Origin of the sequence: Dietzia natronolimnaea (genome assembly GCF_002289575.1) — a bacterium.
GTDB classification, from domain to species: domain Bacteria; phylum Actinomycetota; class Actinomycetes; order Mycobacteriales; family Mycobacteriaceae; genus Dietzia; species Dietzia natronolimnaea_A.
Map to the genome: position 1 here is coordinate 1 of NZ_NTGA01000002.1, position 115,343 is coordinate 115,343.

General features: G+C 70.4%; 105 protein-coding genes (1 of these 105 running past the window's edge). 76 read left to right on the forward strand and 29 right to left on the reverse strand.

Features of this window, described 5'->3' with window-relative positions; translation table 11 throughout:
* Positions 1-592 (forward strand): ACT domain-containing protein (locus CEY15_RS00835; protein ID WP_141244197.1); only part of this gene is annotated, 592 nt, incomplete at its 5' end.
* A gap of 50 nt (positions 593-642) precedes the next feature.
* Here CEY15_RS00835 and CEY15_RS00840 read toward each other — a convergent pair.
* Positions 643-1,590, reverse strand: coding sequence for a peptidylprolyl isomerase (locus CEY15_RS00840; RefSeq protein ID WP_017836869.1), 948 nt, complete (start codon positions 1,588-1,590; stop codon positions 643-645).
* A 204-nt stretch (positions 1,591-1,794) separates the two neighbouring features.
* Between CEY15_RS00840 and CEY15_RS00845 the strand changes: the two genes are divergently transcribed.
* Positions 1,795-2,460, forward strand: coding sequence for an MBL fold metallo-hydrolase (locus CEY15_RS00845; protein ID WP_095716881.1), 666 nt, complete (start codon positions 1,795-1,797; stop codon positions 2,458-2,460).
* A gap of 50 nt (positions 2,461-2,510) precedes the next feature.
* Positions 2,511-3,791: a histidine--tRNA ligase gene (gene hisS / locus CEY15_RS00850; RefSeq protein WP_095716882.1), complete on the forward strand. Its 1,281-nt coding sequence runs from the start codon at positions 2,511-2,513 to the stop codon at positions 3,789-3,791.
* A 16-nt stretch (positions 3,792-3,807) separates the two neighbouring features.
* Here the strand turns inward: hisS and ypfJ are convergent, their stop codons facing one another.
* Positions 3,808-4,554, reverse strand: coding sequence for a KPN_02809 family neutral zinc metallopeptidase (ypfJ, locus tag CEY15_RS00855; RefSeq protein WP_245847058.1), 747 nt, complete (start codon positions 4,552-4,554; stop codon positions 3,808-3,810).
* 242 nt (positions 4,555-4,796) lie between these two features.
* On the opposite strand from ypfJ, the gene aspS reads away from it, so the two are divergent.
* Positions 4,797-6,599, forward strand: coding sequence for an aspartate--tRNA ligase (aspS, locus tag CEY15_RS00860; protein WP_095716883.1), 1,803 nt, complete (start codon positions 4,797-4,799; stop codon positions 6,597-6,599).
* A gap of 22 nt (positions 6,600-6,621) precedes the next feature.
* On the opposite strand, the gene CEY15_RS00865 is transcribed toward aspS, so the two are convergent.
* Positions 6,622-7,926, reverse strand: coding sequence for an alkaline phosphatase family protein (locus CEY15_RS00865; RefSeq protein ID WP_095716884.1), 1,305 nt, complete (start codon positions 7,924-7,926; stop codon positions 6,622-6,624).
* A gap of 156 nt (positions 7,927-8,082) precedes the next feature.
* Here CEY15_RS00865 and CEY15_RS00870 point away from each other — a divergent pair, with 156 nt between their 5' ends.
* From CEY15_RS00870 to CEY15_RS00890, 6 genes are all read left to right on the forward strand, one after another.
* On the forward strand, positions 8,083-9,462 hold the full coding sequence (locus tag CEY15_RS00870) for a replication-associated recombination protein A (protein ID WP_428844175.1): 1,380 nt from the start codon (positions 8,083-8,085) through the stop codon (positions 9,460-9,462).
* An 85-nt stretch (positions 9,463-9,547) separates the two neighbouring features.
* Positions 9,548-9,703 carry a hypothetical protein gene (locus CEY15_RS18350; RefSeq protein WP_017836862.1) on the forward strand — a complete coding sequence of 52 codons (156 nt, stop codon included), beginning with the start codon at positions 9,548-9,550 and terminating at the stop codon, positions 9,701-9,703.
* 187 nt (positions 9,704-9,890) lie between these two features.
* Positions 9,891-12,551: an alanine--tRNA ligase gene (alaS, locus tag CEY15_RS00875; protein ID WP_095716886.1), complete on the forward strand. Its 2,661-nt coding sequence runs from the start codon at positions 9,891-9,893 to the stop codon at positions 12,549-12,551.
* A complete protein-coding gene (gene ruvX, locus CEY15_RS00880; RefSeq protein ID WP_095716887.1) occupies positions 12,548-13,021 on the forward strand; it encodes a Holliday junction resolvase RuvX in 474 nt (157 codons plus the stop codon). Before alaS ends, ruvX begins: the two co-directional genes overlap by 4 nt.
* 91 nt (positions 13,022-13,112) lie before the next feature.
* Positions 13,113-14,285: an endolytic transglycosylase MltG gene (locus CEY15_RS00885; protein ID WP_017836859.1), complete on the forward strand. Its 1,173-nt coding sequence runs from the start codon at positions 13,113-13,115 to the stop codon at positions 14,283-14,285.
* Positions 14,275-15,117, forward strand: a complete 843-nt coding sequence (locus CEY15_RS00890) for a shikimate dehydrogenase (protein WP_095716888.1) — start codon at positions 14,275-14,277, stop codon at positions 15,115-15,117. The genes CEY15_RS00885 and CEY15_RS00890 overlap by 11 nt, the downstream gene beginning before the upstream one ends.
* A 52-nt stretch (positions 15,118-15,169) precedes the next feature.
* On the opposite strand, the gene CEY15_RS00895 is transcribed toward CEY15_RS00890, so the two are convergent.
* On the reverse strand, positions 15,170-16,690 hold the full coding sequence (locus CEY15_RS00895; protein ID WP_095716889.1) for a flavin-containing monooxygenase: 1,521 nt from the start codon (positions 16,688-16,690) through the stop codon (positions 15,170-15,172).
* Positions 16,691-16,760: 70 nt separating this feature from the next.
* Here CEY15_RS00895 and CEY15_RS00900 point away from each other — a divergent pair, with 70 nt between their 5' ends.
* From CEY15_RS00900 to secG, 37 genes are all read left to right on the forward strand, one after another.
* The gene (locus CEY15_RS00900; RefSeq protein ID WP_095716890.1) at positions 16,761-17,834 is read left to right on the forward strand and encodes an AraC family transcriptional regulator; all 1,074 of its coding nucleotides are present in this window, start codon (positions 16,761-16,763) and stop codon (positions 17,832-17,834) included.
* Positions 17,835-17,872: 38 nt separating this feature from the next.
* Complete coding sequence (aroC, locus tag CEY15_RS00905; protein ID WP_095716979.1) at positions 17,873-19,075, forward strand: chorismate synthase; 1,203 nt, start codon at positions 17,873-17,875, stop codon at positions 19,073-19,075.
* Entirely contained in the window at positions 19,072-19,623 is a 552-nt protein-coding gene (locus tag CEY15_RS00910; RefSeq protein ID WP_017836854.1) for a shikimate kinase, read from the forward strand. Before aroC ends, CEY15_RS00910 begins: the two co-directional genes overlap by 4 nt.
* A gap of 46 nt (positions 19,624-19,669) precedes the next feature.
* Positions 19,670-20,797 (forward strand): 3-dehydroquinate synthase, encoded by a 1,128-nt coding sequence (gene aroB / locus CEY15_RS00915; RefSeq protein ID WP_095716891.1) that lies wholly within the window; start codon positions 19,670-19,672, stop codon positions 20,795-20,797.
* Positions 20,794-21,894, forward strand: coding sequence for a M24 family metallopeptidase (locus tag CEY15_RS00920; RefSeq protein ID WP_095716892.1), 1,101 nt, complete (start codon positions 20,794-20,796; stop codon positions 21,892-21,894). The genes aroB and CEY15_RS00920 overlap by 4 nt, the downstream gene beginning before the upstream one ends.
* A gap of 75 nt (positions 21,895-21,969) precedes the next feature.
* Positions 21,970-22,533: an elongation factor P gene (efp, locus tag CEY15_RS00925; protein ID WP_017836851.1), complete on the forward strand. Its 564-nt coding sequence runs from the start codon at positions 21,970-21,972 to the stop codon at positions 22,531-22,533.
* 2 nt (positions 22,534-22,535) lie between these two features.
* Positions 22,536-23,081 carry a transcription antitermination factor NusB gene (gene nusB / locus CEY15_RS00930; protein WP_095716893.1) on the forward strand — a complete coding sequence of 182 codons (546 nt, stop codon included), beginning with the start codon at positions 22,536-22,538 and terminating at the stop codon, positions 23,079-23,081.
* A 68-nt stretch (positions 23,082-23,149) separates the two neighbouring features.
* Complete coding sequence (gene pyrR, locus CEY15_RS00935) at positions 23,150-23,734, forward strand: bifunctional pyr operon transcriptional regulator/uracil phosphoribosyltransferase PyrR (protein WP_095716894.1); 585 nt, start codon at positions 23,150-23,152, stop codon at positions 23,732-23,734.
* Complete coding sequence (locus CEY15_RS00940) at positions 23,731-24,672, forward strand: aspartate carbamoyltransferase catalytic subunit (RefSeq protein ID WP_095716895.1); 942 nt, start codon at positions 23,731-23,733, stop codon at positions 24,670-24,672. Before pyrR ends, CEY15_RS00940 begins: the two co-directional genes overlap by 4 nt.
* The gene (locus CEY15_RS00945; RefSeq protein WP_095716896.1) at positions 24,669-25,985 is read left to right on the forward strand and encodes a dihydroorotase; all 1,317 of its coding nucleotides are present in this window, start codon (positions 24,669-24,671) and stop codon (positions 25,983-25,985) included. The genes CEY15_RS00940 and CEY15_RS00945 overlap by 4 nt, the downstream gene beginning before the upstream one ends.
* On the forward strand, positions 25,982-26,530 hold the full coding sequence (locus CEY15_RS00950; protein ID WP_095716897.1) for a hypothetical protein: 549 nt from the start codon (positions 25,982-25,984) through the stop codon (positions 26,528-26,530). Before CEY15_RS00945 ends, CEY15_RS00950 begins: the two co-directional genes overlap by 4 nt.
* Positions 26,527-27,747, forward strand: a complete 1,221-nt coding sequence (carA, locus tag CEY15_RS00955) for a glutamine-hydrolyzing carbamoyl-phosphate synthase small subunit (RefSeq protein ID WP_095716898.1) — start codon at positions 26,527-26,529, stop codon at positions 27,745-27,747. The genes CEY15_RS00950 and carA overlap by 4 nt, the downstream gene beginning before the upstream one ends.
* Positions 27,747-31,109 (forward strand): carbamoyl-phosphate synthase large subunit, encoded by a 3,363-nt coding sequence (gene carB / locus CEY15_RS00960; RefSeq protein WP_095716899.1) that lies wholly within the window; start codon positions 27,747-27,749, stop codon positions 31,107-31,109. Before carA ends, carB begins: the two co-directional genes overlap by 1 nt.
* On the forward strand, positions 31,106-31,957 hold the full coding sequence (gene pyrF, locus CEY15_RS00965) for an orotidine-5'-phosphate decarboxylase (protein ID WP_017836843.1): 852 nt from the start codon (positions 31,106-31,108) through the stop codon (positions 31,955-31,957). Before carB ends, pyrF begins: the two co-directional genes overlap by 4 nt.
* A 419-nt stretch (positions 31,958-32,376) precedes the next feature.
* Entirely contained in the window at positions 32,377-32,700 is a 324-nt protein-coding gene (mihF, locus tag CEY15_RS00970; protein WP_007631925.1) for an integration host factor, actinobacterial type, read from the forward strand.
* Between the two features lie 7 nt (positions 32,701-32,707).
* A complete protein-coding gene (gene gmk, locus CEY15_RS00975; protein ID WP_095716900.1) occupies positions 32,708-33,313 on the forward strand; it encodes a guanylate kinase in 606 nt (201 codons plus the stop codon).
* Positions 33,314-33,385: 72 nt separating this feature from the next.
* The gene (gene rpoZ / locus CEY15_RS00980) at positions 33,386-33,670 is read left to right on the forward strand and encodes a DNA-directed RNA polymerase subunit omega (RefSeq protein WP_017836841.1); all 285 of its coding nucleotides are present in this window, start codon (positions 33,386-33,388) and stop codon (positions 33,668-33,670) included.
* Positions 33,667-34,947, forward strand: a complete 1,281-nt coding sequence (coaBC, locus tag CEY15_RS00985; RefSeq protein ID WP_095716901.1) for a bifunctional phosphopantothenoylcysteine decarboxylase/phosphopantothenate--cysteine ligase CoaBC — start codon at positions 33,667-33,669, stop codon at positions 34,945-34,947. The genes rpoZ and coaBC overlap by 4 nt, the downstream gene beginning before the upstream one ends.
* Before the next feature lie 58 nt (positions 34,948-35,005).
* Positions 35,006-36,217: a methionine adenosyltransferase gene (gene metK, locus CEY15_RS00990; protein WP_017836839.1), complete on the forward strand. Its 1,212-nt coding sequence runs from the start codon at positions 35,006-35,008 to the stop codon at positions 36,215-36,217.
* Positions 36,218-36,260: 43 nt separating this feature from the next.
* Complete coding sequence (locus tag CEY15_RS00995; RefSeq protein WP_095716980.1) at positions 36,261-38,306, forward strand: primosomal protein N'; 2,046 nt, start codon at positions 36,261-36,263, stop codon at positions 38,304-38,306.
* 81 nt (positions 38,307-38,387) lie between these two features.
* Positions 38,388-38,942 carry a peptide deformylase gene (gene def / locus CEY15_RS01000; protein WP_095716902.1) on the forward strand — a complete coding sequence of 185 codons (555 nt, stop codon included), beginning with the start codon at positions 38,388-38,390 and terminating at the stop codon, positions 38,940-38,942.
* Between the two features lie 3 nt (positions 38,943-38,945).
* Positions 38,946-39,878: a methionyl-tRNA formyltransferase gene (gene fmt / locus CEY15_RS01005; RefSeq protein WP_017836836.1), complete on the forward strand. Its 933-nt coding sequence runs from the start codon at positions 38,946-38,948 to the stop codon at positions 39,876-39,878.
* Positions 39,875-41,401 carry an RsmB/NOP family class I SAM-dependent RNA methyltransferase gene (locus tag CEY15_RS01010; protein WP_095716903.1) on the forward strand — a complete coding sequence of 509 codons (1,527 nt, stop codon included), beginning with the start codon at positions 39,875-39,877 and terminating at the stop codon, positions 41,399-41,401. Before fmt ends, CEY15_RS01010 begins: the two co-directional genes overlap by 4 nt.
* Positions 41,402-41,482: 81 nt before the next feature.
* Positions 41,483-42,151 carry a ribulose-phosphate 3-epimerase gene (gene rpe / locus CEY15_RS01015; RefSeq protein ID WP_095716904.1) on the forward strand — a complete coding sequence of 223 codons (669 nt, stop codon included), beginning with the start codon at positions 41,483-41,485 and terminating at the stop codon, positions 42,149-42,151.
* A gap of 2 nt (positions 42,152-42,153) precedes the next feature.
* The gene (gene ribD / locus CEY15_RS01020) at positions 42,154-43,197 is read left to right on the forward strand and encodes a bifunctional diaminohydroxyphosphoribosylaminopyrimidine deaminase/5-amino-6-(5-phosphoribosylamino)uracil reductase RibD (protein WP_245847062.1); all 1,044 of its coding nucleotides are present in this window, start codon (positions 42,154-42,156) and stop codon (positions 43,195-43,197) included.
* Between the two features lie 42 nt (positions 43,198-43,239).
* Positions 43,240-43,863 carry a riboflavin synthase gene (locus CEY15_RS01025; RefSeq protein ID WP_095716906.1) on the forward strand — a complete coding sequence of 208 codons (624 nt, stop codon included), beginning with the start codon at positions 43,240-43,242 and terminating at the stop codon, positions 43,861-43,863.
* 75 nt (positions 43,864-43,938) lie between these two features.
* Positions 43,939-45,225 carry a bifunctional 3,4-dihydroxy-2-butanone-4-phosphate synthase/GTP cyclohydrolase II gene (locus CEY15_RS01030; protein WP_095716907.1) on the forward strand — a complete coding sequence of 429 codons (1,287 nt, stop codon included), beginning with the start codon at positions 43,939-43,941 and terminating at the stop codon, positions 45,223-45,225.
* Positions 45,222-45,698 carry a 6,7-dimethyl-8-ribityllumazine synthase gene (gene ribH, locus CEY15_RS01035; RefSeq protein WP_095716908.1) on the forward strand — a complete coding sequence of 159 codons (477 nt, stop codon included), beginning with the start codon at positions 45,222-45,224 and terminating at the stop codon, positions 45,696-45,698. Before CEY15_RS01030 ends, ribH begins: the two co-directional genes overlap by 4 nt.
* Positions 45,695-46,183 (forward strand): PH domain-containing protein, encoded by a 489-nt coding sequence (locus CEY15_RS01040; RefSeq protein ID WP_095716909.1) that lies wholly within the window; start codon positions 45,695-45,697, stop codon positions 46,181-46,183. The genes ribH and CEY15_RS01040 overlap by 4 nt, the downstream gene beginning before the upstream one ends.
* A 6-nt stretch (positions 46,184-46,189) precedes the next feature.
* Entirely contained in the window at positions 46,190-48,307 is a 2,118-nt protein-coding gene (gene uvrC / locus CEY15_RS01045) for an excinuclease ABC subunit UvrC (protein ID WP_095716910.1), read from the forward strand.
* A gap of 3 nt (positions 48,308-48,310) precedes the next feature.
* Positions 48,311-49,183, forward strand: coding sequence for an RNase adapter RapZ (rapZ, locus tag CEY15_RS01050; protein WP_017836826.1), 873 nt, complete (start codon positions 48,311-48,313; stop codon positions 49,181-49,183).
* A gap of 4 nt (positions 49,184-49,187) precedes the next feature.
* Positions 49,188-50,189, forward strand: a complete 1,002-nt coding sequence (locus CEY15_RS01055) for a gluconeogenesis factor YvcK family protein (protein ID WP_095716981.1) — start codon at positions 49,188-49,190, stop codon at positions 50,187-50,189.
* A 22-nt stretch (positions 50,190-50,211) separates the two neighbouring features.
* Positions 50,212-51,195 carry a DNA-binding protein WhiA gene (whiA, locus tag CEY15_RS01060; protein ID WP_017836824.1) on the forward strand — a complete coding sequence of 328 codons (984 nt, stop codon included), beginning with the start codon at positions 50,212-50,214 and terminating at the stop codon, positions 51,193-51,195.
* Between the two features lie 116 nt (positions 51,196-51,311).
* On the forward strand, positions 51,312-52,328 hold the full coding sequence (gene gap, locus CEY15_RS01065; RefSeq protein ID WP_095716911.1) for a type I glyceraldehyde-3-phosphate dehydrogenase: 1,017 nt from the start codon (positions 51,312-51,314) through the stop codon (positions 52,326-52,328).
* Between the two features lie 144 nt (positions 52,329-52,472).
* Positions 52,473-53,690 (forward strand): phosphoglycerate kinase, encoded by a 1,218-nt coding sequence (locus tag CEY15_RS01070; RefSeq protein WP_095716912.1) that lies wholly within the window; start codon positions 52,473-52,475, stop codon positions 53,688-53,690.
* 29 nt (positions 53,691-53,719) lie between these two features.
* Entirely contained in the window at positions 53,720-54,505 is a 786-nt protein-coding gene (tpiA, locus tag CEY15_RS01075) for a triose-phosphate isomerase (protein WP_095716913.1), read from the forward strand.
* A gap of 98 nt (positions 54,506-54,603) precedes the next feature.
* Positions 54,604-54,837 (forward strand): preprotein translocase subunit SecG, encoded by a 234-nt coding sequence (secG, locus tag CEY15_RS01080; RefSeq protein ID WP_017836820.1) that lies wholly within the window; start codon positions 54,604-54,606, stop codon positions 54,835-54,837.
* An 89-nt stretch (positions 54,838-54,926) separates the two neighbouring features.
* Here secG and pgl read toward each other — a convergent pair whose 3' ends face one another.
* From pgl to tkt, 5 genes are read right to left on the reverse strand one after another with little or no spacing between them, the layout of a single operon-like run.
* A complete protein-coding gene (gene pgl / locus CEY15_RS01085; protein WP_095716914.1) occupies positions 54,927-55,649 on the reverse strand; it encodes a 6-phosphogluconolactonase in 723 nt (240 codons plus the stop codon).
* 50 nt (positions 55,650-55,699) lie between these two features.
* Positions 55,700-56,620, reverse strand: a complete 921-nt coding sequence (locus CEY15_RS01090; RefSeq protein WP_342744879.1) for a glucose-6-phosphate dehydrogenase assembly protein OpcA — start codon at positions 56,618-56,620, stop codon at positions 55,700-55,702.
* A complete protein-coding gene (zwf, locus tag CEY15_RS01095; protein WP_095716916.1) occupies positions 56,617-58,197 on the reverse strand; it encodes a glucose-6-phosphate dehydrogenase in 1,581 nt (526 codons plus the stop codon). The genes CEY15_RS01090 and zwf overlap by 4 nt, the downstream gene beginning before the upstream one ends.
* Positions 58,194-59,300: a transaldolase gene (gene tal, locus CEY15_RS01100; RefSeq protein WP_095716917.1), complete on the reverse strand. Its 1,107-nt coding sequence runs from the start codon at positions 59,298-59,300 to the stop codon at positions 58,194-58,196. Before tal ends, zwf begins: the two co-directional genes overlap by 4 nt.
* Positions 59,297-61,408, reverse strand: coding sequence for a transketolase (tkt, locus tag CEY15_RS01105; protein ID WP_095716982.1), 2,112 nt, complete (start codon positions 61,406-61,408; stop codon positions 59,297-59,299). The genes tal and tkt overlap by 4 nt, the downstream gene beginning before the upstream one ends.
* Before the next feature lie 160 nt (positions 61,409-61,568).
* Here tkt and CEY15_RS01110 point away from each other — a divergent pair, with 160 nt between their 5' ends.
* The gene (locus tag CEY15_RS01110) at positions 61,569-62,600 is read left to right on the forward strand and encodes a heme o synthase (protein ID WP_428844176.1); all 1,032 of its coding nucleotides are present in this window, start codon (positions 61,569-61,571) and stop codon (positions 62,598-62,600) included.
* Between the two features lie 27 nt (positions 62,601-62,627).
* Here the strand turns inward: CEY15_RS01110 and CEY15_RS01115 are convergent, their stop codons facing one another.
* Positions 62,628-63,596, reverse strand: a complete 969-nt coding sequence (locus CEY15_RS01115) for a quinone oxidoreductase family protein (protein WP_095716919.1) — start codon at positions 63,594-63,596, stop codon at positions 62,628-62,630.
* A 114-nt stretch (positions 63,597-63,710) separates the two neighbouring features.
* Here CEY15_RS01115 and CEY15_RS18650 point away from each other — a divergent pair, with 114 nt between their 5' ends.
* Positions 63,711-65,279: a hypothetical protein gene (locus CEY15_RS18650; RefSeq protein WP_245847069.1), complete on the forward strand. Its 1,569-nt coding sequence runs from the start codon at positions 63,711-63,713 to the stop codon at positions 65,277-65,279.
* A gap of 108 nt (positions 65,280-65,387) precedes the next feature.
* Here CEY15_RS18650 and CEY15_RS01125 read toward each other — a convergent pair whose 3' ends face one another.
* From CEY15_RS01125 to mptB, 4 genes are read right to left on the reverse strand one after another with little or no spacing between them, the layout of a single operon-like run.
* Positions 65,388-66,386, reverse strand: a complete 999-nt coding sequence (locus CEY15_RS01125) for a COX15/CtaA family protein (protein ID WP_095716920.1) — start codon at positions 66,384-66,386, stop codon at positions 65,388-65,390.
* Between the two features lie 38 nt (positions 66,387-66,424).
* A complete protein-coding gene (locus CEY15_RS01130; RefSeq protein ID WP_095716921.1) occupies positions 66,425-67,216 on the reverse strand; it encodes an ABC transporter permease in 792 nt (263 codons plus the stop codon).
* Complete coding sequence (locus tag CEY15_RS01135; RefSeq protein ID WP_095716922.1) at positions 67,213-68,148, reverse strand: ABC transporter ATP-binding protein; 936 nt, start codon at positions 68,146-68,148, stop codon at positions 67,213-67,215. The genes CEY15_RS01130 and CEY15_RS01135 overlap by 4 nt, the downstream gene beginning before the upstream one ends.
* Positions 68,145-69,758 carry a polyprenol phosphomannose-dependent alpha 1,6 mannosyltransferase MptB gene (gene mptB, locus CEY15_RS01140; RefSeq protein ID WP_095716923.1) on the reverse strand — a complete coding sequence of 538 codons (1,614 nt, stop codon included), beginning with the start codon at positions 69,756-69,758 and terminating at the stop codon, positions 68,145-68,147. Before mptB ends, CEY15_RS01135 begins: the two co-directional genes overlap by 4 nt.
* Positions 69,759-69,937: 179 nt before the next feature.
* On the opposite strand from mptB, the gene CEY15_RS01145 reads away from it, so the two are divergent.
* The 8 genes from CEY15_RS01145 to CEY15_RS01180 are packed head-to-tail and all read left to right on the forward strand — an operon-like array spanning position 69,938 to position 77,150.
* Positions 69,938-70,669, forward strand: coding sequence for a helix-turn-helix transcriptional regulator (locus tag CEY15_RS01145; RefSeq protein WP_245847090.1), 732 nt, complete (start codon positions 69,938-69,940; stop codon positions 70,667-70,669).
* Positions 70,666-72,123: a Fe-S cluster assembly protein SufB gene (gene sufB, locus CEY15_RS01150; RefSeq protein WP_095716925.1), complete on the forward strand. Its 1,458-nt coding sequence runs from the start codon at positions 70,666-70,668 to the stop codon at positions 72,121-72,123. The genes CEY15_RS01145 and sufB overlap by 4 nt, the downstream gene beginning before the upstream one ends.
* Positions 72,124-72,128: 5 nt before the next feature.
* Positions 72,129-73,337, forward strand: coding sequence for a Fe-S cluster assembly protein SufD (sufD, locus tag CEY15_RS01155; RefSeq protein WP_017836804.1), 1,209 nt, complete (start codon positions 72,129-72,131; stop codon positions 73,335-73,337).
* 54 nt (positions 73,338-73,391) lie between these two features.
* On the forward strand, positions 73,392-74,162 hold the full coding sequence (gene sufC / locus CEY15_RS01160; RefSeq protein ID WP_095716926.1) for a Fe-S cluster assembly ATPase SufC: 771 nt from the start codon (positions 73,392-73,394) through the stop codon (positions 74,160-74,162).
* A gap of 18 nt (positions 74,163-74,180) precedes the next feature.
* Positions 74,181-75,440, forward strand: coding sequence for a cysteine desulfurase (locus tag CEY15_RS01165; protein ID WP_095716927.1), 1,260 nt, complete (start codon positions 74,181-74,183; stop codon positions 75,438-75,440).
* Entirely contained in the window at positions 75,437-75,889 is a 453-nt protein-coding gene (sufU, locus tag CEY15_RS01170; RefSeq protein ID WP_095716928.1) for a Fe-S cluster assembly sulfur transfer protein SufU, read from the forward strand. The genes CEY15_RS01165 and sufU overlap by 4 nt, the downstream gene beginning before the upstream one ends.
* A 6-nt stretch (positions 75,890-75,895) precedes the next feature.
* Positions 75,896-76,366, forward strand: coding sequence for a metal-sulfur cluster assembly factor (locus CEY15_RS01175; protein ID WP_095716929.1), 471 nt, complete (start codon positions 75,896-75,898; stop codon positions 76,364-76,366).
* A gap of 34 nt (positions 76,367-76,400) precedes the next feature.
* Positions 76,401-77,150, forward strand: coding sequence for a hypothetical protein (locus tag CEY15_RS01180; RefSeq protein WP_245847073.1), 750 nt, complete (start codon positions 76,401-76,403; stop codon positions 77,148-77,150).
* Here CEY15_RS01180 and CEY15_RS01185 read toward each other — a convergent pair.
* Positions 77,147-78,313 carry a lycopene cyclase family protein gene (locus tag CEY15_RS01185; protein ID WP_095716930.1) on the reverse strand — a complete coding sequence of 389 codons (1,167 nt, stop codon included), beginning with the start codon at positions 78,311-78,313 and terminating at the stop codon, positions 77,147-77,149. The genes CEY15_RS01180 and CEY15_RS01185 overlap by 4 nt on opposite strands.
* A gap of 30 nt (positions 78,314-78,343) precedes the next feature.
* On the opposite strand from CEY15_RS01185, the gene CEY15_RS01190 reads away from it, so the two are divergent.
* The 3 genes from CEY15_RS01190 to CEY15_RS01200 all read left to right on the forward strand — a co-directional run bounded on the left by CEY15_RS01190 (position 78,344) and on the right by CEY15_RS01200 (position 81,542).
* Complete coding sequence (locus CEY15_RS01190) at positions 78,344-79,135, forward strand: thioesterase family protein (protein ID WP_245847075.1); 792 nt, start codon at positions 78,344-78,346, stop codon at positions 79,133-79,135.
* A gap of 144 nt (positions 79,136-79,279) precedes the next feature.
* Positions 79,280-80,911: an ABC-F family ATP-binding cassette domain-containing protein gene (locus CEY15_RS01195; RefSeq protein ID WP_095716931.1), complete on the forward strand. Its 1,632-nt coding sequence runs from the start codon at positions 79,280-79,282 to the stop codon at positions 80,909-80,911.
* 193 nt (positions 80,912-81,104) lie between these two features.
* Positions 81,105-81,542 carry a universal stress protein gene (locus tag CEY15_RS01200; protein ID WP_095716932.1) on the forward strand — a complete coding sequence of 146 codons (438 nt, stop codon included), beginning with the start codon at positions 81,105-81,107 and terminating at the stop codon, positions 81,540-81,542.
* A 16-nt stretch (positions 81,543-81,558) separates the two neighbouring features.
* Here CEY15_RS01200 and CEY15_RS01205 read toward each other — a convergent pair whose 3' ends face one another.
* Together CEY15_RS01205 and CEY15_RS01210 are read right to left on the reverse strand one after the other, a co-directional pair.
* Positions 81,559-82,770 carry an alpha/beta fold hydrolase gene (locus CEY15_RS01205; protein WP_245847077.1) on the reverse strand — a complete coding sequence of 404 codons (1,212 nt, stop codon included), beginning with the start codon at positions 82,768-82,770 and terminating at the stop codon, positions 81,559-81,561.
* Positions 82,771-82,875: 105 nt separating this feature from the next.
* Positions 82,876-84,114 (reverse strand): carbamoyl-phosphate synthase large subunit, encoded by a 1,239-nt coding sequence (locus tag CEY15_RS01210; RefSeq protein WP_245847079.1) that lies wholly within the window; start codon positions 84,112-84,114, stop codon positions 82,876-82,878.
* A 105-nt stretch (positions 84,115-84,219) separates the two neighbouring features.
* On the opposite strand from CEY15_RS01210, the gene CEY15_RS01215 reads away from it, so the two are divergent.
* From CEY15_RS01215 to CEY15_RS01225, 3 genes are all read left to right on the forward strand, one after another.
* Complete coding sequence (locus tag CEY15_RS01215) at positions 84,220-84,891, forward strand: GAP family protein (RefSeq protein ID WP_176474977.1); 672 nt, start codon at positions 84,220-84,222, stop codon at positions 84,889-84,891.
* 95 nt (positions 84,892-84,986) lie between these two features.
* Positions 84,987-85,334, forward strand: coding sequence for a hypothetical protein (locus CEY15_RS01220; protein WP_095716934.1), 348 nt, complete (start codon positions 84,987-84,989; stop codon positions 85,332-85,334).
* Between the two features lie 183 nt (positions 85,335-85,517).
* Positions 85,518-86,117, forward strand: a complete 600-nt coding sequence (locus CEY15_RS01225) for an HNH endonuclease (protein WP_176474978.1) — start codon at positions 85,518-85,520, stop codon at positions 86,115-86,117.
* On the opposite strand, the gene CEY15_RS01230 is transcribed toward CEY15_RS01225, so the two are convergent.
* The 3 genes from CEY15_RS01230 to CEY15_RS01240 all read right to left on the reverse strand — a co-directional run bounded on the left by CEY15_RS01230 (position 86,118) and on the right by CEY15_RS01240 (position 90,046).
* Positions 86,118-87,662, reverse strand: coding sequence for a pyridoxal phosphate-dependent decarboxylase family protein (locus CEY15_RS01230; RefSeq protein ID WP_095716935.1), 1,545 nt, complete (start codon positions 87,660-87,662; stop codon positions 86,118-86,120).
* 44 nt (positions 87,663-87,706) lie between these two features.
* Positions 87,707-89,086, reverse strand: a complete 1,380-nt coding sequence (locus tag CEY15_RS01235) for an MFS transporter (RefSeq protein WP_095716936.1) — start codon at positions 89,084-89,086, stop codon at positions 87,707-87,709.
* Positions 89,087-89,203: 117 nt separating this feature from the next.
* Positions 89,204-90,046 (reverse strand): aldo/keto reductase, encoded by an 843-nt coding sequence (locus CEY15_RS01240; RefSeq protein WP_095716937.1) that lies wholly within the window; start codon positions 90,044-90,046, stop codon positions 89,204-89,206.
* 134 nt (positions 90,047-90,180) lie between these two features.
* On the opposite strand from CEY15_RS01240, the gene CEY15_RS01245 reads away from it, so the two are divergent.
* Positions 90,181-90,888 (forward strand): hypothetical protein, encoded by a 708-nt coding sequence (locus CEY15_RS01245; RefSeq protein WP_095716938.1) that lies wholly within the window; start codon positions 90,181-90,183, stop codon positions 90,886-90,888.
* Between the two features lie 42 nt (positions 90,889-90,930).
* Here CEY15_RS01245 and CEY15_RS01250 read toward each other — a convergent pair whose 3' ends face one another.
* Together CEY15_RS01250 and acnA are read right to left on the reverse strand one after the other, a co-directional pair.
* The gene (locus tag CEY15_RS01250) at positions 90,931-91,500 is read right to left on the reverse strand and encodes a TetR/AcrR family transcriptional regulator (RefSeq protein ID WP_095716939.1); all 570 of its coding nucleotides are present in this window, start codon (positions 91,498-91,500) and stop codon (positions 90,931-90,933) included.
* Between the two features lie 91 nt (positions 91,501-91,591).
* The gene (gene acnA / locus CEY15_RS01255; protein WP_095716940.1) at positions 91,592-94,405 is read right to left on the reverse strand and encodes an aconitate hydratase AcnA; all 2,814 of its coding nucleotides are present in this window, start codon (positions 94,403-94,405) and stop codon (positions 91,592-91,594) included.
* A 251-nt stretch (positions 94,406-94,656) separates the two neighbouring features.
* Here acnA and CEY15_RS01260 point away from each other — a divergent pair, with 251 nt between their 5' ends.
* The 8 genes from CEY15_RS01260 to CEY15_RS01295 all read left to right on the forward strand — a co-directional run bounded on the left by CEY15_RS01260 (position 94,657) and on the right by CEY15_RS01295 (position 102,819).
* Entirely contained in the window at positions 94,657-95,187 is a 531-nt protein-coding gene (locus CEY15_RS01260) for a DUF6676 family protein (protein WP_017836783.1), read from the forward strand.
* Between the two features lie 398 nt (positions 95,188-95,585).
* Positions 95,586-97,001: an NlpC/P60 family protein gene (locus tag CEY15_RS01265; protein WP_245847082.1), complete on the forward strand. Its 1,416-nt coding sequence runs from the start codon at positions 95,586-95,588 to the stop codon at positions 96,999-97,001.
* A gap of 131 nt (positions 97,002-97,132) precedes the next feature.
* Entirely contained in the window at positions 97,133-98,206 is a 1,074-nt protein-coding gene (locus CEY15_RS01270; protein WP_217987065.1) for an AAA family ATPase, read from the forward strand.
* Positions 98,203-99,183 (forward strand): DUF58 domain-containing protein, encoded by a 981-nt coding sequence (locus CEY15_RS01275; protein WP_017836780.1) that lies wholly within the window; start codon positions 98,203-98,205, stop codon positions 99,181-99,183. The genes CEY15_RS01270 and CEY15_RS01275 overlap by 4 nt, the downstream gene beginning before the upstream one ends.
* Entirely contained in the window at positions 99,180-100,160 is a 981-nt protein-coding gene (locus tag CEY15_RS01280; protein WP_095716942.1) for a VWA domain-containing protein, read from the forward strand. Before CEY15_RS01275 ends, CEY15_RS01280 begins: the two co-directional genes overlap by 4 nt.
* A gap of 54 nt (positions 100,161-100,214) precedes the next feature.
* Positions 100,215-100,946 carry a 3-oxoacyl-ACP reductase FabG1 gene (fabG1, locus tag CEY15_RS01285; RefSeq protein WP_031264859.1) on the forward strand — a complete coding sequence of 244 codons (732 nt, stop codon included), beginning with the start codon at positions 100,215-100,217 and terminating at the stop codon, positions 100,944-100,946.
* A 2-nt stretch (positions 100,947-100,948) separates the two neighbouring features.
* Positions 100,949-101,776: an NADH-dependent enoyl-ACP reductase InhA gene (inhA, locus tag CEY15_RS01290; protein WP_017836777.1), complete on the forward strand. Its 828-nt coding sequence runs from the start codon at positions 100,949-100,951 to the stop codon at positions 101,774-101,776.
* Positions 101,773-102,819: a ferrochelatase gene (locus CEY15_RS01295; RefSeq protein ID WP_095716943.1), complete on the forward strand. Its 1,047-nt coding sequence runs from the start codon at positions 101,773-101,775 to the stop codon at positions 102,817-102,819. Before inhA ends, CEY15_RS01295 begins: the two co-directional genes overlap by 4 nt.
* Positions 102,820-102,842: 23 nt before the next feature.
* On the opposite strand, the gene CEY15_RS01300 is transcribed toward CEY15_RS01295, so the two are convergent.
* Entirely contained in the window at positions 102,843-103,685 is an 843-nt protein-coding gene (locus CEY15_RS01300; RefSeq protein ID WP_095716944.1) for a hypothetical protein, read from the reverse strand.
* Positions 103,686-103,762: 77 nt separating this feature from the next.
* On the opposite strand from CEY15_RS01300, the gene CEY15_RS01305 reads away from it, so the two are divergent.
* Positions 103,763-104,575, forward strand: a complete 813-nt coding sequence (locus tag CEY15_RS01305) for a DUF3097 domain-containing protein (protein ID WP_095716945.1) — start codon at positions 103,763-103,765, stop codon at positions 104,573-104,575.
* Positions 104,576-104,590: 15 nt separating this feature from the next.
* Here the strand turns inward: CEY15_RS01305 and CEY15_RS01310 are convergent, their stop codons facing one another.
* Complete coding sequence (locus tag CEY15_RS01310) at positions 104,591-105,277, reverse strand: TVP38/TMEM64 family protein (protein WP_245847085.1); 687 nt, start codon at positions 105,275-105,277, stop codon at positions 104,591-104,593.
* A 134-nt stretch (positions 105,278-105,411) separates the two neighbouring features.
* Between CEY15_RS01310 and CEY15_RS01315 the strand changes: the two genes are divergently transcribed.
* From CEY15_RS01315 to meaB, 3 genes are all read left to right on the forward strand, one after another.
* Positions 105,412-107,259, forward strand: coding sequence for a methylmalonyl-CoA mutase family protein (locus CEY15_RS01315; RefSeq protein ID WP_217987066.1), 1,848 nt, complete (start codon positions 105,412-105,414; stop codon positions 107,257-107,259).
* Position 107,260: 1 nt separating this feature from the next.
* Positions 107,261-109,555, forward strand: a complete 2,295-nt coding sequence (gene scpA / locus CEY15_RS01320; RefSeq protein WP_095716947.1) for a methylmalonyl-CoA mutase — start codon at positions 107,261-107,263, stop codon at positions 109,553-109,555.
* A 134-nt stretch (positions 109,556-109,689) separates the two neighbouring features.
* Positions 109,690-110,691 carry a methylmalonyl Co-A mutase-associated GTPase MeaB gene (gene meaB, locus CEY15_RS01325; protein WP_176474979.1) on the forward strand — a complete coding sequence of 334 codons (1,002 nt, stop codon included), beginning with the start codon at positions 109,690-109,692 and terminating at the stop codon, positions 110,689-110,691.
* A 36-nt stretch (positions 110,692-110,727) separates the two neighbouring features.
* Here meaB and CEY15_RS01330 read toward each other — a convergent pair whose 3' ends face one another.
* The 5 genes from CEY15_RS01330 to CEY15_RS01350 all read right to left on the reverse strand — a co-directional run.
* Positions 110,728-111,981 (reverse strand): RNA polymerase sigma factor, encoded by a 1,254-nt coding sequence (locus CEY15_RS01330; protein WP_095716948.1) that lies wholly within the window; start codon positions 111,979-111,981, stop codon positions 110,728-110,730.
* Positions 111,982-112,025: 44 nt separating this feature from the next.
* Complete coding sequence (locus CEY15_RS01335; protein WP_031264856.1) at positions 112,026-112,391, reverse strand: YciI family protein; 366 nt, start codon at positions 112,389-112,391, stop codon at positions 112,026-112,028.
* Between the two features lie 157 nt (positions 112,392-112,548).
* Entirely contained in the window at positions 112,549-112,746 is a 198-nt protein-coding gene (locus CEY15_RS01340) for a hypothetical protein (protein ID WP_017836767.1), read from the reverse strand.
* 74 nt (positions 112,747-112,820) lie between these two features.
* Positions 112,821-114,167 carry an acyltransferase family protein gene (locus CEY15_RS01345; protein ID WP_095716949.1) on the reverse strand — a complete coding sequence of 449 codons (1,347 nt, stop codon included), beginning with the start codon at positions 114,165-114,167 and terminating at the stop codon, positions 112,821-112,823.
* 172 nt (positions 114,168-114,339) lie between these two features.
* Positions 114,340-115,343, reverse strand: the 3' portion of a protein-coding gene (locus CEY15_RS01350; RefSeq protein WP_095716950.1) for a nucleoside hydrolase. Its footprint extends 28 nt past the window's final position; 1,004 of the gene's 1,032 nt are visible here — the last part of the coding sequence; its start codon lies off the right edge, out of view — the gene reads right to left on this strand; the stop codon is at positions 114,340-114,342.

Sequence of the window (115,343 nt, forward strand, 5' to 3'; positions counted from 1 at the left end):
GATCGGGGAGAACCACGTCTCCGCCAAGCACATCGTCGGTCGGCTCGTCGCCGCCCACGGGGGAGTCGACGAGGTCACAGAGGAACTGGCGGACCGCTCGCGGGACAAGAACATCACCTCGAACCGGCCGGCGCCGCCGGGTCCGGGGATCCTGGTGGGCGGGGTGAAGGACGTACACGCCAAGCTCGCCCGCTGCTGCATGCCGGTGCCCGGTGACGAAGTGCTGGGGTTCATCACGCGCGGTGGGACCGTGAGCGTCCACCGCACCGACTGCACCAACGCGTCAGACCTACACAGGGAGCCCGAGCGACTCGTCAAGGTCGAGTGGGCACCCCAGCCCGGGGCGGTGTTCCTGGTGGCGATCCAGGTGGAGGCGCTCGACAGGCACCGGCTGTTGTCGGACGTGACCAAGGTGCTGGCGGACGAGAAGGTCAACATCCTGTCCGCGTCCGTCCAGACGGCCGGGGACGACCGGGTGGCGATCTCGCGGTTCACCTTCGAGATGGCCGATCCCAAACACCTCGGACACGTCCTGCAGACGGTCCGAGGTGTCGAAGGGGTCTTCGACGTCAACCGGATGACGTCGAACTGAGCGGTGACGTCACCTGAGCCGGGCGGGCTGCCCCGCCCGGCCCGCCGGCCTCACCTGTCGGGGAGCCCTGACTGTTCGTCGACGACCACGGTCTCGATGGTGACGGGACGACGCGGCACCTGGTTGTCGCGGTCGGTGGGGTCATCGCTCTTCACACCGGTCTCGGCGATGTCGTCGAGTACCTCCAGTCCCGGTTCGCCGACGGTCCCCATGACGGTGTACTCGGGCGGGAGGGCGGAGTCCTCGTAGACCAGGAAGAACTGGCTCCCGGCACTGTCGGGGGCCTGCGACTTGGCCATGGCGACGGTTCCGCGGGGGTAGATGGCGGCGCCCGATCCGTCGGCCGCGAGTTCGAGGGTGTCGGGCGCGGGCGGCTCGTCTACCACGGAGTACCCGGGCCCGGACAGTCCGGTTCCCGTCGGGTCGCCGCACTGCAGGACCGACAGGCCGGGAACCTCCTCCGGGCCCGTGGTCTCCTCCGCGACGGTCAGACGGTGGCACTCGGTGTCGTCGAAGTACCGCTGCTCGGCCAGGTGGACGAAGCTCGCGACGTTGCAGGGCGCGTCGGAACGGTCGAGCGTGAGGGGGATCTCGCCGCGGTCGGTGGTGATGGTGAGTTCCGCGATGCCCCGGCGGGCCTGGTCACCCGACGGCGGTTCGGCGTCACGCCTGTTCTCGTTGACGGTCTCGACCTGCGCGTTGAACTCCTCCACCTCGGCCACCACCTCGTCGCCCTGATCCTCGAACTCCGCGGGGTCGAGCGGTTCGGGCGTCTCGGTGTCGGCGGGGTACTCGCAGGTGAGCCAGTTGGCCGCGTACTCCTCCGCGCGCTTGCGGTCGTAATTTATCCAGGCGACCACCCCGACGATCCCCAGCAGGACCGCGACGACGACCGAGGCCGCCACGATCTTGAGTTGCTTCTCGCGACGAGCCTGCGCCTCCATCTGCTCGCGCAGGCGCTGGCGCGCCTCGGCTCGGCGTTCCTGGTTGGTGGACACTGACCCTCCTGGGTACCTGGACTAGGCTGGAACAGTCGGCTGGAGCCGCGGTGGGGACTGGAGTGAGCAGACCACAGCGCTCCAGCCCAGGGGTCTTGTCTACCAGGTCGGGGCGAGACGGTTGCACACCACTCCGGTGTGCGGCCCAGTCGGCCCGGGGCCCTGCGACGGAGTCCTCGGGCCATCGAGGAAGGGAGCGCGGACGTGCAGATCATCGGATTCCCGGCAGGGATGTTCCAGACCAACTGCTACATCGTCTCCGACGCCGCAGGGGACTGCGTCATCGTGGACCCGGGCCAGGACGCCGAGGGACAGGTGCGCCGCCAGGTGTCCGAGGCGGGACTGCGGCCATGGGCGGTACTGCTCACCCACGGTCACCTGGATCACATCTGGAACGCCCGGCAGGTCGCCGATCACTACGGTGTGCCGGCGTACATCCACCCGGAGGACCGCGTGATGCTCTCCGATCCGGGCAAGGGGCTCTCGCTCGATCTGTCGGCCATGCTCAAGGACCTCACCTTCACGGAGCCGGCGGAGGTCGTCGAGGTGTTCGACGGCGACACCCTGAGATTCGGGTCGATGACCTTCGACGTGGACCACGTGCCCGGTCACAGCCCCGGATCGGTGTCCTTCCGGATCATGGCCGACACAGAGGAGGGGCGCCGGACCATCGTGCTCGGTGGCGACGTCCTGTTCCAGGACGGGGTGGGTCGCACCGATCTGCCCGCGGGCGACACCGACGTGCTCATGCAGTCGATCGCCAAGAAGTTCCTCACCCTGGACGACGACGCGGTCGTGCTCCCCGGGCACGGTCCCTCGACCACCGTCGGCCGGGAACGGCGTTCCAACCCGTTCCTGCGTGACCTCTAGACCCCCACCCCCAGATCCACCCACCGACTACACGCAAGGACCCACCACACGTGACCGGCACCCAGAAGAAGACCGCGCTCAAGGCACCGAAGGGGGTGCCGGACTACGTCCCCCCGACCTCTGCCGGGTTCGTCGCGGTCCGGGAGGCGATCACCTCGGCCGCCCGGCGCGCGGGCTACGGGCACATCGAGCTGCCGATCTTCGAGGACACCGCGCTGTTCGCCCGCGGCGTGGGTGAGTCCACCGATGTGGTCTCCAAGGAGATGTACACGTTCTCCGATCGCGGCGGCCGGAGCGTCACCCTCCGGCCCGAGGGGACGGCCGGGGTCATGCGTGCGGTCATCGAGAACGGCCTGGATCGCGGGCAGCTTCCGGTCAAGCTCTGCTACGCCGGCCCGTTCTTCCGCTACGAGCGTCCCCAGGCCGGGCGGTACCGCCAGTTGCAGCAGGTCGGCATCGAGGCGATCGGGATCGACGACCCCGCCCTCGACGCCGAGGTGATCGCGGTGGCGGACGAGGCGTTCCGCTCCCTCGGGTTGACCGGGTTCCGTCTGGAGCTCACCTCGCTCGGGGACCAGACATGCCGCCCCGGGTACCGGGACCGGCTGCAGGCCTTCCTCGCCGGGTTGGATCTCGACGAGGCCACCCGGGAGCGCGCCCGGATCAACCCGCTGCGCGTGCTCGACGACAAGCGCCCGGAGGTCCGTGCCCAGCTCGCGGACGCCCCGCTGATGGTCGATCACCTCTCCGACCAGAGCGCGGCCCACTTCGCGGAGGTCCGGTCACACCTCGACGCGCTCGGCGTGGCCTACGAGGTCAATCCCCGGATGGTCCGCGGCCTGGACTACTACACCAAGACCACGTTCGAGTTCGTGCACGACGGACTCGGCGCCCAGTCCGGGATCGGGGGTGGCGGACGCTACGACGGTCTGATGCAACAGCTCGGGGGACAGGATCTCTCGGGCATCGGATTCGGTATCGGCGTGGACCGCACCATGCTGGCGCTGCAGGCGGAGGGCATCGACCCCGCCGCGGGAGGTCGGGTGGACGTGTACGGCGTGGCGCTCGGCGCTCCGGCCCGGGCCGCGATGGTGCCTGTGTTGGCGGGGTTCCGTCGGGCGGGCCTGCGCGCCGACATGGCCTACGGTGACCGCGGCATAAAGGGGGCGTTCAAGGCCGCCGACAGGTCGGGAGCCGCGGTCACCCTCGTGCTGGGTGAGAACGAGCTGGCCTCCGGCACCGTTGTGGTCAAGACGATGGCGACGGGTGAGCAGAACGCGGTCCCGCTGGACTCGGTGGTCGCCCACGTCACGGGGCTCGTCGCCCGCTGAGCGTCGCGGGGGATCGCTACACCCGCGCACCGAAGGTGTCGCACGCCCGGATCGATCCCTGGTCGTAGCCGGTGAGGAACCACTGGCGCCGCATCTGCGACGAGCCGTGGGTCCACGAACCCGGATCGACCCGGGCGCCGCCGGAGGACTGGATGTGGTCGTCACCGATCGCCTCGGCGGTCCGGACGATCTCGTCCACGTCCTCGTCGGTCAGGCTCTCCAGCAGGGGATCCCCGCCGCCGGGGCCGGGGGTCGAGGTGGCGTAGTGGGCCCACAGCCCCGCGTAGCAGTCGGCCTGGAGCTCGACGCGGACCGCAGCCGAGGAGGGGCCCCGCGGATCCTGCTGTGAACGGCGGATGTCGCCGAGCATGGTCTGCAGGTGATGCCCGAACTCGTGCGCGACCACGTACATCTGCGCCGCCCCGGAAGGAGGGGCCCCGAGGCGACCGACCAGCACCTCGTCGAAGAAGGCCGGATCGATGTAGACATCCTGGTCGGCCGGGCAGTAGAACGGTCCGACGGCGGAGGAGGCCGCGCCGCAGGCGGTGTCGACATCGCCGGTGAACACGGTGGTGTGGGGCTGGACCCATCGCATCCCCGCCTGAGCGGGCAGTTCGGAGCTCCAGACGTCCTCCAGGCTCTCCGTGGTGGCGACGATCCGGCAGACCGTGTCCGTGTTGGCCTGCCGGAGATCGCACTGGTGTCCAGGCTCCCGCTCTGTCGGAACGTCATGTCCGTCGCCCTCCCGTCCGCGGGGTGGCACCCCGCCCCTGCGGCCCGGGCCGCTCCGATCCGGCAGGACGCCGGAGTGCTCCACACTGTATTGCGCGACCGTGGTGCACGCGGGACGGTCGGCGCCGGGCGTCGGCCGCAGCCGACGCCGGGAACACCGGGGGGTGGACGTAGACTGTGCGTCGTCCGAACCCGGGTCCGACCGCACGAACCGCGGCGGGTCCCGTCGCCGTTCGCCCACCATCCAGCATTCCCGACGAGAGGACCACCCCCGTGCTGCGCACCCATTCCGCCGGCCAGCTCCGAGCCGCCGACGCCGGTGACACCGTCACCCTGGCCGGCTGGGTGGCGCGCCGCCGGGATCACGGCGGGGTCATCTTCGTTGATCTCCGTGACTCCACCGGCGTGTGCCAGGTGGTGTTCCGCTCCGAGGAGATCGCCGACCGCGCGCACCGTCTCCGGAACGAGTTCTGCGTCGCCGTCACCGGCGTCGTGGACCGCCGCCCGGAGGGGTCGGAGAACCCTGCTCTCGCGTCCGGTGAGATCGAGGTCGACGTGGTCTCGTTCGAGGTGCTCGGCGAGGCCGCGGCTCTGCCGTTCCAGCTCGACGACGAGGTGGGGGAGGAGGCGCGCCTGCGTCACCGCTATCTCGATCTCCGCCGTGAGGGTCCGGGTGCCGCACTGCGACTGCGGTCGAAGGTCAACTCCGCCGCGCGGAGCGTCATGGCACGCCACGACTTCGTCGAGATCGAGACCCCCACCCTCACCCGCTCCACCCCGGAGGGCGCGCGCGACTTCCTCGTCCCCGCACGCCTACAGCCCGGTACCTTCTACGCCCTCCCGCAGTCGCCGCAGCTGTTCAAGCAGCTCCTCATGGTGGCCGGGATGGAGAAGTACTACCAGATCGCCCGCTGCTACCGGGACGAGGATTTCCGGGCCGACCGGCAGCCGGAGTTCACCCAGCTGGACGTGGAGATGAGCTTCGTCGACCAGGACGACGTGATCGCGGTCGCGGAGGAGATCCTCACCGAGGTGTGGGCGACGGCGGGCTACGAGATCCAGGCCCCCATCCCGCGGATGACCTATGACGAGGCGATGCGTCGGTACGGCTCCGACAAGCCCGACCTGCGCTTTGACATCGAACTGGTCGAGTGCACCCAGTTCTTCGCCGACACGCCGTTCCGCGTGTTCAAGGCCCCCTACGTCGGCGCGGTGGTCATGAAGGGCGGCGCGTCACAGCCGCGACGTCAGCTCGACGCCTGGCAGGAGTGGGCCAAGCAGCGCGGAGCCAAGGGGCTGGCCTACATCCTGGTCGGTGAGGACGGCGAGCTGGGCGGTCCTGTCGCCAAGAACCTGTCGGACGCCGAGCGCGCCGGCATCGCCGCCCACGTCGGTGCGGAGCCCGGGGATTGCATCTTCTTCGGTGCCGGGGCCGTCAAATCCACCCGCGCGCTCCTCGGTGCGGCTCGTGGCGAGATCGCGGACAAGCTCGGACTGATCGACCCCGAGGCCTGGGCGTTCACCTGGGTGGTCGACGCCCCTATGTTCGAGCCGGCCGACGACGCGACGGCCGCCGGCGACGTGGCGGTGGGCTCGGGCGCGTGGACGGCCGTGCACCACGCGTTCACCTCTCCCAAGCCGGAGCACCTGGACACCTTCGACACCGACCCGGGCTCGGCCCTGGCCTACGCCTACGACATCGTGTGCAACGGCAACGAGATCGGGGGCGGCTCCATCCGCATCCACCGCAAGGACGTCCAGGAGCGGGTGTTCGGCGTGATGGGGATCTCCGCCGAGGAGGCGCAGGAGAAGTTCGGCTTCCTGCTCGACGCCTTCTCCTACGGCGCGCCGCCGCACGGCGGCATCGCGTTCGGTTGGGACCGCATCTGTGCGTTGCTGGCCCGGACCGAATCCATCCGCGACGTCATCGCCTTCCCCAAGTCCGGCGGCGGAGTCGACCCGCTCACCGACGCCCCCGCCCCCATCACTCCGCAGCAGCGCAAGGAGTCGGGAATCGACGCCGCGCCCGTGACCCGCGGTCAGGGGACCCAGGCGGAGCCCACGTCAGCCGGGTAGTCGGTCTTCGGCGGACCGGCGGTCAGAGGTGGAACGCCTCGAGCGCCGGGCGGCCGTCCATCCCGGAGTGGTCGAGCCCGAACAACCGGGCGACCGTCGGTGCCACGTCGAGGGTGCGGACCGGTCGGTCGACGGTGCCCCCCCGACGCACGATGCGGTGTCCGCCGCCGATGAAGAACGGGATCCCCAGGGTGACCTCGTGCCCGTGGTTCCCGGGAATCGGGTTGGAGAACGGCGTGGGGTCGGAGAACCGCCAACCGGGGTGGCACGTGGCGACCAGGTCCCCGCCCCGTTCCCCCAGGGAGAGTTCGGCGGGATCGTAGAGCCGGCTGACCCCGGGGAGCGCGCCGACGACCTCGCGCAGCCGCCGGACCGAGGCGTCGCGCTCGCTCGCCGGGCCGAGATAGGCGAACGTGTCGGCCCCGCCGTTCTGGGCGATGCCGAACCGCCCGCGGATCGCCGCGTCGGCCTCGATCGCCCCGGCGGCGCTGATCAGGCTGAGCGGCTCCGACCAGTCCATCCCGTGATCCGCCAGGACGATGACCACTGAGCGTTCCCACCGGCCCGTCGAGCGCAGGAACTGTTCGAACTCCCAGAGTTTGTGGTCGGAGTTGTACACCGCCTGGTTGCGGGCCAGTCGCAGCGAGGTGCCCGAGAGGTCCATGTGGCCGAATCGGTCCATGTCGCCCAGGTTGACGAAGGTCATTCTGGGGGCGTGGTCGGTGACGGTCTGCTTGAGGGCCTCGACGGTGAACCAGTCGAGTGAGTGGTCGGTGACCGGGACGAGGGGGAACGGTGCCCACTGCACGCTCGCGCGTCCGCCGAACAGGCCGTGGAGATAGTCCTTGCTCAGCACGCTCGCGGTGGTCAGGCCCGCCTCGGTCCGGATCCGGTCGAGCACCGTCGGTGCGCGGAGGTCGTCGGGCCGGTCGAGTGTCCTGTCGGTGCCGCTCGCGTGGTCCCAGACCGAGTTGGCGGGGACCCCGTTCCGCTCGGGCAGGACCCCGGTCACCATCGCCGCGTGGTTGGGGAGCGTCTCGGCGATCATGACCGACGTCGCGTCGGTGAACCTGGTCCCCTCCGAGGCCCACCGGTGCAGGGTGGGGGCCTGGGCGGGGTTGAGTTCGTCGGGTCGCATCCCGTCGGTGACCAGGACGTAGACGTCGAGGTCGTCGGCGACCGGCCGCGTCGGCGTGGCCCAGACCGGGGCCGGTTCGGCGAGGATGGTGACCCCGACCGTGCCGGCGGCGACGACCACTCCAACTCCGGCCAGTGCCTCCCGGCGGGTGAGGGTGGGTCCGTGGCAGGCGTCGTGATGGCGACTCATCGGGCGGGGCTCCTCGGGGGGCGGGCTGGACGGGAGGGGACTGGACACAGGTCTACCCCGTGGGGACGGGGCACACGCCGGTTCCACTCAACTCCATCGCGACGGACCGGACCACCCGGATGGTCCGTTCGCCACCTGATGTTCACCCCGCGGGCGGTGTCGGGGCCCGTCGGTAGCCTGGGTCGCGTGAGCGAAGACGCAGGGTTGTTCGCGGCCGGGGATGCGCGACCGGGCCCGAAGGAGGGGTCTGTCCCGCAGGTCGACCCGGGGTCCCCGCTGGCGGTCCGGATGAGGCCACGGACGCTGGAGGAGGTTATCGGGCAGGACCACCTCCTGCGCGCCAATTCGCCGCTGCGGCGGCTGGTCGAGGGTCGGGGAGGGTCCTCGGTGATCCTCTACGGGCCACCGGGGACGGGCAAGACGACGTTGGCCAATCTGGTGGCCAGCACATCCGGCCGGCACTTCGTCGCGTTGTCCGCCCTGAGCGCCGGGGTCAAGGACGTCCGCGCGGTGATCGAGGACGCCCGGACGCGTCAACTCCACGGCCGCCGCACGGTGCTGTTCATCGATGAGGTGCACCGTTTCTCGAAGAGCCAACAGGACGCGCTGCTGGCCGCGGTGGAGAACGGCATCGTCCTCCTGGTGGCCGCCACCACGGAGAACCCGCACTTCTCGGTCATAGCCCCGCTGTTGAGTCGCTCGCTCATCGCCGAGTTGCAGGGACTGGACGCAGCGGGGGTGGCGACGGTGGTCCGGCGGGCCGTCGCGGACGACCGGGGCTACGGGGGCGCGCTCGAGGTGACCGACGAGGCGGTGGAGGACATCGTCCGGCTCTCCGGTGGCGACGCTCGGCGCAGCCTGACCATCCTCGAGGCCGCCGCGGGCGCCGCCGAGGACGCGGTGGTGACCCCGGAGACGGTCGAACTCAGCCTGGACGCGGCGCCGGTGCGCTACGACCGTGACGGTGACCAGCACTACGACGTCACGAGTGCGTTCATCAAGTCGATCCGCGGATCGGACGCCGACGCGGCCCTGCACTATCTCGCGCGGATGCTGGTCGCGGGGGAGGATCCGCGGTTCATCGCGCGGCGACTGGTGGTGCACGCGAGCGAGGACATCGGAATGGCCGACCCCACCGCACTGCTCGCCGCCTCCGCCGCGGCGGAGGTCGTCCAGAAGGTGGGGCTGCCGGAATGCCGCCTCGCCCTGGCCCAGGCCACCATCCACCTGGCGACGGCGCCGAAGTCCAACGCCGTCATCTCCGCGATCGACGCCGCGATGGCCGACGTGCGCGCCGGTGGCGTCGGGGAGGTCCCCCGTCACCTCCGGGACGGTCACTACGCCGGGGCGAAGGGGCTGGGCAACGGCGTCGGATACCGCTACGCGCACCAGTCGCCGGCGGGGGTGGTGGCACAGCAGTACCCTCCCGACGAGCTCGTGGGCCGGGACTACTACTCGCCCACCGGACACGGCTACGAACGTGACCTGCTCGCGAGACTGACCCGGCTGCGGGGCATCGTCCGGGGCGGCACCTAGCAGCGCCGGGCGATATATGTGAAACTCATGAGGCCTGTCTTAACGGGCACAACATTCATGTCGTCGAACACTTTTCGGAGGAATCATGAGCGGAATCGCGAGCATCTTCTCGACCCTGGTCGGCGTGGCCACCTCGGTGGGCGTGTGGGGGACCGGAGCGCACAGCCTCGGCCTGCTTCCGCAGGAGGCGTTCATCACCGCCGCCAACTTCGGCATCATCCTGCCCCCGATGCCGCGCTGACCCGGCGACCTGCGTTTCGTCAGATCGCCGGCCGGATCACCGGTAGGAACCTCGGCACGGGCCCCGCACGCGGGGTCCGTGCCGATCTCGTCCGCAGGCTCCTCCGGTCCGTTCCTCGACGTCTGAGTGCCGCCGGTAGGCTGAGCAGTCGTCCGACCACCTCCTCAAGACCCCAGTGAGGCCCCCTGTGCAGACCCATGAGATCCGGCGCCGATTCCTCGACCACTTCGTCAGGGCCGGGCACGCCGAGGTCCCCAGCGCGTCACTGGTCCTGGACGACCCGAACCTGTTGTTCGTCAACGCCGGCATGGTCCCCTTCAAGCCCTACTTCCTCGGCCAGGAGACCCCGGAGCACGCCACCGCGACCTCCATCCAGAAGTGCGTGCGCACCCTCGACATCGAGGAGGTGGGCATCACCACCCGCCACAACACCTTCTTCCAGATGGCGGGCAACTTCTCCTTCGGTGACTACTTCAAGGAGGGGGCGATCCGCCACGCGTGGTCGCTGCTCACCTCGTCCGTTGATGACGGCGGGTTCGGTATCGACCCCGGGCTGCTGTGGGTCACCGTGTATCTCGACGACGACGAGGCCTACGGCATCTGGCGGGACGTGGTCGGCGTCCCCGAGGGTCGCATCCAACGTCGCGGCATGGCGGACAACTACTGGTCCATGGGCGTTCCCGGGCCCTGCGGTCCGTGCTCGGAGATCTTCTACGACCGCGGCCCGGCGTACGGGGTCGAGGGCGGTCCGGAGGCGGATGAGGACCGCTACATCGAGATCTGGAACCTCGTGTTCATGCAGAACGAGCGCGGCGAGGGCACCGGCAAGGACGCCTTCGAGATCCTGGGCCCGCTACCCAAGCAGAGCATCGACACCGGGATGGGGATCGAGCGCGTCGCATTTCTGCTCCAGGGCGTCGAGAACGTCTACGAGACCGATCTGCTTCGCCCGGTGATCGACACCGCCGAGCGGCTCTCCGGCACCAGGTACGGGGTGGACAGCGCCTCCGACGTGCGCTTCCGGGTGATCGCCGACCACGCGCGGACGGCGTACATGCTCATCTCCGACGGCGTGACCCCCGGCAACGAGGGGCGCGGGTACATCCTGCGGCGTCTGCTGCGGCGCATCGTCCGGTCCGTCCGGCTCCTGGGTGCGACCGGGGACACGATGGCCGAGTTCATGGCCACCGTGAAGGAGGCGATCGGCCCGTCCTTCCCCGAGACGATCGCCGGGTACGAGCGCATCGAGCGCATCGCCGTGGCCGAGGAGATCGCCTTCCTCAAGACCCTCGAGTCGGGGACCCAGCTCTTCGAGCGTGCCGCCGAGGAGGCGAGGGAATCGGGCGCGGCCACCCTGTCGGGCCGCCAGGCCTTCGCGCTCCACGACACCCACGGGTTCCCCATCGACCTCACACTGGAGATGGCGGCCGAGGCCGGACTCCAGGTCGACGAGGCGGGCTTCCGGTCCCTGATGTCCGAGCAGCGGGCCAGGGCCAAGGCGGACTCGCGGTCCAAGAAGCACGCCCACGCCGACCTGTCGGTGTACCGCGACTTCCTCGACGCGGGCGAGACCGTCTTCACCGGGTTCACCGAACTCACCGACGAATCCACACTTCTGGGCATCGTCTCCGGCGGCGAGTCCGTGTCCGTGGCCAGAGAGGGCGACACGGTCGAGTTCGTCCTCGATCGCACCCCGTTCTACGCCGAGTCCGGTGGCCAGCTCGGAGACCGCGGCCTGATCTCCACGGCCGGTTTCCAGATGCAGGTCGACGACGTCCAGAAGATCGGCAAGAAGCTCTGGATTCACAAGGGCGTCCTCACGGGTGGCGAGGTCGAGGCCGGCCAGCTCGTCACCGCGGCCGTCGACCCGGAGTGGCGCAAGGGGGCCACCCAGGGCCACTCGGCCACCCACCTCGTGCACGCCGCGCTTCGTCAGATCCTCGGACCGGAGGCCGTCCAGGCCGGCTCGCTCAACAAGCCGGGGTACATGCGGTTCGACTTCAACTGGTCCGGCTCCATCCCGGCCGACGTCCTGGCACAGGTGGAGGAGATCACCAACGCCGCCGTCGACGCCGACTACGGCGTGAACACGATCGAGACCAGCCTCGACGAGGCCCGGCGGATGGGCGCGATGGCCCTGTTCGGCGAGAACTACGGGTCGCTGGTCCGGGTGGTGGAGATCGGCGGTCCGTTCTCGATGGAGCTGTGCGGCGGCACCCACGTCGCCAGCTCCGCTCAGATCGGCCCGGTGAGTCTGCTGGGCGAGGCCTCCGTCGGCTCCGGCATCCGGCGGGTGGAGGCGTACGTCGGCATGGACGCCTACCGACACCAGGCCCGGGAGCGCGCGCTCGTGTCGGGTCTCGCCACCTCGCTCAAGGCGCCAGCCGAGGAACTGCCCGACCGCGTGGCCGCGCTGACCGCGAAGCTGCGGGAGGCGGAGAAGGCCCTGGAGTCGATGCGTGCCGCCCAGCTCGCCTCGCGGGCCGGGGACCTCCTGTCGGCGGCCGAGGACCTCGACGGGATCCGGCTCCTCGCACACGACGACCCGGGAGGATCGGCGGGCGACCTGCGGACACTCGCCTCGGACCTCAAGGGTCGTCTCGGCGCAGACGCCGGCGTCATCTTCCTCACGGCCGCGGGGTCCGACAAGGTCCCGTTCGTCATCGCGGTGAGCCCGGCCGCCCAGGAGCGCGGTCTGCGCGCGGGGGATCTGGTCAAGGCCATCGCACCGACGCTCGGGGCTCGGGGTGGTGGGAAGCCCGATATGGCACAGGGCGCCGGCACCGACCCGTCCGGCATCGATGCGGCCGTGTCCGCGCTGCGCTCCGCCGTCAGGGACGCCGGGTGACGGCACCCGAGACCGGATCCCCCGGATGGACCCGTGGGCGTCGGATCGGACTGGACGTGGGGACGGCACGGATCGGTGTCGCCTCCTGCGATCCCGACGGGATCCTGGCTACTCCTGTCGAGACGGTTCGGGTCACCAGTGGGGACCCCGACTGGACGGCGGAGGTGAGGCGACTGGGGGAGCTGGTCGAGGAGTACGACGCCGTCGGCGTGATCGTCGGACTGCCGACCTCGCTGAAGGGACGGGACACCGCCTCGACGGCGATGGCGCGATCGTTCGTCACGGCGCTGTCCGCCGCCTCGCCGGGCCTCGACGTCGAGACGGTGGACGAACGACTCACCACCGTGACGGCCGGGGCCGCCCTGCACGGCGCGGGCAGGAACACCCGGCAGCAGCGTGGCGTGATCGACCAGGCCGCCGCGGTGGTGCTGCTCCAGGCATGGCTCGACTCACGGCGCGCCCGCCGATGACGGGCGTCTCGGCCCACGCGGCTGGATAAACTGACACGATGCACGATGCTGTCCGGCGGGCAGCTCCCTGAACCACCGGCTAAGGAGCACGATGTCTGCGGCACGAGCACGCTCACGAACGAGTGGCACCATCCGGTTCATACTCCTCGCGGCCGTGGTCGGGGTGGTCCTGGCCTTCGCGGCGATGGTGTACCGGGCGACGAGCAGCGAGGTCTCGGCCGCGCCGGATTTCGAGGGTGGGGGTGTCGGTACCGCCCTGTTGCACGTCGAACCGGGTGACACCCTGGGTGTGGTCGGAGATCGCCTGTACGACATCGGCACCGTCGCCAGCACCCGGGCCTTCATCGGCGCAGCCTCCGGGACGTCGGTCGAGGGCATCCAACCGGGCTATTACCAGGTCCGTCAGGAGATGAGCGCCGCGTCGGCGGTCGAGGCCCTGTCCGACCCCCGCAGCAGGGTCGGCTACATGGACGTCAACCCCGGTGGGCGGCTGCTCGACACGGTCGTGGTCGGCGGCGGCACCGAGAAGGGCATCTTCACCCTCATCGCCGACGCAACCTGCCTGCGGGACCTCGACCAGCCGGACGCCCCACCGATGTGCCGGCTTCCACAGGAGATCGTCGACGCCGCCGTCCAGGCCGACCCCGCCGAACTCGGGGTGCCCGACTGGGCCATCAACGAGGTCCGCGGCGCCCCGGACCCGGTGCGACGGCTCGAGGGGCTGATCGCACCCGGCGTCCACAACATCAACCCGCAGGCGGAGCCCGTGGAGATCCTGCGCCAGCTGATCGACTCGTCGACCGAGGCCTACGACGCCACCGGCCTCGTCCCCTCCGCCGAGAGGATCGGGTTGACCCCCTACCAGGTGGTCACGGCGGCGTCCCTGGTGGAGAAGGAGGGAACCCTCGAGGACTTCGACAAGATCGCCCGGGTGATCCTCAACCGGCTCGACGAACCGATGCGACTGCAGTTCGACTCGACGGTCAACTACGCCCTCGCCGACCAGGAGATCGCGACGACCGACGCCGATCGGGCCGCGGTCACGCCGTGGAACACCTACGCCATGGACGGGTTGCCCTACGGTCCGATCGGGTCTCCCGGCCTCGACGCGCTCCGGGCGATGGAGAACCCCGCGGAAGGCCAGTGGAAATACTTCGTCACGGTCGACATGCAGGGGACCACCCGATTCGCCGACGAGTACCCGGAGCACGAGCGCTACCAGAGCGAGGCGATCGCGAACGGGGTCCTGTCCAGTGGGCGATAGCGCCGCGGACCGCTCGCCCCGGTCGGCCGCCGTGCTGGGCCACCCGGTCGACCACTCACTCTCCCCGGTCCTGCACGGGGCCGCGTACCGGGCGCTCGGCCTCGACGGGTGGACCTACGAGCGGATCGACTGCACCGAGGGACAGCTGCCCGCCGTGGTCGACTCGTCCCCCGACCACCGTGTGGGCTACTCGGTGACGATGCCGAACAAGTTCGCCGCCCTCGGGTACGCGACCGAGGTCAGCGACCGTGCCCGGATCGTCGGCAGCGCCAACACCCTCGTCCGGCGGGAGACCGGCTGGTTCGCCGACTGCACCGACGTCGACGGGGTGACCGGAGCCCTCGCCGGGTTCAACGGACTACCCGCCGAACCGACGGCGGTCGTCCTGGGCGTCGGCGGGACCGCCCGCCCGGTGTTGGCCGGGCTCGCGGCGGCCGGAGCGACCCGCGTGGTGTTGGCCTCCCGCCGCGACAACGCCGGGCCCGCCGCCGACTGCGGCAGAGCGCTCGGTCTGGAGATCCATACCGTGCTGCTGTCCGATGCGACCCTGCCGGACGAGGTGTCGCGGTCGGACGTCCTCGTCAACACCGTTCCCGAACCGGGGGTCGGTGCGCTCACCCACCTGGTGACGGGCGCCAACCGCCTCTTCGACGTCCTGTACGACCCCTGGCCCACCGCGGCCGCCTCCGCCGCGCTGTCCGCCGGGATCCCCGTGGTCGGCGGCGACGTCATGCTCCTGAACCAGGCCTTCGGCCAGGTGGAACTGTTCACCGGGCGACCCGCACCCCGCCAGGCCATGGCCGCGGCGCTCGCGGACGCGCTCGGTCGCTGAGCGCGGCGGCGCCCCCGCCGCGCGGTGCCCGATCCGACGGTAGCCCGGTGCCCTATCCGACCGTCGCCGCCTCATCCGAGCGACGGGGCGCGACGACCTCGTAGTCGGAGGTGTCCACGGCACGGGTCCGGCGCTGGTACTCGTGGACCAGTCCGGGCCAGTTGGTGGTGACCCTGCCCGAGCCCGCCCGGTACCAGGAGTCGCATCCGCTCCAGACGGAGTCGTCGAGGCGCCGCAGGATCTCGGCGTCGTAGGCGTCGTCGACCTCCCCGCGGACCTCGAGGGCCGCCGGCCGGTCCGCACCGGCCAGTCGCTCGACGATCTGGCGGATGTAGCGGGCCTGCTGCTCCATCATCAGGATGATCGAGCTGCTCCCGAGGTTGGTGTTGGGGCCGTAGACGAGGAACATGTTGGGAAAACCCTGCACGGCCATCCCGAGGTAGGCGCGCGCGCCCTCACGCCACTGCTCGTGCAGGTCCCGTCCCCCCCGCCCACGCACGGTCATGGGTGCCAGGAACTCGGTGGCCTTGAAACCGGTGCCGTAGATGATGACGTCGGCGGGGTGCAGCTGTCCGTCCACGGTGACGATCCCGTCGGGGACGACCTCGGCGACGCCGTCGGTCACCACGTCGACGTCCGGCCGGGCGAGCGCGGGGTACCACCCGTTGCTGAACAGCATCCGCTTACACCCGATCGGCTCGGTCGGGGTGAGTGCGGCTCGCAGCTCGGGATCACGAACCGTCAGCCTGAGATTGGCTCTGGCCAGACCGCTCAGGATCCGGGCCAGTGGCCGCGCGGAGGTCAGGGCCAGGCCGATCGCCTCGGTGGTCTCCCAGATGGCCCCGCGCATCGCGGGGATGAGGCCGGGGACCCGCGCGAAGGCGGCGCGGTGCGCGTCGGTGTAGGCCCGGTCCGGCTTGGGCACCACCCATGGCGCGGAGCGCTGGTAGACCGTCACATGGGAGGCGACCTCGCGGACGCGGGGGACGAACTGGATCGCCGAGGCCCCGGTCCCCAGGACCGCGATCCGCTTGCCGGTGAGGTCGACGTCGTGACGCCACCGGGCGGAGTGGAACGACGGGCCCGCGAACGTCTCCAGCCCCGGGATGTCCGGATAGGCCGGTCGGGACAGCTGGCCGACGGCCGGAACCAGGACGTCGGCCTCGAAGCTCTCGCCGGCGTCGGTGAGCACCGTCCACGTGGCGGTGTCCTCGTCGAAGGTCGCCGAGGTCACCTCGGTCCCCGTGCGCACCTTGTCGCGGAGGCCGAACCGGTCCGCGGTCTCGCGGATGTAGGACAGGATGTCGGGTTGCTCGGCGTAGCGGCGGCCCCAGTCCGTCTTGCGGTGGAACGAGTACGAGTAGAGGTTCGACGGCACGTCACACGCCGCTCCCGGGTAGATGTTGTCTCTCCACACCCCGCCCACGTCGTCGGCCTTCTCGAGGATCGTCACGTCGGCGAGGTCGCCACGGGTCAGTTCGTAGGCGACGCCCAGGCCGCCGAATCCCGCGCCGATGATGAGGACGCGGGGGCGCCGTCGCGTGGTGTCCGCAGGGGAGGGGGAAGGAGTCATGGTGAGACGGTATGACGCCGGCCCGGCGTGGCCACAGACTTTCCCGGCCGGATAATCCATAATTCCGGCCATGAACTCCTGGGAGGCTCCCGCCGTCCCGCACTGGGACTTTCCTCGATCGGCCACCGGTATCGGTGTACTGGTCGAGGCCGGCGACGCACTCGGCATCGAGGCGGGGACGATCCTGCGCGGGGTCGGACTGGGTCCCGCCGACCTGTCGAATCCGGACCTGTTGGTGGCACCGGAGAGCGAGCTGGCCGCGATCCGCAACCTCCGGACGGCCGCGGGGCACCGTCCCGCGCTCGCCGCCGAGGTCGGGTCCGCCTATCGCTTGACGACCTTCGGGATCCTCGGATACGGCCTGCTGTCCAGTCCCACGCTCCGCGACGTGATCTCCATGACCCTGCGATTCATCGACCTGAGCTACATCTTCAGCACGATCGCGGTGGAGTCGACCGGGGACCGGATCGAGGTCCGCCTGGGGGGCGGGACACTTCCCGGGGACGTCCGCGAGTTCCTGGTGGACCGGGATCTCTTCGCGATCCACTCCGTTCTCGGAGACCTGGTCCCCGGCGGCCTGCCCTTCACGGAGGTCGTCTTCGGCGGCGGCCGATCCGCGCCCACCCTCGCGGCCTACGGTGAGCGACTGGGACCGGTGGCGTCGTCGTCCGAAGGCGAGGTCGGGGCCACGGCGGTCTTCGACGCCGCCCACCTCGACCGTCCGCTCCCACAGGGCAGTACCGCCACGGTGGCGGTGGCAGAGACGCTCTGCAGGGACCTCGCCGCCACCCGACGGACCCGCGGGCCGGTGAGCAGCCGGGCCCGCGTCGCCATCACCGGACGTCTCTCCCAGGGGGCACCCATGCCGTCGGTGGCCGCCGAGCTGGGGGTGAGTCCACGCACGCTGCGAAGGCGTCTGGCGGAGGAGGGCACCTCCTACCAGCGCCTGCTGGACGACGTCCGGGTCGAGCTGGCGGACCGCATGCTGGCTACCGGTCTGCTGTCCGTCGAGGACGTCGCCATCCGGCTGGGATACGCCGAGGCGTCGAGCTTCATCCATGCGTTCCGGCGACTCACCGGTACCACCCCGCACCGGGCCTCGGTAGCCTCGCGCACCCGGACGCCGGCGGCACGGCGGGCCTGATGTGCCGGGTGGGACCCGGACGTGGGATGATCGGCGACGTGCTGAAGTGGACCACCGCCGGAGAATCGCATGGCCAGGCCCTGGTGACGATCGTCGAGGGCGTCATCGCGGGCGTCGAGGTGACGAGCGACCAGATCGCGTCGCAACTCGCCCGTCGCCGCCTGGGCTACGGCCGCGGTGCCCGGATGAAGTTCGAGGCCGACGCGGTCAGGGTGCTCGCCGGCGTCCGCCACGGTCGCACCATGGGCTCGCCCATCGCGATCGAGGTCGGGAACACCGAGTGGCCCAAGTGGGACACGATCATGTCAGCGGATCCCATCGACCCCGATGCGATCGAGGACAAGGCCCGCGCGGCCACCCTCACCAGACCTCGCCCGGGCCACGCCGACTTCGCCGGGATGCTGAAGTACGACTTCGACGACGCCCGCATGGTTCTCGAACGCGCCAGCGCACGCGAGACCGCGGCCAGGGTCGCGGCGGGGACGGTCGCGCGGGCGGTGCTGCGCGAGGTCCTGGGCGTCGAGGTGCTCTCCCACGTGATCTCCATAGGCGCCTCCGAGCCCTACGTCGGGCCGGAGCCCGCGTTCGCCGACCTGCCCGCCATCGACGCCAGCCCCGTGCGTGCCTTCGACACCGCGAGCGGGGAGTCCATGATCGCCGAGATCGAGGCCGCCAAGAGGGCCGGGGACACGCTCGGGGGCGTCGTCGAGGTGGTCGTCCACGGGCTGCCCATCGGACTCGGCTCGCACGTGTCCGGCGAGGAGCGCCTCGACGCCCAACTGGCGGGAGCCCTCATGGGGATCCAGGCGATCAAGGGGGTCGAGGTCGGCGACGGTTTCGAGACCGCGCGTCGCCGGGGCAGCGTCGCGCACGACGAGATGGTGCGGGGCGACGACGGCGTGGGACGCCGGACCAACCGCGCGGGTGGACTCGAGGGCGGGATGACCAACGGGCAGGCCCTCCGGGTCCGCGCCGCCATGAAACCCATCTCCACGGTGCCGCGCGCGCTGAGCACCGTCGACATGGCGGACGGGTCCGGCGCCACCGCCATCCACCAGCGCTCCGATGTCTGCGCGGTCCCCGCTGCCGGGGTGGTCGCCGAATCCATGGTCGCGCTGGTCCTCGCGCGCTCCGTCCTTCAGAAGTTCGGCGGGGACTCGGTGTCGGAGACCCGGCGCAACGCGCAGGGGTACCTCGACGCCGTGGCGGCGAGACTGGACTGGGACTCGGATCCGGCATGAACCACCCGGCACGGCCGGTCGCCGTCCTGGTGGGTCCGCCGGGTGCCGGCAAGACGACCATCGGGCGCAAGCTGGCCCGCAGGCTCGACGTGCCGTTCCGTGACGCCGACCAGATGATCGAGGAAGCCGAGGGGCGGTCGATACCCGAGATCTTCGCGGACGCAGGTGAGCCCGCGTTCCGCGCGATCGAGGAGAGGGTCGTGGCCGAGGCGCTGGAGACCTTCAGCGGGGTCCTCTCGCTGGGGGGCGGCGCCGTGCTGTCGGCGACCACCCGCGCCCGGCTCCGCGGCCACCGCGTGATCCATCTGACGATCGGGGTGGCCGAGGGGGTGCGCAGGTCCCGGGGTGCCGGTCGTCCACTCCTCGCCGGGGGCGACGTCACAGCCCGCTACCAGGCGTTGTTGACCGAGCGGGCGCCGCTCTACCGGGAGGTCGCGTGGTCGACCGTCAGCACCGAGCGCAGGAGTTCGGGCAAGGTGGTGACGGAGATCGTCGACAGACTCGAGTCCGGTGACCCGCACGCGCGCAGCACGGCGGACCGATCGTGAGTCCGGCGAGAAGTGAGATCAGTCGAACGATGAGCGGGAGCCCTTCATGAACCGAGACGGAGACACCACCGAGCCCGTGGTGGTGGATGTGCGGTCCGCCGCCCCCTATCCGGTGGTGATCGGCCGCGGACTGTTACCGGAGATCCTCGAGGCGTGCTCGGAGTCGCGCAACCTGGCGATATTCCACCAGCCGCCGTTGACGCAGACCGCCGAGCTGCTGCGGGAGCAACTCGCCGCCGCCGGGGTCAACGCGCACCGCGTCGAGATCCCCGACGCGGAGGCCGGCAAGGACCTCGCCGTCGCGGGCTACTGCTGGGACGTGCTCGGCAAGATCGGGCTGGGCCGCAAGGACACCGTGGTGAGCCTGGGCGGCGGGGCGGCGACGGACCTCGCCGGATTCGTGGCCGCCACCTGGATGCGCGGGGTGCGCGTGGTCCACATCCCCACCACACTGCTCGCCATGGTGGACGCCGCCGTGGGGGGCAAGACCGGGATCAACACCGACGCCGGCAAGAACCTGGTGGGGTGCTTCCACGAACCGGCCGCCGTCTTCGTCGACACCGCGACCCTCGAATCGGTTCCGCGCAACGAACTGATCTCGGGCATGGCCGAGGTGGTCAAGTGCGGTTTCATCGCCGACCCGGGGATCCTCGATCTCATCGAGGCGGACCCGCAGGCCGCGATCGATCCGACCGGGGAGACGATCGTCGAACTCATCCGGCGCAGTGTCCAGGTCAAGGCCGACGTGGTGGGCCGGGACCTCAAGGAGTCCGGCCCCCGGGAGAACCTCAACTACGGTCACACGCTCGGGCACGCCGTCGAGCGCCGTGAGCAGTACCGCTGGCGGCACGGGGCCGCCGTGAGCGTGGGGATGTGCTTCGTGGCGGAGCTGGCCCGGCTGGCGGGGCGTCTGGACGACGCGACGGCGGACCGACACGCGTCGATCCTGTCCTCACTCGGGCTGCCCACCGGGTACCACGATGACGCGTTCCCCCGGCTGCTCGAGCTGATGGCGGGGGACAAGAAGAACCACTCCGGATTCCTCCGGTTGGTGGTCCTCGACGGACTGGCCCGTCCGGCACGGATGGAGGCCCCCGACCCGTCCCTGATGACCGCGGCCTACGCCGCGATCTCGGAGGGCAACAAGCCCAGCGGCGGCGGGGTGCTGCTGTGAGTGACCGGTTGGCGGCCCGTCGGCGCGCGGTCGCCTCCGCGACCGCCGAGGCGGGAGCCACCGCGCTCCTGGTGACCGACCCCAGGAACATCGCGTATCTGACCGGGTTCCGCGGGTCCGGGGGAGCCGTTCTGGTGGAGGACGACGGCGAGGCCGTCCTGTGCACGGATTCCCGGTACGAACTCCAGGTCGTCGAGCAGGCCCCGGATGTCGGGCACGTGATCTCGCGGGAGTACGTCGCGGGCGTTCTCGGACGTCGTCGCGGACCCGCCGACGCTCCGCTGGCGGTCGAGGCGGACGCCATGACCCTGTCCGCGGCGACCGCGCTGCGGAGGGTGCTCGCCGAGCTCGGGGCCGCGGACGCGCCGCTCGTCGAGACCAGTGGAGTGGTGGAGTCTGTGAGGCGGGCCAAGGACAGCGACGAGATCGGACTCATCGAGCGGGCCTGCCGGGTCGTCGACGACGCCTGGACCCATGTGCTGGCCCACGGCGTGCTCGCCACGGGCCGCAGCGAGCGTGAGGTCGCAGCGGACCTCGAACACGCCATGCGGCGGGCCGGTTCGGACGGCGTCGCGTTCGAGACCATCGTCGCCTCGGGCCCCAACGGGGCGTTCCCTCACCACGTCCCGGGGGACAGGCTGCTCGCCCCTGGCGATCTCGTGGTGGTCGACTTCGGCGCGACGGTCTCGGGCTACGCCTCGGACTGCACCCGCACGGTGGCGTTCGCGGGCGCCGCGGACAGGCTGCTCGACGCCTACCAGGTGGTCAGCCGCGCGCATCGCGCCGGTGTGTCCGCGGTCCGGGAAGGACTGGCCTGCGGGGAGCTCGACGGCGTGAGCCGGGGCATCATCTCCGACGCGGGGTTCGGCGAGCACTTCGGCCATTCGCTGGGTCACGGTGTGGGACTGGACGTCCACGAAGCGCCCGCGGTCTCCACCAGGTCCGCGAGTACACTGTCCGACGGCGATGTGATCACCATCGAGCCGGGGATCTACCTCCCCGGGCTCGGCGGGATCCGAATCGAGGACACCGTGGCCGTCACCGGCGGGAGCGGTAGATCCCTGACCACCACGTCGACGGCGCTGACCGTGCTCTGAGCCGCCGTCCCACAGAACATCCGCGCGGCGCCCGTCCACGGCCGCCCGCCGACGACTCGCGAAGGAGAACCGACCATGGCGTCCACCGCCGATTTCAAGAACGGCCTCGTCCTCAAGGAGGAGGGAAACCTGTGGCAGATCCAGGAGTTCCAGCACGTCAAGCCGGGTAAGGGTCCCGCCTTCGTCCGCACGAAGATCAAGAACGTCGTCTCCGGCAAGATCGTCGACAAGACCTACAACGCCGGGGTCAAGGTGGAGACCGCGACGGTGGACCGCCGCGACATGACCTTCCTGTACCGCGACGGGGAGGACTACGTCCTCATGGACGAGAAGGACTTCGAGCAGATCAACGTCTCTCCCGCCGTGATGGGGGACGGTGCCCGCTTCCTCCTCGAGAACACCAGCGTCCAGGTCTCGATGCACGAGGGCGTGGCGCTCTTCGCCGAGATGCCCGTCGCGGTGGATCTGGTCGTCCAGCACACCGATCCGGGACTCCAGGGGGACCGGTCGACCGGTGGCACCAAGCCCGCCACACTCGAGACCGGTGCCGAGGTCCACGTCCCGCTGTTCATCAACACGGGCGACAAGCTCCGCATCGACACCCGTGACGGACGGTACCTCAGCCGGGTGAACGACTGACCATGGCGGACGAGGCAGATCACCGGCGCCGGGGATCGAGGTTCCGGGCCCGCAAGCGAGCGGTGGCCCTGCTGTTCGAGGCGGAACTCCGCGACGCCGATGTGGTGGCGCTCGCGGAGGAGCGCCGCCGGATGGGCGAGGAGTCGCAGGAGTTCCACGACGTCGCGACGTACACCATGGACATCGTCACGGGCGTGGCTCAGCGGTTGGACCGTCTCGACTCGATGATCTCCGAGCACCTGCGTGAGTGGACCCTCGAGCGCCTGCCGGCCGTGGACCGGGCGGTGCTGCGGGCGGGAGCGTGGGAGCTGCTGTTCGGGACCGAGGACGTGGAGGCGGCGATCGTGATCGACCAGTCCGTGCTGTTGATCTCGGATCTGTCGGCCGAGAAGTCGGTGCCCTACGTCAACGCGGTCCTCGACCGGATCGCCGGTCTCGCCGAGCACATCCGGGCCGCCGAAAGCGCGGTGTCCTCGCTCGATCCGGCGCCGACCGCCGACGTGTCGGAGCCCACCCCTGACCCGCGGGGGTCGGGGGCCGGCGACTGATAGAGTTCGACCCGAAAGCTATCCCTTTAACGAGCCGTCCAGAGAGGCGGACAAGGAGGTGGTGATCGGTGAGCACTGACGGTCCGGAGTCGACCTCGGTTTCACTCTTCACGTCTGACGACGTCGCCAGGACGGTATCCCGACTGGCGCACCAGATCATCGAACGCACCGCCGCGGACTCCCCGGAGTCGGGTCCCGTGGTCCTGCTCGGCATCCCGACCCGTGGCGTTCCCCTCGCGCACCGCCTGGCCGAGCGCATCCGCGAGTTCAGCGGAGCCTCGGTGCACGCGGGCTCGCTGGACGTCACCCTCTACCGGGACGACCTCGCCGGGGGGCCGCACCGCCCCATGGGCCCCACCTCGGTCCCGCCGGACGGGGTCGACGGGGCGACCGTGATCCTGGTCGACGACGTCCTGTTCTCCGGCCGCACCATCCGGGCGGCGTTCGACGCGCTCCGTGACCTCGGCAGGCCCGCGCGCGTCCAGCTCGCCGTCCTGGTCGACCGCGGGCACCGCGAGCTCCCGATCCGTGCCGATTACGTGGGCAAGAACGTCCCCACCTCGCGCGAGGAGGGCGTCTCCGTCCGGCTCATGGAGACGGACGGTGTCGACACGGTGGTCCTGCGGCGGCCGACTCCGGAGGACACCCTGTGAAACATCTCCTCTCCGCCGCCGATCTCGACCGCGACGCGGCGTTGTCGATCCTGGACGAGGCGGACCGTCTCAAGGAGGCGCTCCTCGGCCGGGAGGTGCGCAAGCTCCCGACCCTCCGGGGCAAGACCGTGCTGACCGTCTTCTACGAGAACTCCACGCGGACCCGGGTGTCCTTCGAGACCGCCGGAAAATGGATGAGTGCCGACGTGATCAACGTCTCCGCGAGCGCCTCCTCGGTGCAGAAGGGCGAGTCCCTCCGTGACACCGCCATGACGCTGACCGCCGTCGGGGCGGACGCGCTCATCGTCCGCCATCCGGCCTCGGGCTCCGCCCTCCAGATCGCCGGCTGGGTGGCCCCCGGCGGGGCCGGCCCCTCGGTGATCAACGCCGGGGACGGGATGCACGAACACCCGACCCAGGCACTGCTCGATGCGATGACCATCCGGGAACGTCTGGGGGGGATCGAGGGCCGCCGCGTGGTGATCGTCGGCGACATCCTGCACTCCCGGGTCGCCCGGTCGAACGCCCTGCTGTTGTCGACCCTCGGCGCCGAGGTGGTCCTGGTCGCCCCGCCCACCCTGCTCCCGGTGGGCGTCGGACAATGGCCGGTCAGGGTGTCCACCGACCTCGACGCCGAACTGCCCGGCGCGGACGCGGTGATGATGCTGCGCGTGCAGGCCGAGCGGATGAACGGTGGTTTCTTCCCGTCCGCCCGCGAGTACGCGGTGCGCTACGGCCTGGGACCCGCCCGTACCTCCCGGCTGCCCGAGAACGCGGTCGTCCTGCACCCCGGACCCATGGTCCGGGGAATGGAGATCGGGTTCGACACGGCCGACGCCCCGTCGTCAGCAATTCTCCAGCAGGTCACCAACGGCGTCCACGTGCGCATGTCGGTCCTGCTCCACACCCTCGTCGGAACGGAAGGAAACCCCGAGTGAGTGCCCTCGAACCCCCGACCCTGCTACTGCGCCGGGTCCGGCCCTACGGGGAGGGCGACCCCGTCGACGTGCTCGTCAGGGACGGGCTGGTCGCCGCGATCGGGCCCGACGCCGGCGCCGACCTTCCCGGTGAGGCGGAGATCCACGACCTGGGCGGCGCCGTCCTACTGCCCGGGTTCGTCGACCTGCACACCCACCTCCGGGAGCCCGGCCGCGAGGACACCGAGACCGTGGCCAGCGGTTCGGCAGCCGCGGCGCGGGGCGGATACACCGCGGTGTTCGCCATGGCCAACACGCAGCCGCCCCAGGACAATCAGACCGTGACCGACTCCGTATGGCGGATCGGCCGATCCGTGGGGCTGTGCGACATCCACCCGGTGGGAGCGGTCACCGTCGGCCTCAAGGGGGAGCAGCTCACCGAGATGGGCCAGATGGCCTCCGGCGAGGCCGGGGTCCGGATCTTCTCCGACGACGGCATGTGCGTCTACGACCCACTGGTGATGCGCCGCGCCCTCGAATACTCGGCGGGCCTCGGCGTGCTGATCGCCCAGCACGCGGAGGAGCCACGCCTGACCAAGGGTGCGGTGGCACACGAGGGGCCCACGGCCGCCCGCCTCGGACTGACCGGCTGGCCGCGCTCGGCGGAGGAGTCGATCGTCGCGCGCGACGCGATCCTGGCCCGGGACGCCGGCGCGCGCGTCCACATCTGCCACGCCTCCACCACGGGGACGGTCGAGCTGCTCAAGTGGGCGAAGGCGCAGGGGATCTCGATCACCGCGGAGGTCACCCCCCATCACCTGCTGCTCGACGACACGAGGCTCGAGACCTACGACGGGGTCTACCGGGTCAACCCGCCTCTGCGCGAAGCCCACGACACCCTCGCGCTGCGTGACGCGCTCGTGTCCGGGGTGATCGACTGCGTCGCCACGGACCACGCCCCCCACGCCGCCCAGGAGAAGTGCTGCGAGTTCGCGGCCGCCCGCCCGGGCATGCTCGGGTTGGAGACGGCGTTGCCCATCGTGGCGGCCCTGCTGGTCGAGTCGGGGGAGATGACCTGGCGCGATCTGGCCCGCGTGATGAGCGCGCGGCCCGCCGAGATCGCCGGCCTCACCGACCAGGGGCGTCCGATCGCGGTCGGGGAGCCGGCCAACCTCGCCGCCGTCGAACCCGACTCCCCGTGGACCGTCGTGGGGGAGGAACTCGCAAGTCTGTCCGCCAACACCCCCTACGAGGGGATGACGTTCGCCGCCCGGGTCGTGGGCACCGTATACCGGGGCCGCATGACCCACCGCGACGGAGAGGTACTCGCATGACACAGGACATCTGGACCCTGATCGTCGTCATCCTGGTCTTCCTGGGCATACTCGCGTTGATGATCCGGGGGTGGCGCAACCGGACGCGATCCCAGGCAGGTCTGTTCGACTCCCTGCCCGAGGTGCCCGCCGAGACCGGCGAGGTGGTCCTGGGCCCGCTGACCGGCGTGTACATCGGGAGCACCGTCGCGGGGGACTGGCAGGCACGCATCGCCCGCGCGCCACTCGGGCACCGTTCGGCCGGAACCCTCACCGCGTTCACCGGAGGGCTGCGGCTCGACCTCGCCGACGCCACCGTCTGGATCCCCCGCTCCGACCTCCAGACCGTGCGACGCGCCTCGGCCCTCGCCAACAAGACCGTGCCGGGCGGCGGGATCCTCGTCGCCCGATGGCAGGTCGACGGCCCGGACGGCACCACCGAGATCGACTCCGGCTTCCGGGCCGACGACAAGGACACGTACCCCCGCTGGGAGGCGCTGCGCGGAGACGCCGCACCGACCACCCGGCCGGACACCCCCAGCTCCACCACCGAGGAGAACAAGTGACACCGCACCACGGAACCACCGTCGCACCGGGGGGGCGCCACCCCGCCGCGCTCGTCCTCGAGGACGGCCGCATCCACCGCGGGACATCGTTCGGCGCGACCGGGACGACGCTCGGCGAGGCCGTGTTCACGACCGGGATGTCCGGTTACCAGGAGACCATGACCGACCCGTCCTATCACCGGCAGATCGTCGTCAGCACCGCTCCCCAGATCGGCAACACCGGGTGGAACGACGAGGACGGCGAGTCGCTCCTGGACGGAGGGAACGGCGGCGGTCGGATCTGGGTGGCGGGCCTCGTCATCCGTGACCTCTCACGGCGGGCGTCCAACCACCGGTCCGAGCGCACGCTCGAGGACGAGATGCTCGCCCAGGGAATCGTGGGGATCGCCGACGTGGACACCCGGGCGGTCGTCCGCCACATCCGGGAGCTCGGGGCCATGAAGGCCGGCATCTTCTCCGGTGACGCCGTGGTGGACGACGAGACGATGCTCGCGACCGTGCGCGATCAGGAGCCCATGGCCGGGGCCTCCCTCGCCGGGGAGGTCTCGACGGACACGCCCTACGTCGTCGAACCCGAGGGCGACGTGCGCCACTCGGTGGCCGCGCTCGACCTGGGCATCAAGACCAACACCCCCCGCATGCTCACCGCACGCGGCGTGCGGGTCCACGTCCTGCCCTCCGACTCGACCCTGCAGGACGTCCTCGAACTCGACGTCGACGGGGTCTTCCTGTCCAACGGGCCCGGGGACCCGGCCACCGCCGACGCGGCGGTCCACCTGACCAAGGAGGTCCTGAGCCAGGGGATCCCGTTCTTCGGGATCTGCTTCGGCAACCAGATCCTGGGCAGAGCGCTCGGACTCGACACCTACAAGATGAGGTTCGGCCACCGCGGCATCAACATCCCGGTGGTGGAGAAGGCCACGGGGACGGTCGCCATCACGTCCCAGAACCACGGGTTCGCCCTGCGTGCGCCGGAGAGCGAGACCTGGGAGACACCCTGGGGCACCGCCACCGTCACGCACGTCTGCGCGAACGACGGGTCCGTCGAGGGCGTCGCCCTCACCGACGGCTCGGCATTCTCCGTCCAGTACCACCCGGAGGCCGCGGCAGGTCCCCGTGACGCCGCCGATCTCTTCGACCGCTTCGTCAGCCTGCTCGACTCAGCGTCCGGCGACGCCGCCGACGGTTCCGCAGACTCCAGAAAGGGCTCGAACTGATGCCCCGCCGCACAGACATCAACCACGTCCTCGTCATCGGTTCCGGACCGATCGTCATCGGCCAGGCGTGTGAGTTCGACTACTCCGGCACGCAGGCGTGCCGGGTGCTCCGTGCCGAGGGCCTGCGGGTCACGCTCGTCAACTCCAACCCGGCGACGATCATGACCGACCCCGAGTTCGCGGACAGCACCTACATCGAGCCGATCACGCCCGAGTACATCGACAAGATCTTCACCAAGGAAGCGGCCGACGGGCACCCCGTCGACGCGGTGTTGGCGACCCTCGGGGGTCAGACCGCCCTCAACGCCGCCATGCAGCTCGATGCCCAGGGGATCCTCGCCAAGCACGGCGTGGAACTGATCGGGGCCGACATCCCCGCCATCAACCGGGGCGAGGACCGGCAGACCTTCAAGGACATCGTCGCGAGTGTGGGGGGTGACTCCGCGCGCAGCGCCGTGTGCCACACCATGGAGGAGGTGCACGCGACCGTCGCCGAGCTCGGTCTGCCCGTCGTGGTCCGGCCGTCGTTCACCATGGGCGGGCTCGGCTCCGGCCTGGCCTACACCACCGAGGACCTCGAGCGGATCGCCGGCGGCGGTCTGTCCGCCTCGCCCACCGCGAACGTCCTCATCGAGGAGTCGATCCTCGGGTGGAAGGAGTTCGAGCTCGAGCTCATGCGGGACAACAAGGACAACGTCGTGGTGGTGTGCTCCATCGAGAACGTCGACGCCCTCGGGGTCCACACCGGCGACTCGGTCACCGTCGCGCCGTCCATGACGTTGACCGACCGCGAATACCAGGACATGCGCGACATCGGGATCGCGATCCTCCGCGCCGTCGGCGTCGACACCGGGGGATGCAACATCCAGTTCGCCATCAACCCGGTGGACGGCCGGCTCGTGGTGATCGAGATGAACCCGCGCGTCTCCCGGTCCTCGGCCCTGGCGTCCAAGGCCACCGGGTTCCCCATCGCCAAGATCGCCGCCCGCCTCGCCATCGGGTACTCGCTCGACGAGATCACCAACGACATCACCGGTGAGACCCCCGCGTGCTTCGAACCGACCCTGGACTACGTGGTGGTAAAGGCACCGCGGTTCGCCTTCGAGAAGTTCCCCGGCGCGGACGACACCCTCACGACCACCATGAAGTCGGTGGGCGAGGCGATGAGCCTGGGCCGTAACTTCCGCGAGGCGCTCGGCAAGGTGATGCGCTCCCTGGAGACCAAGGCCGCCGGCTTCTGGACGCTGCCCGACGAGACGATCGCGCCCGGTCGGTCGACCGACGTCGACGCCGTCCTCGCCGACCTCGTGCGCCCGACCGAGGGCCGGATCTACGACGTCGAGCTCGCGCTGCGGCTCGGCGCGACCGTCGACCAGGTCCACGAGGTATCGGGGCTCGACCCGTGGTTCCTCGAGGAGATCTCCGCGCTGGTCGAGCTCCGACAGGAGATCGTCGACGCGCCAGTGGTCGACGCCGCGCTCCTGCGGCGCGCGAAGCACAACGGACTGTCCGACGCCCAGATCGCGGCCCTGCGGCCGGAGTTCGCCGGCCCCGAGGGCGTGCGGCGCCTGCGTCACCGCCTCGAGGTCCGGCCCGTCTACAAGACGGTCGACACCTGCGCCGCGGAGTTCGAGGCCAAGACCCCGTACCACTACTCGACCTACGAACTCGACCCCGCTGCCGAGTCCGAGGTCGCGGCCCAGACCGAGCGCGAGAAGGTCATCATCCTGGGCTCGGGACCCAACCGGATCGGCCAGGGCATCGAGTTCGACTACTCGTGCGTGCACGCCGCGCTCACGTTGTCCGAGGCCGGGTACGAGACCGTCATGGTCAACTGCAACCCGGAGACCGTCTCGACCGACTACGACACCGCCGACCGTCTGTACTTCGAGCCGCTGACGTTCGAGGACGTCATGGAGGTCTACCACGCCGAGTCCGAGTCGGGCACCGTCGCCGGTGTCCTGGTCCAACTCGGTGGCCAGACCCCGCTGGGCCTGGCGGCGCAGCTCGAGGAGGCCGGCGTCCCCATCGTGGGCACCAGCCCGTCGGCGATCGACCTGGCGGAGGACCGGCGAGAGTTCGGCGAGGTCCTCGTCAGGGCCGGTCTGCCCGCACCCGCGTTCGGGACCGCCATCAACGCCACGGAGGCCACGGAGATCGCGGCCCGCATCGGGTACCCCGTCCTCGTCCGCCCCTCGTACGTCCTGGGTGGACGCGGGATGGAGATCGTCTACGACGAGGACTCGCTGCGGTCGTACATCGATCGCGCCACCGAGATCAGCCCGGATCGTCCCGTCCTGGTCGACCGCTTCCTCGACGACGCGGTCGAGATCGACGTCGACGTGCTGTGCGACGGCACCGAGGTCTACCTGGGTGGCGTCATGGAACACATCGAGGAGGCCGGCATCCACTCCGGCGACTCCGCCTGCGCGCTCCCGCCCATCACTCTGGGGCAGGACGACATCGATCGCGTGCGCCGTTCCAGCGAGGCGCTGGCGCATGGGATCGGCGTCAAGGGACTGCTCAACGTGCAGTACGCGATCAAAGACGACGTCCTGTACGTCCTGGAGGCCAACCCCAGGGCCAGTCGTACGGTGCCGTTCGTCTCCAAGGCGACCGGCGTGCACCTCGCCAAGGCGTGCGCACGGATCATGATGGGTGAGACCATCGCCGAGCTCAAGGCCGAGGGACTGCTGCCGTCGGACCGGGACGGCGGATCGCTCCCGGCGGACGCGCCCGTCGCGGTCAAGGAAGCGGTCCTCCCGTTCAACCGCTTCCGCACACCCGAGGGCAACCCCGTGGAGTCACTGCTGAGCCCGGAGATGAAGTCGACCGGGGAGGTCATGGGCATCGGTCCCGACTTCGCCGTCGCCTTTGCCAAGGGCCAGCTCGCGGCCGAGGGGGTGCTTCCGACGTCCGGGACCGTGTTCGTCTCCGTCGCGAACAGGGACAAGCGCTCCATGGTGTTCCCGGCGCAACGACTGGCCGCGCTCGGGTTCACCGTCCTGGCCACCGAGGGCACCGCGCTCATGCTCCGGCGGTACGGGATCGCCTGCGAGACCGTCGCGAAACTCACCGAGGCCGGGGGTGGCCCGGTCGACGACAAGGGTGACCCGGTCCGGACGATCGTCGACAGGATCAACGCGGACGAGGTCGACCTGATCCTCAACATCGCCTCCTCCACCGGGGGCACCCGGGCCGATGGACACGAGATCCGTTCGGCCGCCATCACCCGGCGGGTCCCGTGTGTCACCACCGTCCAGGGCGCGACCGCGGCGGTCCACGGTATCGAGGCCGTCCGGCGCGGGGACGTCACCGTCAGCCCCCTGCAGGAGCTGCACAGCGGGTTCGCCGCCCGATGACCGACGGGACGTCCCGGGTCTCCTTCGGGGCGCGGCTCCACGGTGCGGTGCGTGCCCGGGGAAACCTCTGCGTGGGCATCGACCCGCACCCGGCGCTCCTCGAGGCCTGGGGGCTGGGTGTGGACGCCGCGGGTCTCCGCGAGTTCTCCCGTCGATCGCTGGAGGCGTTCGGGGATCTCGTGCCGGCGATCAAACCCCAGGTGGCGTTCTTCGAGGAGCACGGATCCGCCGGGTTCGCGGTCCTCGAGGAGGTGCTGGCGTCGATCGTCGAGGCCGGCGCCCTGTCGATCGCGGACGCCAAGCGCGGGGACATCGGTTCCACGATGGCCGGGTACTCCCGGGCGTGGCTGGCGGAGGGTTCACCGCTGGCGTGTGACGCGCTGACCGTGTCCCCGTACCTCGGGGTGGGGTCGCTGGAGGCGGCGTTCGACACCGCGTCGGCGAACGATCGCGGGGTGTTCGTGTTGGCCCGCACCTCCAACCCGGAGGCGGGGGGACTGCAGGGGGCCACCGGGCCCTCCGGAACGGTCGCGCAGATGGTCGTGGACGAGGTGGGCCGACGGAACGCCGCGTCGGAGACCGGGACGCCGGGTTCGTTCGGCGTGGTGGTGGGCGCGACGGTCGCCGACCCTCCGCGACTGGACGCGCTCTCCGGTCCGGTTCTCATGCCGGGGGTGGGGGAGCAGGGGGGGACCTCGGAGGACGTCCGGAGGATCGCCGGGCCCGCGTTGCCCCACACCCTCGTCAACGTCTCCCGGCACGTCCTGCGCTCGGGCCCGGACGTCGGGGCGATGCGGGCGGTGGTCCGCGAGCTGGCCGAGACCTACCGGTTCGCCGGGCCCGACTGACTCGTTAGTAGTCCCAGCGGATGGCTGGAGTCACAGGGGCCCCGTGTGCCGCGCTGATCCGTGACGCGGTCGCGCGATTTCGGGCGGTTCGGTTCGCGATCGCGGACGACCGACGTTAGTCTTCTCCTCACCTCACTCGTCAATGCGCAGTTCAGGCGGGGTGCCACGCCGGGCCCCGCACGAGGACGAGGCCACTCGGCCGCGTACTGTTGCTGAGGTCATCAGGCCCGACGCCGTGCCGGTCTCCCGCAAGGGGGGCGGAATCGCCCGGGTACGGTGAGCACGAGGGAGCGCCCGCTCCCGGACGCGCTCCGCAGCCCGCGGACGCGCCGGGGACGGTCACCGCACACCACACGTGGATGTCCTACGGTGGACACCCGCGTGAGTCATGAGACACACACGAACGAGACGGAGGAATTGTGGCCCTTCCCCAGTTGACCGATGAGCAGCGTGCCGCTGCTCTGGAGAAGGCGGCTGCCGCCCGTCGCGCCCGGGCTGAGCTCAAGGAGCGCCTGAAGCGTGGTGGCACCGACCTCAAGCAGGTGCTCAAGGATGCCGAGAGTGACGAGATCCTCGGCAAGATGAAGGTCTCGGCGCTGCTCGAGGCCCTGCCCAAGGTCGGCAAGGTCAAGGCTCAGGAGATCATGACCGAGCTGGAGATCGCCCCGACGCGTCGCCTGCGTGGTCTCGGAGACCGCCAGCGCCGCGCACTGCTCGAGCGGTTCGACTTCACGGTCGACTGATCGACGTATGAACACACCGTCGTCCGGGGTCTCGTCCCCGGAAGCGGCGGCGAAGAGGGGCCGGCTGATCGTCTTGGCCGGCCCCTCCGCCGTCGGTAAGTCAACCGTCGTGGCGCGCCTTCGCGATCGCGTCCCGGGCCTCTTCTTCAGCGTGTCGATGACCACCCGGGACCCCCGTCCCGGGGAGGTCGACGGACGCGACTACCACTTCGTCAGTACGGAGGAGTTCCGTCGTGCCGTCGCACAGGGCCGGATGCTCGAGTGGGCAGAGATCCACCGCGGTCTCCAACTCTCGGGCACCCCAGCGGAGCCGGTTCGTGAGGCACTCGCTCAGGGGCGTCCGGTCCTGATCGAGGTCGATCTCGCCGGCGTCCGGCAGATCCGGGACTCCATTCCGGAGGGGCGGACCGTGTTCCTGTCGCCCCCCTCGTGGGAGGAGCTCGAAGTCCGTCTGCGGGGCAGAGGTACCGAACCGCACGAGGTCGTCGCCCGCAGGCTCGAGACCGCCAAGGTCGAGATGGCCGCGCGGGAGGAGTTCGACGAGGTCGTCGTCAACGACGAACTCGAGGCCGCGGTGGATGAGTTGGTATCATTGCTGGTCGGCCAAGACTGACGCCGAATCCGACGCCCGAGCACCACCCAGGCCAGAGCACCACCCAGGCTGGACCCCAGAGGAGAACCCATAGTGGCCACCATCGAAGCCGCACCGGCAGCGCCGTTGTACGACACCCCAATCGGGATCACCAATCCGCCGATCGACGAGCTTCTCGAGCGGGCGTCCTCCAAGTACGCCCTGGTGATCTTCGCCGCCAAGCGCGCTCGTCAGATCAACTCGTACTACAACCAGATCGAAGAGGGCATCCTCGAGTACGTCGGCCCGCTGGTCGACCCGGCGCTCCACGAGAAGCCGCTGACCATCGCGTTGCGCGAGCTCCATTCCGACCTGCTCGACTGCGCCGAGGGAGAGTGACCCCTCCCGGGGGCGATGGGCGCCGCGCCCGCGTCGTCGTCGGCGTCGGGGGCGGGATCGCCGCCTACAAATCCTGTGGCCTGATCAGACTCCTCACCGAGTCCGGATGCCACGTCGACGTCGTCCCCACCGAGGCGGCCCTGAATTTCGTCGGGTCCGCCACCTTCGAGGCCCTGTCGGGCAACCCGGTCTCGACCGGGGTGTTCTCCGACGTGCCGTCGGTCCGCCACGTCGCCCTCGGGCAGCGGGCGGACCTCGTCGTGGTCGCCCCCGCGACCGCAGACCTGCTCGCGCGGGTCGCCTCCGGGCGCGCGGACGACCTGCTCACCTCCACCCTGCTGACCGCCCGGTGCCCCGTCCTGCTCGCGCCGGCGATGCACACCGAGATGTGGGAGCACCCGGCGACGAGGCGCAACGTCGACACCCTCCGGGGTGACGGCGTCCACGTCATGCCCCCCGCGTCCGGGAGACTCACCGGGGCCGACACCGGCGCCGGCCGGCTGCCCGAGCCCGCCGACATCGCCCGTCTGGCGAGACTGCTGCTCGACGGCGGGACCCTCCCGTGGGACTTGGCCGGAAAGCGGGTCGTGGTGACGTCCGGCGGGACCCGCGAGGAGATCGATCCCGTGCGGTTCCTCGGCAACCGCAGCTCCGGGAAGCAGGGGCACGCGATCGCCGCGGTCGCGGCTGCGCGGGGAGCGCAGGTCACCCTCGTGACCTCCTCCGACCTGCCGGTGCCGGCCGCCGTGGAGGCGATCCGGATCGACTCGGCCCTCGAGATGCGGGACGCCACCCTCTCGGCCGCGGCCGACGCCGATGTGGTGATCAAGGCCGCGGCGGTGGCCGACTTCCGCCCGACCGACGTGTCGTCCTCCAAACTCAAGAAGGACAGTGGATCCGAACCGGCCCAGATCCGGTTGGAACGTAATCCGGACATCCTCGCCGGGCTCGTCGCGGCCCACGCGTCCGGGGAGATCCCCGCGGGCTGCGTGCTGGTGGGGTTCGCCGCCGAGACCGGGGATTCCACGGGGTCCGTCCTCGAGCACGGTCGGGCGAAGCTCGCCCGGAAGGGGTGTGACCTCCTCGTCGTCAACGAGGTCGGGCGGGGCACCACCTTCGGCCAGGACGTGAACGGCGGCTGGATCCTCGACGCCGCGGGCGGGGAGGTGTCGGTGGACAGGGCGAGCAAGGATCTCCTGGCCAGCCGGATCCTCGACGCCGTGGTGTCCTGGGCCGCGGCCCCATCCGCGCGGACCACCACGGACCGCACCGACTAGTCTGTCCCCACGCGATCGACCGATCACACGCATCCGGCACCAGGAAGAGAGAACCACTGTGACGCAGGCACGTCGGCTGTTCACCAGCGAGTCCGTGACCGAGGGGCATCCGGACAAGATCTGTGACGCGATCTCCGATGCCATCCTGGACGCGATGCTGACGCAGGACCCCGAGGCCCGCGTCGCCGTGGAGACGATGGTGACCACCGGGATGGTGCACGTGGCCGGTGAGGTCAAGACGAGTGGGTACGTCGAGATCCCGCAGCTCATCCGCGAGAAGATCGTGGAGGTCGGCTACGACTCCTCCGACAAGGGTTTCGACGGCGTCTCCTGTGGTGTCTCGATCTCGATCGGACAGCAGTCCCCCGAGATCGCCCAGGGTGTGGACACCTCCCACGAGGCACGGACCTCCAGCGATCCGGTCGAGGACGCGATCGCCCGGCAGGGCGCCGGCGACCAGGGCCTGATGTTCGGCTACGCGTGCTCGGACACCCCGGAACTCATGCCGTTGCCCATCGCGTTGGCCCACCGCCTCTCGCGGCGGCTGACCGAGGTGCGCAAGGACGGCACCCTGCCGTACCTCCGCCCGGACGGCAAGACCCAGGTGACCATCGAGTACGACGGCGAGCGCGCGGTCCGGCTGGACACGATCGTCATCTCCACGCAGCACGCCCCCGAGATCGACCTGGAGACGACGCTGCGCGACGACCTCACCGAGCACGTGATCGGGCCGGTCCTGGCCGACGCCGCGTCCGGTATCGAGACCGGTGACTTCCGCCTCCTGGTCAACCCGACGGGTCGGTTCGTCCTGGGCGGCCCGATGGGCGACGCCGGCCTGACCGGGCGCAAGATCATCGTGGACACCTACGGCGGGATGGCCCGTCACGGGGGCGGTGCGTTCTCCGGCAAGGACCCGTCCAAGGTCGACCGCTCGGCGGCCTACGCCATGCGGTGGGTCGCCAAGAACATCGTCGCGGCCGGGCTGGCCGAGCGTGTCGAGGTCCAGGTCGCGTACGCGATCGGCAAGGCCGCCCCGGTGGGGCTGTTCGTGGAGGCGTTCGGGACCGAGAAGGTCGACATCGCGGTCCTGCAGGAGGCGGTCACCTCGGTGTTCGATCTGCGTCCTGGTGCGATCATCCGCGACCTCGACCTCAAGCGTCCGATCTACGCCGGAACGGCGGCCTACGGTCACTTCGGCCGGACCGACCTGGACCTGCCATGGGAGAGGACCGACCGCGTCGACGAACTCAAGCAGGCCGTCGGGCGCTGACGACCGCCCCGGGTGTCGGATCGGGGTGCGAGGATCCGAGACCGTGACCACGACTCGCCCGGCGGCCCGGGTCGCGGCGGCTGACGCCCCCGTGGCCCGGGTGCTGCCGCTGCTCGGAGTTCCGCACCTGGACCGGGAGTTCGACTACCTGGTCCCGGAGTCCCTGGCCGATCAGGCGGTCCCGGGGACGCGCGTCCGGGTGCGGTTCGCGGGCCGTCTGGTCGACGGGTTCCTCATCGAGCGCTCGGACCAGTCGGATCACTCCGGGGACCTGGCCTGGCTGGAGCGCGTGATCTCGCCGGAGCCCGTGCTGACGCCGCAGTTGCTCCGACTCGTCGAACTGGTCGCCCGCAGGTGGGTGGGCATGCGTTCGGACGTCCTCCGGTTGGCCATCCCCCCGCGGCACGCGGCGGCCGAGAAATCGGTGCCCGACCCGCAGCCCCCGCAGGGGGTGACGGAGGGGCCGGTCGAGATACCCACCGGCTGGGCCGACCACCCGATGGTGGTCCGCTTCCTCGACGCGGCGACAGGTGGGGTCCCGGCGCGGGCCGTGTGGACCGTGCCACCGGGACGGGACTGGGCACGGGCGTTGGCCGTGCTTGCGGACTCCGTCAGGCGCAGAGGTCTGCAGGTGTTGCTGATCGTCCCGGACCAGCGGGACGTCGACAGGTTGACCGCCGAATGCCGACAGGTCGTGGGCGGGGGCGCCGCCGGGCGGGACCTCGTGGTCGACCTGTCGGCGGGTATCGGCCCCTCGGCCCGGTACCGGCGATGGCTGCGGGCCGTCCGGGGGCACGCGAGGATCGTGGTCGGGACGCGCAGCGCCGTGTTCGCTCCGCTCCCGGAGCCCGGTCTGATCGTGCTGCACGACGACGGCGACGACTCGTTCGTGGAACCGCGAGCCCCCTATCCCCATACGAGGGAGGTGGCGGCGCAGCGGTCGGTGCTCGACGGCACGCCGTTGCTCCTGAGTTCGGTGGACCGGACCCCGGAGGTGGCCGAGTACGTGCGGTCGGGGTGGGCGCACGAGATCCGGCCCGAGCCCGGCCTCGTCCGCGCTCTCGCCCCGCGCGTCGTCGCGTTCACGGACGCGGATCCGACCCAGGCCCGCGACGTGGCCGGCGGCCGGACCCGACTGCCCGCCGTGGCGGTGACGATGGCCCGGGAGGCCGTCGACGTGGATGCGCCGGTGCTGGTCCAGGTGCCGCGGAAGGGATACATCCCGACCCTGCTGTGTGGATCGTGTCGGACCCCGGCCCGGTGTCGCCGGTGTAACGGACCGCTGCGAGCGGGGCGGATGGACGCGGTGCACGGGCCCGTGGATCTGGCCTGCGGCTGGTGCGGGGCCCCCGAGCCGGGCTTCCGGTGCGTGGCCTGTGGGTCCCGGGCCCTGCGCGCGGGGGTCGTGGGAACGGGGAGGACGGCCGAGGAGCTCGGCCGGATGTTTCCCGGTGTCAGGGTCCGGACGAGCGGGGGAGGGGAGATCCTCGAGACCGTGCCCGCGGCCCCCGCCATCATCGTGTCCACCCCCGGGGCCGAACCGGTCGCCGAGGGCGGGTACGGCGCGGCGTTGCTCCTGGACTCCTGGGCTCTTCTCGGACGACCCGACCTGCGGGCGGTGCAGAACGCTCTGCGGTTCTGGGTGGGTGCGGCCTCGCTCGTCCGGCCGGCCGCTGACGGGGGCCGGGTGTTCTTGTCGGCGGACTCCGGGTCCCCGGTCGCGCAGGCTCTCGTGCGATGGGACCCTCAGGGGTGGGCTGCACGCGAACTCGCCGACCGCGCCGAGGTGGGGTTTCCGCCCGCGGTCCACATGGTGGCCGTGGACGGCCCGGCCACGGCCCTGTCGGCCATCCTCGACGAGCTCAGGCTCCCGGACGAGGTCGAGGTACTCGGCCCGGTCGATCTCCCCCCGGGAGAGGAGTTGCCCGGCCACGACGGCGTGGTCGACCCCGAGAGGGTGCTGCTCCGCGTCCCGCCCGCCCTCCTCGCCGCGGTCTCCACGGAGCTGCGAGCGTTCGTGGTGGCGCGGTCCGGTCGTCGGAACGCGGAGCCCGTCCGGGTGCGACTCGACCCGGTCCACATCGGCTGAGCGGCCCGTGCGGTGGGTCGGCCCGCGAGCACCTAGAATGGCCGTTCACCGTGTCCCCGTCCTCAAGGAGTTCAGATCCGCATGGCCGTCCATCCCGTCCGGCTCTTCGGTGACCCCGTCCTGAGGACCCCGACCGATCCCGTGACCTCGTTCGACGACAGACTGGCCCGGACGGTGGCCGATCTCATGGACACCGTTCGCCACGAGGAGGGAGCCGGGTTGGCGGCGCCGCAGATCGGTGTGTCCACCCGGGTGTTCGTCTACACCTGTGGTGGACGGGAAGGCCACCTGGTCAATCCGGAGTGGGAACCGATCGGTGACGAGAAGACGCACGTCAACGAGGGGTGCCTGTCGATTCCCGGGGTCTCGGAGCCCACGGAGCGCTACGCCCGTGTCCTCGCGCGTGGCGTGGACGTGAACGGGGAGCCGGTGAGCTTCGAGGCGGACGGGATCCTCGCCCGCGCGGTGCAGCACGAGACCGACCACCTCGACGGCATCCTGTTCCTCCAGCGTCTCACCCCGGACCGGCGACGATCGGCGATGGCCGGGATCCGCGCGTCCGGTTGGTTCGGTAGCGACGCCATCAGCGACGGGGTCGTCTACGAGCGGCTCGCCGACGCCATGGCGGTGAGGTGAGCGGTGCGTCTCGTCTTCGCCGGCACCCCGCAGGCGGCCGTCCCGTCACTCGAGGCGCTCGTGAGCTCGGACCGACACGAGGTGGTGGCGGTGGTCTCGCGACCCGACGCCAGGACCGGTCGTGGCCGGAGTCTGTCCCGTAGTGCCGTGGCCGCTGCCGCCGACGAGGCGGGCATCGAGGTCCTCACCCCGCCGAACGCGCGTGACCCGCAGTTCGCCGAGCGGCTCCGCGACCTCGCGCCGGAGGCGGTCCCGGTGGTCGCCTACGGGCACCTGGTGCCCCGGCCCGTCCTGGACATCCCCACCCACGGGTGGGTGAACCTCCACTTCTCGCTGTTGCCCGCGTGGCGAGGTGCCGCACCGGTCAACGCCGCCATCGAGGCGGGAGACGAGATGACCGGGGCCACGACCTTCCTGCTCGACGAGGGGATGGACACCGGTCCGGTCCTCGGGACGATGACCGAGACGATCCGGCCTCGCGACACCGCCGGCGACCTGCTCGATCGACTGTCGGCCTCCGGCGCGGACCTTCTCGTGGCCACCCTCGACGCCATCGAGGCCGGGGAGGTTCGCGCCGTCCCGCAGCCGGCGGACGGGATCTCGCGGGCGGGGAAGATCACGGTGGACGACGCTCGTGTGCGATGGGCTGCTCCGGCCCTGGCGGTGGACCGTCACATCCGATCGGTCACCCCGGCTCCGGGAGCGTGGACCACTCTCGCCGGGGAGCGGGTCAAGATCGGCTCCACGGCGTTCCCGGAACAGGGGGAGACGGCCCTGGCGCCAGGTCGGATCCGGCTCGACAAGCGGTCTCTGCTCGTCGGCACGGCCACCACACCGGTGGCGGTGGAGTCCCTACAGCCACCGGGGAAGAGGATGATGAACGCGGTCGACTGGGCACGCGGAGCCCGACTCGATGACGGGGCGGAGTTCGTATGAGCGCGGAGGGCGCGCGGCGGCGGGGCCCCGGGGGCGGCCGGAAGGACGGCGGCAAGGAGGGCAGCAGGCGGCAGAGCGGCGGGCGACGGGACGCGCCCCGATCCGCCGGCCCCCGGCGTGACAGCCCGGCACCTCGGCAGGTCCGCCCTGACGCCAGGACCGTCGCCCTCAGCGTGATGTCGGCGGTTCGCGAGCGCGCGGCGTACGCGAACCTCCTGCTCCCGTCAGAGCTCACCAAAGCGCGACTCGACACCCGGGACGCGGCTCTGGCCACCGAGCTCACCTACGGCACGCTCCGGACGCAGGGGTTGCTGGACCGCATCATCGCGGAGGCGGCCGGCCGGCCGGTCGAGGAGATCGACCCACCGGTCCTGGACCTGGTGAGGCTGGGCGCCTATCAGTTGCTGTTCACCCGGATCGGGGCGCACGCGGCCGTCGACACGAGCGTGGAGGCGGCGCGGACCCTGGGGCTGGGCCGGGCCGGGGCGTTCGTCAACGCAGTGCTGCGCAAGGTCTCCGCGCAGGATCTGGACAGCTGGGTCGAGGTGCTGCGGAAGGACGTGACCGACCCCGTCGCCCGGTTGGCCGTGGGCACCGCGCACCCCGAGTGGATCGCGCGCGCGTTCGCGGAGTCCCTCGGGGCGAACGCTGGGGAGCTTCCCGAGCTGCTGGCGGCCGATGACGCGCGCCCAAAGGTGCATCTGGCGGCACTGCCGGGTGCCATCTCCGCCGAGGAACTCGCGTTGGTGACGGGCGGCAGTGAGGGCGTCGTGTCGCCGTACGCGGTCCACCTCGACTCGGGTGACCCCGGCGCCCTGGACGCGGTCAAAGACGGTCTCGCCACGGTGCAGGACGAGGGCAGCCAGGTCGTCGCGATCGCGGCCTCCCGTGCACCGCTCGTCGGCGAGGACGGGGGCCGGTGGTTGGATCTGTGCGCCGGCCCCGGGGGAAAGGCCGTCATGCTGGGCGCGTTGGCGGAGATCGAGGGTGCGACGGTGACCGGCGTCGAGGTCTCCGAACACCGGGCCGACCTCGTGCGACAGGCCACGCGCGACCTGCCGGTGACCGTACTCACCGCGGACGGCCGGGACCCCGGCCTCGAGCCGGGGTTCGATCGAGTCCTCCTCGACGCCCCGTGCTCGGGACTCGGCGCCCTCCGGCGGCGTCCCGAGGCCCGGTGGCGCAAGACGGCCGCAGACATCCCGGGACTGGTGATCCTGCAGCGGGAACTCCTGGAGTCCGCACTGCGACTGGTCCGGCCCGGTGGTGTGGTGCTCTACGCCACGTGTTCCCCGCACCTGTCCGAGACGGTGTCGGTGATCCGTGAGGCGAACCGGCGCGACGATGTCGAACTCCTCGACGTCCGCGAGATCCTGGAGGGGATCGACGGGACCTCTACCGAGGGCCTCGGAGACGGGCCGTGGGTGCAGCTCTGGCCGCACCGGCACGGCACCGACGCGATGTTCATGGCGGGGTTGCGCAGGCTCGAATCGGCCCCCACGTCGCCCTCGCGAGGGCAATGACCGGCTGCACCGTCGGGGGGTCGGGTTCACGGCCCGCGCCCTGGAGCGTCCACTCGCGCGTGCCCGCCTAGACTGGCCCGCATGTCGTACCAGCCGCTCATCGCGCCGTCGATCCTGTCCGCCGACTTCGCACGACTCGACCGGGAGATCGAACGGATCCCCGCGGCCGACTGGATCCATGTCGACGTGATGGACGGCCACTTCGTGCCCAACCTGTCCTTCGGTGCCCCGGTCGCCAAGGCGGTCGGGAAGGTCACCGACAAGCCGATGGACTGCCACCTGATGATCGAGGATCCGGCACGGTGGGTGGGTGACTACGTCGATGCCGGCGCGGCCAGCGTGACCTTCCACGTGGAGGCCACCGACGATCCGAAGGTTGTCGCGGACCTGCTTCACTCCCGCGGGTGCCGGGCCGGGATCTCCCTCAAGCCGGGCACGCCGGTGGAGCCGTACCTCGACCTGCTCGAGCACGTGGACATGGTTCTGGTGATGAGCGTCGAGCCCGGGTTCGGGGGCCAGTCGTTCATGCCCGAGGTGCTCGACAAGGTCCGCGCCCTGCGCGCCGAGATCGATCAGCGCGGGCTCGACGTGCTGATCCAGATCGACGGCGGGATCGATTCCCACACGATCGGGGACGCCGCCTCCGCGGGGTGCGACGTCTTCGTCGCCGGATCCGCGGTCTACGGTGCGCCCGACCCCGACGCCATGATCGAGACCCTGCGCGCGGGGGCCGCGGCCGCGCGGGCGTGACGATGACACACGCGCCCGACGGCGGACGGCGCCGCCGCGAGCGCGAGGTCCTGGCCGACGCGATCGCACTGTCGCGATCCGCTCTCGGGGTCAGCACCCCGAACCCCCCGGTGGGCGCCGTGGTACTCGACACCGCGGGTGAGGTGGTCGGCCGCGGGGCGACCGAGGCGCCCGGGGGTCGGCACGCCGAGGTCGTCGCCCTCGACGAGGCCGGCGAGCGGGCCCGGGGCGGCACACTCGTAGTCACCCTCGAGCCCTGTGACCACCAGGGCCGCACCGGTCCCTGTTCCGCGCGGGCCCTCGCCGCGGGCGTCGCGCGGGTCGTCTACGCGGTGGCGGATCCGAACCCTCTCGCGTCCGGCGGGGCGCAGACGCTGCGGCGGGCCGGGACGGACGTGGCGCGGGCCGACGACGACGAGGTGGCCGCCGCCGAACAGGGTCCACTCAGAGCATGGCTGCACCGCCAGCACTCCGGACGGCCGTACGTCACCTGGAAGTACGCGGCCACCCTCGACGGCCGGGTGGCCGCGGCCGACGGCACCAGCCGGTGGATCACCGGTCCCGATTCGCGACGCCACGTCCACGGGCGGCGGCAGGAGATCGACGTCGTCGTCGTCGGCTCGGGCACCTTCGCCGCCGACGACCCTTCACTCACCGCCCGGTCGGACGACGGGGCCCTCACCGACCGTCAACCCCTGCGCGCGGTGATGGGATTGGCCCCGGTGCCACCGGGCGCGGCCGTGCGGGGCACCGACGGCCGGTTCCGGCACCTCGCCACCCGCGATCCCGCGGAGGCGCTCGCGATGCTCGGCGACGTCCAGCACGTCCTCGTCGAGGGCGGACCCCGGCTGGCCGGAGCGTTCCTCTCCGCCGGGCTCGTCGACGAGGTGGAGGCCTATATCGCGCCACTCGTGCTGGGCGGTGGCCGGTCCGCCGTCGAGGAGGCCGGTGTGGGCACGCTGACCGACGCCCACGGCTTCGAGGTGCGCGAGTCCGCGACCCTGGGGCGCGACGTCTATCTCCGAATGACCCGAAGACCCGCATGATTAGACGACCCGCATGACCACACCCACGAGAGGACCGCTCTGATGTTCACCGGAATAGTCGAGGAACTCGGCACGCTGGACTCCGTCGACACGGTGGGGGACTCCGCGCGTCTGCGGATCCTCGGACCACTCGTCACATCCGACGCCGGACACGGCGACTCGATCTCCGTCAACGGCGTCTGCCTGACCGTCACGGAGTTCACCCCCGGTGTGGGATTCGAGGCCGACGTGATGGCCGAGACCCTCGACCGCACCGCCCTGGGTGCGCTGCGTCCCGGGGATCCGGTGAACCTGGAGCGCGCGATGCGCGCGGACGCTCGCTTCGGAGGTCACATCGTCCAGGGACATGTCGACGGTACCGGCACCCTGATCAGCAGGACCGAGCACGCCAGGTGGCACGTGCTGCGCCTCTCGATGCCGCCGGAGCTGTCCCGCTACGTGGTCGAGAAGGGATCCATCACCGTCTCGGGAACCTCTCTCACGGTGTCGGCGGTCAGTCCGCTCGAGCAGCGGGAACCGTGGTTCGAGGTCTCGCTCATCCCCACCACGCTCGAGGACACGATCCTCGGTGGTCTGCCCCGGGGAGGCCGGGTCAACCTGGAGGTCGACGTCCTGGCCAAGTACGTCGAGCGTCTCCTCGGCGGACGCGGTGAGCGGACCCCGTGAGCGGATGAGCCATACTTGTGGCCGTGCCCGCGGACGCCGCCCGGGTGTGTTGAGTACCGAGGAGAACCCGCAGCAGTGACCACCTTCGACGGCATCGACCGCGCCATCGCCGACATCGCGGCGGGACGAGCCGTCGTCGTGGTGGACAGCGAGGACCGGGAGAACGAGGGCGACCTGATCTTCGCCGCCGAACTCGCGACCCCCGAGCTGATGGGTTTCCTCGTCCGGTACTCGTCCGGATACGTGTGCGTGACGCTCGAGGCCGAAGACTGCCTTCGCCTCGATCTCCCGCCGATGCGGGCCATCAACGAGGACCGGCACGACACCGCCTACACCGTCACCGTGGACGCTCGCGTCGGTGTCTCGACCGGCATCTCCGCCGCCGACAGGGCGCGCACCGCCCGCATGCTGGCCTCCGCCGATGCCGTTCCCGGCGACTTCACGCGACCCGGCCACGTGGTACCGCTGCGCGCGCGGCCCGGTGGGGTGCTCACCCGGCCCGGCCACACGGAGGCCGCGGTCGACCTCGCGCGACTCGCCGGTCTGCGCCCGGCGGGGGTGATCTGCGAGATCGTCTCCGAGGACGACCCGACCACCATGGCCCGGACCCCGGAACTCCGACGCTTCGCCGATGAGCACGGGCTCGCGATGATCACGATCGAGGCGCTGCAGGACTGGCGCCGCGCGCACGAGGTGCAGGTGGTCCACGAGGCGGCCGCCCGGATCCCCACCCCGGCCGGGACGATGACCGCTCACGGATACCGCGACGTCATCCAGGGGGTCGAGCACGTGGCCATGGTCGCCGGAGACATCTCAGGCGCGGAGCCGGTGTCGGTCCGCGTCCACTCCGAGTGCCTCACCGGAGACGTCTTCCACTCGCTGCGCTGCGATTGCGGTCCACAGCTCGACGCTGCCGTCGCCTCGGTGTGCGAGGAGGGCCGCGGGGTCGTCCTCTACATGAGGGGTCACGAGGGCCGGGGGATCGGCCTGGTCCAGAAGCTCCGCGCCTATCAGTTGCAGGACGACGGCCGCGACACCGTGGACGCCAATCTGGACCTCGGTCTTCCGGCCGACGCCCGGGACTTCAGCCTGGCCGCGCAGATGCTTCGGGATCTCGGGGTGACGCGAGTGCGTCTGATGACCAACAACCCCGCCAAGGCCGACGCCCTCCGTGCGGGCGGCGTCGAGGTGATCTCACGGGTTCCCATGCCCACCGCGGTGACCCCGGAGAACCTCCGGTACCTGCGGACCAAGCGGGACCGGATGGGCCATCTGCTCGAGGGCCTCGACGACGGCGTCGACATGAACGCGAACGGCCCCAGCGCGAACGACCCCAGCACGAACGGAGAGGATCGGCGATGAGCGGCACCGGTAGGCCGGAGTTGGTGATCCCCGACGCCCGCGGCCTGCGGCTGGGCGTCGTGGCCTCCACCTGGCACGACGAGATCTGTGCGCAACTCATGGAGCGCGCACTCGCGGTCGCCGAGGCGTCCGGTGCGGTCGCGTCCGTCGCCCGCGTCACGGGGGCCGTCGAGCTCCCGGTGGTCGCACAGGAGCTCGCGAGGTCCCACGACGCCGTGGTGGCGCTCGGGGTGGTCATCCGGGGCTCCACACCGCACTTCGACTACGTCTGCCGCTCGGTGACCGACGGCCTGACCCGGATCGCGCTCGACGAGGCGACCCCGGTGGCCCACGGCGTGCTCACCACGGAGAACGAGGCCCAGGCCCGCGACCGCGACGGGCACGACGGCGCCGCGGAGGACAAGGGCGGCGAGGCGGTCGCGGCCGCACTCGGCGCGGCCGTCACCCTGCGCGACCTCCGGGCGGGGCGATGAGCGAGCACCGGGATCTCGAGTACCGGGATTTCGAGCACCGTCCACGGCGTCTCCGGATCGCCGTGATCGCGCTGGCTGTCCTCATCGTCCTCGCGCACGTCCTCTGGGCAGTCCTGCTGGTCCGTGACGACACCGGGGTCACCATCGGTGTCGCCGACCAGCTCGCCTTCGTGATGATCGGCCTGATCTTCGCCGGCGTCCTGCTCTCCCTCCTCAGGATCAGGGTGCGGGTGGGTGAACAGGGCGTCGAGGTCCGCGGGCCCCTGAGGACCCGGCAGTGGGACTGGCCGGACATCGTGGGGATCACGTTCCCCCGGTCCAGCATGTGGCCACGGCTCGAACTCCCCGCCTACGAGCACGTCGGGATCTGGGCCATCCTGACGGTCGACGGGCAGGAGGCGGTCGACGCCATGGGTTCCCTACGCGAGACGATCCGCCGGTACAAGCCCTCGGCCGCCGATCCCGAGACCGTCGCCGACCGCTGAGGCGTCGTGGCCGATCCCCGCACGTACCGTCCGTCACCCGGCTCCATCCCCACCGAGCCGGGGGTCTACCGCTTCCGCGACGACCAGGGTCGCGTCATCTACGTGGGCAAGGCCAAGAACCTGCGCAGCCGGATCGGTTCGTACTTCGCCGACCTCACCCTTCTCCACCCGCGTACCAGGCAGATGGTCACCGCCGCGGCGGGCGTCCAGTGGACCGTCGTCTCCACCGAGGTGGAGGCGCTGCAACTGGAGTACACGTGGATCAAGAAATACGACCCCCGCTTCAATGTCCGGTACCGGGACGACAAGACCTATCCCCTCCTGGCGGTGACGGTGGGGGAGGAGTTCCCCCGCGCGTTCGTCTACCGCGGTCCGCGACGGGCCGGGACCCGGTACTTCGGTCCGTATTCCCACGCATGGGCGATCCGGGACACGCTCGACACCCTCCAACGGGTCTTCCCGGTGAGGTCGTGCACGGCCGGGGTGTTCAGGCGACAGGCCCAGTTGGGCCGCCCCTGTCTGCTCGGGTACATCGACAAGTGCGCCGCGCCCTGCATCGGACGGGTGACGGCTGAGGAACACCGCCGGATCGTCGACGAGCTCTGCGATTTCCTCGCCGGACGCACCGACGTCATCATGAAGCGGATCGAGGCGCGGATGCTCGAGGCGTCCGAGGACCTGGACTTCGAGCGCGCGGCCCGGCTCCGGGACGACCTCGGCGCGATGAGGCGGGCCATGGAGAAGCAGGCCGTCGTCCTGGGTGACGGTACCGACGCCGACGTCGTGGGTGTCGAGGTCGACGAGCTGGAGGTGTCCGTCCAGGTCTTCCACGTCCGGAGCGGGCGGATCAGGGGCCAACGCGGGTGGGTGGTCGAACACGCGCACGGAGTGGACCGCGACGGCCGGTTCGATCCGGTGCTCGCCGTGCCGGGCGTCGTCTCGGACTACCTCGCCCAGTTCTACGGCGGGGAGGCCGAGCTGGCCGGGGCAACCGACTCCGGTGCCGATCTCGCTGCCGCCGTGCCGCGGGAGGTGTTGGTGCCGGCGCTGCCCGAGGACGCGGACGAGCTCGCCGACTGGCTCTCGGGCCTTCGTGGATCACGCGTGTCGCTGCGAATCCCGCGGCGGGGCGACAAGCGGTCGTTGGCGGAGACCGTCCGTCGTAACGCGGTGGAGGCGCTGACCCAGCACAAGCTGCGCCGCAGTGGTGACCTGACCGCGCGCTCGGCCGCCCTGCAGGAGATCCAGGAGACCCTGGAACTCGATACCGCGCCGCTCCGCATCGAGTGCGTGGACATCTCCCACACCCAGGGCACCGACGTCATGGCCTCACTGGTGGTGTTCGAGGACGGGCTCCCCCGCAAGAGTGACTACCGGCTCTACCGCATCCGGGAGGCGGCCGGCGACGGGCACTCCGACGACGTCGCGAGCATCGCCGAGGTGACCCGCCGGCGATTCCGGCGGCACCACGAGGAACCGGTGGTGACCCCGGACGACGCCGACGGGCCCGTCGACGACCGGGCGGACGCGGGCGAGGGGGCGACCGGGAAGTCCGCGCCCACCCGACGCTTCGCCTACCCTCCCCAGCTCTTCGTCGTCGACGGTGGCCGTCCCCAGGTTGAGGCCGCCGCCGAGGTCCTGTCCGAACTGGGCGTCAACGACGTCCCGGTGATCGGCATCGCCAAACGTCTCGAGGAGATCTGGCTGCCCGGGGAGGAGTACCCGGTCATCTTCCCCCGGCACGGCGAGGGGCTGTTCCTGCTGCAGCGGCTCCGCGACGAGGCGCACCGTTTCGCGATCCGGGCCCACAGGGGAGCCAGGTCCAAGCGGATGACGACGTCGATCCTCGACGACGTGCCCGGGCTCGGGCCCTCACGCCGGGCGGCGCTGCTGGAGAAGTTCCCCACCGTCTCGGCCCTCCGCGCCGCCGGGGTGGACGACCTCTGCGCGGTCCCGGGTATCGGCCCCGGGGTCGCGGCGGCGATCCGCGCGACCCTGGGATCGCCGGACGCCCCGCCCGCGGACGCGCCAGGTACAGACGGGCCGGGTACGGACGGCGCACGCGCCGACATGGAAGACTCGGACCGTGAGGTCGACGACGACCAGACGAGCGACTCGAGGTGAACCATGGGCGTGAACGATGAGGGACGCGAACTCCTGCTCATCTGCGGGATGTCCGGTGCGGGCAAGGGCACGGCGTCGAAGGTGCTCGAGGAGTTCGGCTGGTACGTCGTGGACAACCTCCCGCTCCGGTTCGTCGGGGAGCTGGTGGATCGTCTCGCCGAGGCCCGCGAGGAACCCAGGAGGTTCGCGATCGTCGCGGACGTCCGCAGTCTGGGATTCGACGAGCACATCGGAGAACTGTTGGGGCGCTTCGACGGTCGCCCCGAGGCGAGGATCCTCTTCCTGGACGCCTCGGACGAGGCCCTGGTCAAGCGGTTCAACAACGTCCGGCGATCCCACCCGTTGCAGTCGGGGGACGGTCTGATCGACGGGATCCAGCGGGAGCGCAAGGTGCTGGAGGGGATTCGCGGACGCGCGGACGTGGTGGTCGACACGACCTCGTTGAGCGTCCACGATCTCCGGCACCGGCTCGAGAAGCCGTTCGGCGACCTGGGCTTCGATTTCCATCTCACCGTCGAGTCCTTCGGCTTCAAGTACGGGGTGCCGGTCGACGTGGACATGCTGCTCGACATGCGGTTCCTGCCCAACCCGCACTGGATTCCCGAACTCCAGGCGCACACCGGCCGCGAGAAGCCGGTCCAGGATTATGTCCTGGCGGATCCGTCGATCGAGGAGTACCTGCGGGCGGCGGTCTCGATGATCGGCCTGGCGATGACCGGGTATCGACGCGAGGGCAAGCGGTACATGACCATCGCGGTGGGGTGCACCGGCGGCAAACACCGCAGCGTCGCGATCTCCGAATCCCTGGCCGGGAGACTGACCGGCCTCGATTCCGTCGACGTCCACGTCCGCCACCGTGATCTCGGACGCGAGTGATCGGATGACAGGTCAGACCACGGCGGGAGGACCGGACCGGCTGGGGTCGCTCGTCGCCCTCGGCGGGGGTCACGGGTTGTCCGCCACCCTCCGCGCCGGGCGTATGGTCGCCGACCACGTGACCGCGGTGGTGACCGTGGCGGACGACGGTGGCTCGTCCGGCCGCCTCCGTCGCGAACTCGACATCCTGCCCCCCGGCGACCTCCGGATGGCGCTGTGCGCACTCGCGGCCGAGGACGACGAGCACGGACAGCTGACCAGCCTGTTCCAGCACCGCTACGGGGGAACCGGGGCGCTGGCGGGACACGCCGTGGGGAACCTCGTCTTCGCGGGGTTCTGGGAACTGCTCGGGGACCCCGTCAAGGCGCTCGACGCCGTCGGGTCGATGCTCGGGGTGACCGGCCGTGTGCTCCCCATGTCACCGGTCGCCCTGGACATCGCCGCGGAGGTCGTCGGACTGGAAGCCGACCCCCGCGTGGTGCGCACGATCATCGGCCAGGTCGCGGTGGCCACCACGCCCGGGAGTGTGCGCCGGGTGCGGCTCATCCCCGCCGACCCGCCCGTGGCGGACGGCGTCGTGGAGGCGATCGAGGCCGCGGACATGGTCGTGCTGGGGCCGGGCTCGTGGTTCACGAGTGTCATCCCGAACGTGTTGGTCCCGGACATCGCCTCCGCGTTGGCCCGCACGTCCGCGACCAGGGCGCTCGTGCTCAACCTGGCGCCGCAGGTCGGCGAGACCGCCGGGTTCTCCGCCGAGCAGCATCTCCACGTGTTGCGCCAGCACGCACCCGCGGTCGACGTGGACGTGGTGCTGGTGGACCCGCGGATGCCACTGAGCGACACCGAACGTGAACACCTCGACCGGGCGGCGGCGGGCCTGGGGGCGCGGGTCATGGTGGCGGACATCGCCCGGACCGCACCGGATGGGACGATGAAGCCCGTGCACGACCCCGCTCTGCTCGCCCGGGCGCTCGCCGCCACGGTGACGGCGGGGGCCGACGGATGACCGGAGAACGAAGGAGCAGGGCGTGTCACTGACCGCACAGGTCAAGTCCGAGCTGGTGAGGGTCCCGGTCGGGAACTCGGAGACCAGGAAGGCGGAGATCGCCTCACTCCTGCGTTTCGCGGGCACCCTCCAGGTCCTCTCCGGCCGCCTCGTGATCGAGGCGGAGGTCGATTCGGGCGAGATCGCAGAGCGGTTGTCCGGCGAGCTCGACTCGCTGTTCTCCGTGCCCTGCGAGATCCACCCGATCGGGGGAAGCGGCGGTAAGCCGGCCCGGAAGTTCGTCCTCCGGGTGATCGACCGGGGAGCGGACCTGACCCGCCAGCTCGGACTGGTCGACGCCGCCGGCCGCACCGTCAGGGGATTGCCCGCCGCGGTCGTCGGGGGATCCGTGGCGGCGGCGGAGGCCTCGTGGCGGGGGGCGTTCCTGGCCCACGGTTCTCTCACCAAACCCGGGCGGTCGTCGGCGCTGGAGGTCACGGCGCCCGGCGCGGAGGCGGCGATGGCCCTGGTGGGCGCAGCGCGTCGCCTCGGGGTGACGGCCAAGGCCCGCGAGGTCCGTGGTGGTGACCGGGTGGTGATCCGCGACGGGGAGGCGATCGGCATCCTGCTCGCGCGGATGGGGGCGTCCGCGACCAGGGACATCTGGGAGGAGCGGCGTTCCCGCGGAGAGGTACGGGCGACCGCCAACCGACTCGCCAACTTCGACGACGCCAATCTCCGCAGGTCGGCCCGGGCAGCGGTGGCGGCGGCCGCACGCGTCCAGCGGGCACTCGAGATCCTCGCCGAGGACGTGCCCGACCACCTGCTGGCCGCGGGCGAGCTGCGGGTCCAACACCGTCAGTCCTCCCTCGAGGAGCTGGGGCAGCTCGCCGACCCCCCGATGACCAAGGACGCGGTGGCCGGTCGGATCCGCCGACTGTTGTCCATGGCCGACCGCAAGGCCGCCGATCTGGGTATCCCGGACACCGAGTCCGTCGTGACCGAGGACATGCTCGACGAAGACTGATACGCGGCCCGTGGACCCTGCACAGCCCCCACCTGGGGCGGGTAGTCTGGGTCACGCCCCGGGCAGCACCCCGCCCTTCAGGGTTCTTTCTCGCACCACCTATAAGGAGACATCACGTGACCGTGCGCGTAGGCATCAACGGATTCGGACGTATCGGCCGCAACTTCTACCGCGCGGTGGAGGCGCTGAAGGCCGAGGGCAAGACCGATATCGAGATCGTGGCCGTCAACGACCTCACCACGAACGACATGCTCGCTCATCTGCTCAAGTACGACTCCATCCTCGGTCGCCTCGGCAAGGACGTGACGTTCGACGACGAGTCCATCACGGTCGGTGGGGCCAGGATGGGCGCGCTCGCGGTCAAGGAGGGCCCCTCCGCGGTGCCGTGGGCCGACTACGACGTCGACGTCGTGGTCGAGTCCACCGGCATCTTCACCTCCGCCGAGAAGGCCCGCGGGCACCTCGAGGGCGGGGCGAAGAAGGTCATCATCTCCGCGCCGGCCTCGGGCGAGGACATCACGATCGTCATGGGTGTCAACGACGACCAGTACGACGGTTCGCAGACGATCATCTCCAACGCGTCCTGCACGACCAACTGCCTCGCACCGGTGGCCAAGGTCCTGTCCGACGAGTTCGGGATCGTCAAGGGCCTCATGACCACGATCCACGCCTACACCCAGGACCAGAACCTGCAGGACGCCCCCCACAAGGACCCGCGTCGTGCCCGCGCCGCCGCGATCAACATGGTGCCCACCTCCACCGGTGCCGCCAAGGCCGTCTCGCTGGTCCTGCCCGAGCTCAAGGGCAAGTTCGACGGGTACGCCGTGCGCGTCCCGCTGCCCACCGGCTCCCTGACCGACCTCACCGTCGAGCTCGAGAAGAAGGCCTCCGTCGAGGAGGTCAACGCCGCGATCAAGGCGGCCGCCGAGGGTCCGATGAAGGGGATCCTCAAGTACACCGAGGACCCGATCGTCTCCTCCGACATCGTGACCGACCCGCACTCCTCGATCTTCGACGCCCAGCTGACCAAGGCCATCGACGGCCAGATCAAGATCGCCTCCTGGTACGACAACGAGTGGGGCTACTCCAACCGCCTCGCCGACCTCGTCGGCCTGGTCGGCAAGTCGCTGTAAGAGCCCTCGGGCCTGACGACCCCGCACCACACCGGGCCCGGCCCGGGAACGCCCAGAGCGTCCCGGCCGGGCCCGCTGTACATCAGCCCGCACCACAGCATCCAGACCACACCATCACCGTCCACCCGACAGGAGCCCCACCCCATGGCAGTGAGCACACTCCAAGACCTGCTGGACGCCGGCGTCGAAGGTCGCAAGATCCTCGTCCGCTGCGACCTCAACGTCCCGCTCGACGGATCGACCATCACCGACTCCGGCCGGATCTCGGCGTCACTGCCTACTCTGAACGCGCTGCTCGACGCCGGTGCCGCGCTGGTGATCACGGCGCACCTCGGTCGGCCGAAGGGTGAGGCGGATCCGGCGCTCTCGCTGGCTCCCGTCGCGGAGAAATTGGGCGACGAGCTCGGCCGCTACGTGCAGCTGGCGGGAGACGTGGTGGGTCCCGATGCCCGTGAGCGCGCCAACGGACTGACCGACGGCGACGTGCTCCTGGTCGAGAACATCCGCTTCGATCCGCGGGAGACCAGCAAGGACTCCGCGGAGCGTGCCGCGCTGGCGGCCGACCTGGCGAGCCTCGTCGGGCCGGACGGAGCGTTCGTCTCCAACGGGTTCGGTGTGGTGCACCGCGCGCAGGCCTCGGTCTGCGACATCGCCGAGGTCCTCCCCGCCTACGCCGGTGATCTGGTGCAGAGCGAGGTCGAGGTCCTCGCCGATCTGACCGGCGACACCGCGCGGCCCTACGCGGTGGTCCTCGGTGGGTCCAAGGTCTCGGACAAGCTCGCGGTTATCGAGGCACTGGTCCCCAAGGTCGACACACTGGTCATCGGTGGCGGCATGTGCTTCACCTTCCTCGCCGCCCAGGGGCACGGAGTCGGATCCTCCCTCCTCCAGGAGGAGATGATCGACACCTGCAAGGACCTGCTCGACAGGTTCGGCGACGTGATCACCCTGCCGGTCGACGTGGTGGCGGCCGACGGGTTCTCCGCCGATGCCGCGCACACCACGGTGCCGACCGACGCGATCCCCGACGGCACGATGGGACTCGACATCGGACCGGCGTCCGTGGCGCTGTTCACGGAGAAGCTGTCCGCCGCCAAGACCGTCTTCTGGAACGGCCCGATGGGCGTGTTCGAGTTCGAGGCGTTCTCGGCCGGCACCCGGGGCGTCGCCGAGGCGATCATCGCCGCGACCCGTGACGGTGCGTTCTCCGTGGTGGGGGGCGGTGACTCCGCGGCGGCCGTCCGGACGCTCGGGCTCGGGGAGGAGAACTTCTCCCACATCTCGACAGGGGGCGGCGCCTCGCTCGAGTATCTCGAGGGCAAGGAGCTCCCGGGGGTCACCGCCCTCGAACGCAGCAACTGATCCGCTATCGCCTACGCACAGGAGAAACCATGGCACGCACCCCGCTCATCGCCGGCAATTGGAAGATGAACCTCAACCACCTCGAGGCGATCGCCCTCGTCCAGAAGGTGGCCTTCGCCCTGCCCGAGAAGTACCTCGAGAAGGTGGAGGTGGCCTTCATCCCCCCGTTCACCGACATCCGCGGTGTCCAGATCGTGATCGAGGGGGACAAGCTCGGCTTCGCCTACGGTGCGCAGGACGTGTCGGTCCACGAGTCCGGTGCGTACACCGGTGAGATCTCGGCGGGGATGCTCGCGAAGCTGGGGTGCACCTACGTCGTGGTCGGACACTCCGAGCGGCGTGAGTACCACTCCGAGACCGACGAGATGGTGGCCGCCAAAGCCGCGGCGTGCCACAAGCACGGCCTGAGCCCAATCGTCTGCGTGGGGGAGAAGCTGGAGATTCGGGAGGCCGGCGACCATGTCGGCGTGGTCGTGGAACAGCTCAAGGGGTCTCTCGCCGGCCTGAGCACCGAGCAGCTCGCCTCCACCGTCATCGCCTACGAGCCCGTGTGGGCCATCGGGACGGGCAAGACCGCCTCCGCCGCGGACGCGCAGGAGGTCTGCGCCGCCATCCGCGAGGCACTGGCCGAGCTGTCCGATCCCGGGACCGCGGATCAGATGCGGGTGCTCTACGGCGGCAGCGTCAACGCCTCCACCGTCGGTGAACTACTCGAGCAGCCCGACGTCGACGGCGGTCTCGTGGGCGGGTCGTCGCTCAAGCCCGACGAGTTCGCCCAGCTGTCCGCCATCGCCGCAGGCGGCCCGCTGCCCTGAGCCCGGCGGCGCGCCTGGATTCACCCTGGAGATCCCACCGGGTAGTCTGGACCAGTCGTCCTCCGACCACCCGACCCGACGTAAGGCCCGATCCGCACATGAAGCTCGCCCTGGACATCTTCCTCCTCGCCACCAGCCTGTTGTTGATGCTGTTCATCCTGCTGCATCGCGGTAAGGGGGGCGGACTGTCCTCACTGTTCGGCGGCGGGGTCCAGTCGAGCCTCTCCGGGTCGAGCGTGGTGGAGCGCAATCTCGACCGCGTGACCGTGGTCGTCGCCATCCTCTGGCTCATCGCGATCGTCGCGGTCGGTCTCCTGGTCCGTTTCGGCTGACATCCGGGCCCTGCGCCACGCGGCGCGGCCACACGGGGTGCGCACCTCCGCGAGGAGGAGCGCACCTCGTCGTCGTCAAGCCCCGGGGATCAGTCCAGGGCCGACGCCGCGCCCTCGTCCAGGTGATAGGTCGTGGATTCGACACCCACCGCGCCGGCCACCGGCCAGTCCGAGGGCGACGCACCGCCGAGCCCCTCGGCGACGGCCTCCGCCTTGCCCTCTCCCGCGGCGATCACCAGCACGTGCCGCGAACGGCGAACCGCGGGGAGGGTGAAGGTCAGCCGCTCGGGAGGAGGCTTGGGGCAGTCACGGACCCCGACGACCAACCGCTCCGTCTCGGCGACCGCGGGGGTGTGCGGGAAGATCGAGTCGACGTGGCCCTCCGGACCCATTCCCAGGATGGTCACGTCGAAGATTGGCTGCTCGCCGTCAGGGACGTCGAGTGCCTCGAGGAAGCGGGCTGCGGCGGCGTCGACATCGTCTTCCCGGGCGGTCCGTGCGGGCCAGCGGTGCACCGTCGGACGGTCTCCCAGTGAGTCGAGCAGGGCTTCGTCCAGCTGGCCGTCGTTGCGTTCCGGGTGGTCGGCGGCAACGAAGCGTTCGTCCCCGAAGTAGATCGTGACCCGATCCCAGTCCACGGTCTCCCCGGCGAGGGCGGCCGCGGTCTTGATCCCGACCGACCCCCCTGTGAGGGACAGGGTGGCCCGGCCGGCGGCGGCGATCCGCGCCGAGAGAAGCTCCGCGGCGGCCCGGGCCGCCGCCGAGGCCAGCGCCTCTGAATCGGTGTGGACAACGTGGCTGAGGTTCGTCATCGGTTCTCCTGGTCTCGTGATTCTCGGTGCTGGTCCCCGGGCGTCCCCGCTCAGCGCACGGATGCCGAGGTGTAGATCACCCGGTCGTGGCTCGCCAGGGCGTCGGCGTACACACCGTCGGTGTCCATGCGGCGGAGCTCCTCGGCGAGGCAGTCCGCCACGCTCCGCTTGACCAGTGTCACCCGCGTGGGAGTCTGGCCGGTGATCCGCAGCTCCGCGGAGGTGGGGCTCACCTGCTCGATGACGATCGATCCGGAGGCGCGCTCCAGGACCACCATGCGCGGCCCCACCGCGCGGTGGACGTCGATCCCCAGACGGGAGGCGAGCCACCCGCCTGCGAGGTCCACGGAGGCGGCCCGTTCGGGCCCACACACCGTGGCGCCGGTGATCGTCTCGAACGGGGGGCGGTCCAGGGTCGCGGCCAGGAGCGAGCGCCAGTGCGTCACCCTGGCCCAGGCCAGATCGGTGTCACCCGGAGCGTAGCCGGCCGCCCGCTTGGCCAGCGCGTCCGTCGGGTGACCCTCGGCATCGGAGTCGACGATCCGCCGCCGTGCCAGACGGCCGACCTTGTCCTCCGCCAACAGTGTCGGCGAATGCCTGGGCCACCACACCGCGAGCGGGGTGTCGGGCAGGAGCAGCGGGGTGACCAACGAGGCCGACTGCGACGCCATCGCCCCCGATGTCCGCAGCACCACGACCTCGGCCGCCCCCGCATCGCCTCCGACACGGATCTGACCGTCGAGCCGGTCCGCCCTGGCGCGGTTGCCACGGATCACGACGATCACACGACAGGGGTGCTCGCGGCTGGCGTCGTTGGCGGCCTCGATCGCGGATTCGCTGCCGCCGACATGATCGGTGAGGACGATGAGCGTGAGCACCCGGCCGATCGTGCTCAGTCCCGCGTCCTCGCGGATCTGCACGAGCTTCTTGGATATCTCGCGGGTCGAGGTGTCGGGCAGGTCGATGATCACGGTCGCCTCCATGCGCGGCCACTGCGGGCCAGGATCTCGTCGGCACCACGCGGGCCCCACGTCCCGGCCTGGTACTTCTCCGGGGTACCCCCGGCAGCCCATGCGTCGAGGACGGGATCGAGCAGCATCCAACTCAACTCCACCTCCCGCGAGACCGGGAAGAGCGACGGCTCGCCGAGCAGGACGTCCAGGATCAGCCGCTCGTAGGCCTCGGGGGACGACTCGGTGAACGCCTCGCCGTAGGCGAAGTCCATGTTGACGTCGCGGACCTCCATCGCCGTCCCGGGCACCTTGGACCCGAAGCGCAATGTCACGCCCTCGTCCGGCTGCACCCGGATCACCAGGGCGTTCTGACCCAATTCCTGGGTCATCGTCGCGTCGAAGGGCAGGTGCGGCGCACGGCGGAAGACCACCGCGATCTCGGTCACGCGACGGCCCAGCCGCTTGCCGGTGCGCAGGTAGAACGGGACCCCGGCCCAGCGCCTGTTGTGGACCTCGAGGGTGATCGCGGCGTAGGTCTCGGTGGTCGAGGACGGATCGTAACCGTCCTCGACCTTGAGCCCCACCACCTGCTCGGACCCCTGCCAACCACCGGAGTACTGGCCCCGGGCCGCGGTCTCGGAGATCGGGAGCGCGAGTGAGGTGGACTCGAGGACCTTGGTCTTCTCCGCCCGTAGTGCGGCGGCGGAGAAGTCCGTGGGTTCCTCCATGGCCACCAGTGCCATGAGCTGGATGAGGTGGTTCTGGATGACGTCGCGTGCCGCCCCGATCCCGTCGTAGTACCCGGCCCGGCCGCCCAGGCCGATGTCCTCGGCCATAGTGATCTGGACGTGGTCGACGTGATTGGCGTTCCACACCGGTTCGAAGAGCTGGTTGGCGAAGCGCAGTGCGAGGATGTTCTGGACCGTCTCCTTGCCCAGGTAGTGATCGATGCGGAACACCGAGTCCTCGGGGAAGACGGCGCCCACCACCGCGTTGAGCTCGCGAGCACTCGCCAGATCGTGGCCGAAGGGCTTCTCGATCACCACCCGGCGCCATGACCCGTCGGCCGACCTGGTGCACCCGGTGCGGTCGAGGTGCCGACAGACCGTGGGGAAGTCGTCAGGGGGGACGGACAGGTAGAACGCGTAGTTCCCGGCCGTGCCCCGTTCTGACTCTAGGGCGGTCAGCTGCTGCGCAAGGTGATCGAAGCCCTCGTCGTCGTCGAAGGTCCCGGTGACGAACCGCAGTCCCGCCGCCAGTTGCTCCCACACGTCCTCACGGAACGGGGTACGGCATCGCTCACGCGCGTGGTCTCGGGCGAATTCGGCGAACTCGGCGTGGGTCCAGCGACGTCGACCGAAGCCGATGAGACAGAATCCCGGCGGGAGCAGACCCCGGTTCGCGAGGTCGTAGACGGCGGGGATGAGCTTCTTCTTGGAGAGATCACCCGTGACCCCGAAGATCACGAGACCGGACGGGCCGGCGATCCGGGGCAGGCGGCGATCCCGAGGATCGCGGAGCGGGTTGGCCGACCCCTCCGGCCCGCCGACGGTGTCGCCGACGGTGGGGGAGGACCGACCGGCCGGTTCGGTCACGACCCCGAGGGGATCTCGTCGATCCGCGCGGTGACCGTGGAGATCAGGTCGTCCCACGCGCTGACGAACTTGCTCACGCCCTGCCGCTCGAGCAACGAGAAGACCTCGTCGAGGTCGATCCCCTCCGCGCGGAGCGCCTCGAGGGTCTCCCGGGAGGCCTCGCCGGTGCCTCGCACCGTGTCACCCTGCAGCTGACCATGGTCGGCGAACGCCTCCATCGTCGCGAAGGGCATCGTGTTGACGGTGCCGTGGGTGACCAGGCCGCTGATGTAGAGGGTGTCCGGGTAGGCCGGATCCTTGACCCCGGTGGACGCCCAGAGCAACCGCTGGGGGTGGGCACCCCGCGCGGCCAGATCACCGAAGCGGCCGGTGGTGTCGTAGACCTCGTCGTACACGTCCTGACACAACCGCGCGTTGGCGAGTCCCGCCCTGCCCCGCAGGGCGGAGTCGCCGGGAAGGCGGGAGTCGATCTCGGTGTCGAGGCGGCTGACGAACACCGAGGCCACCGAGTGGATGCGGGACAGATCGTGACCGGCGTCGGCTGCTCTCTCCAGTCCCGAGAGGTACGCCTCCGCGACCGCGCGGTACTGCTCGGCCGAGAAGATGAGGGTCACGTTGACATCGATCCCGCGCCCGATCACCTCCGTGATCGCGGGCAACCCCGCCGTGGTGGCCGGGATCTTGATCATGAGGTTGGGCCGGTCGACCACGTCCGAGAGCTCGACGGCCTGGGCCACCGTGCCCTCGGTGTCCTCCGCCAGCCGGGGATCGACCTCCAGCGAGACGCGTCCGTCGACCCCGTCGGTGGCCTCGAACACGCCGGCCAGGAGGTCGCAGGCGTCCCTCACGTCGGCCGTGGTGAGCGAGCGCACCACCGAATCGACGTCCCTGTCCGCGCGGACCGCCTCGGTGAGCGCGGACTCGTAGGCCGAGGAGTCGGCCAGCGCGGCCTGGAAGATCGCGGGATTGGTGGTGACTCCCACGACCGAATAGGTCGACATCCGCTTCTCGAGTTCCCCGGAGGTGAGCAGCTGGCGTGACAGATCGTCCAGCCAGACCGAGACGCCGGCGGCGCTCAGTGCGGCGAGATTCGCGTTGGTCATGATGACTCCCCGGTGACGGCCGCGAGGGATTCGCGGGCGGCGGTGACCACGGCGTCGGCGGTGATCCCGAATTCGGTGTACAAGGTCTGGTAGGGGGCGGAGGCGCCGAAGTGTTCCAACGACACCGCCCGGCCCGCGTCGCCGAGGAAGCGGTACCACGGCATCGAGATCCCGGCTTCCACACTCACCCGGGCGCGGACCGACCGGGGGAGGACCGACTCGCGGTACTCCGGGTCCTGCTGGTCGAAGAACTCGATGCACGGCATGGACACGACCCGGGTCGCAACGCCCTCCGCCTCGAGAACCTCGCGTGCCTCGACCGCCAGGTGCACCTCGGACCCGGTGCCCATCAGGATGACCTCGGGGGACCCGGTCGACGCCTCGGCGATCACGTAACCGCCGCGTTCGACGCCCTCCCGGGCCGACTCGGCCGTGCCCTCGAGGACGGGGATGTCCTGCCGGGTCAGGCAGAGCCCCTTGGGGCCGTCGAGAGCGACGAGCATCGCGCGCCACGCGGCCGCCGTCTCATTGGCGTCCGCCGGCCGCAGGACGGCCAACCCGGGGATGGCCCGCAGTGCCGCGAGTTGCTCGACCGGCTGGTGGGTGGGGCCGTCCTCGCCCAGACCGATCGAATCGTGGGTCCAGACGTAGTAGGCATTGCTGCCCTGGAGCGCGGCGAGCCGGACGGCCGGACGCATGTACTCGCTGAAGATGAGGAAGGTCCCGCCGTAGGGCCGGGTCGGGCCGTGCAGGGCGATCCCGTTGAGGATCGCGCCCATGGCGTGTTCGCGGACGCCGAAGTGGAGGTTGCGACCGTACGGGGACGCCGTCCACGTCCCGGTGGAGATCGACGGGGGACCGAAGGAGTCGGCCCCCTCGATCTGGGTGTTGTTGGAGCCGGCCAGGTCGGCTGATCCGCCCCACAGCTCCGGGAGGGTCCCGGCGAGCGCCTGGATGGCCTTGGCTGACGCCTTACGGGTGGCGACACCCTTGGGGTCGGCCTCCCACCTCGGGAGGTCGGCGTCCCACCCCTCGGGCAGCTGGCCGGAGTAGAGCCTGTCGAAGAGGTCCTTCGCACCGGGGTTCGCCTCGGCCCACTCGTGGAACATGTCGCTCCACTGCGCGTGGACGCGGGCGCCACGGTCGCGCGCCGCGCGGGTGTGGGCGATCACCTCGTCGTCGACGGTGAACGGCTCGGTGCCGCCCATGCCGAGGGCCTCCTTGACCGCGTCCACCTCCGCCTGTCCGAGGGCCGAACCGTGCGAGGCCCCGGTATTCATCTTGGTGGGGGCGGGGTAGGCGATCACCGTGCGCAGGACGATGATCGACGGCTTGTCGGTGACCGCGCGCGCGTCGGCGATGGCGTCCTCGATGGCCTCGATGTCCTCACCCCCGTGGACCGTCTGGACGTGCCAGCCGTATGCCTCGTAGCGGGCGGCCACGTCCTCGGTGAAGGCGATCTGGGTGTCGTCCTCGATCGAGATCTTGTTGTCGTCGTAGATCGCGATGAGGTTCCCGAGCTGCTGGGTCCCCGCCAACGAGCAGGCCTCGGCGGTCACACCTTCCTGGACGTCGCCGTCCGAGGCGATCACGTAGACGAAGTGGTCGAACGGGCTCTTGCCGGCCGGGGCGTCAGGGTCGAACAGGCCCCGCTCGTACCGGGCGGCCATGGCCATCCCGACGGCGGAGGCCAGCCCCTGTCCGAGCGGCCCGGTGGTGATCTCCACCCCGTCGGTGTGGTTCCACTCGGGATGCCCCGGGGTCTTGGAGCCCCAGGTGCGCAGCGCCGTGAGATCCTCGAGCTCCAGGCCGAAGCCGGCGAGGTACAGCTGGATGTACTGGGTGAGCGACGTGTGGCCACAGGACAGGACGAAGCGGTCCCGCCCCACCCACTTCGGGTCCGACGGGTCGTGGCGCATCACCCGCTGGTAGAGCGTGTAGGCCAGGGGCGCCAGGCTCATGGCGGTGCCCGGGTGACCGCTACCGCAGTTCTGCACGGCCTCGGCGGCCAGGACGCGCGCGGTGTCGACCGCACGGGTGTCCAGTTCGGTCCAGTCCGACGGGTGGCGGGCGGTGGTGAGCTCGGTGATCTCCGACGCGCTGGTCACTTGTGGTTCTCCCGGGTCGAGGGTGCGGCGCGGATCCGCGCGGATGTCGTGGACCACCTTAGTGGTCACCGTCGCCCGGGGTCGGGCGGTCCCCGCCCCCGCTCTTTCGCGGAGCCTGCAGGGGGGACGTAGTATCGGCCGGGTAGTGCGTTGACATCTGCTGCGAGGAGTTCCGGTGCACGATTCCACCCCGACCCGGAGTGGGGGGCCGTCCGTCTCCCCTCCAGAGTCCTCGGGGCGGCCGGCTCCGGCGAGCGGGAGCGCCCGCGCAGCCGATGTGGTGATGTCGTACATCGCCCTCACCAAACCGCGCGTCATCGAGTTGCTCCTGGTCGCCGCCATCCCCGCGATGCTGCAGGCCGACCGCGGGCAGGTCCACCTGGGACTGGTGCTGCTGACGCTGGTCGGCGGTTGGCTGGGTGCCGCCAGCGCCAACACCCTCAACATGGTGGTCGACGCCGACATCGACAAGGTCATGAAGCGGACCGAGCGGCGCCCCCTGGCCCGCCACGCCGTGACACCGCGAGCCGCGTTGGTCTTCGGTCTGGTGCTCGGCGCGTCCAGCATGCTCTGGTTGGGTCTCCTGGCGCAGAGCTGGCTGGCGGCCGCGTTCATCCTGGCCACGATCTGCTTCTACGTCTTCGTCTACACGATGATCCTCAAGCGACGCACCGCCCAGAACGTGGTGTGGGGTGGTGCCGCCGGATGCATGCCCGTACTCGTGTCCTGGGCGGTCATCACCGATCACCTCCCCGAGGGCCAGCCGCACAACTGGTGGCAGGCGATCGTCCTGTTCCTCATCATCTTCTTCTGGACGCCGCCCCACACCTGGGCTCTCGCGATGCGGTACAAGGAGGACTACAAGGCGGCCGGTGTGCCGATGCTGCCCGTGGTGATGTCGGCTGAAGGCGTCACCCGCCGGATCACCCTCTACACCTGGGCCACCGTTCTGTGCACTTTCGCACTCATCCCCGCAGCGGGGTGGATCTACGCGGTGGGTGCGGTCGGCTTCGGAGTGTGGTTCATCGTCATGGCGCACCGCCTCGAGGCCGGTGTGCGCAGAGGTGTCGAGGTCAAACCCCTCAAGCTCTTCATCCTGTCGAACAACTACCTGGCCGCGGTCTTCGTTGCCCTGTCCATCGACGCGGTTCTCGGCCTCGAGACCCTGTCGGGGGCGTTCTCACTGTTCTGACCGTCACCGCGAGAGGTCGTCTGACCCTCACCGGGAGGGGTCGAGTGTGATCGACCCCGTGGTGCGCCGGGCCTGAAGGGCACGGTGCGCCTGCGCCGCATCGGTGAGCCCGAAGGTCGCACCGACGTCGAGGACGAGAGAACCACCCACCAGACCTTCCATCACCTCCGCAGCACGTTCGCGGTACTCCTCCGTGGTCGCGATGAAGTCGCCGAGCGTGGGACGGGTCAGGAACACCGAGCCGGCCGCATTGAGTCGCTGCGGATCCACCGGCGGTACGGGACCGCTCGCGGCGCCGAACAGGACCAGGGTCCCGCGTCGCGCGAGTGACGCCAGACTCGTGTCGAAGGTGTCCCGCCCGACCCCGTCGAACACCACCTCCACACCACCGCCGGACAGTTCGCGGATCCGCTCGGGCGTGGCCTCCGGATAGAGCAGCACCTGATGTGCGCCCAGATCCCTGCATATCCGGGCTTTCGACTCCGTCGAGGTGGTGGTGATCACCTGGTACCCACGCGCCACCGCCATCTGGATGAGGAGCTGACCCACACCTCCGGCGCCGGCGGTGATCAACACGGTGTCCCCTCCGTGCGCGCGATGGGTGTCGGTGATCAGGTAATGGGCGGTGAGCCCCTGGAGGAGCATCGACGCGGCGACACCATCGGGCACCTCCTCGGGGACAGTGACCAGCGCCTCGGCCGGAGCCACCACGTACTGGGCGTAGGAACCGGGGATCTGGCACCAGGCCACCCGGTCCCCGGCCACGAGGTCGGGGGTGCCCTCGCCGACCGACTCGACGATCCCGGCTCCCTCGCTTCCCGGGATGTACGGCAACGCGGACTGGTAGACGCCCTCCCGGAAGTAGGTGTCGATGAAGTTGACGCCGATGGCGGTGGTCCGGACCAGGACCTCGCCGGGACCCGGCGAGGGCGTCTCGACCTCGACCGGCCGAAGGACGTCGGGGCCACCGTGTTCTGAGATCCGGATCGCACGCATGCTCCCAGTATCCGGGACGACCGGGGGCGGCGCAGCCCGGATATCGCCGAGCCATATGGCAGCTCCCCGGGAGCGGCAGGCGGTCGCGGGAACCGGAGGCGATAAGGTACCACCATGAGCCTGCAGATCCTTTCCCAGTACGCCGGGGGACCGCGAGCCCGGGCGACCGGTCGGTCCGCCGTCACCATCGGTGGGTCCGGTGCCGTCTCGGAACCCGATCAGGCACCCGCCGCCGTTGACGAGATAGCCGATCAGGCACCCGCCGCGGCCGACGAGGCACCCGCCGCCGACGAGGCTGTCGCCGGGGAAGAAGCCGCAGCACAGTCCGAGGATGCACCGGCAGAGGACGCCACAGCGCAGGAGGCCGCCGCCAGCTCGTCGCCGGCCGGGTCGGCGCCCTCCGGCACTGCTCCCGCCGAAGCAGCCGCGACTCCCTCCGGCGGACTGAGCCTGGGACGCCGCGCCCCCAAGGCCCCGGGAGGCGGCGCATCGTCCCTGCACGGATCTCGGATCAAGGAGATCGAGGGCAGCGGGACTCCTGCCCCGGCGAACTCGCCCGCACCCGCCGCACCCGAGCCCGCAGCCGCGTCCGAGGCGGGCGCCTCCGACTCCGCGGATGACCAGTCGAACACCCCGGCCACAGAGTCCACCAACTCGGAGCCCACTAGCTCGGAACCCACTGCCTCGGAGCCCGCGGCCGAGGGCGGCCCCGCCGCACCCGCCGGTGGCGGCCTGACGCTCGGTGGCCGCACGACGGCCAAGGCCCCGGGTGGAAAGTCCGCCGGCTCACTGGTCCTGGGCGGCGGCGCGGGTGCCGCGGCCGCCTCCGCCGCATCCAAGGCCGCGACGTCGAGCGAGCCCGCCACCACGCAGGCCCCCGACGCCGCCGCGCCAGCCGGCGACAAGACAGATGCGGTCAAGGCCGAAGAGGTCAAGGCCGCTGGCGCGGCTGAGACGACCGAGGAGGCAGCGGCGAGCACCGATCAGGCGCCGGCGGCCAAGAAGTCCGGCGGGCTCACCCTCGGCGGCGGTTCGGGCGCCAAGGCCCCCGGCGGCGGCAAGCAGGGTGGACTCACGCTCGGTGGCGGATCCAAGGCCAAGGCCCCCGGGGGCGGGTCCGCGGGCCTGACCCTGGGTGGCGGATCCGAGGCTCCCTCAGCGGACACGACCGAGGCCCCCGCGACAAAGTCCGCTGCGGCCGAGGCACCCGAGGAGACCACGGCGCCCTCCGCCGCCTCACGACCCGCCGACGCCCCGGCCGCGTCTCAGCCGGTCGCCACACCCCCGGCGGACGAGCCGGCTCCCGACGACAAGTCCCCCGAGGCGGCCGCTGCGCAGAAGGCGTCGGCGGAGAAGATCGATCCGATCACGGTCGAGAAGGTCCCCGCAGGACCCACCCCGCCCCCCGCTGCCGTGAAGTTCGTGGAGAAGTTCCTCGCCCGACACGGCGGCAAGGCCGACCTGGTCCTCCAGCCCACCGGCCGGACGGGCGTCCGCCTGACGTTCGTGGGTGCCGACGGCGTCATGGACGATTACATGGTCGATACCCTGGCCGAGGCCGAGGCGGTACGGGACGGGGTCCCCGGGCTGACCGGGTCGGACTGGACGCGCGAGCTGGTCTCGCACACCGATGTCCCCGCCGGCCACTGGAAGCGGATGGCCGGTTCCGGTTCCCTGCTCTGACGCCCCGGTAAGACGACAAGGCTCCGATAGGACGAGAACGGCCCCGCCGCGGCGGGGCCGTTCTCCGTGTGATCGTGTCCGCGGGTGCGAGCCCGCCTCTCGGGCGGGCTACGCGGCCCGTGCGCTCGCGACCGCGGGTTCCCGGATGACGGCCGAGGCCCAGAGGGCTCCGGTCACGGCGGTGATCGCCCCGGCCAGCGTCACGTGCAGCACCACCAGCATCTCCGGCACCCCCAGCTGATACTGGGTGATCCCCACGACCGCCTGCGCCGCGATCAGGGCGATCAGGATCAGGCAACGCCGGATCGCCGGTCCCTCGGCACGCAGTGCGAGGAGGCCGAACGCGAGGCCGATGAGCAGGCAGACGTACCCGACCATCAGTTCCGCGTGGAAGTGGACCAGCCACTGGATCGGCATCTGGAGACGGTCCGCGGCCCCGATCCGGGCGTCACCGGCGTGGGGACCCGCTCCGGTGACCATGGTGCCGGTCACCAACACCCCGGCCAGGAGCACGGCGGAGAGCACGATGAGCCAGGACAGCGGTGGGGGCAGGACGCGGCGGGCGGGGGAGTCGTCGGATTCACCGACCCGCACGAACAGGACGGCCGCGAGCCAGGCCAGGATCATGGACGGCAGCAGGTGGAGCGCAACGGTCCACCACACCAGGCCCGCCAGGACGGTGATGCCTCCGATCACCGCCTGCGCCACGATCCCCGCGGGCATGGCGAGGGCGAGCCAGATGAGCTCGCTGCGTCGCCCCGCGCGGAGCAGCGCGAGCAGCAGCGCGGCGGCCACCGCGACCAACACGAAGGTGAGCAGACGGTTGCCGAACTCGATGGCCTGGTGCAGCGCGGGGCCCGCCCCGGCGACGGGCACGAAGCTGTCCTGATTGCACCGTGGCCACGTCTCGCAGCCCAGACCCGACGCGGTCACCCGGACGGTCACCCCGGTGGTCATGATGCCGATCTGGGCCATGACGTTGGCCAGTGCGAGACCCTTCTGCAGCCGGACCGACGGGAGCGGCAGACGGGCCAGCGGTCCCCTCGGTCCCGGGGGATCGCTCGTGGCCGGGCTACCGGATTTCGGGGCACGCGAAGTCGAGGTCACGCCCCCGATTCTAGGCGGGCGCCCCGGCCGCCCCGCGATCAGGTGAAGGAGAAGTGCCGCACGGCCAGACCCGCGCAGACCGCGGTCCACCCGACCAGGACCACCGCCGCCAGGGCGGGGAACCCACCGTCCACGGACGTGACCAGCGCGCTGGTCAGCGCGTACGACGGGACGACGACGAGGACCTCGTGGAGCCAGTCGGGCAGCGTTGCCACACCGATGGCCAGACCGGCCGCACCGATCAGGACGAACCAGATGAGATTGGCCAGGGCCAACACGATCTCGGCACGCAGAGTGCCCCCGAGCAGCAACCCCATCGAGGAGAAGGCCACCGATCCGAGCGCGATCATCACCGCGCCCACCGCCAGACCCGCGAGCCCGGGGCGCCAGCCGAGACCGGCCGCGATCACACCGAGCAGAACGGCCTGACCGGCGACCAGGATCAGCGTGGCCAGGATCTTTCCCCCGATGATGACGGTGGACGGGAGGGGGGTGCCGCCCAGCCGCTTGAGCGCACCGTAGCGACGATCGAATCCCACGGCGATCGCCTGGCCGGTGAACGCGGTACCCATGACCGAGAGGGTCAACACCGCGGTGATCGCGTAGTCGATCCTCGGCTGCGGGATCGAGCCGAATTCGATCGCGGTCAGCGCGAACAGGACCGCGACGGGAATCACGAGGGCCACCAGGAGCTGCTCGCCGTTACGCAGGAAGAGCGTCAGCTCCATGCGGGTCTGCGACGCCGCCATCCGGGGGAGGGTGGCGGGTGCGGACGGTCGGGCGAACGTCCCCGACGCGAAGCGGTTGGTTCCCGTGGGGGTGTCGGTCATCGCAGGTCCCGTCCGGTCAGGTCGAGGAAGACCTCTTCGAGGCTCCTGGCGCGGGTGGCCAGGGAGGTGAGTTGGACTCCGGAGTCCTCAAGTGCCGCGCAGAGGCTGGTCATGAGTGCGGGGGACACCGGGCCGTGGACCTCGAAGATCCCGGCCGCGGCCCCCGCCGTCACCGTGTGGTCCGGTCCGAGGGCGCGGCTCAGAAGCGTCGGCGAGGCCTCGCCGTCGACGACCAGGGTCACGCCCTCGGAGGTCCCCGCCCGGGCGAGCTCGGTCGGCGTCCCGGCAGCCACCCGGCGACCGTGGTCGATGATCACCACCTCGTCGGCCAGGGCGGCGGCCTCGTCCATGAGGTGTGTGGTCAGCAGGACGGCTGCGCCGTCCCGACGCAGGGCCCGGACCAGGTCCCACACCGCCCGCCGGGACTGTGCGTCGAGTCCGGCGGTGGGCTCGTCGAGGAACACCAGTTCAGGCCGGCCGATCACCGCGATGGCGAGGGAGAGCCGCTGTTGCTGGCCACCGGACAGACGCCGGTAGGGGGTGGTGAGGTGATCGCTGAGTCCCAGCTCGTCGAGCAGCCAGTCCGGGTCGAGGGGGTCCGCGTAGTACGAGGCGACCAGACGGACCATCTCGCCGACACGCGCGGCGGGGTAGGCCCCGCCGCCCTGGAGCATCATCCCGATGCGACTGCGGACGCGCTGACGATCGGCCACGGGGTCCAGACCCAGCACACGGAGGGTTCCGCCGTCCGGCCGCAGAAAGCCTTCGCAGACCTCGACCGTGGTGGTCTTGCCGGCTCCGTTGGGACCGAGGAGCGCCATCACCTCACCGCGGTCGAGGCGAAGGTCCAGTCCTGCCACGGCGGTGGTCTGCCCGAACCTCTTGACGAGTCCCTCGACGAGTAGCGCGGGGGAGTCGGTGGGTGAGGTCACGGGAGCATTCTAGGTCGCTCCGAGGACCGGAAGCGCAGCAGCCCCGGCCAGCGGAACATCGCGATCAGCAGTATCGATACCGCCACGACGGTGGCCACCCATGCCTGGACGGTGACGAACGGCGGCAGGCCCGCACCCGGAGGGAGAGTGAAGCAGGCGAGCACGGCGCTGACCGCCACCACGGGAAGACGGAACTCCACCCTCGACGCCCACGCCGCGAGCGGGACCAGGGCCCACAGGACGTACCAGGGCTGCACCACGGGGAAGCACAGGACGATGGCGGCCATCGACACCCCGAGTCCGCCGACCGGATCGATCCTTCCCGCGGAGACCGCGAACAGCATCCGGATGGTGACCACGCCGGCGATCACGAGCGCCGCGGTCTGCACCATCACCAGGATCTGGGCCGTGTGGTCGCCCAGCCCCAGGTACTGCCCGATCCCGCCGACGATCACGCCCAGGGCGGTGGGTGGTGAGAGCCAACTCCGCAGCGACGTGGCCGCCCCGAGCTTCGTGATCCACCCGAGGCCGGAGGAGGTGACGATCATGGCCAGCCCGGTGGTGGCACCGCTGATCACGACCATCACCAGAGCGGCCCGCACGGTGGCGACGGCGCCGCCACCCCACCGTCGGGCGAGCGCCATCCCGACGAAGCCCAGGGCGACGACGGTGGGCAGTTTCACCAGCGCCGACCCGGTGACCAGGACGGTCCCGACGACGAAGAGCACGGCGGTCCGGGGCCCGGACTCGAGGGAGTCCACGGCGCGCAGGGCCAGCACCAACCCGACGGCCAGTAGTCCCATCATGAGGGACTCGGAGTGGATCCCGGACACGAGATGGAACAGGACGAGGGGGTTGGCCACCGCCAGCCAGAGCGCCGCCACGTCCGAGACCCCGCAGTACTCGGCGAGTCGCGGGACCGCCCACCCGAGCATGAGGATCCCGATGATCGCCACCACCCGGTGCAGGATCGTGCCGGCCACCACGTCGTCCCCCGTCAGGGTGTGGATGATCTTCTGCACCCCGAGGAACAGCGGACCGTACTGATTGGGGGTGTCCCGCCAGATGTCCGGGACGTTGACCGTCAGTGCATGGGAGGTCCCCAGCGCCGACACGGGGCCCAGTTCGTACGGGTCGTCGAGGGTGTTGCCGATCGCGCCCTGGGCCAGGTAGCTGTAGACGTCCTTGCTGAACATGGGCGGGGCGAGGGCGAGCGGCAGGGCCCACGAGGCGATGATGCGGTCGAGCGTGGCGCGGTCGATCCGGCCGCTCAGCCGTCCCCGGCGGTCCCTGCCCAGGACGTACGGGGCCAGCAGTAGCCAGCAGAGTGTCACCACCACCATCCCGGTCATGACCACCGTCATGGAGGACTGCTGCAACCTGAGCCACAGTCCGAACAACCGCTCGCCGGCGACGGGATTCTGCAGCACGGGCAGCGCGCCCGCGCCGAGGGCGCCGACCGCCATGGCGACGGCGGCGGTGGTGCCGATCCTGCGGATCCGTCCGAGGCGGGCCAACTCCGCCGACGGTGGTGACCCGGTGAATCGCTCCTCGGTGTGCAGCCGGGCCGTGACCGCTCCCGCGCCGCGGACCGGGAATCTGGATGCCACTGGCCTCAGCCTCTCTCCGCGGTGGGTGCAGGCGGTGGGTGTCGGAGGACGGCGTCCGGCCGACGATGCCGGGCTCGCGGGGGTGGGAATATTTCCGTCACGAAGGTGTTGCGTAATATGACGTGGTACGTCCCCGACGGGGCGCACCGAGCATAGCCGGAAGGGAGAGTCAGTTGAGCGTGCAGCACGTCTACGAGCACAGCGCGCGACCCGACACCCGCTCGGCCGTCCGTGAACTCCTGCTGGAACGAGGGGCTCTCACCGCCGCCGAGATCGGGCAGGAGCTCGGGTTGACGGCGGCGGGCGTCCGCCGCCATCTGGATCACCTGGTCGAGTCCGGGCAGGTCGAAGCCACCCGGACCCGCCCGGCGGGCACCCGTGGGCGCCCGGCCAAGGCCTTTCGGGTCACCGCGAGGGGCCGCAGTTCGGCTCAGCACGGGTACGACCACCTCGCCGTGGAGGCCCTGTCCGCGCTGCGGCGCATCGGCGGGGCCACCGCCGTGGCGGATTTCGCCCGCCAGCGCGTCCGGTCGATCGTCGGGCACGTCCGTCCCGCGGACGGTCCGGAGGACGTCGAACGCGCGGCGACCGACGTCGCCGCGGCCCTGACCGAATCGGGGTACGCGGCATCCATCGAGGACGCCGGGGCGGGCCTGCAGATCTGCCAGCACCACTGTCCGGTGTGGAACGTCGCGTCCCGGTTCCCAGAATTGTGTGAGGCCGAGCAGGAGGTGGTGTCCGAGATAGTCGGCACCCACGTCCAGCGCCTCGCCACCATCGCCGGCGGACACTGCGCCTGCACCACGAACATCCCCACGGGGATGGTGACCGCCGGCGACCTGGCGGCCACCATCCCCGCAGCGGCCGACGCAGACGCGTCGGTTCCGACCCCCGAAAGGACTGTGCGATGACCATCACCCCAGATCAGGTGACGGCCGACGTCACCGTGCACGAGCCGACCACCGACGAGGAGCGGATCGCCTCGCTCGGCCAGTACAACTACGGTTGGCACGATTCCGACTCCGCCGGTGCGACCGCACAGCGTGGCCTCTCGGAGGCCGTGGTGCGTGACATCTCCACCAAGAAGAACGAGTCCGAGTGGATGCTCGGCAAGCGACTCAAGGCGTTGTCGACGTTCTACAAGAAGCCCATGCCTGCCTGGGGCTCGGACCTGTCGGGGATCGACTTCGACAACATCAAGTACTTCGTGCGCTCGACGGAGAAGCAGGCCACCTCGTGGGAGGACCTGCCCGAGGAGATCAAGAACACCTACGACAAGCTCGGAATCCCGGAGGCGGAGAAGCAGCGCCTGGTCGCCGGCGTCGCGGCACAGTACGAGTCCGAGGTGGTCTACCACCAGATCCGCGAGGATCTCGAGAGCCAGGGTGTCATCTTCATGGACACCGACACCGCGCTCAAGGAGCACCCGGAGTACTTCGAGGAGTACTTCGGCTCGGTGATCCCGGCCGGTGACAACAAGTTCTCCGCGCTCAACACCGCCGTGTGGTCGGGCGGCTCGTTCATCTACGTGCCCAAGGGCGTCCACGTGGACATCCCGCTGCAGGCCTACTTCCGGATCAACACCGAGAACATGGGCCAGTTCGAGCGGACGCTGATCATCGTGGACGAGGACGCCTACGTGCACTACGTCGAGGGATGCACGGCGCCGATCTACAAGTCGGACTCCCTGCACTCCGCAGTCGTCGAGATCGTGGTCAAGAAGGGCGGTCGCTGCCGCTACACGACCATCCAGAACTGGTCGAACAACGTCTACAACCTCGTCACCAAGCGCGCCCGGGCCGAGGAGGGCGCCACCATGGAGTGGATCGACGGCAACATCGGGTCCAAGGTCACCATGAAGTACCCCGCGGTCTGGCTCACCGGCGAGCACGCGAAGGGCGAGGTGCTCTCGGTGGCGTTCGCCGGAGAGGGACAGCACCAGGACACCGGGTCGAAGATGCTGCACCTGGCCCCCAACACCTCCTCGAACATCGTCTCCAAGTCGGTGGCACGGGGCGGTGGCCGGTCGGCCTACCGTGGGCTCATCCAGATCAACCCCGGCGCGAAGGGCTCCAAGTCCAACGTCGAGTGCGACGCCCTGTTGGTGGACAACATCAGCCGGTCCGACACCTACCCGTATATCGACATCCGTGAGGATGACGTGACGCTCGGGCACGAGGCCACCGTGTCCAAGGTGAGCCAGGACCAGCTGTTCTACCTCATGAGCCGCGGCCTGGCCGAGGACGAGGCGATGGCCATGATCGTGCGCGGCTTCGTCGAGCCGATCGCCAAGGAACTCCCGATGGAGTACGCCCTCGAGCTCAACCGCCTGATCGAACTCCAGATGGAAGGATCGGTGGGCTGACAGTCATGACCGACACCACTACTGCCACCACGGGATCCGGCCCGACCCCGGTGACGGATCGCTACGGGATCCCCGTCACCGCCACCAAGGGTGACCAGTTCTCCTCCTTCGACGTCAACGCTTTCGAGGTGCCGAGCCACAAGGACGAGATCTGGCGCTTCACCCCGCTCAAGCGGCTCCGCGGGATCCACGACGGATCCAATGTGACCGCCACCGGGAACCTGCTCGTCTCCGTCGCCGAGCGGGACGGCCTGACGGTCGAGAGCGTCGGGACCGACGACAAGCGGATCGGCGAGGCCGGGGCCCCCCGCGACCGCGTCGCCGCGCAGGCCTTCACTTCCGTCGCCGAGGCGACGGTGCTGACAGTGGCCACGGAGACGGTCCTCGACGACCCCGTGTACGTCACCGTCGACGGCCCGGGGGAGGGGGAGCTGGCCTACGGCCACGCCCAGATCCGACTCGAGCCGTTCGCCAACGCGACCTTCGTGGTCGACCAGCGCGGCGGCGGGACGATCGCCGAGAACGTCGAGTTCGTCGTCGGCGACTCGGCGCACCTCGAGGTCGTCCTCATCCAGGACTGGGACGACGACGCGCTGCACCTGGCCAACCACCACCTGCAGGTCGGTCGCGACGCGACCCTGACCTACACCGCGGTGACGTTCGGTGGCGAGCTGGTCCGGATCGCGCCGCTGACGACGTTCACGGCCCCCGGGGGCACGGTGAACGTCAACGGCCTGTACTACGCGGACGACGGACAGCACATCGAGCACCGTCTGCTGGTGGACCACGCGGTGCCCAACTGCACGTCGCGGGTCCTGTACAAGGGCGCCCTGCAGGGTGACGCGTCGTCGAACCTGCCCGACGCCCACACCGTGTGGATCGGCGAGGTCCTCATCCGCGCGGCCGCCGAGGGTACGGACACCTACGAGATGAACCGCAACCTCGTCCTCACCGACGGGGCCCGCGCGGATTCCGTCCCGAACCTCGAGATCGAGACCGGCGAGATCGCCGGCGCCGGTCACGCCAGCGCCGTGGGCCGATTCGACGAGGAGCACCTGTTCTACCTCATGTCCCGGGGGATTCCCGAGGACACCGCACGCCGCCTGGTCGTCCGGGGCTTCTTCGGCGAGGTGATCAACCGCATCGGCGTGCCCGAGGTGCGTGAGCGGATCGCCGAGGCCGTCGAATTGGAACTGCAGTCCTCCGGGATCTGACCCCCGGGCCCGAGAGACCACCCCGAAGACTTCACGAAGATTGCGAGCACACCAATGACCATTCTCGAGATCAAGGGCCTGACGGCCCGCGTCGCGGCGACCGCCGACTCGGCCGAGACCGTCGACATCCTCAAAGGTGTCGACCTGACCATCGAGTCCGGGCAGACCCACGCCATCATGGGGCCGAACGGCTCCGGCAAGTCGACCCTGGCCTACGTCATCGCCGGCCATCCCAAGTACGAGGTCACCGGCGGCACCGTCACCCTCGACGGTGAGGACGTGCTGTCGATGGAGGTCGACGAGCGGGCCCGCGCCGGCCTGTTCCTGGCCATGCAGTACCCGACCGAGATCCCCGGGGTCTCGACCGCCAACTTCCTGCGTACCGCGGCCACCGCCGTGCGCGGCGAGGCGCCCAAGCTGCGGCACTGGGTCAAGGAGGTCAAGGAGGCCATGTCCGACCTCGACTTCGACCCGGCCTTCTCCGAGCGCAGCGTCAACGAGGGCTTCTCCGGTGGCGAGAAGAAGCGCCACGAGATCCTCCAGCTGGATCTGCTCAAGCCCAAGATCGCCGTGCTCGACGAGACCGACTCCGGCTTGGACGTGGACGCCCTGCGCGTGGTGTCCGACGGCGTCAACCGCTACAAGGCCGAGGAGAACGGCGGCATCCTCCTCATCACGCACTACACCCGCATCCTGCGGTACATCACGCCCGACCGCGTGCACGTCTTCGTCGACGGCCGGATCGCCGCCTCCGGGGGCGCGGAACTGGCGGACGAGCTCGAATCGGAGGGGTACGAGAAGTACCTCACGCCCGCGAACGCCTGATCGGACAGCTGGGAGACTATGACCTCGACCCTCGACATCACGACCCTCCGCTCGGATTTCCCGATCCTGCAGCGGACGGTCCGTGACGGCAAACCCCTCGTCTACCTGGACTCCGGGGCGACCTCACAGCGCCCGATCCCGGTGCTCGACGCCGAACGGGACTTCCTCCTGAGCTCAAACGCCGCCGTTCACCGCGGCGCACACCAGCTCGCCGAGGAGGCGACGGACGCCTACGAGGACGCCCGGGCCGACATCGCGGGGTTCGTCGGAGCCGATGTCGACGAGCTCGTCTTTACCAAGAACGCCACCGAGGCGCTCAACCTGGTCGCGTTCGCGCTCGGAGACGACCGCTTCGGCCGGTACGCCGTGGGCCCGGGTGACGAGGTCGTGATCAGCGAACTCGAGCACCACGCCAACCTCGTGCCCTGGCAGGAGCTGTGTCGGCGCACCGGTGCCACCCTCAAGTGGTACGGACTCACCGACGACGGACGGATCGACCTCGACTCGCTGCAGCTGACCGACGCGGTCAAGGTCGTCGCCGTGACCCATCAGTCCAACGTCACCGGCGCCGTGACCGACGTGGCCCGCGTGGTGGAGTCCGCGAGGGCGGTGGGAGCACTGGTGGTGCTGGACGCGTGCCAGTCCGTCCCGCACATGGCCGTGGACTTCCACGCACTCGGGGTGGACTTCGCGGCCTTCTCCGGACACAAGATGCTCGGCCCCACCGGGATCGGCGTCCTCTACGGACGTCGGGAGCTGCTGCGGGAGATGCCTCCGGTGCTCACGGGCGGTTCGATGATCTCCACCGTGACCATGGAGAAGTCCACCTACGCCGACCCGCCGCAGAGGTTCGAGGCCGGGGTGCCGATGGTCTCGCAGGCCGTCGGCCTCGGCGCAGCGGTCCGCTACCTTCGTGACGTGGGCATGGAGGCGGTCGCGCGCCACGAGGAGTCGCTCACCGCGGCCACCCTGGAGGCCCTGGGCCAGATCCCGGGCATCCGGATCGTCGGTCCCCGCGACATGGTCGCCCGCGGCGGCGCCGTGTCGTTCGTGGTCGACGGCGTCCACGCTCACGACGTGAGCCAGGTGCTCGACGACGACGGGGTCGCGGTGCGCGTGGGACACCACTGCGCGTGGCCGCTGCACCGCCGATTCGGTGTGCAGTCCACCGTTCGGGCCTCGTTCGCGCTGTACAACACACTCGACGAGGTCGAGGTGCTCGCGCGGTCGCTGCGCCGGGCTCAGGAGTTCTTCGGAGTGGGAGGTGCCGGTTCGTGAAGCTCGAGCAGATGTACCAGGAGGTCATCCTCGACCACTACCGCCACCCGCACCACAGCGGACTGCGGGAACCCTTCGGCGTCGAGGTCCATCACGTCAATCCGACCTGCGGTGACGAGCTGACACTGCGGCTGCGGCTCTCCGACGACCTATCGACGATCGAGGACGTCTCCTACGACGCCCAGGGCTGCTCGATCAGTCAGGCCTCCACCTCGATGATGGCCGACCTCATCGTCGGCCGCACTGTGTCGGAGTCCCTCGAGGCCTACGATGCCTTCCACGAGATGATCTCCTCCCGTGGGAAGCACGAGGGCGACGAGGAGATCCTCGACGACGCCGTCGCCCTGTCAGGGGTGTCCCGCTACCCGGCACGCGTCAAGTGCGCGCTGCTGGGGTGGATGGCATACAGGGACGCTCTCGGCCGACAGACCGACCACCACCAGGAGTGAAGTGACATGACCGAGCAGATGACCCCGGCCAACGACCCGTCGGTCGACGACGCGACGTCGGCGGAGGAGAACCCGACAGCGGCGGGCACCGTCTACAACGGTGAGTTCCGTCCCGACCCCAACCGCCCCGAGCAGTCGGAGCAGGACCTGGAGTTGGTCGCCGACCTCGAGGAGGCCATGCGCGACGTGGTCGATCCCGAACTCGGTATCAACGTGGTGGACCTCGGGTTGGTCTACGACATCTGGGTCCGCCCGGGAGAGACCGAGGGGTCGACCATCGCCCGCGTCGACATGACACTGACCTCGGCGGCCTGTCCGCTCACCGACGTGATCGAGGACCAGGCACGAAGTGCGGTGGTGGGTTCCGACCTCGCCAACGAACTCGAACTCAACTGGGTGTGGATGCCGCCGTGGGGCCCGCAGATGATCACCGACGACGGCCGGGAGCAGCTCCGGGCCATCGGCTTCACGGTCTGACATCCGAGGCCACCACCAACCTGGGCCACGGGACGTGGGAGTAGCCGGGTACCGCCTGTCCCGGGCCGCCAGGTGGCTCCTGCTGCCCGCGCTTCTCCTCGCTCCCCTGTCCGGGATCCTGTACGCGGTGGTCCGGGCCACGGAGAGCTACGAGCCCGATCAGGGCTGGAACCTGCTGTGGACCGCGTTCGATATCGGGTCCGAGGGGAATGTCGCGGTCTGGTTCGCGGCCACATTGTGGCTGCTCGTCGGCGCGTTGGCCGCGCTGGCGGCCCTCACCTCGGACCGGTTCCGCATTTCGTGGTGGGTGTTCGCGGCGGTAGCCTTCGCCGCCTCGGCAGACGAGGCGGCCCAGCTCCACGAGCGCCTGTTCTTCGTGGGAGACCACCTGGCGCCTCTGCTGCCCATCGACCTGTACTACAGCTGGGTCATACCCGGGACCGTCATCGCACTCGTGGTCGCCGCGCTGCTCCTGCGCCTGGTGCTCGCCCTGCGTACCCGGGTGACGATCGGGCTGATCTGCTCGGCGGTGGTGTTCCTTCTCGGCGCGCTGGTCATCGAGTCCATCTCGGGGTTCGTGGAACGTGACCAGGGAAGGTCCGACCTCTACGTGGCGGTCATGTATGTCGAGGAGACCTTCGAGCTGGTCGGCGTGACATGGGCCGTGATCGCGCTGGCCTCGATGTTCCACCTGACCCGCCGCTCCGGCGGACTGACCCTCGCCTTCGACGGATTCTCCGCGGCGCCGGACGAGACCGGACAGAACCGCCCCCTGGCGGGTTAGCGCGACCGCGCGTCGACCGCGGGACGGGGGGTCCGCCGGAACACCGCGGTGATCATTCCCGCCTTCCCGCGCGCCGGCATGCCCACCCACATGTCCCACATCGCCAGCGCCAACTGGTACGAGGGACTCGCGCCGTCGAGGAACCATTCCTGACGACGCCCCTCGATCCGGCCGAATGCGTCGAACAACTGCCGGAGCGTGCGATCGTCGGCGCGCAGGAGTACGCGGAGCCCGATCCCGTGCAGTGTGGTGCTGGCGGGGGACCGGGGAGCGGGTATCGGGAACCCGGTACCGACGGCGTGTACCGCGGCCGGCACGGCGGCCAGCATCGAGGCCACCGAGTACCCCGTCGCGGCGTGTCCGTGTCCACCGGCGGTGCCGAAGGCATCGATGCGGGGGTCGCCGGCCCAGCCACCGCGGGGCAGGAGCGGGATGCGCACCCGCTCCACCTCGAGTGGCGCGTCGATGGCCGACCGCGACACCCCGCGCCGCACCAGCCGCGAGCGCAGCCGGTCGGCCAGCGCGGCGGGATCCGGGGCGGGCAGGCCCGCGAGGCACGTCTCCTCCAGCAGGACCCGGCCCGCGCGCACGGGTATCGCGTACAGGAAGCTGGGGCCCAGGTCGTCGTCGTCGTGATCGGCACGCCAGTCCATGAACAGCGCCGTCTCACCGCCGAGGGCGGGTGCGGCGTCCTCGGCGTCCAGGACGATCCCGTAGGCCGTCTGGAGGGGTCCGGTGTTGTGTGGGCCGCCGGCGCCGCGGCAGTCCACCACGCGGTGCGCACGGGCGGTCAGGGCCGACAACCCGGCGTCGTCGACGGCGGTGGTCTCGACGGTTACGCCGTCCCCGAGCGGGAGCGCCTCCCGCAGTGCGGCGTTGTCCAGCACGCTGTAGGTCCGGTCCAGCACCGCCCGTCCGGGGGAGTGGAGCGCCGGGGCGTCGACGGAGTGCGCCAGCACGTCGACACCGCACTGCGTGACCGAGAGCCACGGCGGCAGCTGGTCGGCCCACAGGGACAGCGTCTGACGCCACGGTGCGTCCGGCCGCGGATCGATCGCGAGCACACTCAGGCCCGCGGCGGCGCACCGGGAGGCGAGCGCGCGGCCGGACGGCCCGAGACCGACGACGGCGACGTCGTAGAGAGCACCCCCCGTAACATCCATCACGACAGACAGTACCGCCGAGGGGAGGGCATGGCCGTGCCGGGAGCGTTCTACCACCAGCTCGCCGAGGGGCGCTTCGAGTCCTCTCCGTTGACGGCCGGGCCGTGGTCACCGGACTCACAGCACGCCGGCCCGCCCAGCGCCCTGCTGGTGCGCGCCATGGAGCGGTTCGAGCAGCGGCCGGGGACGCGGCTGGCCCGGGTCTCGGTCGACGTCCTCGGCCCGGTCCCCGTGGCGGACCTGGAGATCGAGGTGCGCACGGTCCGGCCCGGTCGCAGCGTGGAGTTGCTCGAGGCCACCGCGTCCGCAGGCGATCGGCCCGTCCTGGTGGCCCGCGGATGGCGGATGCGCTCGACGCCCGGGGACTTCCCCGTGCACGGCGACCACACCGGTCCCGAGGTGCCGGCCGCCCCGCGCGTGCGGGGGGCGATGATGTCCTTCGCGCACGCCGACGGATACCTGTCCGTGGTGGACTTCTCCTTCGACCACGGCGACGGCGACGCCCTCGGTCCGGCGCGCGCATGGGGCCGGAGCCGGCTCGACCTGGTCGACGGCGAGTCGATGACAGGGTGGCAGCACACGATCCTAGTGGCGGACTCGGCGAGCGGGATCTCCCTGGCCACCGACCCGCTGACCTACCCGGCGATCAACTGCGACCTGGTGGTCTCACTGCACCGTGAGCCGATGCCGGGATGGGTGCACCTGGACTCGGAGACGGTCGGCGGTCCCGGTGGCGGGGTCGTCACCGACACCCGCTTGTCCGACGACCGGGGACGGATCGGCCGAAGCGTCCAGAACCTGTACGGGCGCAGGGTCGGATAAAGGCAGGGTCGGATGAGAGCAGGGTCGGGTGAGAGCCGGTCCGGGCGGAGACCCAGGTCACCGGAGTCGTCCCGCGTCTCGCGCCGCAGGTAGAGTGGCTGGTCGGCCAGAACCCACCCGAGAACAGACGAGGTACCCGCGCACGTGATCACCATCGACGACCTGGAGGTGCGCGCCGGCGTGCGCACCCTGCTCCACATGGACGGGTCCTCGCTGCGGGTCCAGCCCGGCGACCGGATCGGCCTGGTGGGCAGGAACGGCGCCGGTAAGACGACGACGATGAGGATCCTCGCCGGCGAGGGAGAGCCGTACGCCGGGAAGGTCGTCTCGACCAGCGACGTGGGGTACCTGCCGCAGGATCCCCGCGAGGGCAACATGGACCAGCTCGCCCGCAGCCGGGTCCTCTCGGCCCGCGGGTTGGACGTACTGATGCTCCAGATGGCCGAGGCCCAGGAGCAGATGGTCGAGGCGCCCGACGACGCGGCGATGGACAAGGCCGTGCGGAAGTACGGTCGGCTCGAGGACGAGTTCTCCGCCCGGGGCGGATACGAGGCCGAGAGCGAGGCCGCCCGCATCTGCAGCAGCCTGGGGCTGGAGGATCGGATCCTCACCCAGAACCTCGGGACGCTCTCGGGCGGACAGCGCAGGCGCGTGGAGTTGGCCCGGATCCTGTTCGCCGCGTCCGACGGAGCCGGCAAGTCCCAGACCATGCTGCTGCTGGACGAGCCCACCAACCACCTCGACGCGGACTCCATCACGTGGCTGCGCTCGTTCCTCGAGAAGCACGAGGGCGGGCTGATCATCATCTCCCACGATGTCGAGCTGCTCGAGGCCGTGGTCAACAGGGTGTGGTTCCTCGACGCCGTGCGCGGGGAGATCGACGCCTACAACATGGGCTGGAAGAAGTACCTCGACGCCCGCGCCACCGACGAGGCGCGTCGCCGCCGCGAGCGCGCGAACGCCGAGAAGAAGGCCTCGGCGCTCAAGCAGCAGGCCGCCAAGCTCGGGGCGAAGGCCACGAAGGCCGCCGCCGCCAAGCAGATGATCCGCCGCGCCGAGACCATGATGAACGAGCTCGACGAGGTGCGCGTGGCCGACAAGGTCGCGCACATCAAGTTCCCCACGCCCGCCGCGTGCGGCAAGACCCCGCTGTTCGCCAAGGGTCTGACCAAGATGTACGGCTCGCTCGAGGTGTTCGCCGGGGTCGACCTGGCGATCGACAAGGGCAGCCGCGTGGTCGTGCTGGGCTACAACGGTGCCGGCAAGACCACCTTGCTCAAGCTGCTCGCCGGCGTCGAGCGCACCGACGGTGAGGGCGGCGTGGTGACCGGCCACGGGCTGAAGATCGGCTACTTCGCCCAGGAGCACGACACCCTGGACATGGACGCGACCGTGTGGGAGAACATCCGCCACGCCGCGCCGGACGCGGGGGAGCAGGACCTGCGCGGCCTACTGGGCGCGTTCATGTTCTCCGGCCCGCAGCTGGAGCAGCCCACCGGCACGCTGTCCGGCGGTGAGCGCACGCGTCTGGCGCTGGCGGGGCTGGTGTCGTCGGCGGCCAACGTGCTGCTGCTGGACGAGCCCACCAACAACCTCGACCCCATCTCGCGCGAGCAGGTGCTCGACGCCCTGCGCACCTACGAGGGCGCGGTCGTCCTGGTCACGCACGACCCCGGCGCCGTGGAGGCGTTGGAGCCCGAGCGGGTCATCATCCTGCCGGACGGTACGGAGGACCTATGGAGCCAGGAGTACATGGAGATCGTCGAGCTCGCGTAACCGAGCGCAGCGAGGGCACGCGACGTTCGCGCATGAGACGGTCGAACTCGCGTAACCGAGCGCAGCGAGGGCACGCTCGATTTATTGTCCGGCCTCCTCGCGGCATCGATCCGGTGCGGCTACGGTGAGAGTGTCGCCGGATCCGGACTGACGCCGGGTGCCCCGTCGACGGTCTCACGGAGGAGGTCGACCAATGGACGCAAAGCCAGTCGTCGTGGGGGTGGACGGGGGCCCGGACTCGCTCAAGGCCCTGGCCTGGGCCGCCGACTACGCGAGCACGGTCGGGGCGCCCGTGATCGCCATCGCCGCAGTGGAGACGCCGGCAGTCGTCGGCCCGTACGCCATGGCCGGGTGGGTGGACCCCGAAGTCCTGGAGGACAGGGCTCGCACCATGCTCGCGGACTCCGTCCGGGACACTCTGGGCGACGAGGCACAGGTTGAGCAGACCGTGATCCGCGGCCATCCTGCGGAGGCGATCGTCACCGCATCACAGGACGCCCGGCTCGTGGTGGTGGGCAGCCGGGGATGGGGCGGCTTCCGCGGACTGCTCATGGGCTCGGTGAGCCAGCATGTGGTCTCGCACGCGCACTCGCCCGTCGTGGTCCTGCCACGTCATTCCGAGGACGCCTGAGCCACTCGCTTCCAGGTCAGGTCTCGACGCGTCGGACAAGACCCGCGAGCAGGTCCGGAAACCGGGCCGACACGCCGCGGCGGGGAAGGGCGTTCAGCGCGTGGACCTGGCCGGGAAGGGCGTCGTGCCGACCGTCTACTAGGTGCTTGATCGCCACCAGCATCGCTTCGGGATGGGTGTCCAGAGCGCTGTGGCCGTTCTCGATGCGGGCGACCACCGGGTCCGGAGCGATCGAAGCCACGCGATCGGCGATGGCCGGCGGTGTGCGCAGATCCCTGGTTCCGCTGAGAAGCACCACCGGCCAGGTGAACCGGGAGGTCTCGCGACGGAGGTCGACCGGCTCCGCGTCGAACCCGGGAAACCGGTGCGCGAGCGGAGCATAGGTCAGAGCGGGATCCAGGGGCAGGCCGTCGGTGGGGGTGCCGTACCCCAACTCTCGGAAACCGATCGTCCCGGCGATGTCGAACTCGTAGACCCCCGGCACGCGAGCGGGCGAACCACCCCGGGTCGCGTACGCCTCGAGCAGTTGCCAGGCCACGGTGTCCGGGGTCGGGAACCGCCCCCGTCCCCGCACCCTCCCCCGCAGTAGCGGACCGAGCAGCTCCGGCCCACCAAACTCATGGGCCGCGCGGATCACATCGAGCAGCCGCCGACCATCCTCCCCGCGCGCGTGGAGACGTCGCACATCTGCCGCGATGTCAGTGTCTGCCTCCCAGAACATCGAGCGAACGGCCCGCCGCTCCAGGTCGATGTCCGTCGACGACTGCAGCGCCGAGTCCAACAGCATCCCCGCGACGCGTTCCGGGTGCAGGGCGCCGAGACAGGACACGACGTAGCTCCCGTAGGAGGATCCGGCGAGGTGAGCCGAATCCACCCCCTCCCGATCGAGAACCGACGCGATGTCCCCGGCGACGGCGGCGACCCGCATGGCTGAATCCGGCAGGTCCCGCCCGGAGGTGTCGGTGCGGGAGAGGCCGACGCCCCTGTGCTCGACCATGATCAGGTCGAGCCCGAGGCGACCGGCCTGGCGCCTGAACCCGCGATAGGGAACCACCGAACCCAGTCCCGGACCGCCGGGGACCACCACCGTCGGCCGGTGGGTACGTGGGCCGGTCCGCACGTAGGCCAGGTCGAATGCGGGCCCGCCGTCGTCGGCCGGTCGTCTGATGTGGCGCACTCCCGGGGTGCCGACCGCCAGAGACGACACCAGCGGGCGGTGCAGAATCACGGTCCCACCGACCGGCTCACCAGTCTTGAGCGGCGGGCCGGAGTCGACCGGCGGGCCGGTGTCGACCAAAAACGAGCGTCACGAGCACACCCGACCTCGCGATGCTCAGATCCGCTGTTCGTGAACGTCCTCGAGCGCGGCGGCGTCGGCCGCGCTCATACCCGTGATCGGTTCGCCGTTCCACACGATGTCGTCGCCCAGGGCCCCCAGCAGCTCCTTGCGCTGGCCGTGGCTCAGCTTGGCTCCGTGGACGAGTGTCGCGGGACTCCACATCATGGCGAACGAGTCGTGCCATCCCGACCCGACGTCCTTAACGTGGAGCAGGTCGTGCAGTGAGGTGGGCAGGTGCTTGAGCGGCTCGGCGAACGCGTCGGCGAGTACGGCAAGGCTGATCTGGCGCTCGACGCCCGGTTCGACGACGAACGGCTCGGGATTCTGACCGGTCAGCGCCTGCTCGAGTTCCTCGGCGCTGAGCAGGATGACGCCGTTGGTCGGACGGGGATTGCACTCGATGGCGTAGAACTGGCCGTCGTCGTCGACGAAATCGAAAGAGAGCTGGCCCGTGAATCCTTGATCGAGTGCCTCGACGATGCGTCTGGTGTAGTCGAGGGTGTCGGTGCTGTCGACGGCGAGAAAGGTGATGCCCGTACTGTGCGCCCACTGCTCGGGCGCTCGGTAGGTGCAGTGCGAGGTGACCCGGCCGTCCACGATGGTGCTGTAGGTGCACACCATGGGCCCGTCGACGAAGGGCTGCACCAACCACGGCTGTTCTTCGGTGGGGTGGCAGTCGTCGACCGACATCTTGCCCGCCAGCGGGCCGGTGTTCGTCAGCAGGCCCACTCCTCCGCGAGAGAACGCCGCGCGGGCGAAGTAGCGCGGGTACTTGTCGATCGCGGCCAGTAGCGAGGCGTGGTCCGTGGCGACGATGGTCTCGGGGATCGGCACCCCGGACCGTTCCACCAGCCGCTGGAAGCTGGCCTTGTCGTGCAATTGGGCGAGCTTGGCAAAACTCCCGGCGAAAAGCGTGACCCCCTCGGGTAGATCGGCGGCCCGGGCGGCGAGGTAGAACACCTCCTCGAAGGTCGGGATGATCAGGTCGATCTCGTACTCGCCGACGATTCTGTTCACGTCCCGGATGAACTGGTCGGTGTCGTATCGGGGGGAGGCCGTGACGGCATGGCCCGCCAGGTACTTGGAATGACTGCCCGTTGCGCCCGAGTAGGTGTCGCTCGCCACCACGGTGTGACCACGGCTGCCGAGCTTGCGGATGATGTCCAGGGCGAAGGTGTTCCTGGAACTGGTGACGAGTACGCGCATGGTGGCCCTCTCAGAGGCGGTGAACACTGGTCATACTATTGCCGACCCGGGCGCAACCGGTCCCCAATCGGTACTACTGTCGAGACGACGAAATGGGGGCGCATGCACGAGGTGGCGGGATGGATCGCGGCCGTGCCGACACTGATCGGGTTCGGTCTGGCGCTGGGACTGAGTCCCGCGCTCTACGGCGCGACCGCCGACATCCTCGCGCGGAACCAGAACGTGCGCGCGCGCATGACGTGGTTGCTCACGGGTCTGGCGTCCGGGGCCACCGCGCTCGCGCTGGTCCTCCACGGCGTCAACCCCGCGAATCTCGTGGATCACGTGCGCCAGCGCGGGGATGCGGTGGTGGAGAATCGCGACGTCGACCTGGTCGTGGGCGTGCTCTTGCTCATCCTGGCGTGTGCGATGGTGCTGTGGGTCCGGGTCGCCCCAACGCTCCCGCGACGCCCGGAACGGGCACCCGACCAGAGTTCGCCCCCGGCCGCGCTATTCGTGCTCGGGTTCACCTCGGCCGTCATCGGCCTGACCACATTGCCGATCATGTATCTCACCGGTCGGTTGGTGGAGAGCGTGAGCACGGATCCCGTCGTCAGGGTGTGTGCCTACCTCGTCTTCCTGGTCGCGCTGCTCGGGCCATTCATTCTCCTCGCGTGGCTGTGGTCACGTTTCCCCGTCGCGACCCGCAAGGTCACCGCGGCGTATGAACGGATGCTCGGATGGGACACCCGCTGGGTGGCCTTTGGCGTGATGATGGTCGGCGGCGTCGCCCTGGTGGGATTCGCGACCCTGCCGCAGCGCTGACCCTGCACCACTGACCCTGCACCACTGACCCTGCGCCGACGGTTAGGCGATCCTTAGCGACTGCCCTGACCAGGGGGTTTGAGAGACTTCTTGCCATGGACCTCGTTTTTGACATCGTTCTGATCCTGCACTTCATCGGCCTGGCCGGAATCATCGGCGGGTGGCTCGCCACCATCAAGGCGCCGCTCGTGAACAAGGCGATCCTCCACGGTGCGATCCTCCAGGTCGTGACCGGCTTGCTGCTGGTCGGCCTGCGCGAGATGCAGGACGTGGACCTCAACCACATGAAGATCGGGATCAAGCTGGTCATCGCGATCGTCATCCTGGTCGTGGCGGTGATCGGCGTCCGCCGAGAGGCCAGGGCCGCGGGCAGCACGAGGACCCTGGCGAACGTCGCCGGCATCCTCGGAGTGGTCAACGTCGCCATCGCGGTCCTGGTCTGACGCGATCCGGGCCTGACCCAATCCTGGTCTGACACCAGCACTCGCCATCACGCGCCGCCCCTCGACTCCGGTCGAGGGGCGGTCGTCGTTGTCTCGTGCCAGTAGCGTCGAGCCCGGGTGCCGAAGACACCGAGTTAGAGGGGGAGGCGCATCGTGACTATGGGGGAGACCGGAACCGGTGGTATGCCCGAGCAGCAGCCGTCCGTTGTCGACAAAGCCGAGGTCTTGGCTCGGGTAGCCACCGTGATCGACGCTGGCTATATGGATTCGGGCCGCGAGATTCTGCAGGCCGACTACCCGTTCGCGCCGGTGATCAAGTCCGGTCGCCGCTACACCGACCGCCAGTGTCTGCACCTCTTCTACCGAGACGGTTTCCTCGACCGCTACAGCGGTCAGAGACTGGTGAATCCGGGTGCGCTGCGTTTGCTGTCCGCCCTTCTTCCCGAGGACTTCCCCGCACACCCGAACTGGCTGATGTCGAAGACGCACTTCGCGTTCTGGGAACTGTTTCCTACCATCGATCATCTCGAGCCCGTTGCGCGAGGAGGAGTGGATGACGCCTCGAATTGGGTCTGCACCTCGATGTTGCGAAACTCGGCGAAGGCTCATTGGACTATCCAGGAGCTGGGCTGGTCGCTTCACCCGCCGGGAGTCCATACCGACTGGGATGGCTTGACCGGCTGGTTCGTCCGGTACCTGCAGAATTACCCGGATATGCTCACACACGCGTATGTGGCCCGCTGGTTCCGAGCGTCGGCGGATGTCCGCTCGCAGTTGACCTGACTACTCCATCACGGCCGCGAGGTACGCCCGCACCAATCGCCCGCCCACCTCGGCCGGAAGGCGTTCGATCGCCGCGAGGAGCGGCGCCATGCCGTCGTCGTCGCCACCTGTCTCGCCGAGGACCCCGGACACCATCGCGTGCACGTCGTCCTCGGGGAGGGCCAGCAGATCACCGGGGGAGAGAGCGCCGGCCTCCAGCGCGGCCAGCACGTCGGCGAACGCCGCCGGGGGCGACGGATCCGGCAGCCCGCGTACCGCGTCGGCGGACGCCCGGGCCACGGTGAGGATCTCGTCCGTCAGGCGTTCGGTCACCGGGGTGATGGTGAGGTGGGACGACGACGGCAACGAGCCGCGTTCCTGGCGGTACGCAGGTTGCGCCTGCACCGCGATGCCCCTCCGACCGCACTCGTCTGCCCACAGGTGGGGGTGGACCCGCTGGTCATCTCCGACGGAGCCGTCGGCCACCACGGCGATCAGGGGGCCCGGATCGGAGTCGATCACCCGCAGTCCCTCGATGCCGGACAAGCCCTCCACGAGAACCGCGGTCGCCCTGGCGGTGCGCGCCACCAGTTCGGACTGACCGTCGTCGCCCAGGGCCTCGAGCACGGCCCACGCGGCGGCCGCGGGCTCGAGGGGCTTGGACCCGGACAGGGTGGGGTTGACCACCGGGTAACCCGGCCAGTCGACGGTGGAGAACCAGGATGCGCGATGCCGGGTGCGGCCCCGGCTGAGCAGCACCGAGGTCCCTTTGGGCGCGAACCCGTACTTGTGCAGATCGGCGGAGATGCTGGTCACACGTCCGATCCGAAGATCCCAGGTCGAGCCCACCCCGCCCGGCCAGAAGGGCAGCACCAGCCCGCCCAGGCAGGCGTCAACGTGCAGTCCGATCCGCGGGTCGTGGTGCGCGTCGAGCCCGGCCGCGACCTGCTCCACCGGGTCGATCACACCGGTGGGGTAGGAGGAGGCCGAGCACACCACCAGGCAGGTGTCCCGATCCACGGCACCCAGGAGGTCCGCGGCGGACACGCGTCCCGAGGCGGGATCCACCTCGACGCCGACGAACCGCATCCCCAGGACGTGGGCGGCCTTGCGGAACGCCGCGTGGACGGTCACCGGGGCGACGATCGTCCCGCCACTACCCGGAGCCCTCCCCGCGACCTCGCGTGCCGCCAGACACGCCAGGACGCAACTCTCGGTGCCGCCCGACGTCACGACACCGTGGACCTCGTCGTCGTCGACATCAGGACCGTCGCCGGGGTCCCCGCCCAGGATCGCGCGGACCCTCTGCACGATCTCCCGATGTATCCGCGCGACCGACCCGAACACGGTCGGGTCGAGGCCGTTGACGCCGTGCGCCAGACCGGCCGCGCGGACGGCCACCCGGTCCACCCCCTCCAGTCCCGAGTCGTAGACGTAGGACAGGACCCGGCCGCCGGTCGTCGGCGGGTCGGCCGCCCGTAACTCCTCCAGCGTCTCGAGGGCAGCCTCGCCCCTTCTCGCGATCAGGCTCTCCAGGGGATCGGCGTCGGGGTGGTCGACTGTCATGGGGAATCCGTCCGTCGTGCGCGGTAGGTCACGGGCTGGGTCAGTCATGCGGGCTGGGTCCAACTCGGGTGTTCCCGGCCCAGTGCGCGGATGACCAGCAGACTGGCCCCGGTCAGCAGGGCAGGCACGAGGGAGAAGCCCAGGACGATCGCCCACAGGGCGGGTTCGGGCTGATCAGCGACGCCGCCCGAGCGGAAGCCGGTCACCGCCAGCAGCGCAAGCACCACGACGGGCCCCAGCGCCATGGATCCGGTCTCGGAGGCCGTCCATAGCCCGCTCATCGCGCCGCTGCGGCGACGGCCGCCCAGCTCGCGGTCCATGTCCGTGGTGTCGGGGAGCATCGACATGGGCAGAGCCTGCATCCCGGCGTAGGCCACCCCCGCGAGAGCGACCGGGATGTGCACCCACCACCCGGGCCACACCCCCGCGGGGATGAGCAGGAGAGCGGAGACGGTGAACAGCATCGTCGCCACCGCCAGAGCCGGGGCCTTGCCCCGGGCGTGGGCCAGGCGCGCCCACAGCGGCATCACCACCAGCGCGGGGGCGATCAGCGCGAGGAACAGCCCGGTCAACGCGGCCTCGTTGCCCAGGATGTAAGTGGCGACGTACTGTCCTCCTGCGAGCATCACCGCCGTAGCCACCGCCTGGAGGCAGAACAGGCCCACCAACAACCGGAACGGCCGGGTCACCCGCAGCGCGTCGAGACCGTCGCGGTACTGCCGGCCCAGGTCACCGACCTGGGCGTCCGCCCGCAGGATCGTCCGCCGGCCGGATCCCAGCGTGGCCCACAGCATGCCGCCGAGCATCAGGACGGAGACGCCGACCGCCATCACCACGTACCCCGTCGCGCCTCCGCCCGCGGCCTCGCGCAGCGCGGGACCCCCGCCGCCCACCACGAGGATCGTCGCGGCCAGCACCGCCACCCGCCACGCGAGGATCGTGACCCTCGCCGCCGAATCACCGGTCAGCTCCGCCGGGAGCGCGAGATAGGGGACCTGGAAACACGAGAACGCCAGCGAGGCCAGGAGGAAGAAGCCCATCACCCAGACGCCGGCCAGCGCGGTGCCCCACTGGGTGGGCGCCGAGAAGGTCGCCACGAAGAGCAGTGGCAGCGCGAGCGCCCCGAACAGCATCAGCCCCGTGCGGTACCCGGTGCGGTGCGAGGCGCGGTCGGAGATCGCCCCGATCAGCGGGTACGCCAGGACGTCGATCACCTTGGGCACCAGGACGACCACCGTCGCCACTGCGGCGGCCACCCCGATCGAGTCGGTCAGATAGTAGGCGAGCACCAACCCGGGCAGGGTGCTGAACGCCCCCGTGCCCACGCTGCCGGCGGCGTACGAGGCGAGCATCCGACCCGAGGGCCCCCCGGTGGACGAGCCGTCAGCGCGCGCGGCGTCACCGTGCGCTCGAGTGGTGGTCATGAACGGACTCTAATTCCCGTCGACCGCACTCATCGTCGAAAAGGGCGTTCCGCACGCCTGGCTCTAACAAAACATGCTCGGAACGCTCTTCTCGATGAGGATCGTGCCGGGCCCGCCTCAGCCGCGCCAGTCGAAGGTATCGGGGTCCGGCCCCGAGCGCGTGCCGTTGTGCAGGGCCGAAATCGAGGCCATCTGCTCCTGGTTCAATTCGAAGTCGAAGAGGTCGAGGTTCTCGCGCATCCGACCCGGGCTCGAGGACTTGGGAAACACGATGTCCCCGCGCTGGAGCACCCACCGCAGGACCACCTGGGAGATGGAACGGCCGACCTGCTCCGCCAGGGCCGTGAGCTGGGGGTCGTCGAAGACCGCGCCCTGCGCGAGCGGGCTCCACGCCTCGACCGCGATCCCGCGGTCCGTGCACGCCGCGCGCACCTCGTCGTTCACGAAGTACGGGTTCGACTCGATCTGGTTGACCGTAGGAGTGCTGAGTCCGGCCTCCGACAGCCGCGCCAGGTTGGCGGGGGTGAAGTTGGAGACTCCGATGGAGTCCACCGCGAAGTCCGAGCGGATGCCCTCCATGGCCTCCCAGACGCGGGCGACGTCGTCGTGCATGGCCAGCGGCCAGTGCACCAGGAACAGGTCGATCCGGCCGCCGAGTGCCTCGAGTGAGCGCTCCGCGGAATCGCGGGCCGCGGCGGGCTCGTGGAAGGAGTTGTTGAGCTTGGTGGTGAGCCAGAGTTCGTCGCGCGGGATACCCGAGGCCGCGATCGCACGACCCACCCCGTCCTCGTTGCCGTACATCTGGGCGGTGTCGAGGTGCCGGTATCCGGCCTCGAGCGCGTCCGAGACGACCTTCTCGGTATCAGCCGGGGGGACCTGATAGGTCCCGAAGCCGAGCTGGGGGATCGCACGGCCGTCGTTGAGGTCGATCAGGGGGATCTGGGGTGTGGAGGCGGTCATGCGCCCCACCGTACGCGCGCTCGCGGGGGAGAAAATCATGAGTTCGCCCGACAGCGATCCGGTAGCAGGACTCTTACGGTCAACCCACACGGTCTCTCCCACCGTCATTCTCTCCCGAATGGAGCCGACACCTCATGACGACCACTCTCCGCACCCATCTCGCCCGGGCCACCGCCGTCGCGGCCGCCTCGGCCACAGTTCTCGCCCTGACCGGCGGGCCAGCGCACTCCCAGACCGGAGAATCCGGCGGGTCCCTCGACTCGAGCCTCGCCCTGCTCGACACCAGCACGCAGCTGCAGGGCGGCGAGGGCAACCTCGGGAACATCGCGGGGTTGCTGGGGAGCCTCTCAGGGGTCGCCGAGGGGGATCTCAACGCCATGCAGATGGTCGACGCGATGTCGAGCGCGCTCGACTCGGGGGCGTTCGCCGTCCTCGCCGGGCTCCCCGGTGGCCTGAACGACTTCGCTCAGACCTGCATGCGAGCGATCGCGGGGCAGGCCACCATCGAGGACGTCTGGCGCCAGTTCAACGCGATCGGGGCACCGCTGCAGTACTGCAACGATCTCAGTGAGTCCGGCGGCTTCGGAGGCGTCTACCGGCGGGTCGAACTGGGGCGGCCGGGCCCGACGGTCTTCCGTCTCCGGTACGAGACCTACAGCATCCCCGACACGATCACGGTGCTCTACGAGGGGCGGCGGATCTTCATCGACCCGGAGGCGAGCACCCGCGGGAACCGGTGGGTCGACATCCACGTGCCGCCCGGGGCGTCCACCGCGGTCCAGGTCGAGGTGATCGCGCCGATCCAGGGCACTGACTGGAACTTCACCGTCCACTGCCCGTAGAACTGCGCGCCCGGAGGCGCGATGAACCTTCCGGTTCCGGAATCACTCGCGACCGGTGCGCAGCGAGGCCTCCACCAGGTCGAGCATCGCGCTGACGTGGTCCGTGCCGCGCCCTGTCGCCAGGTGGGTGATGAGTCCGTCGAGGACGATGTCGAGGTAGACGCGCAGCACGTCGTCCGGCACGTCCGTCCTCATCCTGCCGGAGTCCTTCTGTTCCCGCAGGCGGGTGAGGATCGCGTCGTCGAGCTCGACCTGCCGGTCGGTCCACCGTTCGCGGAAGGCCGGGTCGGTGCGGATCCGTCGGGCGATCTCCAGCCGGGTTCCCAGCCAGGAGAACTCGTCGGGATCCGCGAGGATCTCCCGCATCACCTGGACCAGCCCCTGCTCCGCCACCGTGGCCGCCATCGCCGCGGCGTCGTCGTGGGCGAGCGCGAGGAACAGCGCGTCCTTGTCGTCGAAGTGGTGGAAGATCGCACCGCGGCTCAGACCGGTGGTCTCCTCCAGGCGACGAACGGTGGCGCCCTCGAACCCGAACTCGGCAAAGCACTCGCGTGCGCCCGACAGGATCTCGCGACGACGGGCGTCCATGTGGTCCTGACTGACCCTGGGCATTTCTGTGCCTTCCTACGGATACACCACGGCGGTACGCGGTTCCCCCTGTCTCACCGGGAGTTACCGCGCACCGCCGTCGGGGTGGAGGTGATCAGCCCTTGATCATGTTGCGCAGGACGTACTGCAGGATTCCGCCGTTGCGGTAGTACTCCGCCTCGCCGGGGGTGTCGATGCGCACCTTGGCGTCGAACTCGACCGCCTGGCCGTCCTCCTTGGTGGCGACGACCTTGACCGTCTTGGGCGTGGTGCCGTTGTTCAGCTCCTCGATCCCGGTGATGTCGAACGTCTCCGTGCCGTCCAGTCCGAGGGTCTCGTGCGACTCGCCCTCGGGGAACTGCAGCGGCATGACGCCCATACCGATGAGGTTCGAGCGGTGGATGCGCTCGAACGACTCGGTGATGACCGCCTTGACGCCGAGCAGGCTGGTGCCCTTGGCCGCCCAGTCGCGCGAGGACCCGGTGCCGTACTCCTTGCCGCCGAGCACGACGAGCGGGGTGCCCTGAGCGGCGTAGTTCTGCGCGGCGTCGTAGATGAACGCCTGCGGGGCGCCCTCCTGCGTGAAGTCGCGCGTGTAGCCGCCCGTCACGCCGTCCAGCAGCTGGTTCTGCAGACGGATGTTGGCGAAGGTGCCGCGGATCATGACCTCGTGGTTGCCGCGACGGGACCCGAAGGAGTTGTAGTCCTGACGGGCCACGCCGTTGGCGTCGAGGTACTGCGCGGCCGGGGTGCCCGGCTTGATCGTCGACGCCGGCGAGATGTGGTCGGTCGTGACCGAGTCACCGAGCTTGGCCAGGACGCGGGCGCCCTTGACGTCCTCGACCGGGGTCAGCTCCATCTGCATCCCCTCGAAGTACGGGGGCTTGCGGACGTAGGTCGACTTGGCGTCCCACTCGAACGTCTTGCCGTCCGGGGTGCTGAGCCCACGCCAGCGGTCGTCGCCGGCGAAGACGTCGGCGTACTTGGACGTGTACTCCTTGGACGAGATGGAGGCCTTGATGGTCTCCTCGATCTCCTCGGTGGAGGGCCAGATGTCCTTGAGGTAGACGTCGTTGCCGTCGGTGTCCTTGCCCAGGGAGTCGGCCTCGAAGTCGAAGTCCATGGTCCCGGCGATGGAGTACGCGATGACCAGCGGCGGGGACGCCAGGTAGTTCATCTTGACGTCCTGGTTGATCCGGCCCTCGAAGTTGCGGTTACCAGACAGCACCGCGGTGGCGGTCAGGTCGTGCTCCTGGATCGCGTTGGAGATCTCCTCCGGCAGCGGTCCGGAGTTGCCGATGCAGGTGGTGCAGCCGTAGCCCACGAGGTAGAAGCCGAGGGCCTCCAGGTCCGGCCAGAGTCCGGCCCGCTCGTAGTACTCGGTGACGACCTGCGAACCCGGCGCCATCGACGTCTTGACCCACGGCTTGGCCTTGAGGCCCTTCTCGTGCGCCTTGCGCGCGAGGAGCCCGGCGCCGATCATCACCGACGGGTTGGACGTGTTGGTGCAGGACGTGATCGAGGCGATGGAGACGATGCCGTGGTCCAGGACCATCTCGGTGCCGTCCACGGACACCTCGACGGGCTTGGAGGGACGTCCCTCGGAGCCGTCGGAGGCGTCGGCCCGGACCGAGCCCTCCTCGGCGTGCGAGAGGGTCGCGGTCCCGGTGTTGTCGGACGGGGCACCGCCCTCGGACTGCATCCGGCCCTTCTCGGTGTCACCGAGGGGGTTGACGCCGGCGTCCACGTAGTTGTGGATGTCCTTGCGGAACGCGCTCTTGGCGTCGGCCAGCTCGATGCGGTCCTGCGGACGCTTGGGCCCGGCGATTGACGGCACGACGTCGCCCAGGTCGAGCTCGAGGTACTCGGAGAAGACGGGCTCCTCCGCCTCGGGGTCGAGCCACATGCCCTGCTCCTTGGCGTACGCCTCGACCAGAGCGAGCTGCTCGTCGTCGCGACCCGTCAGACGCAGGTAGTCGATCGTCTCGCCGTCGATCGGGAACATGGCGCAGGTGGAGCCGAACTCCGGGCTCATGTTGCCGATCGTGGCGCGGTTGGCCAGCGGCACGGCCGCGACACCGGCACCGTAGAACTCCACGAACTTGCCGACGACGCCGTGCTTGCGGAGCATCTCGGTGATCGTCAGGACGACGTCCGTGGCGGTGACGCCCGGCTTGATCGAGCCGGTGAGCTTGAAGCCCACCACGCGGGGGATGAGCATGGAGATGGGCTGGCCGAGCATCGCGGCCTCGGCCTCGATACCGCCGACGCCCCAACCAAGGACTCCCAGTCCGTTCTCCATGGTGGTGTGCGAGTCGGTTCCCACGCAGGTGTCGGGGTAGGCCTGGCCGTTGCGGACCATCACCGACCGCGCGAGGTACTCGATGTTGACCTGGTGGACGATGCCGGTACCCGGGGGGACGACCTTGAAGTCGTCGAACGCGCCCTGGCCCCAGCGGAGGAACTGGTACCGCTCCTCGTTGCGCTGGTATTCGATCTCGACGTTCTTGTCGAATGAATCCCGGCCACCGAAGGACTCGATGATGACCGAGTGGTCGATGACCATCTCGGCCGGCGCGAGGGGGTTGACCTTGTCGGGGTCGCCACCGAGGGTCTTGACGGCCTCACGCATGGTGGCGAGGTCGACGATGCAGGGGACACCGGTGAAGTCCTGCATGATCACGCGGGCGGGCGTGAACTGGATCTCGGTATCGGGCTCGGCGGAGGGGTCCCAGCCCGCCAGCGCCTCGATATGCGCCTTGGTGACGTTCTTACCGTCTTCGGTGCGCAGCAGGTTCTCGGTGAGGACCTTGAGGGAGTAGGGGAGCTTGGCGGCTCCGTCGACCGCCGACAGGCGGTAGATCTCGTAGGCTTGGCCGCCGACCTCTAGGGTTCCCTTGGCGCCAAAGCTGTCAATGCTTGCTGTCACGTCAGCTCCACTCGTGGTGTGAATGTCGATTCGTCATCCCTCCCGGTGTCACCGCGTGTCTCGGGCGGCGACGCCGGGGGCGGACACAGGACCCATTGTGGACCCTCGCGCCCGGTTGCGGTCACCAATTTACCAGTACGGTCGTTCTGTATAGGTCCCGGCACGCCCGAAGGTGGGGGGCGCGGAGCGGGTGTCGCGCCGTCCGGCGCGCGTATTCGGTTCGACGACGACGAGATGGCACCATATCGCCCGTGGACAACTCCGACGATTCCGTGACCACGCTCGCCTACGAGGCCGAGCCGGTGATGTCATTGCAGGAGGGGGAGGTCCCGCAGTGGCTGGACTACGAGGCCGTGTCACGGGACCTCGCCGACGACGGCGTCTCCGCTCCGGAGCCGTTCGTCGAGGGCCTGCGGACCGTGGTCATCGAAGCGGGGGACCGTGGGCTCGACCTCAAGGTGGTCTACACCGAGGCCCCTGCGCTCGTCTACACGGACGCCCGTGACCTCGCGACCCTGCTGAACGAGGAGTACGAGGGTACGATTCTGGTCCGGACCCCGGCCTTCGTCGGCAGTTCCAGCGACACGATTCCGCGGCACCTCCTCGAGGCAGGTCAGGACGACGCCTGGGAAGAGTTCGACCCCGTTGCCTCCGCCGCGGTGTTCGCGCACAAGGTCACCGCTCCCGCTCCGCCCTGGGGAGCGCTCTCCGCCATCGTGCTCGTCCTCGCGATCGTGGTCGCGGTCGCGTTCGCGGTCGCGCTCCGGCGTCGCCTCCGCTGACGGTCGCGTCCCCGCATCACCGCCCGACACGCCGAGTTTCCTCGGGCTATTCGAGTTACAGCAGTGTATTTTGCCGCCTGATGTTCCAGACGGGGCTTCTGTGACCTACGGTGCTAGAGGAACCATCGGTTCTGCCGAGTTGGTATGAGGCTCTAGTGGCGCAGGGGAAGGCATCACCGGCACCTCACCCTTCTCGGTGACGCGTCCCGCCGTGCGGGTCGCGCGGTCGACCGCATCCTCGTGCGGTTATCGGAAGGTGAAACGTGAAGCCTGACCATTCATCAAGCCGCGCTCCGGGAGCGCGGAGACGTCGGGGTCCGGGGCCGGCGCGCGGACGCGCCCTGCTCGCTGCGGCTCTCGTCCTGGGCACCGCGTCGGCTGTGGTCCAGGCGCCTGTCGTGGCGGCGCAGGTGGAACCCGCGGCCTCGCCCGAGGACATCAGCAGCCTGATCCGCGCGGTCGCGGACGCGTCCGCGCGGCTCGACGCCACCCGCCAGGACATCGCGGTCAAGCGCGAGGGGGTCAACAAGACCCTCGTCGACCTGCAGATGGCCCGGCTCCACCTCGACCGGTCGATAGCGGAGGCCGACCGCACGATCGCCGAGCGGGAACAGGCGGAATTCGGCGTGGAGTCCGCCAGGAGCACCCTGGACGAGTACTCCCGGTTGCTGCACCGCCAGGGAACGGCTCCGGGCGCGGCCTCCGCGATCCTGGACCCGGGCGGCCCCGCCGATGCCGGGCGACGGCAGGAGTTCCTCCGACGTGCGGCCGCGGACCAGCAGCACGTCGTGGGGGACATGGTCGCCGCGGTGGACGCCGCGGCCCGCCGGGAGTCCGACGCCGCACTCGCGAGGACGGAAGCCGAACAGCGCTACGCCGACGCCTCGTCACGACGTGACGCCGCGGAGTCCGAGGTGGCGGCCGTCTACGCCGAGGTCACCGACCTGGAGGCGGAGGTCGCCGACCTGACCCGGGCGCTCGAGCAGAACCAGAGCGCGCTCGCGGAGTCCGGAGCCACTCCCGCCGGACCCCAGACCGCCGACCCGTACACGGTCGACCAGGACGCGATGCGCGACGAGGCGGTCCGCGCCCTCGCCTCGGACCCCCGAGCGGGCCGCCAGGCGGCGGACATCGCCTCTGCGCTCCCCGGCCATCTCGACCTCGGCGCGGTACGCCAGTTCGCCGCGGGTTCCTCCGACGGGGCGACCAGGGCGATCGGCGGGACGATCGACGCCGGCAGCGTCGGAGCCGCGATCGACGCGGGTGTCAACGGGAACACCGAGGCGATCATCCAACAGGTGGCCGACGCGATCGGACGGGCCGACTTCGGGTCCATCCAGCAGGGCCCGGCAGCACCTGCCCCAGCGCCCGGGCAGGGGGGCGGCAACTCGGGCACGCCGTCGAGTTCGGCCCGGGTGGAGACGGTCGTCAACCGGGCCCTGTCCCAACTCGGCGTCCCCTACGCCTGGGGAGGCGGTGACGCGAAGGGGCCCACTCGTGGCATCCGGGACGGAGGCGTCGCGGACAGTCACGGTGACTACAACAAGATCGGCTTCGACTGCTCCGGCCTGATGATCTACGCGTTCGCCGGGATCGGGAAAGCCCTCCCGCATTTCACCGGTTACCAGTACACGGCGGGCCCCCAGTACCCGGTGGCCACCCGCCAGCGCGGTGACATGCTCTTCTGGCCCGGTCACGTCGCCCTGTACCTGGGCGACGGCCGGATGGTCGAGGCTCCCCAGTCCGGCGATGTGGTCAAGATCTCACCGGTGCGGATGGCGGGGATCTCACCCATGGTCGTCCGGTTGACCTGACGAGTCGGCCGGACCCGGCGCGGCCGGACACCGGTACTGTCAAGCCCGGGCCGTCCCGACGGCCCGGCCCCAGTGTCACCGAACCCGGTACCCCCGACCCCGATCCCGACCTCGCGAAGGAGCCCCCCGCGGTGAGCGATCCCCGAACCGACCACCCGGCCGACCCGGGTTCCGACCCCGCGGTGAGCGCGTCCTCCGCATCCTCCGCGGCCTCGGACGCCAGGCTCCTGGAGCAGGCGGTGTACGAGGTCAAGAAGGTCGTGGTGGGCCAGGACCGACTCATCGAGATGATCCTGGTGGGGCTGCTCTCCCGCGGCCACATCCTCCTCGAGGGCGTGCCGGGGGTCGCCAAGACGCTCACCGTGGAGACCTTCGCCACCGTGGTGGGGGGCAGCTTCCGCCGCCTCCAGTTCACCCCGGACCTGGTCCCGGCGGACATCGTGGGAACGCGGATCTACCGCCAGGGCCGCGAGGAGTTCGAGGTCGAACTCGGTCCGATCCTGGCCAACTTCGTGCTGGCAGACGAGATCAACCGCGCCCCGGCCAAGGTCCAGTCGGCCCTGCTCGAGGTGATGGCGGAGGGTCACGTCTCGATCGGCGGGCAGACCTTCCCGATGCCGGCACCGTTCCTGGTGATGGCCACCCAGAACCCCATCGAGAGCGAGGGGGTCTACCAACTGCCGGAGGCCCAGCGGGACCGGTTCCTCTTCAAGCTCGTGGTGGACTACCCCAGCCCCGAGGAGGAGCGGGAGATCGTCTACCGGATGGGGACCCGGCCGCCGGAGCCCTCGCGCGTCCTCGGCGTGGACGCGTTGCTCCGGCTCCAGGACGCCGTGCGTGAGGTCTTCGTCCACCACGCGCTGGTCGACTACGTGGTCCGCGTGACCGTCGCGACCCGCGAACCCGGGAGGCACGGCCTCGAGGACGTCGCCAGATGGCTCGCGTACGGCGCGTCCCCCCGCGCCACCCTGGGGGCCGTCACCGCGGCCCGGGCACTGGCCCTGGTCCGGGGTCGCGACTACGTGGTGCCCCAGGACGTCGTCGACGTGCTGCCCGCCGTGCTCCGCCACCGGCTGGTGCTCACCTATGACGCGCTGGCGGACGAGATCACCGCGGACACCGTGGTGCGCCGCGTCCTCGAAGCCGTCCCTCTCCCACAGATCAGCGCGGTTCCCGCACAGCCCGGGCCGCCGTCCGCACGGTGACCCGGGCAGACGAGGGGACCCGCGACGACCCGGTCGCGGCGGCGTCCCGCGCCGCCCTGACGCAGCTGGAACTACTCGTGACCCGCCGCCTGGACGGCGTGCTCAACGGCGACCACCGGGGACTGCTCCCCGGGCCCGGTACCGAGCCCGGGGAGGCACGTGCCTATGAACCCGGTGACGACGTCCGCACCATGGACTGGTCCGTGACGGCCCGGACCACTGTGCCGCACATCCGTCAGACCATCGCCGACCGGGAACTGGAGACCTGGATCGTCGTGGACATGACGCCCAGTCTCGATGTGGAAGGGCGGTACGGCACCAAGCGTCGGCTCGTCGAGGCCGCGGCGGCCACGGTGGGGTTCCTGTCCGCGGTGGGCGGCAGTCGTGTGGGAATGGTCCTCACCGGCTCCGGTCGGCCCCGGGTACTCCGGGCCACGAGCGGGCGCGACCATGTCAGGCGCCTTCTCGAGGAGATCTCCCGGTCCGGGACCGAGATCTCGCCGGGCGGCACCCTCGACGATGCACTGCGCGCCGTCCGGAACGCGGCCCGCCGGCACGGGCTCGTGGTGGTGGTCTCCGACTTCCTCTCCGAGGTCGACTGGGAGCGGTCCCTCCGTGTCCTGGGGACCCGGCACGAGTTCCTCGCGGTCCACACCGCCGACCCGCTCGACATCGCTCTCCCCGCGGTGGGGGCCGCACTCCTGCAGGACCCGGCCACCGGAGAGGTGCTCGAGCTCGACGTGGACGACGCGCTGGCCGCCGACTACCGGCGCGCCGCGGACGCCCATCGCCAGGAGGTCCACTCTGCGCTTCGCCGCTGCGGCGCACCGGTCCTGGCCCTGCGCACCGACAGGGACTGGATCAGGGACGTGATCGACTACGTCGGCGCACGGCGCCAGGGTGGTCTGCCCACGGGTGAGAGCCTCGTCCGAGACCTGCCCGACGAGTACCCGTCGACGAGCGGGACGCCCCGATGAGCCTGTCGGAGTTCCAGCACCCGCTGTGGCTCGCCCTGATCGTGGTGCCGCTGACCCTGGCGATCGGCTACGTGATCGCCCTGCGCTCCAAGAAGCGACGCACCGTGCGCTTCGGCAATTTCGGGGTCCTGCGAACGGTCGACCGCGGCGGACGGAGATGGTTCACGCACGTCCCCGCCGTCCTGCTCATCCTGTCGATACTCGCGCTGGTGGTGGCCCTGGCGGGCCCGCAGCAGGAACAGAAGGTGCCACGGAACCGCGCGACTGTGATGCTCGTCATCGACGTGTCCCTGTCCATGGAGTCCACCGACGTCGCACCCTCCCGCCTGGAGGCCGCACAGCAGGCCGCCACGACGTTCGCCAACAACCTCACACCGGGGGTCAACCTCGGACTGGTCTCGTACGCCGGCACCGCCTCCATGCTCGTCGCCCCGACCACCGATCGCGGGCCGGTCACCCGGGCGATAGAGCGGCTCAGGCTGGACGAGCGGACGGCCACGGGCGAGGGGATCTACACCGCCCTCCAGGCGATCACCACCTTCACGGAGAGCCTCGGTGGACCGGACCAGGCCCCGCCCGCGCGAATCGTCCTGCTCTCCGACGGCAAGGAGACCGTTCCCGCGGACCCCACGGAGGAGCGGGGTGGATTCACCGCCGCCGCCCGGGCCGAGGAGGCCGGCATCCCGGTCTCGACCATCTCCTTCGGCACCCTGTACGGGACCGTCGACATCCAGGGCCGTCCACAACCGGTCCCCGTCGACGACGCCTCGCTGCGCACGATCGCCGAGATCTCCGGGGGTGACTTCTTCACCGCCTCCAGCCTCGAGGAGCTCGACTCCGTCTACCGCACCCTCGAGGAACAGATCGGGTACGAGTGGAAGAAGGCGGACGCCTCGCGTCCGTGGCTCGTGATCGGCTCGCTGCTGGCGATGCTGGCCGCGGCCGGCTCACTGGTGGCGCACCGCCGGATCCCGTGAGCGGTCGGCGCACCGCCATCGGGCCACCCGCCCCCGTTCGATAGGTTGGTGCTCATGGTTCCCGACAGCACGACCACCCCCACGCCCCGGACGGTCCTGGTGACCGGGGGCAACCGCGGCATCGGACGCGCCGTTGCCGAACGACTCGCCGCCGACGGCCACCGCGTGGCGGTGACCCATCGGGGGTCGGGCGCACCGGAGGGGGTGTTCGCGGTGAGGTGCGACGTCACCGATCCCGACTCCGTCGAGGCGGCGTTCACCGCGGTCGAAGCCGAGTTGGGCCCCGTCGAGGTGGTGGTGTCCAACGCCGGGATCACCGATGACACCCTACTGATGCGGATGAAGGACGAGCAGTTCACCCGGGTGGTCGAGGCCAACCTGTCCGGCGCGTTCAGGGTGGCCAAGCGCGCGTCCCGCGGGATGCTGCGCGCCAGGTTCGGCCGGCTCATCTTCATCGGATCCGTGGTCGCCCAGTCGGGGACGGCGGGTCAGGTCAACTACGCGTCGTCCAAGGCCGGACTCATCGGGATGGCCCGGTCTCTGACCCGTGAACTCGGGTCGCGCAACATCACGGCCAACGTCGTGGCCCCCGGCTTCATCGACACCGACATGACCGCCGGCCTCGACGACAAGACGCAGGCCCTCGCGGTGGCGGCCATCCCGCTCGGCCGGAAGGGGAGCGCCGACGACGTGGCGGGGGCAGTCAGCTTCCTCGCCGGAGACGACGCCGGATACATCTCGGGTGCCGTCATACCCGTCGACGGTGGAATGGGAATGGGGCACTGATCATGAACGACGACACCGGCACCGGGCTCCTGGCGGGCAAGACCATCCTCGTCACCGGGGTGATCACCGACGCCTCGATCGCTTTCCACATCGCCAAGCACTGTCAGCTCCACGGCGCCACCGTCATCCTCACCGCGTTCGGTCGGCCGTCACTGGTCAAGGCCATCTCCAAGCGACTGCCGCACAGACCCGCGGTGATCGAACTGGACGTGCAGAGCGAGGAGGAGCTCGCCGCCCTCGAGGGCAGGGTAAGGGAGCACGCCGATTCACTCCACGGTGTGGTCCACTCGATCGGTTTCGCGCCCCCGAGCTGCCTCGGCGATCCGTTCCTCGACGCCCCGTGGAAGGACGTCTCGGTGGCCGTGGAGGTCTCCGCCTACTCGTACGCGGCTCTCGCCCGGGCGGTGCGCCCACTGCTCGCGCCCGGCGCGTCGATCATCGGCCTCGACTTCGACCCGAGGTTCTCCATGCCCTTCTACAACTGGATGTCGGTGGCCAAGAACGCCCTCGAAGCGGTCAACCGCTACGTGGCCCGCGAACTGGGCCCCGAGGGGGTGCGGTCCAACCTCATCGCCGCCGGCCCCGTCAAGACCCTCGCGGCCAAGGCCATCGCCGGCGACGCACTCGGCCCGGGGGGAGAACTGGACCTGATGCAGGAGGAATGGGCCGAGCGTGCGCCCCTCGGATGGGACGTGGACGACCCCACCTCGGTCGCGACCACCGCGGTGGCGCTGCTCTCGGACCTCATGTCCGCCACGACGGGAACTGTGATCTACGCGGACGGTGGCGCCGGCACCGTCTCGTTCAGCGGACAGGAGAACTCCAGATGACCGATGGTGCCCTCGAACACACGGGTCCCGTGGACGCCCTTCTCGTGCTGTCCTTCGGTGGGCCCGAAGGACAGGAGGACGTGATCCCGTTCCTCGAGAACGTCACCCGCGGCCGCGGGATCCCGGCGTCGCGACTCGAGGAGGTGGCAACCCACTACCGACAGCTGGGCGGTCGCAGCCCCATCAACGACCTCAACCGCGAGATCATCGCGAACGTCCGCGCCGAGTTGACGCGGCGCGGCAGGGATCTGCCGGTCTATTTCGGCAACCGCAACTGGACGCCGATGATCGAGGAGACCGTACGGCAGATGACCGCGGACGGCGTCCGGTCGGCGGCGGTGTTCGCCACCTCCGCATGGGGTGGTTACTCGGGGTGCGCGCAGTACCAGGAGGACATCGCCCGTGCGCGCGAGCAGGTCGCCGGTGCACCGACCATGGTGCGCCTGCGCCAGTTCTACGACCATCCCCTGTTCATCGAGCGGTTCGCCGGCGACCTTCGCGCCGCGATGGCCTCGGCCGCCCCGGGCGCCCGCGTCATCTTCACCGCGCACTCCGTTCCCGAGGCGGCGGACGCCGTCGCGGGGCCGCCCGCGCTCGGAGGCCACCTCTACAGCCGTCAGGTCGCCGAGGCGGCGCGGTTGGTCGCCGAGGCCGCGGGGGTCGAGGACCACGATCTGGTGTGGCAGTCCCGTTCGGGCCCCCCGAGCGTGCCGTGGCTCGAGCCCGACGTGGTGGATCATGTCAGGGAACTCGCGGAAACGCAGGGCGTCCGTGACGTCGTGGTGGTCCCCGTCGGGTTCATCTCCGATCACGTCGAGGTGATCTGGGACCTGGACACCGAGTTGGTGGACGAGGTGCGCGACCTCGGCGTGACGGTCACCCGGACCGCGACGCCCGGGCCCAGCCCGGAGTTCGCCCGGATGGTTCTCCAACTCCTCGATGAGGTCGAGACCGGAGTGGCCGGGGACAGGCTCGGTGGCGTGCCCGCGCTGGGCTGCAACCGGGACGGTGCCCGGTGCGCGGTGGGGTGTTGCGCTCGTTAGGACTGGCCCGGGCCGGGCCCGCGTCAGGGCCCGCGCAGGGGCGCGTCCCCCTTAGCCGCACCCCCCGCGGCGGCGATCCCGGCGGCGGCGACCGCCGACCGGCGCGCGGCGTCCTTCACGGCCACGAGGCGCCGCAGGACGGGCTCGCGGGTAGCCGGGTCGACGCCCAGGTCGGGATGTGCCAACGCGACCGAGATGATCGCCTCCACCCTGTCGATCCTGTCCACGAGCTCGATCACGCGGGACGGTAGACCGCTGGGCAACCGGGTGACGGGGGAGTCGGGATCCGGTCCCCCCACCTGGCCCACCCGCGTGGTGGTCCGCTCGATCGACTCCGCCGCCTCGAGCACTGCCTGACCCAACGCGAACAACGCCCCGGAGGGCCCGTCGGGCTGGGGCGGCACAGGACAGTCCGCGACGCCGCGGGCACGCCACCGCAGGACGTCCGCATGCGGATGGACGCACGTGAGACAGACCGCCTCGCGGGTCGCCGGATCGCGGACGAGGACCCCCCACCCCGCCGCCGCCACGTCGGCCCGGACCGCGGGGACAGCGGGCAGGCTGGACGAGTCCCCGGGCGCGGCGGTCAGCAGGGCCAACGACTCCGGGGCGGGATACGTCCGACCCGATCGCCGGAGAGAGGTGATCAGGCCCGGGAGCAGTGCGGTCGGCCCCGAGGCGGGGGAGACCCCGTCCAGCATCCGCACGGGATCGCCCGTCACCTCGACCAGGTGGGACCCGGCGAGACCCGAGACGTATCCGGTGAGGGCGTCGAACGGTTGGTCTCCCCAGGCGGTGCGCAGCAGGAAGAGCGGCAACGGCCACGCGGGGGACAGCGCGGCGCCGCGGGTGAGGGGGCGTGACATGACGATCGATCCTACCGGTCGGTGCGCCGCCCCCTCCTGGTGCGCGCATCCGGCTAGCCTGTCGGGCCATGACAGACATGTACGGATCCGACATCCTGTCCGGGACCGCGCGGCGCCGCCGGCCGGAGATCCCCGTCGTCGTCGCCGAGACCGACCTGGTGGCGGAGCACGCGGACTCCGGCTTCTGCGGTGCCGTGGTGGGTTTCAGCCACACCCCCGACGGCGACTTCGTGAAGCTCGAGGACCGTCGCGGCCTGGTCCGCCTCTTCGCCATGACCCCCTCGGCCTTCCTCATCGACGGCTCACCGGTCACGCTGCGGCGGCCCGGGCCGGTCGTGAAGGCGGGTCCGAAGGTCACCGCGTCCGGGTCCCGGAAGGTCGAGGGCCTGCGTGCCAGGACCGCGCGCGCGGGCCGCATCTGGGTCGAGGGAATCCACGACGCAGCCCTCGTCGAGAGGATCTGGGGCCACGACCTGCGTGTAGAAGGGATCGTCGTGGAACCGCTCCACGGGATCGACGACCTGCCCGCGCTGGTGGCGGAGTTCGGGCCGACGCCGCAGGCGCGCCTGGGTGTCCTGGTCGACCACCTGGTGCAGGGCAGCAAGGAATCGCGCATCGTGGCCGGGCTCGGGGACGACGTGCTGGTGACCGGCCACCCCTATGTCGACATCTGGCAGGCGGTCAAGCCCCGGGCCGTGGGTATCCACACGTGGCCCGTGGTCCCGCGGGGGGAGGACTGGAAGACGGGCATCTGTGACCGTCTGGGCTGGGGGGAACCCGCGGACGGCTTCCGGCGGGTCCTGGCGGCGGTGAGCTCCTACCGCGACATCGAACCGGCCCTGCTCGGGGCGGTCGAGCGGTTGGTGGACTTCGTCACCGAGCCCGCCTGATCGCCCCGGGGCGGGTCACCGCGTCGCGGTGTCGCTCCCCGGCAGGGTGTCGTTCCCCGGTTCGGTCTCGTCGTCGCCCCGAACGGGCAGGCGGGCGTCGAGGATCATGCCGACCAGCCCCACCGCGGCGAACGCGACGGTCGCCCACAGTGCGGCGGTTCCGTCGCCCTCGGTGAGGGAGTGCCCCAGCAGGACCGCCGCGACCGTCCCCGGAGCACTGCCGAGGACCGTCGCGACAAGGAACTGACGGAACGGGATCGAGGTGAGGGCGGCCGCGTAGTTGAGTACGGAGAACGGCACCGCCGGGACCAACCTCAGGCTCCCGACGGAGAGCCATCCGCGCCGTCGGAGACGTGCGTCCACCGCGGCGATGCGGGGGTCAGAGCGCAATGAGGCGGTGCGGCGGTGGCCAAGCCGGCGGACCCCGACGAACGCCAGCGAGGCCGCTATCCCGGAGGCCACCAACGACGCAGGAATCGCGACGGCGGGGGTGAAGAGCACCGCGGCCGAGTACGTGAAGGTCGACCGGGGGATCGGGCCCACCGTGACGAGTGCGTAAGCGGTGAAGAACGCGACCGGGAACCACGGTCCCAGCTGTTCCGCCCAGTCACGTAGTTGCTCCAGGCCAGGGGTCGGGATGACGGTGGCAAGCAACACCAGGAGCAGGACGACCGCCGCCCACCCCGCCACCCGTCCTCGCACGCGTCGACTCTAATCCCCGGGTTCCGTCGTACCCGCATCGGTGACCCCGCACACACGGTCACGTTCCGGCGGGCGAAGATGCTGCATTAGAGTCCGAGGTGACCCCCTTCACTCCACAAGAGAACGAGGTACCGGTGTCCAGTCCGACCACAGGCCCCGACCTTCAGTCCTGGTACGCCTCTGTGGGAGCCGTCCTCGCGAAGGCCGCCCGCAAGGATCCGTCCGAGATGCCGGAGGACGCGTGGCGCGCCCTCGTGGCCACCACCCGGGACGGGATCGAGGTGAACCCCCTCTACACGCGCGCCGACGAGACGTCTGAGCGCTCCGCGCCGGGCTCGTTCCCGTTCGTACGAGGAGGGGACCGGTCAGGGTTGCCGGACAACGGTTGGCACGTGTGCGTCCGGGTCGACGCCCACGGCGATCCGAGCGACGTCAACACCGCCGTCCTGGACCTCCTCGGCCAGGGGGCGTCCGCCCTCTGGTTGCGGGTGCCCGCCTCCCAGGTGGGTGCCGTCCTCAAGGACGTCTACCTCGACCTCGCCCCGGTGACGTTCGACGCCGGTGCCGACCTCGTCGAGGTCACCGACGCGTTCCTCGGATTGCTCGACCAGCGCAGGACCCAGGGCGACGGGGTGACCGACCGGTCCGCGATCATCGCCGACCTGGGCGCGGATCCGGTCACCGCCGCGTACGCCGACGGAGGGTCGTCGCGATCGATCGACCTCGGCGCGGCGGTCTCCCTGGCCACACGCGTGACCGAGCGGGAGGAGACCGTCCGTACCTTCGTGGCCGACGGCACGGTCTTCCACGCCGACGGCGCCGGGGACGCCCAGGAACTCGCCTACGCCACGGCGGCGGGCCTGGAGTACGTGCGCGCACTGGTCTCGTCGGGGCTCGACGTCGACCTCGCCCTCCGCCAGATCTCGTTCCGGCTGGCCGCCACCGACGACCAGTTCGCCTCGATCGCCAAGTTCCGTGCCGGGCGTCTGATGTGGGCCCGCGTCGCGGAACTGCTGGGCGCGCCCGAGGCCGGCGACGCGCCCCAGCACGCCGTGACCTCCGCGGCCATGATGTCGCGGCGTGACCCCTGGGTGAACATGCTGCGGACCACTCTCGCCTCGTTCGGTGCCGGGGTCGGCGGCGCCACCTCCGTGACCGTCCTGCCGTTCGACGCCTCCCTACCGGGGGGACTGGAGGGCACCTCCCCGGCCTTCGCCGAGCGGATCGCTCGTAACACCCAACTGCTGCTGCTCGAGGAGTCGCACCTGGGGCACGTGGTCGACCCGGCCGGCGGATCGTGGTACGTCGAGTCACTCACCGACTCGCTCGCCGAGGCGGCATGGTCCGCGTTCCAGACCGTCGAGTCCGAAGGCGGGCTCACGGCCGCGATCACCTCCGGAAGCGTCGCCGACGCCATCGCCCGTGTCCGCCAGGCCCGTGATGCCGACATCGCTCACCGCACGGCACCCGTCACCGGGGTCTCCGAGTTCCCGAACCTCGCCGAGCCACCACTCGACGCCACGCGTCGGGGCGGGGAGGACTACCGGTACGGCCGCGACTTCGAAGCGCTGCGTGATCGCTCGGACGCACACCTGGAGTCCACCGGGGCCCGACCGACGGTCCTGCTCGCGGGGCTCGGCCCGATGGCCGAGACCACGGGCCGGGTGACCTTTGTCGCCAACCTGCTCGCGGCCGGCGGCATCGACGCCCGGAACCCCCTGGCGACCGCGGCAGACCAGTACGCCGGCGTCCGGGAGACAGAGGACATCGCCGTCCTCTGCGGTGCCGACAAGCGCTACGCCACCGAGGGCCCGGACGCCGTCCGTGCGCTGCGTGAGGCGGGTGTGGGAACGGTTTACCTCGCCGGCGCCGAGAAGGGTTTCCCCGCCGAGGCCACCGACCGGCCGGACGGGTACCTCGCCACCGGGATCGACGCCGTCGCCGCCCTGACCACCCTCCTCGACCAGCTGGGAGTGAAGTGAGATGACCGTCTTCCCCGATTTCAGCATCGCCCCGCTACGCGAGACCAGCGAGGGTGCTCCACTACCGGACGGTGTCGAGACCGCCGTCGACCACCACGCCGTCGGCGGTGTCGACCGGGACGTCGACGCCGGCCCGCGGTGGGAGACCCCGGAAGGTATCGACGTCAAGCGGGTGTTCACCAAGGCGGACCGTGACGCGGTCGAGGCGGGCGACGCCCCGACCGACGACGGCGAGAGGGTGACCCCCTTCCCTCTGGACACCGTCCCGGGAGCGGCGCCGTTCCTCCGCGGCCCGTACCCGTCCATGTACGTCAACCAGCCGTGGACGATCCGGCAGTACGCCGGCTTCTCCACCGCGGCCGAGTCCAACGCCTTCTACCGCCGCAACCTCGCGGCGGGCCAGAAGGGCCTGTCGGTGGCGTTCGACCTGGCCACCCACCGCGGGTACGACTCCGACCACCCCCGCGTCGCCGGCGACGTCGGGATGGCGGGCGTGGCGATCGACTCGATCCTCGACATGCGGGAGCTGTTCGACGGCATCGACCTGTCCGCCGTCTCCGTGTCGATGACCATGAACGGGGCCGTCCTGCCGATCCTCGCGTTGTACGTGGTGGCGGCCGAGGAGCAGGGGGTGGCGCCGGAGCAACTGGCGGGGACCATCCAGAACGACATCCTCAAGGAGTTCATGGTCCGCAACACCTACATTTATCCGCCCACGCCCTCGATGCGGATCATCTCGGACATCTTCGCCTACACCTCCCGCAAGATGCCCAGGTTCAACTCGATCTCGATCTCCGGATACCACATCCAGGAGGCCGGCGCGACGGCGGACCTGGAGCTCGCGTACACGCTCGCGGACGGCGTCGAGTACCTGCGTGCCGGGTTGGACGCCGGGCTGGAGATCGACAAGTTCGCACCCCGGTTGTCCTTCTTCTGGGCGATCGGGATGAACTTCTCCATGGAGATCGCCAAACTCCGGGCCGGCCGTCTGCTGTGGAGCGAACTGGTGGAGAAGTTCGGGCCGAAGAACGAGAAGTCCAAGTCGCTGCGTACCCATTCCCAGACCTCCGGGTGGTCGCTCACCGCCCAGGACGTGTTCAACAACGTGGCCCGCACGTGCATCGAGGCCATGGCCTCGACGCAGGGGCACACGCAGTCGTTGCACACCAACGCACTGGACGAGGCGCTGGCCCTGCCCACCGACTTCTCGGCGCGCATCGCGCGCAACACCCAGCTCCTGCTCCAGCAGGAGTCGGCCACGACCCGCCCGATCGACCCCTGGGCCGGGTCGTACTACATCGAGTGGCTCACCGCTCAGCTCGCCGACAAGGCCCGCCTGCATCTGATCGAGATCGAGGAGGCGGGAGGGATGGCGCAGGCCATCGGCGAGGGGATCCCGAAGCTGCGCATCGAGGAGGCCGCGGCCCGCACCCAGGCGCGGATCGACTCCGGGCGCCAACCGGTCATCGGGGTCAACAAGTACGTCGTGACCGAGGACCAGGAGATCGAGGTCCTCAAGGTCGAGAACTCGCGCGTGCGCGCAGAGCAGCTCGCGAAGCTGGACAAGCTCCGTGCGGAACGCGACGAGTCCGCGTGTCAGGCGGCGCTCGCCAGGCTCACCGAGGCGGCGGCCGGGGGAGCCGGGAGCGGACTGGAGAACAATCTCATGGCGCTCGCCATCGACGCCGCCCGCGCCCACGCGACCATCGGCGAGATCTCGGACGCGCTCGAGGAGGTCTACGGTCGACACAAAGCCGAGATCAAGACGCTGTCCGGCGTCTACCGGCAGGAGGTCTCGAAGGAGGGCGCCGTGGACAACGTCACCAGGGCCATGAAGATGGCCGAGGAGTTCTCCGAGCTGGAGGGTCGCAGGCCCCGCATCCTGCTGGCCAAGATGGGCCAGGACGGCCACGACCGCGGCCAGAAGGTCGTGGGGACCGCGTTCGCGGACCTCGGTTTCGACGTCGACATGGGTCCGCTGTTCCAGACCCCGGACGAGGTCGCCCGACAGGCCGCGGACGCCGATGTGCATGTGGTCGGCGTGTCGTCGCTGGCCGCCGGTCACCTCACCCTGGTCCCGGCGTTGCGGGAGGCGCTCGCCGAGGTGGGACGCGACGACATCATGGTCACCGTAGGAGGCGTCATCCCGCCCGGAGATTTCCAGGAGCTCTACGACGCCGGTGCGACCGCCATCTATCCGCCCGGAACCGTGATCTCGGACGCGGCCATCGAGTTGCTCGAGGCACTCGCCCGGGAGCTCGGACACGAGCTGGCCTCCGCGGGGGCCGAGTCCTGAACCGCCTCGGTTCCGGTCCGGATCCCGCGGGCTCGGGCAATACCTCGGGCAGCCTGTCGACGACTCTCGGCACAGGTGCGGTCCGCGGTCCGGTCCCCTCGGCGACGGGCGCGCGGCCGCGCCGGGAGATCGATGTGGGGGCCCTCCTCGAGGGAGTGCTCCACGACGACCGCCCCGTGCTCGCGCGCGCCATCACGCTGCTGGAGTCCTCGAATCCCGCGCACCGGGAAAAGGCGCAGGAACTGCTGCTGGGAGCTCTGCCGCATGCCGGGGGCGCCCTGCGCATCGGGATCACCGGGGTACCGGGCGTGGGCAAGTCGACGTTCATCGAGTCGTTCGGGCTGTATCTGGTGGAGAAGGGATACAAGGTCGCGGTGCTCGCCGTCGACCCGTCCTCGACGCGCACCGGCGGTTCGATCCTCGGCGACAAGACCCGGATGGCGACGCTCGCCACGGAACCCCGCGCCTACATCCGGCCCTCACCGACCTCCGGGACTCTCGGGGGCGTGGCCAAGGCCACCCGGGAGACGATGGTCCTCCTCGAGGCCGCGGGATTCGACGTGATCCTCGTCGAGACCGTCGGGGTGGGCCAGTCCGAGGTCACCGTCGCCGGGATGGTCGACTGTTTCACGTTCCTCACCCTCGCCCGCACCGGGGACCAGCTCCAGGGCATCAAGAAGGGTGTGCTGGAGCTGGCGGACGTGGTCGCCGTGAACAAGGCCGACGGCCCCCACGTCAAGGACGCCCGGCGCGCCGCGCGTGAACTCGGCGCGGCGCTGCGGCTCGTGCGACCGGCGGACTCGGTGTGGAAGGTGCCGGTCCTGACCATGTCGGGGCTCGAGGGCGAGGGTCTGGACGACTTCTGGGACGCCGTGCGATCCCACCAGGACACGATGGGGGAGATCGGCGAGGTCGAGGCCCGTCGCGCCCGCCAACAGGTCGAGTGGACCCGGTCGATGGTGCACGACACGCTCATGGCGCGACTGGCGGCCGACCCGGAGGTGAGGCGGGTCACGGCCGATGTCGAGCGACGCGTCAGCGAAGGGACGCTGACGGCGGCTCTCGCGGCCCAGGCCATCATCGACGCCTTCGATTCGCAGCGCTCGGAGCACTCAGAGCGCTCGGGTCACTCGTAGCGAGTGACCCGAGCGGCGCACTCGGCGCCCGGCCGGCTACGCCTCCCACCACCGGCGGGTCAGATAGGCACGCTCGACCTCGTTCCTCGACAGCTCGAAGGCCCGGGCCCAGGCCAGGCGCGCGTCCTCGCTCCGGCCGAGGAGTTCCAGCGTGACCGCACGGGCCTCGTGGAACGGGTGGTGCTCCCGCAGTCCCGGATCCGGGGACAATGCGTCGAGTGCCACCAGACCCGCGTGGGGCCCGTCCCTGCGCCCCACAGCGACCGCTCTGGCCACCCGCACGGCCGGCCCGGGGGAGAGCCTCAGCAGGACGTCGTAGAGCAGCACGATCTGGGCCCAGTCGGTCGAGTCGACGTCCTCGGCCTCGGCGTGGAGTGCGGCGATCGCCGCCTGGACGCTGTACCGGCCCGGACCTCCCGCGGCAGCGGTCCGTGCCAGGGCGAGCCCCTCCTCGACGAGGAGCCGGTCCCATCTGCTGCGATCCTGGTCCGAGAGGGGGACCGGCATCCCGTCGCGGTCCATCCGCGCCGGCGTCCGCGCCTCGGTGAGCAGCATCAACGCGAGCAGGCCCGCCACCTCGCTCTGGCCCGCCATCAGGCGGTGGACGATGCGTCCGAGGCGGATCGCCTCCGAGGTGAGTTCGGTGCGCACATGATCCGCTCCCGCCGTCGCCGCGTAGCCCTCCGTGTAGATCAGGTAGATCACCGCGAGAACCGCCGGTAGGCGCCGGGGGAGGTCAGCGGCCTCCGGTACGCGGACCGGGATCCGGGTCACCCGCATGCGTTTCTTCGCCCGTACCAGGCGCTGCTGCATCGTGGGGACCGGGACGAGGAAGGCCTGGGCGATCTCGACCGTGGTCAGTCCGGCCAGGCACCGCAGGGTCAACGCGATCTGTTCCTCGATTCCGAGGGTCGGATGGCAGCAGGCGAAGAACAACTCGAGCCGCTCGTCGGGGATCTCGTCCGGATCCACGGGTGACACGCTCGGCGGCGGCGGGGGCCGCCTCTCCTGCTCCACCCGCAACCTCGCCAGCCGCTCCGTCAAGGCCTTCTCCCGCCTGAGCCGGTCGATCGCCTTGCGGGTCGCGGTGGTCATCAGCCAGGCCAGCGGGGTGTGGGGGACGCCGGTTCTCGGCCACGTCTCCAGGGCTGCGGTGAGAGCGTCCTGCGCGGCGTCCTCGGCGAGCTCGAGGTCTCCGAACCGGGACACCAGCGCCGCCAGCAGCCGGGACCGCTCCTCACGCCTGATCCCGGCCAGCGCGTCGGACGCCGCGGACCCCGGGGAGGTCACGGGTGGGCCCCCGCTCCTCCTCCCCGGGGCACACGGACGTGCATCTAGAACTCCGCGATGGCGCGGACCTCGACCCGCCCGCCGTGGACCCCGGGACACCGGGCCGCCCACGACAGTGCCTCGTCGATATCGGGGACGTCGATGATGATGGTCCCGCCGACGAACTCCCGGCTCTCGGCGAACGGCCCCGCCGTCACGACGGGTTCGGTCGCGCCCGGCGGGAGCGAGACGATGACCCCCGTGTCCGGATCCTCCAGGGCGAACCCACCGGCGAGCACCCCGGCCTTCTCCAGCTCTGCATCGAAGGCCATGAATTCCTCGACGCCGGGTCCCTCGTCCGCACCGGTGGCCGAATCCTCGCCGCAGCGGGCGGCATCTAGGTCTGCGAAGAGCAGTAGTACGTACTTCATGTCGATCTCCTGACCGATCGTGGTGGAAGTCGGCCGCGAGAGCGCCGACACCATGATGACGAACGGGCGCCGGGAGATCGACAGGACCGCGAAAAGAAATCTCCGCGCTCTGGCGGATTCCGCTCCCGGAGCGTCCGCGCAGGGGATGTCCTCGGGCTCAGTACCGCTCGTCCGGAACCCGGCGCCCCCGGGAGCGCATCGCGAAGAGGAGACCGATCACGAAGAGCACCACACCGGCCACCATGAGGATCACCGCGAGGGTGTTCGAGTCGATTCCGGGAATAGTGACCTCGACCGCGTACATGAGTATCGCGCCGATCACCACAAGGACCACTCCGCCGCCGATGTAACCCATGGCTGTTCTCCTTCGTCGTGACCGCGCGCCTGTCGGCGGTCGTGGGCTCACCCTACGAGAACCGGGCGCGGAGTTCAGGCGTGCGGGGAGAGGAGCTTTCGCGCCGGCTCCTCGATGAACCGGTAGCTGGCCGCGCCCACGGCGATCGACCCGGCCACGGTCACGGGCCAGATCACGCCCATCCGCCGGGTCCACAGCGAGGTGCGGGTGAGCGGAAACGCGTAGTGCAGCACGATCAGGTGCCAGAGGAAGATGCCGTACGACCAGCGACCGATCGCCTGCAGGGGTGCCGATTCCAGGACGCGGAAGCGCGTCCCCGCCGGGGCGAGGATCACCGGTCCGAGGAAGAAGAACGCCATCGCGGCGGTGAGTCCGTTGCGCGCGGCGTACTCACGGCCGCTCGGATGGCGGAAGCCCTCGGAGAACCAGCGGGTCGACGTGGTGGCGAGCAGCGCCCCGGCGCCGGCCGTCCACCAACCCCACCTCGCGTAGGGTGCCCGGCTCAGTCGGGCGAGCAGTCCCGGGCGGGCGGTGGCCAGCTCGGCCAGCAGCATCCCGGAGCCGAACCAGGCGGAGAACGACGGCGGCAGGATCTGGTCGTTGACGCCCCTGGGCAGGAGTCGCAGCCGCTGCCAGGGGATCAGCGGGAACAGCAGGCCGGAGAGCCCGAAGGCGCCGACGACGGGCAGCCGCAATCGGGCCCGGTCGCCGCGCAGGTTCTTCATCCCGGTCCACAGCGCCGGGAGCGCCAGGTAGTAGGCCATCTCGACCGCGAGTGACCAGGCGTGGGTCAGCCCGGAGACGAGGAACTTCCTCTGGTAGATCTGCGTCAGGGTGAGGTTGCGCAGCCAGACCACGGGGCCGTTGACCCTGTTCTGGGGCAGGAGCACCATCGCGATGGCGACGAGCACCGTGTAGGCGGGCATGATCCGCACGAACCGGGCCCGCAGGTACGGGATCACCGCCCGGGCCGTTCCCGGCCGGTCGCGGCGGGCGTGGTCGGAGTGTGCGCGCCACAGGAGAAAGCCGGTCTTGGCGAAGAACACCGCGACCAGCATGTCCAACCGGCCGTAGAGGCGGCGCACCGGCGTCCCGTAAGACATCCGGGTCACGAACGCGACGTGGGTGGTGATGATGCCGATCGCCGCGAGGCCGCGAAGACCCTCGAGTGCGGGGAGGTGACCGCGCGCACCGGCGAGCCGCGTCTGCTGCTCGCCGGTCGCCTCGGCTGCGGAGGTCTCGAAAGCGGCGGTGTCGGGAGCGGCGGTGGCGGGAGCCGCGGTGGCGGGAGCGGCGGTGTCGGGCGCGTCGACCGGGGCCGGAGCCGCCGCCGTCGGCCGGACGGGGTGCGCGAGGCGTCGCGCGGCGAATCCGGCCGCGACAGCTCCACCAGCGAGGGCGACGGCGGCGACAGGCCTCATGGACTCTCCTGGGGTTACTTCACGTGAGACGACGGTCCGTCGTCCGGCGACGGCGGTGCCGCCGTCAGGGCATCCGGACGAGATTAGCACCGGTTCCACCCGGCGACCCCAGGGGTGGTCGACCGCTCTCAGGTGGTGGCCGTGACACAGGATCGCACTGGTGGAGGTCATCTCAGCGTAGGCCCGCGATCGAGACGGTGACCTCCTCGAGCACCGCACCCGCACCACCCGGAACGGAGAGATCCACCACGAGCTCGGCGTTCGCCGGCCGCCCGCGGTGGCCACGGCGGTCCTCGACCGTCATCCCCCGGGTGTGCTCTCCCGCGCACTCGACACGCAGATGGACGGGTTCGGTCACGGCCGCCTCGGGGTGCAGCGCCAGCCAGGCCACCAGGGGATCATGCACCTGCGCCAGATAGCCCTCGCCCACGGACTCGTGGAACTCGAAGTAGAAGCGCAGCGCGTCGACCAGATGTCTGGCCAGCGGGGTCCCGGAGGCCTCCAGGAGCCGCTCGGAGTGCTCCGGGGTCCACACCGCGCGCTCGGTCAGATCGAGTCCGCACCACCTCACGGGCGGCACCGCCGGGTCCGCGGACCGGGCCGCCTCCCACGACTGGCACACCCGGTCGGCGGCCTCGGGGTCCACGTCGACGTTCCACTCGCTCACCGGCGTGGTGTTACCCGGGTGTCCGCGGAAGGACCCGCCCATCACCACCAGCCGACGCAGCAACCGCGGGAGCGCGGGCTCGAGCTCCAGCGCGTGGGCGAGAGTGGACGAGGGACCGGTCACGATCCCCACCAGATCACCCGGAGCAGCGCGAGCCGCGTCCACCCAGAGTCGGGCCCCGGTCCGCGGATCCGGAACCCTCGTCGTCGTCGGCAGCCCCGCGTGTCCCGCACCGCGGGGGCCGTGGGTCTCGGGCGTGAACGCGTGGGGCACGACCGTCGCACCGGCGGCCCCGGCCGCCACGGGGACCGGGGGAGCGCCCGCCAGGTCCAGCCAGACCAGGGCGTTACGGACCGTGTCCTCGATGCCGACGTTCCCGGCCGTGCACACGAGCCCGGCCAGGTCGATCGACCCGGCTCGGTGCTCGGCGACCAGATAGGCGATCGCCAGGGCGTCGTCGATCCCCGGGTCGCAGTCGAGAAGGACCGGGATCCGGCCGCTCCGCTCGG

Excerpts from the sequence above, each read along its gene's own strand:
- CEY15_RS01245 (WP_095716938.1), top strand. The coding sequence starts at position 90,181 with ATGACGACCACTCTCCGCACCCATCTCGCCCGGGCCACCGCCGTCGCG.
- CEY15_RS01165 (WP_095716927.1), top strand. The coding sequence starts at position 74,181 with ATGACCTCGACCCTCGACATCACGACCCTCCGCTCGGATTTCCCGATC.
- CEY15_RS01220 (WP_095716934.1), top strand. The coding sequence starts at position 84,987 with ATGGACCTCGTTTTTGACATCGTTCTGATCCTGCACTTCATCGGCCTG.
- CEY15_RS01025 (WP_095716906.1), top strand. The coding sequence starts at position 43,240 with ATGTTCACCGGAATAGTCGAGGAACTCGGCACGCTGGACTCCGTCGAC.
- CEY15_RS00910 (WP_017836854.1), top strand. The coding sequence starts at position 19,072 with ATGAACCACCCGGCACGGCCGGTCGCCGTCCTGGTGGGTCCGCCGGGT.
- CEY15_RS01295 (WP_095716943.1), top strand. The coding sequence starts at position 101,773 with ATGACCGATGGTGCCCTCGAACACACGGGTCCCGTGGACGCCCTTCTC.
- rpe (WP_095716904.1), top strand. The coding sequence starts at position 41,483 with ATGTCGTACCAGCCGCTCATCGCGCCGTCGATCCTGTCCGCCGACTTC.
- CEY15_RS01185 (WP_095716930.1), bottom strand. The coding sequence starts at position 78,313 with ATGGATGTTACGGGGGGTGCTCTCTACGACGTCGCCGTCGTCGGTCTC.
- CEY15_RS01070 (WP_095716912.1), top strand. The coding sequence starts at position 52,473 with ATGGCAGTGAGCACACTCCAAGACCTGCTGGACGCCGGCGTCGAAGGT.
- CEY15_RS01305 (WP_095716945.1), top strand. The coding sequence starts at position 103,763 with ATGTACGGATCCGACATCCTGTCCGGGACCGCGCGGCGCCGCCGGCCG.
- inhA (WP_017836777.1), top strand. The coding sequence starts at position 100,949 with ATGAACGACGACACCGGCACCGGGCTCCTGGCGGGCAAGACCATCCTC.
- sufB (WP_095716925.1), top strand. The coding sequence starts at position 70,666 with ATGACCATCACCCCAGATCAGGTGACGGCCGACGTCACCGTGCACGAG.
- CEY15_RS01175 (WP_095716929.1), top strand. The coding sequence starts at position 75,896 with ATGACCGAGCAGATGACCCCGGCCAACGACCCGTCGGTCGACGACGCG.
- ribH (WP_095716908.1), top strand. The coding sequence starts at position 45,222 with ATGAGCGGCACCGGTAGGCCGGAGTTGGTGATCCCCGACGCCCGCGGC.
- tal (WP_095716917.1), bottom strand. The coding sequence starts at position 59,300 with ATGACCAACGCGAATCTCGCCGCACTGAGCGCCGCCGGCGTCTCGGTC.
- CEY15_RS01190 (WP_245847075.1), top strand. The coding sequence starts at position 78,344 with ATGGCCGTGCCGGGAGCGTTCTACCACCAGCTCGCCGAGGGGCGCTTC.
- CEY15_RS01200 (WP_095716932.1), top strand. The coding sequence starts at position 81,105 with ATGGACGCAAAGCCAGTCGTCGTGGGGGTGGACGGGGGCCCGGACTCG.
- nusB (WP_095716893.1), top strand. The coding sequence starts at position 22,536 with ATGGCGGACGAGGCAGATCACCGGCGCCGGGGATCGAGGTTCCGGGCC.
- CEY15_RS01300 (WP_095716944.1), bottom strand. The coding sequence starts at position 103,685 with ATGTCACGCCCCCTCACCCGCGGCGCCGCGCTGTCCCCCGCGTGGCCG.
- CEY15_RS18650 (WP_245847069.1), top strand. The coding sequence starts at position 63,711 with ATGAGCCTGCAGATCCTTTCCCAGTACGCCGGGGGACCGCGAGCCCGG.
- scpA (WP_095716947.1), top strand. The coding sequence starts at position 107,261 with ATGACCGTCTTCCCCGATTTCAGCATCGCCCCGCTACGCGAGACCAGC.
- pyrF (WP_017836843.1), top strand. The coding sequence starts at position 31,106 with ATGACCGACGGGACGTCCCGGGTCTCCTTCGGGGCGCGGCTCCACGGT.
- carB (WP_095716899.1), top strand. The coding sequence starts at position 27,747 with ATGCCCCGCCGCACAGACATCAACCACGTCCTCGTCATCGGTTCCGGA.
- gmk (WP_095716900.1), top strand. The coding sequence starts at position 32,708 with ATGAACACACCGTCGTCCGGGGTCTCGTCCCCGGAAGCGGCGGCGAAG.
- CEY15_RS01250 (WP_095716939.1), bottom strand. The coding sequence starts at position 91,500 with ATGCCCAGGGTCAGTCAGGACCACATGGACGCCCGTCGTCGCGAGATC.
- CEY15_RS01235 (WP_095716936.1), bottom strand. The coding sequence starts at position 89,086 with ATGACCACCACTCGAGCGCACGGTGACGCCGCGCGCGCTGACGGCTCG.
- CEY15_RS00885 (WP_017836859.1), top strand. The coding sequence starts at position 13,113 with ATGTCTGCGGCACGAGCACGCTCACGAACGAGTGGCACCATCCGGTTC.
- fabG1 (WP_031264859.1), top strand. The coding sequence starts at position 100,215 with ATGGTTCCCGACAGCACGACCACCCCCACGCCCCGGACGGTCCTGGTG.
- CEY15_RS01230 (WP_095716935.1), bottom strand. The coding sequence starts at position 87,662 with ATGACAGTCGACCACCCCGACGCCGATCCCCTGGAGAGCCTGATCGCG.
- CEY15_RS00900 (WP_095716890.1), top strand. The coding sequence starts at position 16,761 with ATGAACTCCTGGGAGGCTCCCGCCGTCCCGCACTGGGACTTTCCTCGA.
- CEY15_RS01345 (WP_095716949.1), bottom strand. The coding sequence starts at position 114,167 with ATGAGGCCTGTCGCCGCCGTCGCCCTCGCTGGTGGAGCTGTCGCGGCC.
- CEY15_RS01240 (WP_095716937.1), bottom strand. The coding sequence starts at position 90,046 with ATGACCGCCTCCACACCCCAGATCCCCCTGATCGACCTCAACGACGGC.
- CEY15_RS01055 (WP_095716981.1), top strand. The coding sequence starts at position 49,188 with ATGACAGGTCAGACCACGGCGGGAGGACCGGACCGGCTGGGGTCGCTC.
- secG (WP_017836820.1), top strand. The coding sequence starts at position 54,604 with ATGAAGCTCGCCCTGGACATCTTCCTCCTCGCCACCAGCCTGTTGTTG.
- CEY15_RS00950 (WP_095716897.1), top strand. The coding sequence starts at position 25,982 with ATGACACAGGACATCTGGACCCTGATCGTCGTCATCCTGGTCTTCCTG.
- rapZ (WP_017836826.1), top strand. The coding sequence starts at position 48,311 with ATGGGCGTGAACGATGAGGGACGCGAACTCCTGCTCATCTGCGGGATG.
- CEY15_RS01340 (WP_017836767.1), bottom strand. The coding sequence starts at position 112,746 with ATGGGTTACATCGGCGGCGGAGTGGTCCTTGTGGTGATCGGCGCGATA.
- efp (WP_017836851.1), top strand. The coding sequence starts at position 21,970 with ATGGCGTCCACCGCCGATTTCAAGAACGGCCTCGTCCTCAAGGAGGAG.
- CEY15_RS01225 (WP_176474978.1), top strand. The coding sequence starts at position 85,518 with ATGCCCGAGCAGCAGCCGTCCGTTGTCGACAAAGCCGAGGTCTTGGCT.
- aroB (WP_095716891.1), top strand. The coding sequence starts at position 19,670 with ATGAACCGAGACGGAGACACCACCGAGCCCGTGGTGGTGGATGTGCGG.
- def (WP_095716902.1), top strand. The coding sequence starts at position 38,388 with ATGGCCGTCCATCCCGTCCGGCTCTTCGGTGACCCCGTCCTGAGGACC.
- sufD (WP_017836804.1), top strand. The coding sequence starts at position 72,129 with ATGACCGACACCACTACTGCCACCACGGGATCCGGCCCGACCCCGGTG.
- pgl (WP_095716914.1), bottom strand. The coding sequence starts at position 55,649 with ATGACGAACCTCAGCCACGTTGTCCACACCGATTCAGAGGCGCTGGCC.
- CEY15_RS01335 (WP_031264856.1), bottom strand. The coding sequence starts at position 112,391 with ATGAAGTACGTACTACTGCTCTTCGCAGACCTAGATGCCGCCCGCTGC.
- CEY15_RS01115 (WP_095716919.1), bottom strand. The coding sequence starts at position 63,596 with ATGCGTGCGATCCGGATCTCAGAACACGGTGGCCCCGACGTCCTTCGG.
- ribD (WP_245847062.1), top strand. The coding sequence starts at position 42,154 with ATGACACACGCGCCCGACGGCGGACGGCGCCGCCGCGAGCGCGAGGTC.
- CEY15_RS00865 (WP_095716884.1), bottom strand. The coding sequence starts at position 7,926 with ATGAGTCGCCATCACGACGCCTGCCACGGACCCACCCTCACCCGCCGG.
- CEY15_RS00895 (WP_095716889.1), bottom strand. The coding sequence starts at position 16,690 with ATGACTCCTTCCCCCTCCCCTGCGGACACCACGCGACGGCGCCCCCGC.
- CEY15_RS01010 (WP_095716903.1), top strand. The coding sequence starts at position 39,875 with ATGAGCGCGGAGGGCGCGCGGCGGCGGGGCCCCGGGGGCGGCCGGAAG.
- CEY15_RS01280 (WP_095716942.1), top strand. The coding sequence starts at position 99,180 with ATGAGCCTGTCGGAGTTCCAGCACCCGCTGTGGCTCGCCCTGATCGTG.
- sufC (WP_095716926.1), top strand. The coding sequence starts at position 73,392 with ATGACCATTCTCGAGATCAAGGGCCTGACGGCCCGCGTCGCGGCGACC.
- CEY15_RS01130 (WP_095716921.1), bottom strand. The coding sequence starts at position 67,216 with ATGACCGACACCCCCACGGGAACCAACCGCTTCGCGTCGGGGACGTTC.
- CEY15_RS18350 (WP_017836862.1), top strand. The coding sequence starts at position 9,548 with ATGAGCGGAATCGCGAGCATCTTCTCGACCCTGGTCGGCGTGGCCACC.
- CEY15_RS01040 (WP_095716909.1), top strand. The coding sequence starts at position 45,695 with ATGAGCGAGCACCGGGATCTCGAGTACCGGGATTTCGAGCACCGTCCA.
- tpiA (WP_095716913.1), top strand. The coding sequence starts at position 53,720 with ATGGCACGCACCCCGCTCATCGCCGGCAATTGGAAGATGAACCTCAAC.